The organism is Streptomyces aureoversilis (assembly GCF_042657885.1).
Classification (GTDB): Bacteria; Actinomycetota; Actinomycetes; order Streptomycetales; family Streptomycetaceae; genus Streptomyces; species Streptomyces aureoversilis.
Genome location: NZ_JBHSKJ010000010.1, coordinates 56786 through 170520, shown reverse-complemented (window position 1 = coordinate 170520; position 113735 = coordinate 56786). Strand labels below are relative to the sequence as shown.

Genomic DNA, 113735 nt, shown 5'->3' with positions numbered 1-113735 from the left:
CGGGTCGTGTCGTAGAAAGCGAGGGTCCCGGGCCGGAGCAGTGTCCGGTCGTCGTCGTGGTCGATCACCAGAGGGCCGCTGTCCTGCAGGACCACCGTGATGTAGTCCTCGGCCATGAGGTAATCGATCGCGAGTGGGGTCTTGCGGACTCTCAGGGGGCCGGCGTGCGTGGTGGAAACGCGTACGGGACCGAGCTGGTCGGCCATGACCGTGCCGTTGAAGGGTGTGTCTCCGGGAGTGGAGTAGTCCAGCAGGTCCTGGCCGACCGTGTGGCGCCAGTAGTCCAGCCGCTCCGTGACCGGCATCGAGGCCGTGGACAGCACGATGCTCATGTTGAACCCCCTTGTCGTGGTCACTTTCCCTCTTCATGACGGGCCCGGAGGCGAATCGGTTGGGCTGACGAGTCGCTTCGGGACAACTTCTCCGGCACGCACGGGCAACTCGGCTCCTGGCACCGCCCGTAGCTTCGTTCAGCAGCACTCGATCTACGCAAAGGAGGATGTGCATGGACGGCCTGCAACGCCTCAACAGGGGGCTCCCGGTGCGCCGACGCGGCGTGCTGCGCGGTGCGGCGGCCGCAGCGGCCGGAATCACCGTGGGTACGGGTGGCGTGCTCGCCGGCGCGGGGCCGGCTTCGGCGGCGGGACCGGCCGGGATGCCGACGTACCGCTACCTGCGGGACGCGCTGGTGGGCCCGTTGAGACCCACGGGGGAGGTCATCTTCCCCTGCATTCGCGGGGTGCACGACAAGATCAGCGGAGCGAGGTCCCGCTACTACCTGTATTACGCGCCGCATGAGAAGCCGGGCGGCATCAGCGTGGCGTTCGCCGATTCGCTGGAAGGTCCCTTCACCCAGTACGAGGGCAATCCGCTCATCGACAACCACCTGCCGGGTACCACGGTCAGCCACGTCTCGTCCCCCCACGTGATCTGGGACGCGGCCACCCGGCAGTTCTTCTGTTACTTCCACGGCGAGAACACCGTGACGCGCGTGGCCCGTTCCCAGGACGGTCTCCGCTTCACCGACGAAACCCCGATCCTGAGCACCCGCCTGGTGCCCGGCACCTCGGAGACCTCCTATGCCCGCGTCTTCGAGCACACCCTGCCGGGACGCAACAACAAGTACGTCATGGTCTTCATGGGCGTGCGCAAGGGCCGGCGGATCTTCTACGGCTGGTCGCCCAACGGCTGGGACGGCTGGCAGTTCAGCTCCACCCCGCTGGTCAACCCCGAGCCGGACGGCGTCACCGACATCGCCGGGCCGGGCCTGGTCAAGCGGAACGGCACCACGTATGCGGTCTATCACGGCAACGACGGCCGCATGCGGATCACCGAGGTCGGCAACGCCTTCGACCGCGAGAACCATCTCGGCGTGTTCCACTCGCCGATCGCCTCGGACCGGGGGCGCGTGGCCGCGCCGTCGTTCGGCAGTGAAGGCGGCAGGGATTACATGTTCTACGAAGCGGGCCCGCGTTTGAACGCCCGCATCTGCATCGCCCGCGCCGTCTGACCGGCGTCGGCCGACAGGTGCCGGACAGGCGGTGCCGGACAGGCGCCGAGGCACTTCACACACCGACCCGTAATCGCGGGAATCACCCACACACCCTCGAAGGAGGTGCTCAGAAATGTTCACTCACACCGTACGGCCCCGCCTGAGCACGAAAGCAAAGCTCGTGGTGTCCGGAGCAGCAGCTGCAACAGCCCTGCTCACAGTCCTGGCTCCCGTGCCTGCCGGCGCGGCACCAGCCACGTCAACCGCCACCGTTGCGCAGGATTCGCGGTCCCGGATGGCGCCCGCAAATATGTTCCGGATACAGAACTACCAGACCAAAGTCTGCATCTACCGCGTCTCGGATACCCGAGTGAGCACGAAGCAGTGCGATGCGGGCGACACAAGTCAGCGTTGGGTTCGCGAAGCGGACGGTTCCATCGGTGATCCGCAGGGCACCGCCTGCCTCGGGAACGTCAACAACAAGGTCGGCATGTTCCCCTGCGGACTCAGCGAAATGAGATGGACCCGCTACAGCGAGGGGTACGTGAAGAACTGGGGCACCAAGAAGTGCCTGGAAATGCTCCACGTCTCGGGAGCCGACTTCGTGTTCACCGACGAGTGCAAACACACCGAGCTCCAGAAGTGGGCCTTCAAGAACTGACGTTGCTACGGGAATCAATCGCATTCCCCACCAGGAGGCATCAAAGATGTTCACCCATGCCGCACGACCCCGCTGGGGCGTAAAGGCAAGGCACGCGTTGTTCGGAGCGGCGGTTGCAACGACCCTGCTCACAGGCCTGTCCCCCACACCTGCCGGCGCGACACCGAACGCAGACGTGGCGCAGACGTGGAGCGCCGAAGCGGACGTCCCGTTCGTCCGGATCCAGAACTATGAGAGCAAACATTGCCTCTATCGCAGGGATGAGCGTGTACTGACAGGGCCCTGCAACCCGCACGCCATGGCACATCACTGGGCCCTCGGATCGGACAACACCCTCAGGAACATCGCCGACAGTCGCCAGTGCCTCGGGGACTGGGAGGGAGGATTCGGATCCTTCCTCTGCAATGGAAACCACACAAAATGGACCCGTTACAGCGACGGCTCCGTGAAGAACTGGGGCACCAAGAAGTGCCTCACGATCGACCCGGCCACCCGTGCGCCGCACACCGGCGACTGCAACCACACCGACTTCCAGAGATGGGCTTTCAAGTCCTGACCGCAAGGCTTCGACGCAAGTACAGAACGTCCCCGGCCCGGAGTGCCAGGGGCATCGGGTCGATACGGAAATGACAGGTGCGCAGGCAGTTGCGTGTCTTCTTGTCCACCGGCGTCCGCCGCCGCGCTTTTCCGTCCGGAATGAGACTCGGACGGATAGATGCGAGACTGATACGGCGGAGGTGGTGGTGTCATGGCCGACAGGGACGACTGGGCGGTCACCACCGGGGCGGACGAGCAGATGCTGGAACGGTTGCTCGCCGAGGCCAATGCGATCGTCCCTTACCAGCTGCCCGGACTGGTGAACCGGTGCGCCCGGGCACTCGGCCTGGACAGCGCCACGATCTACCTCGTCGACCTCCAGCAGCATCTGCTCATCCCTCTCGACGACCAGACCGAACGGCTGCCGGTGGACTCCAGTGAAGGAGGCTGGGCGTACCGAACACTGTCGCTGCGGGTCCACGAGTCCCATGAGGACGTGGTGGTGTGGCTGCCCATGGTGGACGGCGCGGAGCGGCTCGGCGTGCTGGGCGTACGGGCCGGGGTGCTGGACGGGGTGCGGCTGCGCCGGTGCCGGATGCTGGCGCGGGTTCTGTCCCTGGTGGTCACCTCCAAGCGCACCTACAGCGACTGGTTCGTCGCCCGCATACGCACGCAGGGCATGGATCTGCCCACCGAGATGCTGCGTGCCTTCCTGCCGCCACGCAGTGTCGGCCGCACCGGCGTGATCTCCACCGCTGTCCTGGAACCCGCCTACGAACTCGGCGGAGACGCCTTCGACCACTCGGTCAGCAAGAACATCCTGCACGCCAGCATCTTCGACGGGATGGGCCACGACCTCGCCTCGGGACTGACCACTTCCGTGGTGATGGCCGGCTGCCGCAACGGCCGCCGCTCCGGCATCGACCTGCCGAACATGATCGAGACGGTGGATCACACGCTCGCCGAGTGGCTCCCCGAGCAGTTCTGCACGGGCGTGGTGTGCCAGCTGGATGTGGACACCGGCGTGCTGCGGTGGTGCAACTGCGGTCACCCGCCTCCCCTGCTGATCCGTAACGAGGGCGTGCTGGAGCATGCCCTGGAAAGCCCCCCTCAGCCACCCATGGGGTCGCCGTTCCAGCTCGAACCCACCCGCCGCGAGGTGTACAGCACGATGCTGGAACCCGGTGACCGGGTGCTCCTGTACACCGACGGTGTCACCGAGGCCCGCGGCAAGGACGGCGAGGCGTTCGGCCTGGACCGGTTCACCGACTTCATCATCCGCTCCTCCGCCGCCGGCCAGCAGCCCTCCGAAGTCCTGCGGCTGCTCATCCACGCGATCCTCGAGTACCAGGGCAACGCCCTCAGCGACGACGCCACCATCCTGCTCCTCGAATGGCACCCCGAACTCATCGAATGGCACTACGGAGGCAGTCCCACCGAAGCCGCCTGAGAGCCCGGGGACGGTCATGGACGCGGCGGCCTTGAGGTCCATGTCGTCGACCATCCGGGAGTGCGCGTCGCTGCCCCGTCATGCAGCGTCCGGTCGTACCGTCGAACCCGATACCGAGGAGGGCTTCCGATGCGCAGCGTGACCTATTCGATGGGCGTCTCACTTGACGGCTACATCGTCGGGCCGGACGGCGGGTTCAGCTGGACGGAGCCCGACGAGGAGGTCTTTCGCTTCTGGATCGACGAGATCCGAGGGGTCGGCGTCCACCTGTTGGGACGGCGGCTGTACGAGACGATGCTGTACTGGGAGACCGCCGACCAGGATCCGTCGCTCGACGACTCGATGCTCGAGTGGGCCGCGCTCTGGAAGCCGCTCCCGAAGGTGGTGTTCTCCACCACGCTGTCGGCGGTGCAGGGCAATGCCCGCCTGGCCTCCGGCGGCCTGGCGGAGGAGATCGAGCGGTTGCGGGCCGAGCCGGCGGAGGGCGAGATCGCGATCGGCGGCGCGACTCTCGCCGCAGAGGCAGCCGCGTTGGATCTGATCGACGAGTACCGGGCCATGGTCCACCCGGTGCTGGTCGGCGGTGGCATTCCGTTCTTTCCCCGGCGCGAGCGCCGGGTGGATCTCGAACTCGTCGAGACCCGCACCTTCGGCTCGAAAGTCGTCTACCTCCGCTACCGCGTGGCGCGCTAGCCGTCGCTGGGCAGTGCCCTCGCATGGCGATACCGGCGCTCTGGCCGGGCATCGGTCGCGCCCCCGGACGGGGTTCCGGGGGCGCAGGGCGCGGCTCCTTCAGTGGGTCGCGGCCTCGTCGACCTGGCGGTGGACCTGCATTGCGGGGCGGGGTGTGTCCCGCCGGGGGTCCGGGCGGGTGTGGGGGCGGGCCGGGAGGTCGCTGGGGCCGTCGGGCCGGTCGGCGGCCGCTTCCAGCAGGGCGCGGATCTTGTGGGCGAAGTCGGGGCCGGGCAGGGGCAGCTCGCTTTCGGGTTCGCGGAGGTAGCCGACGGCGACCGCGGTGGGCATGTATTCCATCAGCTCGGTGACCACGGCCGAGCGGGGGCGTTTGGTGTGTTTGGCGAGGCGGCGCAGGACGCGCAGGATGGTGGTGACCGGGGCCCTGTCGTCGTGGTGGAGGACGACGGGTTCGTCGTCCCGTTGGCAGTCGGCGCGCGCAGGAGGGGCTGAGGCGTGTGCGTCGTCGGTCTGGTTGTGCCACCAGCGGGCGGTGTGGGTCTCGCCGAGGGAGAGGTGGTGGAGGTAGAGGCAGTAGGCGGCGGCCCGCTGGCCGGCGCCGGCGGCGTACTGCCACCAGAACCGGGCGCCGTCGTCGGTGTCGGTTAATTGCAGGACGCAGGCCAGGACCAGTGCGCTGCGAGGCGCGGGCACCTGATCGGTGACGAAGCCGGCGACCGCGGTGGCGGGGGTGTGGGTGACCAGGGTCTCGCACAGCGCGCGCAGGTCCTCTGCCGCGACTGCCGACGCGTTCGGCGTCTGCCCCGGTGTGACGGCCGGCCGGGCGCCTCGGACGGCTTCGCGAGGCGGGACGGTGTCGCGGGGCACGATGCGGCCGCGGGCGAGCAGTGCCCTGGACAAGATGTCTTCGAGCGTGGTCATGGTGTCGGTCCTCCGGTCTGGGGCGGCAGCTCGATGGTGTCGTCCAGGAAGCGTTCGGCGTGGCGTTCGTCGGACCGCACGGCGGCCAGCGGAATGCCGAGGAGGTCGGAGACCTTCTCGGGGGTGAACCCGCACAAGCGCCGCAGCACCATGACGTCGAGCTGGGCGTCGGGCAGTTTGCCGATCGCGGTGAACAGCTCCAGGCTCTCCGCCAGTTGGGCCGCCTGGTCCTCCTTGGAGGCCTGCGTACGCAAGGCGACCGTGTCGAAGGAGGCCTCGCCCAGGACGACGGGCCGCTTGTCCCGGTGACCGGCCTTGGCCATGACGGTGGCGCGCAGGATGTTCCAGGCGAAGCGGCGGATGTCCGGGCTTGCGAGGGCCTCGTCGAAGGACAGCCACAGGATGGCAAAGACGTCTTCCACCGCCGCGTCGCGAAGCTCGCCCTGGAGGAAGACTTCGGCGTAGCGGCGGTAGTCCGCTTCGACCATCGAGCACAGGGCGCCGTGTTCCAGGGGCGGCCCGGGCCGGGCGGTGGCCACGGTGATGGCCCCGTCGGTGGAGCGGTCGACCCAGTCCCGGCTCTTGCCCGCGTCCAAAGCCGCCTGCCTCCACAGCCGGTACAGGGGCCAGCCGGGCATGTCCAGCTCGGTCGCCAGGCGGTGGATGACCTCCCAGCGCGGATAGTGGCCCACGCCGCGCAGCAGCTCGGAGAGCTTGGACTTGGCCAGCAGGACGCGAAGGCTCAGATCGCTGAGGGTGCGGCCGCTGGCGAGGTAGCACTCCCGCGTCGGATCGAGCCAGGCTCGGTGGGAGCTGCTGACCGTGCCCGCGATGGGGCCGAGCTTGCGGCCGGGGCGGACCGGGGCCGGCTCGGAGTCCGGCCCCGACACGTTGAACGACGTCGTCACGAGGCTCCGTCCCCCTTGTCGGGCACCGCCGCCCCGCGGCGCCCGGAGGCCTGCGCGCTCCGCGAGCGGAACCCGCGCAGAACCTGAGTCACGGTCAACCCCAGGACGGGCGCCAGCGAGGCGATCAGCGTCACGTGGCCCATCGCCGCCATCGCCGTGCTCCAGGTGAATACCATCCCTGCCAGCGCCAGCATCAGCGCTATCTTCTTGCTGTCCATCGCACTCCTTTGTGCATGCCGCAGCCATCCGGACCGCGTCAACAGGAACCCCGTCCAACCAGCGGGTGCCGATCCGCGGTTGAGGGGCCCTCAGCATGACCCTGACATCGCGCACTACGCCACGTGATCACGAAATCACGGAACATTAGGGGTCGCGGACGGTCGGCTGTGCAGCCGGAAATGACCGTTCCGGTGCACGTGGACCACGCCGAGGGCGCTTCGCGGGTGAAGTTCCCTGTTTTCCTTGCAATCCCGTCGGAGAGCCCGTCATATGGAGGCAGGACACCTTGGTGTCGCCCTTCCATCCGGAAGAGGGCACGCCCCCGTGCCGAGAACGAAGGGGCGCGTGCCGGCCCGTTCCCGCCCGGCCTGAGATGGAGGCCGGGCGGGAACGGTGCACCCCTTACAGGGGAGACGAACCGTAGCGCAGGGCACTGACAACGCCCCCTCCCCCAGCGGCCCAAGGCGTCGGCCGTCACCCGCCTGGTCAGGCCCCGGCTACCGGTGGATCCGGGCGAGCAGCGCAGCGGCGCCGTCCTCTGCGGCGATTCCGCGGGCGAGTTCGGCTGCGCGGCGGCGGTGGGCCGGCTCGGACAGGCAGGCCGTGATCGCGTCGCCGAGGGCTTCGGCGGTGAGGTCCTGGAACGGCAGAGGCCGGGGGGCGGCTCCCAGCCGGTACAGCCGAGACGCCCAGAACGGCTGGTCGGCCATGACGGGGACGGGCACGGCGGGCACTCCGGCCCGCAGTCCGGCCGCGGTGGTTCCCGCCCCGGCATGGTGGACGACGGCGGCGGTGCGAGGGAACAACCAGTCGTGCGGGATGTCACCGATGGCCAGGACGTCGTCGCCGCATCCGCTCAGATCGGCCCACCCCGCCTGCACCACCGCGCGTACGCCTGCCCGCTCCACCGCTGCGGCCACCAGCTCACTGAGCCGTTCCCCCTGGCCCGCCGCCATACTGCCGAACCCGATGAACACCGGGGGCGGGCCGGCCTGGAGGAAGTCGACCAGTTCGGCCGGGGGTTGCCAGTGCTCCGGCCGCGCGGGCCACCAGTAGCCCGCCACTTCGACCCGGGACGGCCAGTCCTCGGGGCGCGGCACCACCAGCGGGCTGAAGCCGTGGAAGACCGGCCGGATGTCCGCCGGTACCGAGGGTGCGTCGGCGGGCAGCTCGAGGCGGGTGCGCAGCCGGGCCACGGCGCCCGCGAAGACCCCTTCCGCCCGCCTCAGCACGTCCCGTCCCGCGGCCAGATTGTCCTCCGGCCCCTGGCCCTCGGTGCTCCGTGCGTTGGGCAGCGGGAACTGTCCGGTGGCGAACGACGGTGCGAGGTAGGTGCCGATGACGGGGATACCGAACGCTTCGCCGGCCGTCCGGCTGAGCGGTGCCGGGCCGAAGGCGGTGAGCAGCAGGTCGGCTCCGCCCGCCACGGCGTCCGCGACCCCATCGGCGAGCCCGTCCGCGTACGCCCTTGTCAACGCCTGGGTCTCCTCCCGCGAGGCCGCCCGGGACCAGTCCCGGATCAGCCCCTGCGGGTCTCCCGGCACAGGCCGGTAGTCGAGACCGCATCCGCCGACGAGCGCGGCGAAGGACGGGTGAGCGGCCACGGCAACCTGATGGCCCGCGTCCAGCAGGCGCCGCCCCAGGCCTGTGAAGGGCGCGACGTCTCCCCGGGAACCGGCGGTGATGATCAGAATTCGCATGGAGCGATTCTCCTCGGCGAATGCCAACCGGACACCGTCGCGCCGGAGGGTGCTGTCCTGTCGTCGGAGCCGCTGGAGATGGCCTGCAGCGGCTCGGCATGCCTGCGGTGAGCAGCAGCACGGTCGGTACCGGGAGCGGTCCGTGGGCGACGACCACGAAGGACAGAGTGGGGCCGGGCACGTATGCCGTGGTCAGCCAGGGCGGCGGGCCGTACGTGTCGCTGTCGAGTGCTGGTGCCGTGCACAGTCCCTGGACGCGCCGGGCGGCCGCCACCTCTCCGGCCGGGGTGGCGGATAGCGGTACTGCTCGTTGAACCGGCGGAGTCCGTGGAAGTGCACGAAGTGCACAGTGTCCCCGGGCCGTCATGGCGCGGGGCCCCAGGCACACCGGGGCCGGAGCTGCGCTGCATCCGGCACCCGGCAGGACTGCCTGCGAACGCGGTGCTGTGATCAGGCGGTCTTCGCGGCGGCCGCGGTCAGCTTCTCGGCCGCCTTGGCCAGTGCCTTGGAGAAGGCGTCCTTGCCGCGGTCACTGCTGCCGGCGCGGCTTCGGCGGTCGGCGGCAGGCCGATGGTGAACGGGGGATCCGGCAAGTGCCTCGACGTCCGCAATGGCGGTACCGCGGACGGCACCCCCGTTCAGCTCTACACCTGCAACGGCAGCGGCTCTCAGCGCTGGGTGATCCTCACCAGCGTCACAGGCGACCGGAACGTCTTCTACAACCGGCAGTCCGAGAAGTGTCTGGACGTCTCCGACTCCGGAGCGCAGCAGTGGGCGGGCGGTGAGCACCAGCCCGAGCCGCCGGCCGGCTGCACGCCCGGAGGCCGCCTGGAGCATGGCTGCATCGAACGGTAACCACGGCGGTTCATCCTCGCGATCCACCCCGATTGATCGTGGCTCAGCCCAGGAACTTCGGGGTCGGCAGGGAGTCGCGGGCGAGGACGTTGTTGACCAGGAAGCGGCGGGCCGGGCCGACGGGTTCGGGTACCGGGCGGAACGTCAGCCGGTGCAGGTGCAGCCAGCCTTCCGAGAAGGCGCGCACCGCCGTCGTCATGCAGCGTTCGAAGTCGTGGGCCTTCTTCTCCCCGACCAGTTCGGCGGCGCGGCGGCGGTCGGCGTCCAGGTTCTCCAGCCAGCACCTGAGGGTGCGGGCGTAGTGGTCGAAGTCGTTGCGCAGGGCCACCAGGTCGAACAGGCCGTCGCTCGCCGCCTGGAGTTCGGTCAGGTAGGAGGGGTTGCACTCCGGGTAGACCTTGCTCGCGAGGTAGAGGCCGCGCAGGAGGTCCAGGTCCCAGGGGAAGCGGTGGCCCCAGGTGATCGTCTGGACGACCAGCCGGCCCTCCGGCCGCATCCAGGACCGGCAGCGGGAGAAGAACTCGCGGTAGCCCCGGATCTTGGCCCGGCCGGACATCCCGGGACGGGCGAAGTGCTCCATCGCCTCCACGCAGATGATCGCGTTGTACGGCTGGGCGGGCCGGTGGTCGATCCAGTTCTCCAGCCGTATCTCGGTGCGCGGAATGGCGAGGTTGCGGGTCCACTCGACCGCGGCCTCGCTCAGCGTGATGCCGGTGACGGAGTCCACGTCGTACTCCTCCACCATCCGCTGCATCTCGGCGCCGTAGCCGCAGCCGACGTCGAGCACCCGGTGCCCGGACCGGATCCCGGCCTGGCCCAGGAGGTAGTCGGTCTTGCGCAACTGCGCCTTCTCCAGGGTGTCGGCGCCGTCCTCCCACAGACCGCCGGCGTAGGCGAGGCTCGGCCCCAGCCAGATCTGGAAGAACTCGTCGGAGACGTCGTAGTGCTTCTTCGCCGCGTCCCGGGAGACGCCGCGGTAGCCGTTCGTCCGGGGCATGTGCCGTCCTCTCGTGAGGGGTTGGGATTATTCCTTCCACACGGCGGGGAGCCGTCGCTCCAGCCAGCCGGGGAGCCACCAGTTGGCGCGGCCCGCGACGCCCATGACGGCCGGTACGAGCAGCAGGCGCACGACCGTCGCGTCGAGCAGGACCGCGAAGGCCAGCCCGAAGCCGAACTGCTTCAGTTCGAGGACGCGGGCGAACAGCAGGCTGCCGAAGACGACGACCATGATCGCGGCGGCCGTGGTGATCTGCCGGGCGGTGTGCTCCAGCCCGGCGGGGACGGCCTGGGCGTCGTCCCCGGAGCGCAGCCGCTCCTCCTGTATCCGGCCGACCAGGAAGATCTCGTAGTCCATGGAGAGCCCGAACAGCAGCGCGAACAGGGCGACCGGCAGGTAGGCCTGCAGCGTGCCGGAGCTGGTGAAGCCGAACAGGCCCTCGCCCCAGCCGTGCTGGAACACCAGCGTGGTCATGCCGAGCGCGGCGACCGTCGCCAGCAGGTTCAGCAGCACGGCCTTGACCGGCACGAGCACGCTGCGGAACACCACGAGCAGGTAGCAGAACGACAGGGCGAGGATCACCAGCACGACGAGCGGCAGCTTGCCCGCGGTCTCGTCGGACAGGTCGACGTACTCCGCGCTGAGCCCGCCGACGTGGACCTCCGCCGGCGTTCCGGCGAAGGCGGTCCGCGCCGGCCCGGACCGCAGGTCCCGGACGAACGCGGTGGCCTTCGGCGAGTCGACCGGCTCGGCGAGGACGATGTGCAGGCCCGCGCACTTCCCGGAGCGTTCGACGGGCAGGACCTCGGTGACCCGCCGGTCGTCCCGCACCTCGCCGGCCAGCCGCTGCGCGCCGGTCACGGCGGTGTCCCCCGGTCCGCAGGCGACGACCTGGACGGGGCCCACGGCGCCCGGGCTGAACGACGTGGCGACGATCTGCTGCCCCTTCCCCGAAGAGGTGTCGGTCAGGGAGGCCAGCCCCCAGTCGACGCCGAGCCTGATCGAGGCCAGCGGCACGGTCATCGCCGCGACCAGCAGCAGCACCGGAAGCCCCAGCCGGTAGGGATGGCGGAGCACGGTACGGGCCCACGCCGCCCACCGGCCCCCGCCCGCGCCCACGCCCACGCCCGCACCCGCGGAGGGCCGCAGCCGGCGCGGCAGCGCTCCCCGGTTGACCCGGTGTCCCAGCAGGGCGAGCAGGGCGGGCAGCGCGGTGAGCGACGTGAGCAGGCACAGCACGACCATGAGCCCGGCGGCCACGGTGATCTCCGTGAAGATGTGGCCGCGGATCAGGATCATCGAGCCGAGCGCGACCATGACGATCAGGCCGGCGGTCAGCACCGTGCGGCCCGAGGTGCGCAGCGCGACGCTCACCGACGCGTCGACCGCCTCCCGGAGCGCCGCCTTGTCCGGGCGCGGCCCGCCGTCGGGCGGGGTGCGGCGGGCCAGTTCCTCGCGGAACCGGCTGATGACGAACAGCGCGTAGTCGATGCCCACGCCGATGCCGATGACCGTGGCCACGACCGTCACGAACCGGTCGAGGTTCAGCGGGCCCGCCAGCAGGCCGAGCAGGGCCGTGCAGGCGAGGACGGAACCCAGGGCCATCGCGACCGGTATCAGCGCGGCGACCAGCGTGCCGAACGCGAGCAGCAGGGCGAGCAGGGCGATCGGGACGCCGATGCTCTCGGCGACGGACTGGTCCCGCAGCTCGACGTCGGAGAGGTCGCCGGTGAGTGCGGACGGCCCGGTCAGATACGCCTCGACGGGCCCGTCCGCGGCCGCGGCCCGGATGTGCCGCTGCAGGTCCCCGGCCCGGTCGGCGCGGTCCGACCGGCTGCCGGCCATCGGGAACGTGGCCACCGCCACGTGCTTGTCCGCGGAGATCCGGCCGGAGGAGGAGTCGGGGGCGGCCGGGCGGCCCCCGTCCGCCGGGATGACGGCGAGCACCCGCTCGACGGCACGCCGGTACTCGGGGGTGTCGGCGGTCAGCCGGGCGGACCGGAAGACCACCACCCCCTGTTCGGCGCCCGAGGCCGGGAAGTGCCGCGCCATGAGCTTCTGCGCCGTCGCCGACTCCGAGCTCTGGACCGTGTAGTCGGGCGCGGCCAGCCGCGACTCCACGCTCGGGTAGAACGCCGCCGACGCGACCACCAGGAGGAGCCAGACGGCCAGCACCGGGATCCGGTGCCGGGCCATGTATCCGCCCCACCGGTGCAGGGGTGAGGGACTACGGGGTTCGGCGGGCACGGCGGCGTTCTCCTTCGGTGCGGACTCCTTGCGGACTCCTTCAGTGCGTGGTCCGTTCGCGGCGTGCTCGTTCACGGGGTGCTCTTTCAGGGTGTGCTCTCTCCATGCGCGTCGTTTCCGTGCGGGTTGAATCCGTGCGCGGCGCTTCCGTGCGCGCCGTTCCCGTGCGCGCCGTTCCCGTGCAAGTGCCCCGGCCGGACGACGTATTCGGCCTTCAGGCTTCCGTCGGCAAGCTGCTGCCGGGTCGTGTGGTAGCGCTTCTTGCCGCTCGTGGTACGCGGGATGACCCGGCGCCGCGCGAACAGCACCGCGTCGACCGGCAGGTCCAGCGCGCGCAGGGCCGCGGCCTGCGCCCCGGTCACCTCGGGCGGGCCGTCGTGGTGCTCGACGACGGCGGTGATCTCGCTGGCGGGGTCGTAGATGTCGGCGTCCAGCACGATGACCTCGTGGGCGGGGCGCTCCAGGACCGCGGCCACCTGCTCCTCCAGCAGCGCGGCGAGGTGGTTGCGGCCGTGGCGGATGATGACGTGCTTCTTGCGCTCCAGGACGAACAGGTCGCCGCGGTGCCGGAATCCCAGGTCGCCGGTGTGCAGCAGGCCCTCCGGGAACGGCCTGGGCCGGCCGGTGCCCGGGTCCAGCGGGCCCGCGGCGACGCTCGTGCCGCGGAGCGTGATCTCGCCGAGCACGGCCTCTTGCTCGACCGGGCGGCCGTCGTCGTCGGTCAGCGCGGTGTGCAGCCCGTTCAGGGCCCGGCCGACGGAGAACACCGGGATCCCGTAACCCTGGGGCGGCGGATCGTCCAGCAGCCCCTCGCCGAGCAGGCGCACGGGGGCGCCGCTCTCCATGCCGACGGGGTCCACCAGCACGTAGCGCGGGGTGCTGCCCGGCTCCGGCATGCTGCTGGCCAGCGTCGATTCGGCCATGCCGTAGCTGCAGACGAGGCTGCTCCGCGACAGGCCGTACGGACGGTAGCGGCGGTAGAACCCGTCCATGGTCGCCAGCCGGATCGGCTCCGCGCCGATCACCGCGCTGCGCAGGGCGGACAGGTCGCAGCCCGTCAGGTCCCGCTCGTCGACGGCGCGGTAGGCGTGGTCGTAGCCGAAGTTGGGCGCGGCGGTGATCGTGGCCCGGTACCGGCTGAGGGCGAGGATCCATTCGCGCGGCCACATGATGAACTCGGTGGGTTTCATCAGGTACAGCGGCCAGCCGTGGAAGAAGCTGAGCAGCGCCGTGCCGACCAGGCCCATGTCGTGGTAGAGCGGCAGCCAGGAGACCATCCGCTCGTCGCGGCCCATGCCCAGCGAGACGCGCAGTGCGGCGAGGTTGGCGCAGGCGTTGGCGTGGGAGATCGCCAGCAGCTTGGAGTCGCCGGTCGAGGCGCTGGTCGCCTGGAGGAAGGCGACGGCGTCGCCTCCCGGCCCCGCTGTCGCCGGCAGTTCGCCCGGGGCGAGCGTGTCATAGCCGCCGGGCTCGCTCGGCAGGGGCACGACGGGGCCGGGGAAGTCCCCCCGCACCAGGCCTTCCTGGAGGGCGAGGACGGCTTCGCCGGGAAACGTCCTGAGGGTGCGTTCGACGTGCCGGCGGAAGGGCTCCTCGCCGCCGAGCGCGCGGGGCGACGGGAGGATCAGGGGCCGGCTGCCGGCCCACAGCGCGCCGAAGAAGGCCAGCAGGGTCGGCAGCGGGTCGTTGGCCGCGATGACCACCGCAGTGTCCTCGGGCATCTTGCGGCCCAGCCACGCGCTGGTGCGCAGGAACGTCCCGTACGGCATGGCGACGTCGGGGCCGCCGGGCGTGAGGAAGCGGATGCCGTGGTCCGGGTCCGCGCCCCGCACGGCGTCGCGGACGGCGTCCAGCAGGTTCATGCCGCACCCGCCAGCCGGCGTTCCACCAGGGTGACGAGCCCGAGGGGCGAAAGGGCCAGCAGGGCGTCGCTGTCCCGGAAGGGGATGCCGAACAGCTCGGCCACCCGGGCGCCCACCCTCAGCTGGGTCAGCGAGGTCAGGCCGTAGGCGTGGAAAGGCGTCTCGTCCAGCCGGATCCTGGAGACGTCGATGCTGCCGTCCTCGGCGGACACCATTTCGACCAGCCGCGCGAAGACCTCGTTCCGGTCCACGTCCCGGTCCCGGTCCAAGTCCAAGTCCCGGTCCACGCTCCGGTCCGCGTTCCTGTCTGCGTTCCCGTCCACGTTCCTGTCCATGGTCCCCCTCATCGTCCGTGGTAGGTGAACTTCGCCAGTGCGGTGGTGACTCCTGCCGAGGCCGCCATCAGCAGCACGCGGTCGCCCTCGGCCAGCTCCCCGCCCTTCAGGGCCTCGGACATGCTGACCGGCACCGAGGCGGAGACGGTGTTGGCGTGGTGCCGGTGGTCGAAGCGGTACTTGTCCGCATCGATCCCGCAGGCCTCCACGACGTGCCGGCCGGCCCCGTCGCTGGCGGAGTGGCCGAAGACCAGGTCGGCCTTGAACTCCTCGAACTGCGGCAGGTCCCGGTAGTGCTCGACCAGCTTCCGGGTGCCGAACTCCATCAGGCTCAGCCCGAACGAGACGAACTGCAGGGGCCGCAGCGTGCCGGCGACGTCGACCTCCTTGCCGAAGTAGGCGTCGAAATTGGCCATCGGCACGAAACACAGGTCGCGTTTCTCGCCCCACGTGCGAAAGCTGGCCTCGAATCCTTCCTCCTCGTCCGCGCCGCCCCGGTGCGCGGTGAGGATCGTGGCGGTGGCCGCTTCGCCGATGGTCAGGGTCGGGTGCCAGTGGGCGAATTCCTCGAGCGACCGGAGCTCGTAGCGGTAGATGTCGCTCGCGTTGCACTCGGCGTTGACGATCATGATGTTGCGGTAGGCGCCGGTGCGCAGGAAGGCGTCCGCGACGTGCAGTGCGCGGATCCAGCTGGCGCAGGCGTCGAGGATGTCGAAGGCGGTGGCGCGGCGCAGGCCGAGCAGGTCCTGGAAGGTGGTCGCCGAGGCGGGTTCGGCGACGCCGCGGCCTATCCCGACGTACAGCAGCAGGTCGATGTCGAGGGCGTCGAGGCCCGAGGCGTCCAGGGCCCTGCGCCCGGCGTCCGTGGCCAGCTCGCTCGCGCTCTCGCCCGCGGCCCGGTGGTAGCGCACCGTGGTGCCGCTGGAGGCGAAGCACGCCCGGACCAGCTCCTCGACCGTCGCGAGCTCCGCCGCGGTCAGATGGGCGGAATTGGCCTCCCTCACTTTCTTCAGCACGTGGTCGTTGGTGACCCGGCGGCTCGGAAAGCTGTGCTCGATCGCCAGGAATTTCATACCGTTCCCCCCTCAGTCCCGGTGCGCACGAAGAAACCGGTCGACAGCATTTCCCGGACGCTCTTTCCGAACGCCTCGGAGACCTGCTCGAGGTCGCCGTCGGAATGGGCGGCGCTCAGCATCATCGTGTGGAGTTCCGGCAGATGGACGCCGTAGCGGCGCATGTGGTAGGCGAAGGCCAGGGTGGCCGTGACGTCCAGGCCCGCCAGCCGGTCCCGCACCAGGCGGGGCGTCGCGTGGTCGAACGCGACCGAGAAGACGGAGTTGCGGCCCTTGACCCTGCAGGGCACGCCGCAGTCGCCGGCCTGCGCGGTGAGGTCCGCGACCAGCCAGGCGGTCCGGTCGCTCAGCCGGCTGTAGATCTGCGGGCGGTCGCGGAGCTCGAGCAGCGTGGCCGCGCCCGCGGCGGCGGTGATGGAGTTGCCGCTCATGGTGCCGCCGGCGAACGCCCGGCTGTCCACGTCGCGGAAGGGGTCCCCGCTGGTCCGGGCGGTGTCGATGACCTCCGCGCGGCCCACGACGGCCCCGGCCGGCAGCCCACCACCGATGATCTTGCCGAGGCAGGTGAGGTCCGGGGCCGTCCCGGCGAGGTGCTGGACCCCGCCGTAGTGCACCCGGAACCCGGTCACCACCTCGTCGTAGACGACCAGGACGCCGGCCTCGGCGCACACCGCGGCCAGCCGCCGCAGGAACACCGGGTCGAAGTCGCCCAGCGCGGACGGCATCGGTTCGAGGACGACGCAGGCCAGCTCGTCCGCGTGCGCGGCGATCCGCCGCAGCGATTCCTCCTCGCCGTACTGCAGGACGAGGGTCTCCGCCACCACCGCGTCCTGCATGCCCGCCGAGTTCCCCACGGGTTCGGGGGCGCGGGGGTCGCCGCGGTAGCGGAACCACGAGCTGACCAGGCCCTGGTCGGAGAAGCCGTGGTAGTGCCCCTCGAACTTCGCGACCCGCTGTCGGCCGGTGCGGGCGCGGGCGATCCGCAGCGCGATCTGCACCGCCTCGGTTCCCGAGTTGCTCAGGACGACCTTGTGGTCCTGGCCGAACGCGGCGGCGATCAGCGCGGCCAGCCGCACCTCGTCCGGGTTGCCGACGGCGTTGACGGCGCCGCGGGCGGCCGCCTCCTGGATCGCCGCCACCACGGCCGGGTGGGCGTACCCCAGGATGTGCGGCCCGTACCCGCCGGACAGGTCGACGTACTCGTTGCCGTCCAGGTCGCGCAGGCGTGAGCCCCGGGCCTGCGCGACCGCCAGCGGGAAGGCGCTGGGCAGCACGAACCGGTCGAAGTGCGTGGGGGCGACCAGGTGCCGCGCGGCCTCCTCGCGCAGCGCCTGCGTCCGCGGGGCGCGCTCGCCGATCTCGCGCTGGAAGGTGTCGCGCAGTCCCTCGTTGAGGTAGGGGGCGAACCGGTCGGTGAAGCGGCGGGTGGTCGCCCACAGGTCGATGTCCGGGTCGACCTCGGAGATGAAGCCCTCGCCGGTGAGCAGCGAGAGCGCGAGGACGGAGAACGTCGTCGTGATCCGGGTGCCATGACGGCCGAGCAGCCGGATCGCGTCGTCGAGGAAGGCCAGCGTGGACCAGTGGGAGGCCTGTTCCTCGAAGTGGCGGCGCAGGATGGCGCCGAGCTCCTCCTCGTAGGCCGCGTGACCGAGCGTTTCGGGGCGCACCGCGAAGGCGCGGGTGAAGCGGCGTCCGGCCAGCGCCCACTCCTTGCGGATGCAGGCGTAGTAGAACGAGGCCAGGTTCCACTTGTCGTCCTCGGAGAGGTGCCCGACCAGGCCGAAGTCGAGGAGGGTGATCCGGCCGTCCGGGGTGAAGACGATGTTGCCCGGGTGCGGGTCCACGTGGAACCGGCCGTGGAAGTAGACCATGCAGTAGAAGGCGTCCTGGAGCCTGGCGGCCAGTTCGCGGCGGCTGACCGGGACGGCGCCGGCGTCGTGGCCGGGGATCCCGTCGACGTACTCCATCACCAGGACGTCCGGACCGCACAGCGCCTCGTGCACCTGGGGCACCCGGACGAAGGGGTGGTTGCGGAAGTTCTCGGCGACCTCGCGCTGCCGGGCCGCTTCGGCCTCCATGTCGCACTGCCCGGTCAGCAGCGGGCGCAGCTCGCGGAAGTGCCCCGGCAGGTCGTATCCGCGCAACCGGGGCAGCAGGTGGGCGACGGCGAGCAGGCGGCCGATCACCGCCGCGCCGGCCTCCAGTCTGCCGCGGACCCCGGCCTTCACGACCTTCACCGCCAGCGGGCGCCCGCCGGCGACGGCGCGGTGCACCTGCGCCACCGAGCCGGCGGCCACCGGGCGCCGGTCGAAGGCCTCGAACACCTCCTCGGGCGGGCGGCCCAGGCCGCGCCGCAGCACCTTCTCCAGCGCCGCCTCGCGCATCGGGGGCAGCTGGTCGAAGAACGTCCGGAACTCGTCGGTCACCTGACGGGGAAGCAGCCCCGACTGGGTGCCGAGCACCTGGCCGGCCTTGATGTAGAGGGGGCCCATGCGGAGCAGGTAGGCGCGCAGCAGCCGGGAGGCCCGCGCCCGGTCGCGCCGGCCGAGGCAGAGGCCGGCCGCCAGCACCGCCGTCCACCAGGCCACGCGGCAGCTTTCCAGGACAGCCTGTACGGCGGCCTTCACCACGCCTCCTCTTCCGGCCGCCCGGCCTGCGCCTCGTACGCCGCGCGGAGACGGCGCAGCCCTTCCTCCATGCCGACGCGCGGGATGTAGCCGAGGTCCCGCTTGGCGGCGGTGATGTCGAACCAGTGGGCCGTGGTGAGCTGGTTCACCAGGAACCGGGTCAGCGGCGGCTCGCCGGTGCCCAGGGCCCGTCCGCCGGACTCCAGCCCGGCGGCGAGGACGCGGCAGGCCCAGGCGGGCAGCTCCCGGGTGACCGGGCCGGCGCCGGCCGCGCCCAGCAGCAGGTCGATGGTCTCGCCGACCGGGCGGGGGTCGTCCTGGGTGATGAAGTACGCCCGCCCGGCCGCAGGAGCGCCCGGCTTCAGTCTGTCCAGCGCGAGCACATGGGCCTCGGCGGCGTTGTCGATGTAGACCGTGTCGATCTTCTTGGTGGCCTTGCCTATCCGGCGCAGCCTGCCGCGCCGTGCCTGCTCGGCCAGCCGGGGGAGGAAGTGCGGATCGCCGGGACCCCAGATGATGTGGGGCCGCAGGGCCACCGTCGCGAGGTCCGCGGAGTCGGCGCGCAGGACCAGCTGTTCGGCGAGGGCCTTGCTGCGCGGGTACGGCGCGAGGAAGCGGGTCGCGTACGGCAGTGACTCGTCCGCGCCCTCCAGGTCCGCGCGATCGTGGACCACGGCCGGGCTGGACGAGAGGACCAGGGCCCCCACGCCCTTGGCGCGGCAGGCCGTCACCACGTTGGCGGTGCCCGTCAGGTTGACGGCGACGTAGTCCCGGGCGGGACCCCACACCCCGGCCTTCGCGGCGCAGTGGATCACCGCGTCCCGGCCGTCCACGGCCTTGGCGACGGCGTCCGCGTCGCGCAGGTCCCCGAGGTGCTCCTCCACGCCGAGCCGGGCGAGCGCGCGCCGCGGGGAGCGCCCGAAGGAGCGCACGGTGTCGCCGCGCGCGACGAGTTGCGCGCACACGGCCCCGCCGAGGAAGCCGCCGCCTCCGGTGACCAGGACCTTCATCGCGCGCTCCCGCCGTGCCGGAGGAACCGCCCGGTGGTCCGGGCGCTTCCGTAGCCGTCGGCGAACCGGCCGTGCCGGCAGACCACTTCGCCCGCGACGCAGACGGCGGGGACGGCGGCGTCATTGCGGTTGACCATCCGGGACAGGCCTCCGTAGGCATCCGTAGGGGCTTCGTGGTACGCGTCCACCGTGTCGTCCAGTCCCGCGGGGTCGACCACGACGAGGTCCGCCCGGTCGCCTTCGCGCAGGGTGCCCGCCGCCAGGCCGAACCAGGAGGCGAGTTCACCGGTCAGGCGGTGCACGGCGCGTTCCGGCCGCAGGAACGGGCGGCCGGCGCGTTCGGCGTCCCGGACCCGTTTCAGCAGCCGGAGCGGGGCGTTGTAGAAGGCCATGTTCCGCAGGTGCGCGCCGGAGTCCGCGAAGCCGAACTGCACGAAGGGGTCGGCGGCCAGCCGGTCGAGCACCGCGGGCCGGTGGTTGGCGATCGTGGTCCGCCAGCGCAGCCGGGTGCCGTGCTCGGCGACGAGGTCGAGGAAGGTGTCCACGGGGTGGTCGCCGCGGTCGTCCGCGATCCGCCCGAAGCTGCGGCCCGTCAGTCCCGGTTCCGGGCAGGCCACGATCTCGGCGTCGTACAGGTCCCGGTGCCAGGCGCGCGGCGGCAGCCGGCGCCGGTACTCGCGGCGGAACCGCTGCCGGAAGCCGCCGTCCAGCAGCAGCCTGCGGCGCTCGGCCTCGGTCCGCAGGTGCAGTGCGGCGGCGGTGGCGCCGAACTCCTCGAACACCACCAGGTCGATCCCGTCGGAGTAGAGCTCGAACGGCACCGGCAGGTGCTGCCAGCGCAGGTCCGCGCCGAGCGCACGGCCCGCCAGCGCGGCGGTCCGCGTCAGCACGCCGGCCAGCCCGGGAGCGGCCTTCGGGTCGATCGCGGTCAGCAGCGTGGTCTTGAGCGGGGCCCGGGCGGGGGCCGAACTGGCGGCGAGGAACAGCAGCGTGTTCAGCGGCATGGCCGGGTTCGGCGCGCTCTGCAGGATGCCGCCGGTGCGGCGCAGCGTCCGGTGCAGGCGGCGGTACTCGTGCCAGCCGGCGTAGGTGGAGGGCAGCCGGGCCGACCGGTGGCGGTCGCCCGCGAGCCGGGAGAACGGGCTGGTCATGGTGGACAGTCCGACCAGTCCCGCCGTGCGTGCCGCGGCGAGGAGCTCCTCCATGCGCCGCAGTTCCCGCTCGGTGGGGCGCGTGCGGGGGTCGACGGCCCGGGCCAGGCCCATGACGTGGGCGCGCAGGTCCGAGTGGCCGAGGAAGGCCGCGACGTTGGGGCCGAGCGGCCGCTTCTCCAGCGCGGCGACGTACTCCTCGGCCGTGCTCCAGGTCTTGTGCGCGGTGAGCGCGTCGAGGATGCACCGGCGCGGCACGGCTTCGACCCGGGCGAACAGGTCCGCGCAGTCCAGCGGTGTGGCGTGGACGGTCGACAGGGAGCAGTTCCCCATGACGACGGTGGTGACGCCGTGCCGTACGGACTCGCGCAGCCCGGGGTCGAGCAGCACCTCGGCGTCATAGTGGGTGTGGATGTCGAGGAAGCCGGGGAGGACCCAGCACCCGGTGGCGTCGAGCACCTGCCGGCAGCCTTCGACGGGCAGCGGGCGGGCCGAGACGGCCGCCACCTCGCCGTCGCGGATTCCCAGGTCCCGTACGGCGGACGCCGCTCCCGTGCCGTCGAACCAGCGTCCGTTCCTCACGACGACGTCGAATGATGTGGGCATGCCTCTCCGGGGGGTTACGTTTCCGGCCGCAAAGGGTGCGGCCCGCGGCGGATGCCACGGACCGCTGACGCGTGTGACTCCCGCTACTACTCGAAGTCGACGTCCGAGATGTCCAGCGAGCTGCTCGAGGAGCTGCTGCTGCAGCCTTCGTCCATACCAATGGCCTCGAGGCTGGAAACCCGCTCTTCGACGACGGTGATCTCGATTTCGGACATCTTGCTCTCCCCTCGTTAATCCGCACTGGGGCGGACTGTCGTTCACGACCCTACGAGGGCGCGCATATTTTTCACGCCACGGAATTCCGTAGTTAAGACACCGCGAAACCGGGGCGGCCGGGAAGAGTCAGGTGGATTCGTGAATTCCAGATGGTGTTTCCGTGCCCGCCGGGGGACGGGCCGGGCGGCGCCGGCTCCGCCACAGGAGCAGCGCGGCCACGGCGACCGCCACGCCGGCCGCCACCCGGGTGGCACCGTCGAAGCCCAGGGACTGCATGCTCCACCCGGCGCCCAGCGGAGCCACGGTGAGCCCGCCCGTGTAGGCGAGCGTGTAGAGGGCGTACACGGATCCGTACGCCGGGGGCTGCCGCGCCTCGGCGATCTCCGACATGACGGTGACGGTCGGGGTGAGGACCAGCGACGCGCCGATCGTCACCACGGCCAGCCCGGCGGCGATCGGCACCACGCCGTGCAGCCCGCCGAGCGCGAGCATCGCCACGGCGGCCAGCAGGCAGCCCGTCGCCGCGACCGGCCCCGGCGCCACCCGGCGCAGGGCGGCCCCGGCGAGCGGGGGCGCCACGGCGGCGGCGACGCCCGCCACGCCGAAGACCACGCCGACCGCCCCGGGACCTGCATTCTCCGTAGTGAACAGGTGCAGCGGCAGGACGGGCTCCAGGAAGGCGATCAGCGCGGCGCCCGTCGCGGTGAGCACCACGACCTGGACCAGGCCGTGCCGGCCGCGGATCTCCGCGAGCCTGCCGCGCCGCTCGCGGACGGTGTCCGGCGGCACCAGGAACCAGCGGGCGACGCCGTCGGCCAGCGCGATCGCGGCGGCGAGCAGGAAGGGCGCGCGGGGGTCCAGCCAGTCGGCCAGCAGGCCGCCCAGGGGCGGTCCGACGAGCGTGCCGACCGCGAACGACGACAGGGCGACGCCCATCGCCTTCCCCCGCTCCTGCGGGGAGTGCGTGGCCGCCACGAGCGCCAGGCCCGCCGTCCAGACCACGCCCGCGGCCGCGCCCTGCAGCGCCCTGGCCACGATGAGCAGCGCGGGGTCGCGGACGAACGCGAACAGCACGGTGGCCGCGACCAGGCCGGCCACCCCGGCCAGCAGCGGCCTGCGGTTGCCCTGGCGGTCCACCCATAACCCGGCGGCGGGCGTGGCGGCCACCAGCGCACCGGCGTAGACGGCGAACATCAGCCCGACGCCGAGCGGGCGGGTGCCGTGTTCGGAGGCGAGTTTCGGGAGCACGGGCACCGCCATGCCGTACACCAGGGCGTCGGTGGCCAGCCCCAGGGAGGCGACGGTCAGCGCCGCGGTACTGCGGGCCGGCTGCCCGGTGCCGCGGACCGGCTCCTTGCGATTGAACTCCATAGTGAATCTGACTACCATAGTGAATGTGACCAAGCAACAGCCACCCCGGCCGACCCGGCTCATGGGGGACCGCATCAGGGCAGCACGGGAGACGCGGAACCTGTCGACGCAGACGGCGTCCGCCCAGGCGGAGATCTCCTCCGGCTATCTGTTCAAGCTGGAGAACGGCTACGTCGGCACGCCGTCGCCGCGCGTGCTGCACCGTTTGTCGCAGGTGCTCGGCCTGGACTACTGGGAGCTCATGGGCCTCGCCGGATACGTGGTGCCCGCGAGCGGCGACGACAGCGCCCCCGCGCCCACCGCACCCCCCTCCCCCGAAGCCGCCCCGGCCCCGCTCGACCGCATCGCCGACGCCCTGGAGGACGTGCGGGACGAGCTGAGGATGATCAGAAAAGCCCTCGCGGAGCGGCAGGCCGCGAGCCCCGGGGAAACGCTCTGAGGGTGCGGGTTCCCACGGATTTCCCCAGTGCGGATTAACGGAATCCCGGACACCAAGGGAAAAAATCCGGCATCGATCGCACAAAACCTTGACAGCTGCCACACATCGTGTGTTTACATCGATGTCCGATCGAGTCTGGCCAATGCTCAAGTCCCCAACTTTCCGCATCGGACGGGACTATGACGATTGATGTGTCTCATTCACGCCTTGCGACTCTGGACCAGCAGGACTGTACCGTCGTCCTCTTAGGCTGGTGGGAAGCCGCGGCACGATTACCTCCGACCACCATCCAGCATGAGAACGTCGAAATTCACCCCTGCTCGGATTCCGACCTGCTGGCCCCGACCATTCATTCGGTGCAGGCCGATTGGATGCTCGTGGGGGAGAAAATCGACGACAGTGAGATTCACCGCGCGTTCGGTCGTGCGAAGGCCGTCCGCGAGGACCTGAACCTGGCGATCCTGGGCCCGCGCCGTGACTGGCGGCGGTGCGAGCGCTGGCTGCGCCGCGGCTGCCGGGTCTATCTGGAGGACACCGTCGGGCTCGACCGGATGGCCGAGGCGATCCGGTCGGCCCGGGACCTCGGGATCAACGTCACCGACCGCAGCATCTTCCAGGTCCTGCAGGAACGATCCGCTGGACCGACGCCGCACCTGACCCAGCGCGAACACGAGGTGCTCGACCTGCTCCGGCGCGGTCTGCGCAACCAGGACATCGCCCACGCCCTGCACGTCACCGAGAACACCGTCGAGTACCACGTGCGCCACCTGCTCGCGAAGTTCGGGGCCCGCAGCCGCCTGGAGGCCGTCGAGCGGGCCTCCGCCCTCGGGCTCGCCTGACCGGCCGCGGCGGCCGGGCCGTGATCCGTCACCGCCCGGCTGCCGGCACCATCCTGAGCTCCAGCGACGCGACCGGGCGCAGGAAGGCCGCGGCCGCGGCCCGCACGTCCTCGGCCGTCACGGCGGCGATGCCCGCGGGATAGGCGGCGAAGTCGGCGGGGCCGAGCCCGGCGGCCGCGTAGCCCGCGATCCGTTCGGCCCGGCCGCGCTCGGCCTGCCCGGCCCTGTGCCACTGGACGACCAGCCGTTCCTTCGCCGACCGCAGCAGGTCCGGGGCGACGACGTCACAGCCCAGCCCGTCCAAGGTCTCCGCCACGCATCCGGCCACCTCGTCCAGCGCCTCGGGGCGGCAGGCGGCGAAGCACATCCCGTAACCGCCCTCGGCGAGTTCCCGGCTGAAGGCCGCCAGCGAATAGGTCAGCCCCCTCTCCCGCCGCAGCCGCCGGTCGAGCAGTCCCTCCCTGCCGCCGAGCAGCGCCCAGGCGACGTGCAGCGGGAACTTCTCCGCCGAGCCGAGCGGCACGCCCGGCGTACCGAGGAGACAACAGGCGCCGTCCCCCGCGATGCCGGCCGACCTGCGCTCGCCGCGGGGGAACCGGGCGGTGGCGGCGGACGCGCCGTCCCCGGCGGGTGCCGCCGGGCGCTCCGCGAGCAGTTCGTCGGCCGCCGCGCGAAGCTCCCGGTCACCGGCTGCCTGCACGGCGCGGACGCGTTCCCCGTGGACGATCCCGTAGCGGTGACGGCTGCCGAACAGTACGCGCCGCACGTCGTCGGAGCCGCGCTCACGCGGCGAGGACAGCCGGGTCAGGCACTCGGCGCGCAGCCGGTCCACGACTCCGGGCTCCGGCGCCGGGTGCGCCTGCCGGAACCACTCCGGAAGCGCGCGGAGCGCGGCACGGTCGGCGCCCACGACTTCGGCGGTGACCCCGGCCAGGTCGGCGCTCACCACCGGCTCCACCCGGCAGTCCACGCCGTCCGCACGCGCGGCGGCGGCCACGGCCCGGGCCCATCCCGCCGCCGCCAGGGGCGCGACGAGCACGGCCGGCCGCGAGACCCCGGCGAGCGGCACCGCGACGGTCGCCGCGGCGACCGGGCTCCGTGCGGTGGCGGGGAAGGCGAGCAGGACGCCCGGCGTCACCTGACCGGTCACGCCGCACGCTCCGCACCGAACCACCGCCGCCACTCCGCCAGCAGGTCGCCCACCGCCCCGGCCGGGCACGCCGCCAGCTCGTCCGTGCCGACGGCGGTCCGCGGGTCGGCGGCCCGGGTCGCGAGTGTCTCGACGTCGTCTTCCGTGCGCAGGCGCGGAATGAGCACCTCCGTCCGCAGCCACGCCGCTCCGTCCAGCCGGGCGATGCGCGCGTGGGCGGCGTTCAGCGCGGCCCGCACCGCGTCGCCCGCCGCCGCGGGACCGGACGCTCTGACCATGGCCCAGGTGCACAGCCGGTCCCGCAGCGGCAGGGTGTGCAGGACGAGCCCGGTCGCCGCCTTGACCGCGTCGCAGGCGAGGACGGCAGCCGCGGAGTCGCCTCCCGGCCGGGCGAAGGCGATCCCGGACGCCGACCCGCGCGTCACGGCGACCGCGCCCGCGGCGGGACGCTCGGCGAGGCGCGAGGCCCGTTCCCGCCCGGCATAGGCCGCCCCCGACACCTGACCCTGCGTCACGGCCGGATCCGCCGGGGACGGGTGGCCGTGCCCCCAGGCCGACGCCGTCGCCGCGATCGGCGGCAGCAGCTCGTCCAACCCGTCCGCCACGACCACGAGGGTCGCCCCGGCGGGGCGGTACCACCTGTGGTGGAAGTGACGCACCCGCTGCGGCGTGAGGGCGTCGACCACCCGCGGGTCGCCCAGCACCGGGTGGGCGCAGCGGGTGCCCGGCCACAGCGCGCCCATCAGCGACTCCTGCAGCCGCCGGGCGGGGTCGGCCGAGCGCTGGGCGCGTTCCTCCCGGATGGCGGTCAGCTCCGCGGCGAGGTCCTCGCGCGGTACGTCCAGGTCGCCGAGGACCGGGCCGAGGGCGGCGACCGCGGGGACGGCGTCCGCCCGGCGCACCACCGCGCTGTAGACGGTGGCCTCCTTGCCGGTGCGGGCCGTCACCAGCGCGCCGTCGCCGACCCGGCCGCCGCCCATGGCGCACCGGACGACCATGTGTTCGAGCACGTGCGCCAGGCCCTCCTCGTCGGGTTCTTCGTCGGCGCTGCCCACCCCCACCCGCAGCAGGACGGCGGCGAGCGGTGTGCCGGTGCGGCGGACGGCGACCAGCCGGATGCCGTTGGGCAGCACGCGGGTGTGCGTCGGTTCCACCGGTCACTCCGCGGACTGCAGGGTCACCAGGGTCTGGGCCAGGAAGCGGTCCTGCTCGTCCACCGCGATGACGACCCAGTCGCCGCAGGCGAGCAGCGGGTTGTCGTCGAGCGGGACGTCGTAGTGCGCTTCCGGCCGGTCCGGCGTGCACGACAGTTCCTCGCGGACGATCCGGCCGATGCCCTGCCAGGCGAGGACGACCGGGGTGGGCTCGGTGAGACCGGTCAGCCCGACGGAGAAGCGGAGCGTCCGGCGTCCGGCGTCGTCCACGGTCTCCTCCAGGTCGGCCCGGCCGAGGCCGAGCGGGGAGACGTAGCGCTGCGTGAACGGGTAGGGGACGGTGCGGCCGGCCCGGTCGAAGACGACGGCGTGCACCGCCAGCAGCCGGTTCTCGGCGTCGTACACCGAGGCGTGGCAGTAGTCGCGGTCGAATCCCGCGAAGAGGATGAGCATGTCCGTGGTGACCTCGGGCTCGTCCGGAGTCACCGCGTGGAAGCGCTCGCGGGTCTCGTCGCGGTCGACGAAGAAGAACTTGTGGGTGAGCATGGCCGGTTCGCCGAGGTTGTCGACCCTGCTGGAGAACCGGAGCCTGATGCCGTCTCCGACCGGCTCGGCGGAGAAGGAGCAGTGCACCGGCGACCGCTCCGGGGGCAGGCAGCGGCTCACGATGTGCCGCCGGTAGGCCTCGGGGATCAGGGAGGTGTCCGCGAAGTCCTCCTTGCGGACCATCGACAACGAGGGGAACGCGACGAAGGACGCTGCCATGGGATCTTCCTAAGGGAGCGGGTGGGGGTAGGGGTTGTCCGGTGCGGAGTCGGCGCCCAGCGTCCGCACGACGTCGTGCAGGCGGGGGTTGCCCAGCATCCGGAAGCGGTGCGCGCCCGACAGGTGTTGCATGCCCGGCACCAGGACGCGGACGACGCGGACCCCCGCCCGCCGGGTGTCGGGGGTTGTCAGGTCGACGACGTAGGTCCGGAGCCCGGCGGCGGCGAGCTCCGCGACGACGGCGTCCGCGGACGCGGCACCGGTTCCGGCCTGCAGCCGGGCGGGCCGGTCGCAGGCCGGCGGGGTGTCGGGGTGGACCAGGTATCCGGCCCGGCGGCGCAGTGCGGGATGGCGGGTGTAGAGGATCGCGTGCTTGTTGAACTCGTCGACGTTGCCGAAGTCGGGCGCGGCCTCGAAGCCCTCGTACTCCTTGACGAGCCGCCGCACGTAGGTGAGGCCCTGCGCGGCCTCCAGGAAGGCCTTCTCGACGGCGGGCACCAGGGAGGTCCGGCACGCGGCGCCGAACGACAGGACGGGCTCGGCACCGCCCCGGCCGTCCATCACCGCGACGACGACGGGCGGAGCGAGGTCCAGGGACAGGTCGTAGAAGCGGACACGCCAGGACTCGGCCTTGGTCAGGTGGTAGCTCACCCGCGGGGACGCCGCGATCACGTCCTCGGGGACCGGCCGGGGCGGGAGGCGGTGCAGCCAGGACACCGCCAGCGCGTCCCGCTCGATGATCTCGCAGAGCCCGCCGAGCACCGCGTCGGCGACGGTCGGCCCGGCCGCCAGGCCGGTCGAGATCGACGGTGCGATCGGCGTCTCCTCCTTCGACCGGCGGTAGTAGAGGAACACCTGGGAGGCGGGCACCCAGCAGGGCTCGCCGTCCGGCCGGCGCGTCGCGCGGACCCAGCGGACGGTCGTGTCCTCGGTGAAGGGAGCGAACGGGAAGCCGGGCGAGGCGTACTGCTCGGCGGAGAACAGCCCGAAGGCCTGTGGCGCGACGGCGGTCTCGCCGGACCGGGTGAGCTCGGCCCACGACGCCGTCCGGAGCTCGGCGGACCGGAACAGGCCGGCGGCGTAGCGTTCGAGGGACTCGCCGATCGCGGCGTGGAGCGCCTCCTTCTTGGTGAAGCCGGCGCCGCCGTTGCGGACCACCCCGAGGTTCGGCCGGATCAGCGAGTGGTCCGGCGAGGTGCTCCCGGCGAGGTAGATCTGGGGGCCGCTCTCGGCCCGCCGCAGGTTCACCGCGTGGACGACGCCCACCCGGTCGTCGACGGCCGCGGTCAGCTCCGCCGGTGGAGCCGCCTCCTCGGGTCCGGGGGCGGCCGAGCGCTGCCGGTCGCCGCACACCCGGCAGGTGGGAACCGGGAGCAGGACACGGCGGGTCTCGCCGCCGTCCTCGTCCAGCCAGAACAGGTCTCCGCCCGGGTCGCCGCCGGGGCGGCCCGGCCGGTCCGCCGCGCGCCGGCCCACCGCCGCGGCCAGCCGGGCGGCCCTCCACGGCGGCACCTGCTGCTGGACCGCGGGCGCCCCGGACTCGGCGAGGGAGGCGGTGTAGGAGCGCCAGACCGGCCCGTGGACGGAGTTGGCGAAGATGCGGGTGCGCAGGCACTCGTAGCAGGCGACCGTCCGGTCCGGGGTCCACAGCGGGCCGGCGAAGGCGGTTCCGCCGTGCATGAGGCCGTAGAACAGGCAGTCCAGGCCCTGCTGGACGCAGAGTTCGTTGACCGTGCCGGCCCGCGCGTCGAAGAGCGAGGCGGTCGCCGCGACCACCAGGGAGGCGGCCGTGCCGAGGAGGAGGCCGGCCGTCGGCTCCGCGGGCTCGCCGAGGTCGTGCACCTCGGTCCGCGGTGTCCGGCGCAGCACCGCCACGAGGTCGTGCGTGAGGGCGGCGGGCCCCAGCACTGCGATGTGCTGCCGGGCGGTGCGCTGCGGCTCCTGTGCCCCGTGCGGCTCCTGCGGGGCGCACTCGATGATCCCCTGGCTGCGGAGGCTTTCGAGCAGTTCCAGTGCGCGGGGGCGCGGCAGCGTGGCTTCGAGGGCCACGACGATGTCGTCGGCGCGGGCCGGGCTGCCGAGCCGGGGCAGGACCTGCTCGGCGAGCAGGCGCAGTCCGGTCCCCTGCAGCCTGTGGACTCCGCGGGGCGACTCCACGAAGCCGTTGCGGTCGTCCAGGACGTGCAGGCGCATGCCGGGGGCGGCCCGGAGGACGCTGTCCTGATCTATCACGAGGCGGCCTCTCCCAGGAGGGTCAGGTAGACGACGGCGTCGTCGGTGCCGTTCACGCCCGCCAACCGGTTGAAGTGGTCGTCGACGAAGCCGATGAGCGGGTGGGCCACGAGGCCGAGCGCCGCGGCCGCGGTCACCACGCTCTGGGCGAGGTGGCCGCATTCGAGCAGCGCCATGCGGTAGCCGCGCTCCCAGTACTTCCACTGGTTGCGCCGGAAGGCCGCGACGTGCAGGACGATCGCCGCCGCCCCGGCCACCCGGCCGGGGTAGCCGGTGTGCGCGGCGACCTCGTCGAAGTCGTAGTCGGCGTTGACCAGTTGGAGAACGCGCCGGCCGGGGTGGAAGTAGTGGACGCCCGGGGTCACGGCCTCGACGCGGTGGGCCAGGACGAACAGGTCGCCCGAGCACAGGCCGCCCGCGGTCGGGGTGGCGCGCAGCGGCAGGCGGACACCGTCGGGCGTGTGCGCGGTCCCGGTGATCCCCGCGGAGAGGTCCAGGATCCGTGCGAGGTCCGCCGACGGGAGCGGGCCCCGGCCCATGGGCGCCGCCGAGCGGCGGCGGCGGACCGCCGCGTCGAGGGGCAGCAGGTCGCGGCCCGCGGCCGTGGGCAGGGGATGCTCGGTCCTGGTCCGGCCGTAGTCCCGGTAGGGCCGTGCCAGGGCGCGCCTGGTGCCGGGGTGCAGTCGGTCGACGTCCACCGGCGGGAGCGTGCGGAAGGCGGAGCGGATCTTCGAGTTCTCGTGGAAGGTGCGGGAGATCCTGACCCGTTCGCGGTCGCAGGCGAGGGACAGGTCGGCGGGTGCCGCGCGGCCGGTGAAGCAGGGCTCGGCCCACGACCCCGCCGAACCTGCCGAACCCGCCGGCTCCGTCGGTTCCTCAGCGTCTACGGCTTTCCCCATCCCTTCGCTCTTCCCGGCGTCTCCGGCGATGCGGCACTGGACGACGGCTCCGCCGTCTCCGTCGAGCACCGTCCGTACGACGGCGCCGGCCCGGCGCCCGAACTCCGCCTCCGGGACCTCCCCGACCTGGTCGAGGCCGATGTCCCCGCCGACGGCCGGGGCCGGGGCCGGTTCGGACCACGCGTCGGCGGCGGCCCGGGTGAGGATGCCGTCCAGGGCCCGGGCCAGCGCACCGCGGGCCGTCGGACCGCAACCGAGGGCGCGGATCTCCCGGGGCGGCCCGTCCTGCCGGAGCACCGCACCAACCAGCGGCACCCCGCCCGCGGCGTCGAAGGCGTAGCAGGTGAGTTCGGCGTCCAGCGCGCGGTGCAGCGGCGACGGCACCGCACCGGCCCAGCCCGTCAGCCGCCGCGCCGTGTCAGGGGGGTCGCGCCGTTCCACCGCGTCGCAGACCGCGGCGCGCACGGCGTCCGCGTGCCCCGGTGCGGCACCCACGCCGTACCCGTCCCGGCCGAGCCGCAGCTCCGCGGCGCGGGCCGCGAGCCGCCAGCGCACCGTATCGAGGTCCCGGCCCGCCGTCAGGGCGAGCATCGGGACCGGGGCGCCCGGCTGTTCCAGCCGCTCCGCGCGGTGTCCGGCACCGACGAGCGCGAATGCCGTCCCCACGAGACGGGCGGGCAGCGGGAGTTCCCGCACCGCGAAGCCCATGGCTTCGATCAGGCCCACCGCCCCGGGCGTCACAGCGCCACCCACTCGCGCGATGCGCTCGCGTGCCCGGCGCAGTCGGGGCAGAACGGGTCGCGCCAGGCGGTCAGCGAGGTCTGTTCCCCGGTGGCGGCGTCCATGGTGGTGACCCGGCCCCAGGGGTGCTCCGCGGCCATCGGCAGCAGGGCGCGCAGGGCGAGGTGGGCGACGAGCCCGCCGGTCCAGTACAGGCATCCGGGTTGCAGGGTGGCCCACCCGGCGGCCGGTCCGGGCTCGCGGGTGCGTTCCTCCTCCGGTCGTGCGGGAAGGTGACAGCGCAGGCACCCCGACTCGCCGGCCCGCACCCAGGGGCCGATCCGGACGCGCTGCGCGCCGAACCGCACCGGCAGCCATGACCTGCGGTCGGCGCACAGGGTCCGGTTCGCCGCCGCGAGTCGCGCCTCGTCGGAGTCGGCGACGATACGGAGCGCGGCGTCCGCCTCCGGCTCCGGCCCGGCGGGGTTCAGGCCCTGTTCCCGGAGCAGCCGGTTCCATACGGAGACGACGAGTTCCGGGCCGGCCATGTGAATGCGTTTCGCCCGGATTCCGGAGAATACCCGGTCCGGTTCGGCGGCGCGGCGGCAGATATACGAATAGAGCCGCCGGCCGGGCTCGTCGTCGATGACCGCGTTTTCCCCGGGAAAGAGCAGGACGCCCATGTCCCGTAATCGCGGCACGAACGGCGACAGCCTTCGGGCCTCCGCCTCGGAGAGCTGCCGGCGGATCGGAGCGCTGCGGCGCATCCTGGGCACCACCTGCGTGATCACATGCGCCAGCGGCTGCAGGGCGGCCGGATCCGCGGTCAGCGCGTAGGTCCGCGGACCGACGGCGATCTCGCATTTCTCCGGCCCGTGCATCCGGAAATCGACGTCGGCGGCCGCGACCGCCACCTTCTCCATCATCGCGGAAAGCTCAGAAAGCTCAGAAGGTTCGGAGGGCTCGGAGAGCTCGGAAAGTCCGGGAAGCTCGGAATCAGGCACGGGCCCATCCTAGGCCCGGAACAATAACCACCCAATACGGATTTCCCCGGTACTGTACTACGGAATTCCGTAGTAGGGGAATGCATTGTTCGCATGTCCAATGGCTGCCTCGTTCCCGGGATGAGGACGGAGCACCAACATGGACACGTTCAGCCGCAGGGGATTTCTCGGCACCGGTACCGCGGCGCTGTCGCTGCTGGCCCCGGGCATGTCGTCGGCGCACGCCGGCAAGGTGCCCTGGGCGCGGCTGGACCGGCGCCTGCGCGGCCGCCTCGTCCGGCCCTCCGATCCGGTCTACCGGACGGCCAGGCAACTCGACCTCGCCCAGTTCGACGCGGTCGCCCCGAGGGCCGTCGCCTTTTGCGAGAGCCCGCACGACGTGGCGCTGTGCCTGGCGTTCGTCCAGGACCACGACGTGCCGTTCGCGGCGCGCGGCGGCGGCCACAGCTACGGCGGGTACTCCACCAGTCCGGGCCTGGTCATCGACGTGTCGCGGCTCAACGCGGTGACGGCGGGCCCCCGGAGCGTGCGGGTCGGCGCGGGTGCGCAGGCGGTCGACGTCGTCGACGCGCTCGCCCCGTACGGGCTGGCCCTGCCCGGCGGCACGTGGGCGACGATCGCCGCGGCCGGGTTCGTCCAGGGCGGCGGCATCGGCTATCTCACGCGCTCCCTCGGCCTGGCCTGCGACCGGGTCACCGCGGCGCAGGTGGTCCTCGCGGACGGCCGGGTCGTCACCGCCTCCCCGGAGGAACACCCCGGTCTGCACTGGGCGTTGCGGGGTGGTGGCGGCGGCAATTTCGGCGTCGTCACCTCGTACTCCATGACCCCCGCGGCCGTCGGCCCGGTACGGACGGTGCGGCTGTCCTGGGCCTGGGACCATGCCGTCGGCATGATGGACGGCTTCGCCCACTGGCTGGTCGACGCCCCGCGGACCATCGGCGGCGCCGCCGTGGCCGTCCTCGTCGACGCGGCCCCGGGCGGGACGCCCCTCGCGGGAGTGACCCTGCTGTCCACCGGCACCGGTGCCGAACTCACGGCCGAAGTCGCCCGCCTGGTCTCCCTCTGCGGCCCGCCGGCGGACAGCTCCGTCGACAGGGTTTCCTACCGGTCGTTCATGATGGAGGCCTTCAAGTGCGGCACCCTCACGGCCGCCCAGTGCCACCGCGCCGGCAGCACCCCCGAGGGCCGGCTACCCCGGGCCGCCTACGGCCTGGTCCGCGGCCGGATGTTCAGCCGGCCGCTGCCCCGCGCCGCCTGGGAACGGGCCCTGGAGGTCTTCGACCTGGCCCGGGTCCCCGGCCAGACCCACAAACTGGAGGTCCTGGCCCTGGGCGGCGCCGCGGGCGACCCGGGCCGCACCGACACGGCCTACGTGCACCGCGACACCCTCTTCGACATCAACTACCTGAGCGTGGTCGGCCGCGGCCCCGCCGGCACCGCCGCGAGGATCGCGGCGAAGCAGTGGGCCGACGCCGGTTTCCACGCCGTCGACCCCCACTCCAACGGCGAGACCTACCAGAACTTCATCGACCCGTCCCTCCGCGACTGGCGCCGCGCCTACTATGCCGAGAACTACGCCCGCCTCTCCTCCGTCAAGGCCGAGTACGACCCCCACGGAGCCTTCCGCTTCCCGCAGGGCATCGAGCCGGCGCCCGCCCGCACCGAGGGGCGGTGACGGTGGCCGGAGGGCGAGGGCCGCCCGGCCGCGGGGCGGCCGGTCCCCCTCAGGGCCGTTCGGCCCATGGTGGACGCCGCTCCCGGCAGATCATGATCGGTGGAGCGCAGCGGTGCGCCGACCGTCGACGGGAGCCGGTTGTGGACCAGACAGAGGTGTTCTCCCAGGACAGGCCGATCCGGGTCTTCCTCCTGGACGACCACGAGGTGGTCCGGCGGGGTGTCCACGACCTGCTGGACGCCGAGGACGACATCGTGGTCGCCGGCGAAGCGGGCACCGTCGACCACGCCCTCGCCCGGGGGCCCGCCCTCCGCCCCGACGTCGCCGTCCTGGACGTGCGGTTACCGGACGGCGACGGCATCACCGTGTGCCGCGAGCTGCGCTCGCGGATGCCGGGGCTCGCCTGCCTGATGCTGACCTCGTTCGACGACGACGACGCCCTCCTGGACGCGATCATGGCCGGAGCCGCCGGGTACGTCCTCAAGCAGATCAAGGGGTCCGACCTCGTCTCCGCCATCCGCACCGTCGCCTCCGGCCAGTCCATGCTCGACCCGGCCACGACCACGCGCCTGATGACCAGTCTGCGCGGGGACGGCGAGGACACCGGATCCGGCGACGAGCGGCTCGCCGACCTCTCGCCCCGCGAGCGCGACATCCTCGCGCTGATCGGTGACGGGCTCACCAACCGTCAGATCGGCAAGAGCCTGTTCCTGTCCGAGAAGACGGTCAAGAACCACATCTCGCGGCTGCTCGCCAAGCTCGGCGTCGAGCGCCGCATCCAGGCGGCCGTCCTCGCCACCCAGGCCGGGCGGGCCGCCGCCGAGCCGGGCCCGGACCGCCCGGCGGGCGAACCCGGGGACCGCCGGGAGCAGTCCGGCCGCCGGGGCTGAGCCGGACGGCTCCCGTCGTGAACGAGGCCGGTGCGGTGCGCGCAGGGCTCCGTGGCGCCGTGCGCACAAGGCTCCGTGGTGCCGTGCGCGCAGGGCGCGCGCCCGGCCCGGTCAGGCCCCGGCGGCTCCCCCGGCGGCGCAGGTCCGGGCACAGGAGTCCGTACAGCCTCCGTCGTCCCCGTCCGTGCAGCCGGCGGACCGGGCGGACGGCCGTAAGCCTGCCGGTGCCGCGTTCCTGCGCCGGGCGCGGGCGATGAGCAGGGCGACCGCCGCCTCGCAGCCGAGGAACAGCACGAAGCCCGCCACGGAGAACGGACCCAGGGCACTGAGCGAGGCGTCCCGCAGCCAGCCCAGCGTGCCCAGGCAGAGAAGGTGCGCGATCCAGGCCGACCGCAGCGCGGCCGCACGGCCACGGGCCCGACGGGCCGGTGTTTTCGTCGTGTTGTCGTTCGCCTGCATGACATTCCCCCGTCTCCGGCCGTTCATCGGCCGGATATCCACTTTCGGGGGAACGCCCTCCGGGGCCATGGGGACGGTCAGCCCCTCCCCATGGGGCCGATCGGCCCCCCGCGGATCGGGGGTCGATCCGTGCGCAGGGGGGTGCACCAAGACGCCCCCGGTGGTGCCGTGACGAGGGACGTCCAGCATCTTGAATTTTGAACTTCTTTACGGCACGGCAGGGCGGAGGGGCGACCGGTGCCGCGGCTACTCCGCCGGGAGGGGAACGCGCCAGGTCAGCACCGTTCCGCCGCCGGACGGGGCGGAGAGCGACAGTCGGCCGCCGTGCCGTTCCGCGCGTTCGGCGAGGTTGCGCAACCCGCTGCGGCGCCCGTCGCCGGGCATGCCGACGCCGTTGTCGGTGACGGTGAGGACCAGGTCCCGGCCGTCGTTGACCACGCAGACGCCGATGGACGTGGCACGGGCATGCCGGACGACGTTCGTCAAGGCCTCGGCCAGGACCGCCACCGCGTCGTCGATGACGGCGCGCGGCACCCGGGTGTCCAGCAGGCCCTCCATCCGCAGGCTCGGCGCGAAGCCCAGGAGGGTGGCGGCGCCTCCGACGGTCTGTACGACACGGGTGCGCAGCCCGTGCTGGGGCGCGGTCTCCCGGGACCGCAGGCCGAAGATCGTCGCCCTGATGATCTTGATGGTCTCGTCGAGGTCGTTCACCGCCCGCTGCACGCGCTCCGACGCCTCCGCGTGGTCGATGAAGCGGTCCGCGCTCTGCAGCGTCATCCCCGTGGCGAACAGCCGCTGGATCGCCAGGTCGTGGAGGTCGCGGGCGATCCGGTCGCGGTCCTCCAGCAGCGTGAGCTGTTCGGCGTCCGCCCGGCGCTGCGCCAGTTCCATGGCCATCGCCGCCTGCCCGGCGAAGTTCAGCAGGGGCTCGATCTCCTCCTGCGAGAACACCGGCCGCCCCCTCCCCCGGGCCAGGAACAGCACGCCGATCACCGTCTTGCCGGACTTGATCGGCACCGCCACCGCCGGTCCCAGCCCGGTCACCGACGCGGGCACCGCGGAGACCCTCGGGTCCTCGTCGACGCTGAGGCTGCAGACCGGCTCGCGCTCGCACAGCACGACGCCGACCAGGGTCCCTTCGACGGGGAGGACGACTCCGCGGATGGCGTCGGCCAGTTCGCCCGTGGCGACCTCGACGGTCAGCGCGGACCCGTCGTCCAGCGGCAGCGAGACCGTCGCCAGCTCGGCCTCGGTGATCTCCTTGGCCAGCTCGGCGATCTGGGCCATCACGTCCTGCCGCGGACTGCCGGACATCAGACTGGTCGTCACCCGGGCGCTGGCCCGCAGCCACCGTTCGCGCCGCGTGGACTCCTCGTACAGGCGGGCGTTGTCGATGGCGACGCCCGCGGCGACGGCGAGCGTGGAGAGCACCGCCTCGTCCTCGGCGTCGAAGTCCGCCCCGCCGCGCTTCTCGGTCAGGTACAGGTTCCCGAACACCTGGTCGCGGACGCGGATGGGGACGCCCACGAAGCTGTGCATCGGCGGGTGGTTGGGCGGGAAGCCGTAGGAGGCGGCGTGCTCGGAGATCTTCGGCAGCCGCAGCGGGGCGGGGTGCCGGATCAGCTCCCCGAGCAGCCCGTGGCCCGAGGGGAACGGCCCGATGGCCTTGATCTGCTCGTCCGTCAGCCCGACCGTGAGGAACTGCGAGAGCGTGCGGCCGTCCTGGCCGATGACCCCGAGCGCCCCGTACTGGGCGTCCACCAGCACCACCGCCGCCTCGATGATCCGGCGCAGCACGTGCTCCAGGTCCAGTTCGCGCCCCACCGACAGCACTGCCTCTAGCAGGCTGTGCACCCGGTCCCACGTGCCGCGTGCGGTGTCGAGCCGCGCCTGGAGCTCCCCCAGCAGCTCGTCGAGCCTGAGGTGCGGCAGCCGCACCGAACCACCCCCGGCGGTCTCCAACGCGTCTCCTCACGAACGGGCGAGGTGTGTCTCGTCGGACCACCGTATCGGTCCCGGGGCGGGGCAGAAACGGATGCGCCCACCCGGGCCGGAAGAAGCGGCTCCGTGGCAGAACGGCCCCGGTCCCGCCCCGATGGGACCGGGACGGGACCGGGGGTGGCGTGAAGCGGTCACCGGTGCCGGAAGGGCCCCGGCCGGCCGGGAGTTACGGCGCCATCTCGTACGCGCCGGACAGGGCCTCGACGCGCTCCCAGACGCGGGCCGAGCGGGCTTCGTCGACGACGGGGCGGCGGACCGCACCGAGGGCCCAGCGCTGCTGCTCCTCGGTGGCGGAGTCCTTGCCGTGCAGTTCGACGGCGTGCGCGGAGAAGTCGCGGACGAGGACGGCGAACAGCTCGTCGAGCACGTCCCGGTCGAGGCCGGTCAGGCGGGCCTGCTCCAGGATCAGCTGGCCGTGCACGACGAGTGCGAAGAGCTGGCCGACGGCGAGGAGGAGGTCGAGGTCGCGGCTCTGCTCCTCGTCGGGGGCGGCGGCGGTGACGAACTCGCACAGCGCGTCCGCCTGCTCGCGGAAGCGGCCGACGTTGGGCACGTCGGCGTAGGCGTCGTAGGCGGTGCGCCAGTCGTGGAAGCGGATGGCGCCCAGGCCGCGGGCCGGCCCCTGGCGGAAGAGGAAGTCGTCGTCGGCCGCGTCGAGGCGGGTCGGCACGGGCGCGTACTCGGCCGGGCTCAGCAGGTGGTTGCCCATGAACTTGAGGATCAGCGCGAGGTTGACGTGGACGGTGCCCTCCAGCTTCGGCAGGCCCCGGATCTCGGTGGCGGCCTGGGCGAAGTAGGTGTCCTTCTCGAAGCCCTTGGCCGCGATGACGTCCCACATCAGGTCGATGACCTTCTCGCCCTCCGTGGTCACCTTCATCTTCGTCATGGGGTTGAAGAGGAGGTAACGGCGGTCGTCGGGACCGGCGGAGCGGAAGTAGTCGACGGCGCGGTCGCTGAAGAGCTTCATCCCGACGAGGCGCACGTAGGCGTCGGTCAGCTCGCGGCGCACGTGCGGGAAGGCGGTGACGGGGCGGCCGTACAGGATGCGGTTGTGCGCGTGGGTGACGGCCTCGTACATCGCGTGCTCGCAGATGCCGATCGCGCCGGTGCAGAGGTTGAACTTGCCGACGTTGACGGTGTTGAGCGCGGCGTCGAAGGCGGCGCGGCCGGTGTGCAGGACGTCCTCGGCCGCGACCGGGTAGTCCTCCAGGCGGAACTCGCTGACGTACTTCGACGAGTCGACGACGTTCTTGACGAGGTGGTACGCCTCGTGGCGGCTGTCGGCGGCGAAGAAGACGTAGCCGTCGGGGCCCTCGACGTCGGTGCGGCGGCCGAAGACGGAGACGAGGCCGGCGGCGTTGCCGTTGCCGATGTAGTACTTGGAGCCGCTCGCCCGGAAGCCGCCGTCGCCGTCCGGCTCCAGGAGCATGTCGGTGGAGTAGATGTCGGCGCCGTGGGACTTCTCGGACAGGCCGAAGGCGAACACCTCGCCCTGCGCGAGGAGTTCGGCGGCGCGGGCGCGGGCGGCGGCGTTGTCGCTCTGCCAGACCGGGCCGAGGCCGAGGATGGTGACCTGCCACGCGTACCAGTAGTCGAGCCCGTAGAAACCGAAGATCTCGTTGAGGGCGGCTATGCGGGCGGTGTCCCAGCGCTTGTCCTCGTTCCCGCCTGCGGCGGAGGACGGCGTCAGGAAGGTGGCGAACAGGCCCTCCTTCGCCGAGAAGGCGAGGAAGTCCGCCAGCCAGGCGCGGGAGCGGTAGTCCTCGATCAGCTTGCGCTTGCCGCGCTCCTCGAACCAGTCGACGGTGGCGCGCAGCAGCCTGCGGGTCTCGGGGTCGAAGTGCGCGGGGTCGTAGGTGCGCGGGTTGAAGAGCAGCTGGTCGGCCATGGAGGTTCGCCTTTCCGGCGTGGAGGTCGGAGGGTGTGGTCTGCAGGTCAGTGCCCGGCCCGGAGCCGGTGGAGCGTGGCGAGCACGTCGTCGAGCCAGGCGATCGTCATGCGCTCGTAGGCGATGCCGCCGCGCAGGACGACGTGCTGGAGCTCCCGCCCGGCGTCGCCGGGCGCCGCGGGCGCCCCGGGTCCGGTGAAGTCGCGCTGCTCCCCCGCGAGGTAGTGCGCGAGCCGGTCGGAGTGCGCCCGGTGGTGCCGCTCGACTTCGCGGATCAGGGCGGCCGGGTCGTCGAAGGCCGCGCCGCGGATCTTCACGGCGAGGTCGTGCCGGACGCTCTCGGGTTCGATCGGCTCGTGGAGCCAGTCGGAGAGGGCGGCGCGCCCGGGGGCGGCGACGGAGTACTCCTTCTTGTCCGGCCGGCCCTGCTGCGGCACCTCGCGCACGTCGAGCCGGCCGTCGCCCTCCATCCGCTTGAGGACGCGGTAGATCTGCTGGTGGGTGGCGGTCCAGAAGTAGCCGATGGACCGCTCGAAGCGCCGGGCCAGCTCGTAGCCGGAACCCGGCTTCTCCAGCAGGGAGACGAGGATCGCGTGCTCGAGCGCCATACCCCGGATCCTGCTATGCAACTCGTTTCATAGACAAGCACCCCCGCCCGGGTGAGACGCGGCTCACTCGCGGCCGCGCTTCAGCGCAGGACCGCACCCCCGGGCGAGCGGCGCCGCCGGTACACCGAGCGCTGGAGGTGGTCCTTGGCCGGGCCGGTGGTGCGCCACTGCACGTGCCATTCGCCGGGTGAGACGACGGTGAACGTGGCGTCGTAGCCGTCCCGCCCGCAGGGGTGGCGGGTGGTCCAGTGCCCCGTGCGCAGGTCGAGGTCGTGGAAGGGCCGGCCGTCGGCGAACCGCACCTCGGCCGTGCCGTCCGGCCGGGCCAGCAGCCGCAGCGTCCGCCCGGCCCGGTTGACCGCGCCGCCCCAGCTCAGCTCGCCGTCCTCGACGTGCAGTACGGACGCGCCGTCACCGGCCGGCCGGAAGTCGGCCGTGCCGTGGAACGACCCGCCGGCCCCGGTGTCCAGGTCGAGCAGGGTGCGTTCGACCGTCCACTGCCCGGTCAGGTAGGCGACGGCGTCGGGGACGGGGACGGGACGGGGTGCCGAACCGCTGACGGGTGTCGGATCATGGGCGGCGCAGTTCACCGCTCCATCATCCCCCGCCGCCGTGGGGAGACGGGCCTCGCGGTGGCACGGGGTGAGGACCCACGAGGAGGGCACGCACTGATGCGCAGCGTCTACGTCGTCACGCACCCGGAAGCGACGCACCACGTCGAAGGGGTGGTCGGCGGCTGGCACGATTCGGGGCTCACGCCGGCGGGCAGGCGCGCGGCGGTCTCCATCGCCCGGGCGCTGCGGGCCGCGGTCCCCGGCGGCGCCGGGGTGGAGCTGTTCTCCTCGGATCTGCGGCGGACCCGGGAGACGGCCGAAGAGGTGGCCGGTCTCCTCGACGTGGAACCGGTCCTGGACCGCAGGCTGCGGGAGAAGTCCTACGGAGAGGCCGAGGGACGGCCGCAGGAGTGGCTGGACCGGCGGTTCGTCCCGCCGCCGGCCGCCGGGGACCGGATGGGACACCACGAGGGTGTGCCGGGTGCCGAGACCCGGGCGGTCTTCGCCCGGCGCGTCTACGCGGCCGTGGACGACATCCTGCGGCGCCCGTGCGCGCACCAGGTCGTCGTGACGCACGGTTTCGCCCTGACGTTCGTCGTGGCGGCGTGGATCGGGATGCCGTTCGAGGCGCTGGGCCGCGTCGGCTTCCGGGCGGCCCCGGGCAGCATCACCACCCTGCGCGAGGACGACTTCTTCCACAACCGCCAGGTCGTCGGCCTGGGTGACACCCGGCATCTCGGCCGGTGACCGCGGTGCGCCTCACACGGCCCGGGTCTCCCGGCGGTAGCCGCCCGGGGCCCGTCCGAATTCGCGTTTGAAGGCCTTGGCGAAGGCGTACTCGGAGCCGTATCCGGTCCGGGCCGCGACGGTCGTGAGCGGGGCGTCGGTCTCGCGCAGCAGCCGGGCGGCGGTCGTCATGCGCCAGCGGGTCAGATAGGCCATGGGCGGCTCTCCGACGAGGGTGGTGAAGCGGCGGGCGAAGGCCGCGCGGGACAGGCCCACGCGCTCGGCCAGCGACTCGACGGTCCACGGGGCGGCCGGGTCCGCGTGGACGGCGGAGAGCGCCGGGGCGACGGCGCTGTCGCCGAGGGCGGCCGCCCAGCCCTCGGCCGCCGTCGGGGGCTGGTCCTCGATCCAGGCGCGCAGGATGTAGAGGAGCAGCGAGTCGATGAGCGCGGGGACGATGCCGGCCGATCCGATGCGGGGGTTCTCCAGTTCCGTGCCGAGGAGCTGGACGGCGGCGCTCAGTTCGGGGTGGCGGCCGTGCCGGGCGGGGAGGTGGATGATCTCGGGGAGCCGGCTCACCAGGGGGTGGGGGCGCCCCTGGTCCAGGTGGTAGTTGCCGCACAGCAGCTTCGTGCTGGGGCCGTCGCCGCCGATGGTGACCGTGCCGAGCGGCGAGCCGGGCCGGAACTGCTCCGGCCTCTCCTCTTCGGCCGGCGTGGAGGGGTCGTCGGCGAGGATGTGCCCGCGGCCGTCGCGCAGGAAGACCACGTCGCCCGCGCCGAGGGCGAGGGGCTTCAGGTGCGGCGCGTCGCCGAGGGGGACGAGCCAGCAGGTGCCGTAGAGCACCACGTGGAAGCCGGCGCCGGCGACCGGGGGGAGGCGCAGCCCCCAGGGGGCGCGGCCGTGGGTGCGTACGGATCTGGGCTGCCCGGTCCGCATCGAGCCCAGCGCCTCGGTCAGGATGTCCAACGCCGCCCCCTCTTCCCCGTCGTTCCCCTCACCGGCCTTCCGGCCTTCCGGCCTTCCGGTCAGCGTACGTCCCGGCACGTGTCAGTCGACGGTCAGGACGATCTTGCCCTGGGTCCGGCCCGAGCCGACCGCCTCGTGGGCCGCGGCGGCCTCGGCCAGCGGGAACGTCCCGGCGACGTGGGGGCGGATGCGGCCGGCGTCCACGAGGGCGGCGATCGCCTCCAGCGAGGCGTAGTCGGGTTCGACGGAGATTCCGGCGAAGTTCCGGCCCGCGGCCTCGACCTGGGCGGCGAGCTCCTGGTTCCAGTGCTCCATGATGCTGACGAGCGTGCCGCCGGGGCGCAGGACGGCCAGGGAGCGGACGCCTTCGGAGGAGGAGTCGAAGACGACGTCGACGTCCTTGACCGCCTCCGTGAAGTCGGTGGTGCGGTAGTCGATGATCTCGTCGGCGCCCAGGCCGCGCACGAAGTCGTGCTTGGGGGCGCTCGCCATGGCGATCACGTGGGCGCCGCGGGCCTTGGCGATCTGCACGGCGAAGTGGCCGACGCCGCCGGCCGCGCGGTGGATCAGCACCCGCTGCCCCTCGGCGATCCGGGCCGCGTCGACCAGTCCCTGCCAGGCGGTGAGCGCGGCGAGCGGGAGGGCCGCGGCGTGCACGTGGTCCAGGCCGGCGGGCTTGCGGGCCACCTGGCGGGACGGCACGGCGACGTACTCGGCGTAGCCGGTGGCGGCGCGCGGGAAGAAGGGCATGCCGAAGACCTCGTCGCCCGGCTTGAAGCGGGCGCCCGGGCCGGCCTCCTCGACGACGCCGGAGATGTCCCAGCCGACGCCGAAGGGCGGCTCGCCGAGCAGCGGGTAGGCGCCGGAGCGGACGGCCACGTCGACCGGGTTCACACCGCTGGCGTGGACGCGGACGAGGACCTCGCCGCCGAGGGGGGTGGGACGCTCGGTCTCGACGACCTCCAGGACCTCGGGGCCTCCGAAGGACTTCTGGACGACAGCGCGCATGGTGGTCTCTCCCTGTGAGCGGCCGGGGCGGTGTCCCCGGCGGTTGATGTGCTCAACATTAGGAAGATCGAATGAGCGGATGAATATCCCTGAGTCTTGGAAAGATGTCCCGTCGTCTTCGTGGCGGAGATCCTGGGCCATCCCCGGGGGCGGCTACTCCGGGGCACGCGGCGACCGCGCTCCGGAGTGTGGCATTCCCCTCAGGCGGACCGCTTGAACAGTCAAAAGAGTGTGGGGTTAGCATATGAGCGCCGCCTAGCTCGATCGAGAGATGGACCTGCACCTGTGACTGTCAACGAGGACTCGTTCACAAGCTGGAAGAACCGCGAGGAGATCGCGGAGTCGATGATCCCGATCATCGGGAAGCTGCACCGCGAGCAGGACGTCACGGTCCTCCTCCACAGCCGCTCCCTGGTGAACAAGTCGGTGGTCAGCATCCTGAAGACCCACCGTTTCGCCCGGCAGATAGCGGGCGAGGAGCTCTCGGTCACCGAGACGCTGCCGTTCCTGCAGGCCCTGACCACGCTCGATCTCGGCCCTTCCCAGATCGACATCGGCATGCTCGCCGCGACGTACAAGGCCGACGACCGCGGCCTGTCGGTGGAGGACTTCACCGCCGAAGCCGTCGCCGGCGCCACGGGTGACAACAAGATCGAGCGCTGCGAGGGCCGCGACGTCGTCCTCTACGGCTTCGGCCGCATCGGCCGCCTCGTCGCCCGCCTCCTCATCGAGAAGGCCGGTTCGGGCAACGGCCTGCGGCTGCGCGCCATCGTCGTCCGCCAGGGCGGCGAGCAGGACATCGTGAAGCGCGCCTCGCTGCTGCGGCGCGACTCGATCCACGGCCAGTTCCAGGGCACGATCACCGTCGACGAGGCGAACAGCACGATCGTCGCCAACGGCAACGAGATCAAGGTGATCTACGCCAACGACCCCTCCGAGGTCGACTACACGGCGTACGGCATCAAGGACGCCATCCTCATCGACAACACCGGCAAGTGGCGCGACCGCGAGGGCCTGTCCAAGCACCTGCGCCCCGGTGTCGACAAGGTCGTCCTGACCGCGCCCGGCAAGGGTGACGTGCCCAACATCGTGCACGGCGTCAACCACGACATGATCAAGCCGGACGAGCAGATCATCTCCTGCGCGTCCTGCACCACCAACGCGATCGTCCCGCCGCTGAAGGCGATGGACGACGAGTACGGCGTGCTGCGCGGCCACGTGGAGACGGTCCACTCGTTCACGAACGACCAGAACCTGCTGGACAACTACCACAAGGCCGACCGCCGCGGCCGTTCCGCGCCGCTGAACATGGTCATCACCGAGACCGGTGCCGCCTCGGCCGTCGCCAAGGCGCTGCCCGGCCTCAAGGCGCCGATCACCGGCAGCTCGATCCGCGTCCCGGTGCCGGACGTCTCGATCGCGATCCTCAGCCTGCGGCTCGGCCGCGAGACCGACCGCGAGGAGGTCCTCGACTACCTCCGCAACGTGTCGCTGACCTCGCCGCTCAAGCGCCAGATCGACTTCACCACCGCCCCCGACGCGGTCTCGAGCGACTTCATCGGCTCGCGCCACGCCTCGATCGTCGACGCCGGCGCCACCAAGGTCGACGGCGACAACGCGATCCTCTACCTGTGGTACGACAACGAGTTCGGCTACTCCTGCCAGGTCATCCGTGTCGTCCAGCACGTGTCCGGGGTGGAGTACCCGACCTTCCCGGTGCCGCAGGTCTGACCCCGGCGCACCGTCTCGTCCGGCGTCCCCGAACGCCGGGGCCGGGCGGCCACCTCAACGGCGAGGTGGCCGCCCGGCCGTTTTCCGTGGGCCTCACGCTCCCCCCGCCGGTCCCTCCCGGTCTGCCCGGCCAGGTGCCCGCTCGTCCTGGTCGAGGGCCAGGAGGGCCGCGCCGATCCACCCCGCCTCCGGCCCGAGGCGGGCCGGTTTGATGTCCGGGAGTTCACGGTGGGCGCCCGCGGTGACGTACCGGGCGAAGCTCGATCGGGTGGGGGCCAGCAGCAGTTCGCCGGCTTCCGCGACGCCGCCGCCGACGACCACCAGCTCGACGTCGAAGAGGTTGACGAGCGTCGCCATTCCGATGCCGAGCCAGTGGCCGAGGCGCTCCAGCTGGGCACGTGCGGCCGGGTCCCCGGTGCGTGCGGCCGCGGAGACCGTCTCCCCGGTCACGCGGCCGGGGCCCCCGGCGAGCGTGGCCAGCGTCCCGCCGGGGTCGGCCGCGGCCGCCGCGCTGCCGTAGCGGCCGAGCGCCCGCCCGGAGGCCAGGGGTTCGAGGCAGCCGACGATGCCGCAGCCGCAGCGTTCGGTGCCGTGCGGGTCGACGATCGTGTGCCCGAACTCCATGGCGATTCCGGTACGGCCGCGGAAGAGGCGGTCCGCCAGGACGAGGCCGCCGCCGACGCCGGTGCCCACGGTGATGAATGCCATGTAGGCGGCGCTGTTCCCCTTGCGGTACTCCGCCCAGCAGGCGGCATTGGCGTCGTTGTCGACGAGGGCCGGCAGCCCGGTGGCCTCCTGGAGCAGGCGGCGCAGCGGCAGATCGCGGTAGGCGTTGTTGGGAGCGGTCCGGATGCGGCCTTCGGGCCAGTGGACGAGGCCCGCCGCTCCGGCGCCGACGGCGACGGTCGCGGGATTCCGGGAGTGCAGTTCTTCGACCAGGACGGAGACGGCCTTCACGATGGCCGCCTGGTCGGAGGGGCACGGCGCGGCCGGGACCCGTTCGACGACGCGGCCTCCCGCGTCGACCACTCCTGCTGCGATCTTCGTGCCTCCGATGTCGAGTCCGATGGCGAGCCGGTCGTCGTCGTGGAACCGTGGGCGCATGGGGGACACTCCTACCGGTGTCGGAGCCGGACGCCGAAACAACTCTGCAGCGCGATCAGCGCGGCGCCGTGCGCACCACGGACGGCATCCAGCGGCTTGGTGACGATGTGACAGTCCCTGCTGATGTGGAACGTGTGCGCGGGAAACCTCCTCATCGCGTGGAGGAAGGAATTCGCCGCCCGGCGCCCCGGCCCGCCGCTGATGAGATCCTCCGCCGCGTAGATCACCACATGGGACGGGCCGAACGTGGTGAGCAAGGTGGCGATGCCACGGGCGATCGAGGTCCCGGCTTTGCGGAATGCCGCTGCTGCCTGGCGCGCCTGCGGGTCGTTGCTGTCGGCGAGCGCGATCGCGGCCTCCAGCCCGTCCAGTTCCCGCCCGGTCAGTTCCTTGACCACGGCGGTCAGGGCCCGGTTCCCGACCTGGCTCTCGATGCACCCCCGCATTCCGCAATCGCAGATCCGGCCCCGCTGCCAGACCTGCAGGTGCCCGAACTCCATCGGGACGGAGATCCGTTCGCCCCGCACGACCATTCCGGCACCCACGCCGTCGCGGACGAGGACGACCCCGAACGTCGCGCTGCCGCTGCCCACGCCGAGGCTCTGCTCGTACGCCGCGAAGGCGTGCGCGTCGTTCTCCACCGACGTGGCGCAGCCCATCTTGAAGGCGAGCTCCGCGCCGAGGGGGACGTCCACCCACTCGTACGGGGGAGGCTTCTCGTGCCGGTGGTCGTCGGGGCCGTTGACGAGGTGGAGGACCGTTCCCGTGTCCGGATCGACGGGGCCGCCCACCTGGACCCCGACGCACACCCTTTCCCGGGGAAAGGCGCAGCCCAGTCTGTCGTCCATCAGGCGCCCCGCCATCTCGGCCACGCGCTGCACCACCTCCGCCGACTCCATGACCGTGAGGTGCCGACGGGTGCGGGCGATCACCACACCGTCGGATCCGACGACGACCCCCGTGAGTTTGTACGGCTGGAGTTCGACGCCGACCGCGTAGTGCCCGTGGTCGAGCTCGTACGAACGCCGCAGCACCTGCCGCACTTTCCCGTCGTTCACGTTCATGAGATGTCACCTGCGTCCGGTGGTGCGCTCAGGAGAGGAGATCAGGCCATCGGTCCGGAGGCACTCCCTCCGGGTACCGCTGGGCCGCGGCGCGGATGGCGATGGGCGTCAGCGTGACGATCTCGTCGGTGTCGCCCGCGTCCTCGTCGTCGCCGGCCACGCGACGCAGTTCCCCGGCCTGCTCGGTGGTCGCGCAGTCCCACAGCACGCCCACGAGACCTGACGCGTCCGTGTCCTCGAATTCGTCGAAGGACTCCTGCTCGGGCATGAGATGGCGGCTGCGGTCGACGTAGGGCAGGTGCCGTACGCACTCGGTGAGGAACGCCGCCTTCAACTCCGGCACGGCGGCCTGCGGTTCCGGAACCGGCTGCCGCGCACCCTCGCGGAAGCTGCTCAGCGCCCGCGCCGCCGTCTCCACTGCCAGCGCGTCGACGTCGTCCCGGTGGAGACGGACGCCGGGGCGGCCCGCCGTCGCGACGGCCAGCAGCCAGAGGTGGACGACGTGATAGCCGTAAGCGGCCCAGGCGGCCCGGGACGCGAAGCCGGAGACACCGGCCGCCCGGGCGGGGCTCGCGTCCGGTGCTGCCGCCGTCGCGGCCCCGACGAGCCGTTGCAGGCGCTCCTCCACCGCGTCCGGAGTGAGCCGGCTTTCGACGTCGGCCCGGACGGTCCGGAGGAATCGCTCGAAGGCCGGGTGCACGCACGGCGCGGCGTCTCTGGCGGCCTTCGGCCGGGTCCTGCGTGTTGCGAGACCCCGCTCATCACTTGCGGACACGCGGACCTCCTTCTTGTGCCTCGTAGTTGTCCAGCAGGCTGCGCAACGTGGCGATCGCGTGCCGCAGATTGCTGCGGACGGTGCTCGCCTTCACGCCGAGAAGTTCGGCGGTTTCCTGCGCGGAGTATCCGTCCAGGTGGAGGGCAAGGACCTGCCCCTGCCGGGGCGGGAGACCGCGCAGGATCTCCAGCACCTTTTCGTGCTCGTCCGGTTCGGCGCGGTCCGGTGGAGCCGGTCCCGACAGGCGTGCGCTCTGCGATTCCAGAGTCCGCCGCCTGCGATTGCGCTCGGCCTTCTTGCAATACGCGTGCCAGGCGACCGTCCGGACCCAGCCCGCAGGGCTCTTGCACCCCTGCCATGTGCGCAGGAGCTCCTGCATGGCGTCCTGCGCCGCGTCCTCGGCTTCCTCATAGGTCGCCCCGGCTCTCATCAGGCTGTGCACGACTCGTGGGTACTCCGCCGTGAAGAAAGCGGCGAACACCGGCAACTCGGCGGGTATGGCCCCGTGATCTTCTCGGGGGCTCACGCAGCCACCTCCTCCGGGTCGGTCGACACCCTTATAGGTCCCTGAGAAGGCGAGTGCGTGCAATGGCCGCCGGAGCCCGCTCTTCGGCGGCCTCCGGCCACGGAACTTGCACGGGACGGGCGCTTTCCGCCCCTTCTTCGGTAACAGCCCCGATGGAGGAGAGGCCCCCATGAGTCGCCGTACCGGCACACAGCACACCGACGGCAGCGGTCCCGCCGCCCCGAAGCGCCACCCGAGCCCCACGGAGGTCGTGGCGCTCGTCAACGGCACGACGGCGAGCCTCGGAAGCGCCTACCTGCTGACGTCATCGGTCCTGATCACGGTGCTGGCCGGAGTGCTGGCGGCGGCCGTCGCGGTCCTGCACTTCGTCTTCGGCTCCTGAGCGGTCACTTGAGGGCGTCGTAGCCGATCTGCAGGAGGTCGGCGGCGGAGATGACGGTCATGCCCCCGGCCACCCACCGCGTCGTCACGGGCATCAGCAGCAGGCCGGCGATGCCCACGGCGGACGCGGACAGGGCCGCGTACCCGCCGAGCAGCACCGTGTGGCCCAGCAGGGGCCGTTCTCCCCCGGCTTCCCCGGCGCCCTGCTCGTAGCTCCGCCGCACCCGGGTCCACCAGCTGTCGTTCCGCTGTGACCGTCGCACCGTTGCACACCGTCCTCCCAGGGCATCGTCGGCCGGGGCCGGGGCGGACGCCGGAGCCGGGCCCCTGTTTCCCCGCGGCCGTTCGCGGGGAACCGGAGTCCCATGGACCACGCTTCCCCGGACCACTCCTGCGCACCGGTGCTGGACGCTCTCGTCGCGTACCACGAGACCGGGCAGGTGCCGTTCACCCCTCCGGGCCACAAGCAGGGCCGCGGAGCCGACCCCCGCGTGCGGGAGGCGCTGGGGGACGCGGTGTTCGCCGGCGACGTCCTGGCCACCAGCGGGCTGGACGACCGGAGCTCCTCCCACCACGTTCTCGAACGGGCCCAGGCCCTCATGGCCCATGCCGTGGGCGCCGAGCACACGTTCTTCTCCACCTGCGGCAGCTCCCTCTCCGTCAAAGCGGCCATGCTCGCCGTCGCCGGACCCCACCAGGAACTGATCATCGGGCGCGACGCCCACAAGTCGGTGGTCTCCGGCCTCGTGCTCGCCGGCATCCGGCCCGTCTGGGTGGATCCCCAGTGGGACCCCGGCCTGCACCTGGCCCATCCGCCGTCCGCAGAAGCGTTCGACGACGCCTTCGACAGGCACCCCGATGCGCGGGGAGCGCTCGTCACCAGCCCCACCCCGTACGGCACCTGCGCCGCGCTCGCCGACATCGCGGCCGTCTGTCACCGCCGCGGCAAACCGCTCGTCGTCGACGAGGCCTGGGGTGCCCATCTGCCGTTCCATCCCGGCCTGCCGGCCTGGGCCATGGATGCCGGTGCGGACGTCTGCGTCACCTCGGTGCACAAGATGGGCTCCGGGCTGGAGCAGAGCTCCGTCTTCCACCTCCAGGGTGACCGCATCGACCCCAACGCCCTCAAGGCCTGCGCCGACCTCCTCGGCACCACCAGCCCTTCCGTCCTCGTCTACGCGGCGCTCGACGGCTGGCGCCGGCAGATGGCCGAGCACGGCCGGCTCCTCTACGACGACGCCCTCGCCCTCGCCGGACGGCTGCGCGAACGGATCGAGGACATCGACGGCCTGCACGTGCACGGCCGCGCCGACTTCTGCGCCCCCGGCCGGGCCGCCGACCTCGACCCCCTGCAGATCATCATCGACATCTCCGCCCTGGGCACCACCGGCTACCGGGCCGCGGACTTCCTCCGCGAACACCACCGGATCAACCTGCACGTCTGCGACCACCGCCGCATCAGCGCCCAGCTCTCCCACGCGGACGACACGCGGACCACCGGCCGGCTGCTCACCGCCCTCCTGGACCTGCCCGGGCACGCCCGCGAACTGCGCACCGACGCACGGGTGGAGGTTCCCGACCCCGCGGAGCTGCGTCCGGAGCAGGTGATGCTGCCGCGCGACGCGTTCTTCGGCCGCACCGAACTGGTGCCCTGGGAGAAGGCGGCAGGCCGCGTCGCGGCGGAGATGCTGACCCCCTACCCGCCCGGCATCCCCGCGGCGTTGCCGGGCGAGCGGCTCGGCACGGAGGTCCTGCGCTACCTGCGGAGCGGAGTGGAGGCGGGCATGGTGATCCCGGACGCGGCGGATCCCGGGGTCGAGAACGTCAAGGTGGTCGTGGAGCCGGCCCAGGACGCCTGAGCCGCGGGAGCGGCGCCGTGGTGGCGGGCGCGGTGCCGTGGCGGGTCGCGGCGACCGGGCCGGGGTGGGGGCCGGGGCCCGCTGCGGGCTGTGTACGATACGCCCGCACAATTGCACGAATTCGAAGGGCGCCGCCATGTCTGGCCCGCAGACCACCCCGGCACCGTCCGGTCCGCCGCACGGCCCGGAGGGCGCACCCCGGCAGCGCAAGCCCTGGTCGAAGCGCCGGAAGGTCGCCACGGCGGTCGCCGCCGTGGCCGTGCTGGGCGCCGTCATGCCCGACCTGCAGAAGGACGGCGCGCAGGGCACCGCCGCGGACGCGAAGGCGGCCGGTGCGAAGCAGTCCCGCGGCGCGACGCCCGGCGCGGCGGCCGCCTCCGCCAGGGCGCGCACCGCGGCGCCGACGCCACCGCCGGCCGCCGACTACCGCGGCCAGAACCTGGACGTCGCGTACGGAAAGGCCCGTAAGGCCGGATTCATCGTGAACTCCCACGACGCGTCCGAGAAGAACAAGTTCATCCGGGGCCGTACGACGTGGACCGTCTGCTTCCAGGAGGCCGGCCGGCCGCTCGGCACGAAGCCGACGCTCGACTTCGGCGTCGTGCCGAAGGACGCCCCGTGCCCGGAGGCGGACGGCCGGCCCATACCGTGGCCCACGATGCCGGAGCTGGTGTGGAAGACGTGGCGGACGGCCCGCGCCGAGGTCGTCGCCCTGGGGGTCCCCGCCGGCCGCATCGAGGCACGCAAGGCGTACCGCAACGACACGTTGCCCGACGAAGGCGAGTACGACGACTGGCGGGTGTGTGCGCACGACCCTGCCGAGGGCGCGAAGGTCCAGAGCGGCACACGGGTGACGCTCCACCTGTCGTCCAAGGACAACGGCTGCCCGGAGCCCGACCGGGGCACCGGCACGTCCGTGGACCTGCCGGACCGGGACGGCGACCGCGACCCGGACTACCGCGACCCCTTCCCCGGCGACCGCAACCGCAACACCGCCTTCCCGGACGGGATTCCCCGCCTGGGCGACTCCGGCGGCTCCGGCGGCTCGTCCGGCGGTTCCCACGGCGGCGGCCGGATCATCTGCCGCCACACCCGTTTGTGCTGACGGGCGGAGGGGGACGGACGCGCTGACAGGCCCCCGGCCGCCCGGCCGCCCCGCCCTGCTGCTCGCCGACGGCGGGTCGGCAGACCTCGGGGTGTCTCAGTAGACCGTGTGGGGCCCGGTGAAGTAGTCCGAGTCCTTGGGGCGGGAGGCGTCGCGGCCTGCGGGGCGGGGGGCCGGTACCAGGTGGGGTATGTACTTGGAGCAGTGGATGTAGGCCTCCTCGACGGTGAGGTGCACCCACATTTCCGGGCTGCGGCCGGGCGCGACGTCGGTGGGCAGGCCGGGGCGGAGACGGCGGAGGTCGCTGTCGTGGTAGAGGTGGGCGACGCCGTTGACGTGGAGCCCCACGTGGTGGTGGGTGAAGTCCACGAAGAGCATGCCGAGGTGAGGGTTCTCGACCATGTTGCCCGCGCTGGCCAGCACGCCGTTGCCGCGGAATTCGGGGTAGGCGAGGGTGTGCGCGTCGATCACGTGGACGAAGCCCGGCGGCCCGGCCCGGAAGCTGGCGTCGCACTCCCCGCGGGAGTCCGCGGTGGCCAGGAAGACCATGGCCTGGCGTCCGATGAATTCCTGCATGTCCGGCGTGAGATGGCGACGCACCTGCCGGTCGTAGAACCGGGCGGCACGGTCCGCGGTGCCCATGTGCTGCTGCAGCTGGTGTTCACCCGCTGATCCGAAGGGCGGCGGAGGCATGGTCACGAAGGGGTCTCCTGGCAGGTGACAGGTCGGATGCGGAGGGGGAGGCGCGGCTCGGGAAGGAACAGGGAGTGAACGGGACGGCGGTCAGGTCGCCGACAGGACGGGGGTCTCGAACGGGTCGTGATGGATGCGGTCGGCCCGGGTGCCGCCGAGGGTGAGCATCTCCTTGGCGGAGGCGACCATCTGGGCCGGGCCGCTGAGAAAGACGTCGTGCTCGTACCAGGGCCCGTACTCGGCCAGTACGTCCGGCAGGGAGCCACGGATTCCGGGAATGTACTCGTCGGAGACCGCGCCCTTGATGGTCAGCCAGTGGTGCCGCTGGGCCATCCTCAGCATGTCGTCGACCCCGTACAGCTCGGCCCCGGTCCGGGCGCCGAGGAAGAGGTGGACTTGCCGGTATCCCCCGCGGCGGGCGACCTCTTCGATGAGCGCGCGGACCGGGGCGAGACCGGTGCCGCCGGCCACGAAGACCAGTTCGCCCTGGTCGGCCACGTCCAGGGTCATGTCGCCCATCGGGGGCCCGAGCCGGATGACGTCCCCCACCACGGCCCGGTGCACCAGCGCCTCGCTGACCGAGCCGCCGGGCACGGCGCGCACGTGAAAGGTGAGGGTGCCGTCCTCGCGGGGCGCGTTGGCGACGGAGTAGTAGCGCCACCGCTTCGGCCACCACGGCGTCTCGACGCTCGCGTACTGGCCTGCGGCGTACTCATAGGGGATATGGGGACGCACGGTGATTTCGGCGATGCCGTGGCCGCGCGAGACGCGGTGCACGACCGTGGCGGGCCACACGGCGGGCCGTACCGCCTCGTCCTCCTCGGCCGCACCGATCATGACCTGCGCGACCGTGCCGTAAGCCTTCGTCCAGGCGGCGGCGATCTCCGGGGTCCACGCGGAACCGGCGTAGCGGGCCAGCGTGGCGAGGAGGCATTCGCCCACGGCCGGGAAATGCGCGGCTTGCGTGCCGAACTTGCGGTGATCGCGGCCGAGATGTCCGCAGAATCGGACGAGGTTCTCGGGGTCGTCGACCAGATCCACGATGCGCAGCAGCGCGCGCAGGAGGCGGTCGCGCTGGGCGTCCATCCCTTCCGGGAACATCGAACGGACTTCGGGATAGCGGGCGAACAGGACTGCGTAGAAGTAGACCGTTATCTCCCCTGCGAGGGGTTCGACCACCGAGAGGGACGTCCTGATGAGGGCTATCTCGTGGTCCGACAACGGCGCTTCGGCGGTCTTCGGCTCTTCGGCATGCACGGCCTGGACGCCATGGGCGGCCTGGACGTCGTGGCCGGTCCGGGCACCATGACCGGCATGGACCGGCTCGGGGTACTCCTGGTATTCCGAGTAGTCCGGGTACTGCGGGGACTCCTGGTACTGCGAGTACTCCTCGTACTGCGGGGACCCCTGGTACTGCGGGTACTCCCGGTGCTCCCGGTATTCCGGGGCCGGGCGTGTGGGCGCGCTGCTCGGGCGACCGATCCGGAATCTCAACTGTCCAGGGCCTCCTCGGCGGATCTCGGTCGGCAGCAGAAGGCGGTGTGGAAGGCGAACGGGGCCGGCATGGGTCCTCATCGGGGTGTGGAGTCAAAGAAGCGGACTAGCCACTTCCGGATGCCCCCCGATCCTTGGGGAGCTTCACGAGGTGCGGAAGAGCCACATCCGCCAGAAGCCGGCGCGACTTCTTGTGGAACCACGCTGGCTGAAAATGATCGCTGTGATGACTTGAAGGCACATATCGAACAGCCCGCGGCGGCACCGGGGCCGCTCGGCGCACCGGCCCTCATCAGCGAAAGGTGCACCCGTGCCCCGGTCTGATCACGAACGCGCGGTCCAGTCCTTTTGCACCTGCTCGCTCTTGTCCTCCAGCCATTGGACGATCCGCAGGTCATGACGCTCGCCGGTCAATTCGTTGAGCTGGGGCAGGCCTGCCATGCTGGTGACGTTGACCTCGGTGAGCCGGCCCCCGATGACGTCGATGCCGACGAGGTGCAGCCCGTCGGCGCGCAGGCTCGGACCGATGCGTTCCGCGATCCGCAGGTCGTCCTCGTCGAGATCGGTGGCGTGCACCGTGCCGCCGGCGGCCATGTTGGCGCGGAAGTCCCCGCCGGAAGGGCGGCGCAGGAATCCGCCGAGCGGCCGGCCGTCGAGGAGGAGGATCCGCTTGTCCCCCTCCGCGACCTCGGGCAGGAACGCCTGGGCCATCGCGAGGCGGCTGCCCTGCGCGGTCGTGACCTCCGCGATCGAGCGGGCGTTGGGGTCCCCCGGGAGCACGGCGAGGGTGCCGCGGCCCTTGAAGTCGGACAGGGGCTTGAGCACCGCGCCGTGCGGCTGTTCCCGGGCGAAGGCGAGAAGCTGCTCCGGGTCCGCCGACACCAGCGTGGGAGGTGTCACGTCCGGGAACCGGCAGGCGTAGAGCTTCTCGTTCGCCTCCCGCAGCCCCCTGGGGTGGTTCATCAGTACGGTGTCGCCGCGCAGGTGCTCCAGCACGAGCGTGGAGGTCAGGATGTCGTACGGCGGGTCGATGCGCACCAGCACCGCCGTGGCGCCGTGCAGGTCCAGCACCGCCCGGGCACCGAGCACGGGGAGGCCGCCGTCGAAGGCGACGGGACGGGCGGCGGCGCGGACCCGCGCGTACACCAGGGACAGGTCCGTGGCCAGGCAGTGCCACACGTCGTGCCCGCGCTCGACGGCCCCGCGCATCATGGCGACGGAAGCGGCGTGCTCCGTGCCGTCGCCGAGCGGGTCCATGACGAAGACGAACATGTGCCTCCTTCTCGGGCTTCACCGGGCCCGGCACGCGGGCAGCCGCCGGGAGCGTGCCCCAGTGCGGTGACGGGCGTCCATACCCGGGAGACGGAACCGGTCATACGGAAGGGCAGGGACCGACGCCGCCGCCCCTCCGTCAGGCGATACGGCCCCGGGCCGGTCCCCCGCGGTCGACCGCACAGGCGGGCCGCTTCGGCGGCGTCACCGCCAGGGCACGGGGCCGGGCCGCGGGGGCAGGAGCCGGGGCGGGCTCCCCGGAGCGTTCCCCGGGCGTCTCCGGTACGGCGGCGGCCGGGGCGGGTTCCGCCGCGCCTGCCGACCGGCGTTCTTCACGGCGCGGCCGGCGAAGGCGCCCTTCCCGCTCCCTCCGGGCCCCTTGCCCGCCGCGTCCCCCACTTCCTCCGGAGCCGCTGGGCACGACGGCAGCCGCATGCCCGGTCCGACGAGAACTGCCTCACCGGATCAGCCTTTGAGGCCGTAGAAGTGGATTGGTGTGTTCGGCCTGAACCCGATGCGCGGGTACACGGGGGCTCCGGCGGCGGTGGCGTGCAGCGTGGCGCGGGTCAGCCCGGTGGCCCGCGCACCTTCGTACAGCGCCTTGCGCGTGACCGCCTCGCCGTAGCCCTTGCGCTGCCACTGCGGGTCCGTGGCGACGAACGCGACGAACAGGCGGCCTTGTGCTTCGACCGTGGCGGCGCACGCCACCGGTTCGTCGCCTCGCATGGCCAGGTAGGCGTACACCTCGTTCTTCCAGAGCGCGGATCCGACCAGGCCGTCGCGGCCCTCGTCCAAGGGGAACCCGTACGCGCGTGATTGGAGGTCGGCGTATGCCTGCAACTGCTCGTCGGTGCGCACGCGGGCGAACGTCAGGTCGGGGTGGGCCGGCTCGGGGATGGGGAGCAGGTCGCCGGCCATGCCCGTACCGGGGAAGGCGTACTGGAGGCCGGCCTGCTCGGCTGTCGCCTCCAAAACGGAGCGGGCCTCGTCGTCGAGGAGGTCTTCGAAGAGCCACACGAAGCCCGGGTGCTTCTTCGTCCGCATGATGTCCGCGGCCTGGCTCAGACGGTGCCTGACGAGCTCTGATCCCGCTTCCGCCTCGGTCAAGGTGATGCAGTTGAAGAACCCGAACCGGCTGTCGGCCCAGCGGACAGCGATGCCCGGAAGGTCGCGCACGTCCGCGTCCGGGTCGCGGTCGAGCACCATGGTCCGCCACGCCGTGGTGAGCTGCTGTACCGATTCGATGGACTCCGCGGAAACGGTCACGGTGCCTCCATGACGTGTTGTGTTCGGAGAGGTCCCTGAGCAGGTGATGGATGCTACCGGGCATCTTCGGTCCGGTCGCGGGCGTTCGCCGCGCTGGAGCGGGGCACTCCGTAGGAGCGGCGTCCGAAGCGCCACCACGCGGCGGCCATGGCGAGGGCCACCAGCAGGGCGACGGGTGTGTAGTTGAAGCTCGCGGCGGTGACGGGGCTGGACTGCGGCAGCAGGAACAGCACTGTTGCCCCGGCTGCCCAGAGCACTGCCACCCAGCCGATCGGCCGGCTCCAGCGGCCCAGGTGCCAGGGCCCGGGGGTGAACCGGTCCCGGTGGCGCAGTCGCAGCAGCACCGGGATGGCGTAGGCCGGGGTGAAGCCCACGACGGAGATCGCGGTCACCGCCGAGAACGCCGTGGCCGAGTACAGGGACGGCAGGGCGAGCACGAAGGCGACACCGACGGCGAGCCGGACGGCGTTGGCCGGGACGGCCGTACGGCGGCTGACCTTCTGCCAGCGTGCCGAGCCGGGCAGGGCGCCGTCCCGGGCGAAGGCGTAGATCATGCGACTGGCGGAGGCGGTGACGGTGTAGCCGCACAGGAACTGCGCAACGATGATCACCAGCAGCAACGCTTTCGCCGTCGCCACGCCCAGAGCGTCCAGGAAGATCTGCGCCACCGGCACCCCGGTCTCGCTGCCCAGCGTCGCGGCGTAGTCCTGGATGGCGAACAGCAAGGCGGCCAGCAGGACACCGCCGGCGATCCAGGACACCGCCACCGAGCGGACGATCCCGCGCGCCGCGGCCACGGAGGCGCCACTGGTCTCCTCGCTCAGGTGGGCCGAGGTGTCGTAGCCGGCCAGGGCGAAGCAGGGCAGCAGCATGCCCAGCAGGATCACGTACACGGGGCTCGACCAGCCGGTGTTGTTGGTGAACTCGGAGAACACGAAGCCGGCCGGCTGGTGGTGAGAGGGGACGAGCGTCAGGGCGCCGATGATGGCGACGGCCCCGGCCAGGTGCCACCACGCGCTCAGGGAGGTCAGGACGTTCATCAGCCGGGTGCCGAAGAGATTCAGGACCGCGTGCAGCGCGAGGATGACCGCGTAGAGGACCAGCAGGGATTCTGGCGTCGGCACGTAGCCGAACTGCAGGTTCGCCCAGGCGGCGGTGAAGGTCGCGATGCCGTAGTCCTGGGCCGCGATCCCGCCGAGCAGCCCCAGAAGGTTGAGCCAGCCGGTGTACCAGCTCCACCGATCACCGCCGAGCTGGCGGGCCATGTAGTACAGGCCGCCGCTGGTGGGGTAGCGGGAGGTGATCTCGGCCAGCGCCGCGGCCAGGCACAGCACCAGCGGCCCCACGGCCAGCCACCCCCACACCACCGCTGCGGGCCCACCGCTGTTCAGGCCGTAGCCGAAAAGCAGCAACGCCCCGGACATGATGGAGATGACCGACAGGGAAGCGGAGAAGTTACCGAAGGCGCCCATGCGCCGGTGTAATTGCTGGGTATAGCCGAGCTCCTTGAGTATGCGCTCGTCGTCGTCCGGCGGCTCGGACCGCTGCCATCGTGCATGTGCTGATGTACGCATCGAGAACCTCCGCACAGGGAAGAGCAGAAAGGCCACCGGTAACGGACTAACGGACCATGTCGGTGCTTCTCCGGTGTTCGCGTATCGCGTGCACGTCGTAGCGCGTGAAGTCGCCGACGACGCAGACGAGTCTCGGGGGGCGCCACAGCACATGCGGTGCGACCGCTGACCCGTGGCGGTCACGGGCCAGGTGCGCTCCACGCCCTGCAACAGCGAGGGCGGTCTTTCGTCAGGGGCTCGGGCATGGCCAATCTTGTGGACCGTGCATCTGCTGTCAAGGCATCTGTGCCGCGAAGGCCTCGTACGCCCGCTCGTCGAACAGCACGAAGCGGACCTCCTCCACCGACGTCTCCGTCGCCCGGACCGCCTCGACCGCGATGCGGGCCGCGTCCTCGACCGGCCAGCTGTACACCCCCGTCGAGATCGCCGGGAAGGCGACGGTCTTCGCGCCCAGCTCGTCCGCTACGCGGAGGGACTCGCGGTGGCAGGAAGCCAGGAGGTGGGAGCGGTCCTCCTGCTGCGAGTACACCGGGCCCACCGTGTGGATCACCCATCGGGCCGGGAGGTCGCCCGCCGTGGTGGCGACGGCCTTGCCGGTGGGGAGGCCCTTGCCGTAGTGGGAGGCGCGCAGGTCGCGGCAGGCGTTCAGGATCGCGGGGCCGCCCGCGCGGTGGATGGCGCCGTCGACGCCGCCTCCCCCGAGGAGCGAGGAGTTCGCCGCGTTGACGACGGCGTCGACGTGCTGCTGGGTGATGTTTCCCTGGACCAAGGTGATCGTGACCATGGGGCCATCCTCCTGGACGGCGCCGGAAGGCGGGAGCGGGCCCGGCCGGGCCCGCTCCCGCCCGAGTGCGTCAGATCGGGTACTGCACGCTCCGCACCGGCGGGTTCGTCAGGTGGCGGCCCGCGCCGAGGGTGCCCGCGCGCCGCGTGCAGTGGCGGTCGGTGAAGTAGACCAGGGTGCGGCTGGTTCCGTTGGTGAGGCGGCGGATCTTGGCCCGGTTCTCGGTGAGCAGGCTGTAGCACTTGCCGTCCTGCGGGTCCTTCTCGCGCCTGCTCACGGCCTCGCGCAGGCAGGCCACCCCGGTGATGCCGGTGCCGGCTTTGCAGCGGGAGTAGTCCACTGTCAGCGTGCCGTTCGCGGCGTGCGCCTCGGGTGAGGCGGCGAGGGTGGTGAGCAGCAGGACGGACACAGCGGTGCCCAGGGCGCGGCGGATACGCACGGGAGTCCTTTCGTGGTGACGGGACGGTGCCTCCAGATATCCACGGACGCTGATCCATCCGGCGGAATCACCCGTCGGTGGGCGCGGCATTGCGTCGCACCCACGAGGCGGGAACACCCGATCGACCGGCCGGAGCGGCTCGGCGTGATCTCGCGGCGGTCACGCTTCGGCCCGGACCGGGCACCACTCCCCCGGCCCGCCGGGCCGGGAGCTGCTCGCCCGGGGTGCGGAACCTGCCTCCACCCCCGCGGCTACGCTCCGGGTCGCGTCGCCGGCATGCCGGCCCCGGTGCTCTCCATGGCCCAACTGGCCAGGATCCGCAGCGACTCGGCGGACGGCGAGCCGGGCTCGGCGTGGTAGGTGATCAGCTGCTGGTTCTGGTCCGCGGGCAGGACGAGGGTCTCGTAGGACAGCGTCAGCGGGCCCACCACGGGGTGGTGCAGCTCCTTCACCCCGAAGCCCTTGTCCTGCACGTTGTGGGTGGCCCACAGCGAGCGGAACTCCGGGCTCTTGACGGACAGTTCGCCGACCAGGGCCGCCAGCTTGGGGTCGTCGGGGCAGCGGCCCGCGTCGAGGCGCAGGAAGGCCACGACGTCCTCGGCCTTGCGGTCCCACTCGGTGTACAGCTCGCGGGTGGCCGGCTCCAGGAAGATCTGCCAGGCCATGTTGCGCCGACCCGCGGGCATCGCGTCGAAGTCGCCCAGGAGGGCGCAGGCCAGCCGGTTCCAGGCGATGATGTCCAGGCGGCGGCCGATCACGTAGGCCGGGGTGTTGTCCATGGTGTCGATGAGGTGCTGCACCGAGGGGCGCACGCGCTGCGGGCGGGCCGGGCGGCGCGTCTTCGTCACGCAGGGGTGCACCAGGCGGGTGAGGTGGTCCCGCTCGGCGCGGGTCAGGCGCAGGGCGTCGGCTATCGCCTCCAGCACACCCGTGGAGACGTTCTGGCCGCGTCCCTGCTCCAGGCGCGTGTAGTAGGCGACGCTGACGCCTGCGAGCTGTGCCAGCTCCTCGCGCCGCAGCCCGGGCACCCGGCGCCGCCCGCCGTAGGGCGTGAGGCCCACTTCTTCGGGCTGCAGCCGTGCCCGCCGGCTGCGGAGGAACTCGCTCAGTTCGGTGCGCTGGTCCATACCCACCAGTATGCGGGCGGCCGTGCGAGGCAGGGTGATACTGCCAGTGGTAGGAACCGCAAGCGTAGTCCCAGCCGGGTTCTGGCTGGGATGTACGGGCGGGCGCAGGATTGCGGCCATGACGACACACACCTCCGCTCCCGCGACGACTCACACCTCCGTTCCCGCGTACGCCGCCCCTTCGGCGAAGGCCCCTCTGGAGCGCACCACCGTCCGGCGCCGGGAGCCGGGTGAGCACGACGTCCTCATCGAGATCAAGTACTCGGGCATCTGTCACTCCGACATCCACACCGCCCGCGGCGAGTGGGGCGACGACGGGCACTTCCCGCTCGTTCCCGGCCACGAGATAGCCGGTGTGGTCGCCGCGGTCGGCTCCGGCGTGACCCGCCACCGGGTGGGCGACCGCGTCGGCGTCGGCTGCTTCGTGGACTCCTGCCGCGAGTGCGACAACTGCAAGGCCGGGCTCCAGCAGTACTGCACCGGCAAGCTCGGCAACGTCGGCACCTACGGGGCCACCGGGCGTGACGGCGAGGTCACCCAGGGCGGCTACTCCACGCACGTCGTCGTGGACGAGAACTACATCCTGCGCATCCCCGGCTCCATCCCGCTGGACGAGGCGGCGCCGCTGCTGTGCGCGGGCATCACCCTGTACTCCCCGCTCACCCACTGGCAGGCGGGCCCCGGCAAGAAGGTCGCGATCGTCGGCCTCGGCGGCCTGGGGCACATGGGCGTGAAGATCGCGCACGCCATGGGCGCGGAGGTGACCGTGCTCAGCCAGTCGCTGCGCAAGGAGGCGGACGGGCTGCGGCTGGGCGCGGACCACTACTACGCGACCTCCGACCCGGCCACCTTCGAGACGCTGGCGGACAGCTTCGACCTGATCGTCAACACCGTCTCCGCCGACCTCGACCTGGACGCCTACCTCGGTCTGCTGAAGACCGGCGGCACGCTCGTGCAGGTCGGCATCCCGGAGCGGCCGCAGCCGGTGTCGTCCTTCGCCCTCGTCGCCCGTCGCAAGTCCCTGGCGGGCTCGATGATCGGCGGCATCCCGGAGACCCAGGAGATGCTCGACTTCTGCGGTGCGCACGGCATCGGCGCCGAGGTGGAGCTGATCCGGGCCGAGCAGATCAACGAGGCGTACGAGCGGGTGCTGGCGAGCGACGTCCGCTACCGCTTCGTCATCGACGCCGCGACGATCTGACGCGGCGCTCCGACCGCCCCGCATCGCGCCGGGCCGCGACCCCGTACGCCGATGGGCGTTGGCCACGGCGTCGCGCGGCGCCCCCGCCGCGGTGGAAGACTGAGACGCGTCGGGGGACGCCGTGAGCCGCACCCGCGGTACCGGGCCCCTCGCGCGTAATCCGTCGAAGGGGCACCCACCATGCTCAGCACAGATTTCGTGACCGGATCACCCAACTGGCTCGACCTCGGCAGCCCGGACACGGCCGGGTCCGCCGGGTTCTACGGCCGGGTCTTCGGCTGGGACGTGCAGGCCGCCGGGCCCGACACGGGCGGCTACGCCTTCTTCCAGCAGGACGGCAAGGACGTCGCGGCGCTCGGCCCGCTGACCGAGGAGGGCGCGAGCCCGGCGTGGACGGTGTACTTCCAGACCCCTGACGCCGACGCCACCGCCAAGGCGGCCGAGCAGGCGGGCGGCACGGTGCGGGTCCCGCCGGCCGACGTCATGGACGCCGGCCGGCTGGCCTGTCTCACCGACCCGGGCGGCGCGGAGTTCTCCCTCTGGCAGCCGGGCGCCGTCAAGGGCCTGGAGAGGATGTGCGAGCCCGACACCCTGCTCTGGGTCGAGCTCCACACCGCGGACCCGGCGGCGGCCGCGGCCTTCTACCGCTCCCTGTTCGGGTGGGGCGCGGAGGAGAAGGAGTTCAGCACCGGCACGTACACGCTGATCTCCACGGCCGGCAGCAGCGGGCCCGACGCGCCGTTCGGCGGTATCGCCCCCGTGCCGGGCGAGGGGGACGGTGAAGGCAGGGAGTCCCGCTGGATCCCGTACTTCCTGGTGACGGACCCCGACGTGACCGTCACCAAGGCGCAGGAGAGCGGCGGCTCGGTGGTCGCACCGGCCACGGACGTGCCGGACGTGGGCCGGATCGCCTGGCTCGCCGACCAGTTCGGCGCGGTCTTCGGCGTCATCAAGCCCCTGCCGCGCGAGGCCTGATGCACGGTCCGCGGCGGACGGCTCCCGTCCGCCGCGGACCCGTTCCCGCTCCCGTTCCTGCTCCGCTCCCGTTCCCGCTCCCGGGCCGGGGCCAAGCCACGAGCCGGCAGCTCAGCTGCTGCTCTCGGCCTCGGGGGCCGCTTCCCCCTCCTCGGCCCCCTCGGCGGCGGCCGCCGCCTCCTCGCCTTCTTCCTCCTCCTCTTCCTCTTCCTCCGGCTCGGTCTGCGCCGCGACGATCTGCAGGACGGCGTCCTCGCCGTCGACGGCGAGGCTGGTGCCCCGCGGCAGCGGAATGTCCTTGGCGTGGATGGTGTGGCCGGCCTCCAGGCCTTCGATGGAGATCGTGACGCCCTCCGGGATGTGCGTGGCCTCGGCCTCGACCGGGAGGGCGTTGAGGATGTACTCCAGCAGGTTGCCACCGGGCGCGAGCTCGCCCTCGGTGTGGATCGGGATGTCCACGGTGACCTTCTCGCCCTTCTTGACGATCAGCAGGTCCACGTGGGTGAGGAAGCCGCGCAGGGCCTCCCGCTGGACGGCCTTGGGAATGACGAGTTCCTTCTTGCCGTCGATGTCCAGGCGGATCAGTACGTTCGGAGTCCTCAAGGCGAGCAGCAGGGCATGCCCGTCCAGCGCCACGTGCCGCGGCTCGGAGCCGTGCCCGTAGATGACCCCGGGAACCTTGTCGTCCCTGCGGATGCGCCGGGCGGCACCCTTGCCGAACTCGGTGCGCGTCTCGGCGGTCAGCTTCACTTCAGCCATGCCTGCACTCCTCGCGGTTCAGTCGTCTGGAGACTCTGTTAACCGCCTGCCGGAGAGGTGCCGCCCCGGCTACTCCGTACGGGAGCGATATCGGGCTGTTTTCCATCTGATGGCAGATGCGCGCCCCCGACGGCAGATGCGGCCCCCCTGACAGCGAGCGGTCTCCGCCTTAACCGGAATCCGTCCGCCGACGCGGAGGCGATCGGGCAGACTTTGCGGGCACCGTGCAGACCCCGTCACACCGTCGTGAAGTCGTGAAGTCGTGGATACGAGGGGACACCCATGAGCGGAATGCGAAGATTCAGCCGGAGAGCCCTGTTACGCACGGGCCTGGGAGTGAGCGGCGGCGCACTGGCCTCCCAGCTCCTCCCGCGCCTCCCCGGCCCTTCCGGCCCCTCCGTCCCGGGTGCCGAGCCCGCCTGGGCTCCGGCCGCGGCGCGGCAGGGGCTCTTCCCCGAGTGGAGCCGGTTCGCCAGGCTGGCCGACGGCACGTTCGACGAGGACGCCGATCCGCTGCGCGACATGAAGCCGGTGATCACCGCGCTCAAGGCGCAGAACGTCAACGTGATCGAGGTCGACACGATCCTGTCGAACTGGCTGACGCCCGCGGAGTTCACCGAGCACATGGGCAAGGTCAAGAGCTTCACGGAGCTGGCGCACGCCGCCGGGATCCGCGTCGTCATGTACTACCCGTCGCTGGAGCTCATCAGCGTCGGCGGAGAGAAGGGCCGGTCGTTCTACAAGGACGGCGAGGGCAAGTCCTGGGTGCAGCGCTCCCTCGACGGCCAGCCCAACGTCTTCTACGGCAGCCTGGTCGTCTGGGTCGACCCGGGGGACGAGAGCTGCTGGCTCAGCCCCAACTCCCCCTGGCGCGACTACTACCTCGGCCGTATCAAGGCCCTCGCCGCCACGGGCGTGGACGCGATCTGGCCGGACGTGCCGATCTACTTCGACGGCGCGCTGAGCTGGTGCGACGGCTCCACCTGGGCGGCGGACGCCTTCAAGGCGGACACCGGCCTCGCCCTCCCGGCCACGGCCGACTTCACGAGCCTGCCCTTCCGCCGCTACGTGGAGTGGCGCCACCGCAACCTCAACCAGTGGCAGCTCGACATCGCCGCCGCGGGCCGGTCGGTCAACCCCGACCTGGTCACCTTCGTCGAGACGGTCAGCATGGACTACCAGTACGCCACGCTGGTCGGCCTCGACGGGGCGTACCTGCGCAAGGCGGAGGGCGTGAGCCACGTCTGGGAGGTGGACATCCTCGGCAACTACGACGGGATGCGCCACGCCACGGCCACCGACTGGACCTGCCTGATCTCGATGTACAAGTACGCGCGGGCCGCGAGCGGGGCGAAGCCCGCGTGGGCGTTCTCCTACGGCTGGAAGGCCGACGACGCGTCGCTGGTGATGGCCGAGCTGCTGGCGGCCGGCTGCAATCCGTACGAGGTCAAGAGCCCGTTCAAGGACGCGAGCACCGACAAGGCGATGCGCACCCGCATGTACGCCTTCGTCGCGGCCAACCAGGAGAAGCTCTACAACGCCGTGCCCGCGGCCGAGGTCGGCGTCTACCACTCCTCCGCCTCCCGGGACTTCGTCAGCCCCTCCGCCGGCACCGGGATGTACGCCAACACCAAGATGCCCTCCGGGGTCACGGACTGGTGGGCCGGGGGCAGCCCCGAGGAGAGCTGCACCCAGCAGGCGTGGCTGGGCGAGTTCCGCGGCACGGTCAAGGCGCTGGTGTACGCCCACGTCCCCTTCTCCACCGTCACGAGCCCGCACCTGGAAGCCGCCGACCTGGCTCCGTACCGCGTGCTGATGCTGCCGAACCTGCAGGCCGTCTCGGACGGCGAGGCCGCTGTCCTGCGGGAGTACGTGGCGGGCGGCGGGACGGTCGTGATCACCGGTCCGGCGCCCACCGCGCTCGACGGCCTGGGCACGGCCCGCGGCGAGTACGCGCTGGCCGACGTGCTGGGGTTCCGCAAGGGCGATCCGCTGCCCGCGAGCAAGCAGAATCGATTCGGCTCCGGTACGTGCTGGTACGTCAAGGACCTGGCCGGCCTCAGCTACCTGACCGGCACCGACCAGGCGAGCGCCGACCGGATCCTGGCGCCCGTCCTCGCGGCCGCGCCGCCCTCGGTACGGCTCACCGGCGACCGCCGCATCCACATGGAGGTGAGCCGGCTCGGCGACGACACCGTCGTCCAGCTGGTCAACTTCACCTGCTTCGGTGACACCCCGGCCACCTTCAGGACCATGCCGGCCGCCTGCTCCGTCGCCCTGGAGCTGCCCGCGGGCAAGCGGGTGCTGTCGGCCACGGTGAGCTCCCCGGACGGCGCCTCGCCGGCCCCGCAGCCGGTCACCTGGCAGGTGGCGGGCACCACCGCCACGGTGTCCCTGACCGTGGGCCAGTACTCCCTGCTGACGGTCACCACCGGCTGAGCCCGGGGGAGGCTGCGGCCCCTCCGCTACGGCCCGTCCGTTCCGGGGGCGGGGATCCGCCACAGTGCAGTCGGCCGGTCCTCGTCCCCCGGGTGGGACTCGAAGGCGATCCACCGCCCGTCCGGCGACCAGCTCGGCGCGCCGTCGTACGAGCCGTCGTTCCTGGTCACCCGGACGGGGCGGCCGCCGTCCACCGGGATCACGAAGATCTGCGGCACCTCCAGGCCGCCGGCGGTGGAGGAGAAGACCACCTGCCGGCCGTCGGGCGACCAGCTCGGGTCGGTGTGCTCGCCGGCACCGCCGGTGAGCCGCCGCAGCCCGCTGCCGTCGGCGTTCATCACGTACAGCGCCCAGTCGTGGCTGCCGCGCTCGCGCCGCTGGAAGACCAGCCGGTCGCTCCTGGGCGACCAGTTGGGCTGGCGGTTGTCCGTGCCGGTGGCGGGGCCGTCCAGGAGCCGGGTCCGTCCGCTGCCGTCGCGTCTGACCTTCCACAGGGAGCCGAGCACACTGCCGCCGTCCGCCGATCCCTCCTCCGTCCCGCTCTCCTCGCTCTCCTCGCTCTCCCGGCTCTCCTGGAACACGATCCACGTGCCGTCCGGCGAGAAGCTGGGCTCCAGAAAGCCGGAGCCACCGCCGTGCTCGGTGACCCGCTCGGGCCGGCCGCCCGGCGGCATCACCCACACCTCGTCCCGCCCGCCTTCCCGGTCCGAGGCGAAGGTCACCCCCGCCGAGGGGTGCCAGCTGGAGCCGGGCAGGTTCACGGCCGCCCGGTCGGCCTCGTCGAGCAGCGTGCCGGGGCGGCTCTGCGCGCCGCCGCGCAGGGAGAGCACGCGCAGCGCCGCGGCGCCCTCGTTGTATCCGCCTGCGAAGAGCGTGAAGAGCACGGAACCGCCGTCCGGAGAGAAGGCGGGGTTCTGTGCGCTCGCGTGCCCCTTGCCGCGGTGGAGCAACTCCGCGCCGTCGGCCCGCGCGCCCGCCCGGCCGTCGGACGGCCCCGGCGGCTGCGGCGGCTTCGGCCCCTCGGAACTGCTGCAGGCCGTCAGGACGAGGGCGGCCACGAACGCTGCGACGTACAGGCGACTGCGCACCCGGCCGACGTTAGTGGAGCCGCCGCGCGCCGGAGGCCGGAACGACGGAAGCCGGGGCCCGCCCTGCGCATACGCATTCCGCGGTCACTTCACCGCCGGGCAGCGTGCCGGATTGCCCGCCGCGGCGGGCTGCGGCGACCATGAGGGCGGCTGACGCCGTCCGCTGGGAGCGCTGATGAAGGACCCGTCCACGGCGAACCGCCACGTGCTGTGGTTCTTCCGCGGGTTCGGCACCCCGCACCGGCGGCTGCTCGCCCTCGGGGTCGGCATGCGGCTGTGCGAGATGGCCGCCGACCTGGTGACGCCGTGGCCGGTCGCCGCCGTCGTGGACCGGGTACTGGGCACGGACGGCTCGCACAACCCCCTCGGCTCGCTGCTCTACGTCTTCGGGCGGGACGGGACGGCCATGCTCACCACGGCGGCCGCGCTCGTGGTGCTGGTGGCCCTGGTGTCCGCGGTGTTCGACTACGCGGGCGACCGGACGATGAACGGCGTGGGCGAGCGGATGAGCGTGGCGATCCGCTGCGAGACGTTCGCCCACCTGCAGCGCCTGCCACTCAGCTACCACGACCGGCAGACCGTGGGCGAGTCCACGAGCCGGGTGATCACCGACTGCGGGAACATCAAGGACAGCCTCGTCGCGTTCTGTTCGGTGCTCTTCCCCGGTGTCCTCTCGGTCACGGGCTACGCGGCCGCGCTGCTCCTGCTCGACTGGCGGTTCGGCCTGATCGGGGTGGCGGCCGTCCCGCTGGTCCTGCTCCTCGGCGTCCGCAACCGGCGGCGCGGGCAGCTCGCCGCCCTGCGGCGCAGGGAGGCGGAGGGCGAGCTGACCGGGCTGGTCGCCGAGGCGCTGCAGGGCATCCGGACGGTGCACGCCTTCGGCCGCCACCAGATGCACGACCAGGAGTTCGCGGCGCGGAGCCGGGGGCTGCTCGGCGCGGGCCTGGAAGCCGTCGACGTCCAGGCCCGCCGGGCGCCGCTGCTGGAGACGGCGACGGCGGTCGGCACGGCGGCCCTGCTGTGGGTGGGCGGCGTGGGGGTGCTGCGCGGGTGGTGGAGCACCGGCCATCTCGTGGTCGCGCTCAGCTATCTGACGGGCATGGTGGCTCCGCTGCGGGCGCTGTCCAAGCTCTCCGGAACGTTCGCGCAGGGGCGGGCGTCGGCCGGGCGCATCGCCGAGATCCTCCGGGAGCCGTGCCCGCTGCGGCGGCCGGTGCGGGCCGTTCCCCCGGGCCTGTCCGCCCGCGCGAGCGGCCGCATCGACTTCGAGGGGGTGTCGATGCGCTACGGGGACCGCCCCGCGCTGCATCGCCTCGACCTCAGCATCGGCGCGGGCGAGCGGATCGCGCTGACCGGTCCCAACGGCGCGGGCAAGTCGACCGCGCTCGCGCTGGTCGCGGGCCTGTACCGGCCCACGTGCGGCACGGTGCGCATCGACGGGACGGCGACGGACGACCTGCCGGAGGAGTGGCTGCGCCGCCAGGTCACGGCCGTGCTCCAGGAGACGTTCCTGTTCGCCGGGACCATCGCCGCCAACATCCGCTACTCGCGGCCGGACGCGGGAGCGCACGAGGTGCGGGCGGCCGCCGAGGCGGCGCTGGTCACGGCGTTCACCGACGACTTCCCCGACGGCCTCGACACACGGCTCGGCGACTGCGGCGGCGGGCTCTCGGGCGGGCAGCGCCAGCGCGTGGGGATCGCCCGCGCTCTGCTGGCCGATGCGCCGATCGTACTGCTGGACGAGCCGACGTCGGGGCTCGACGCGGAGGCGGAGCGGCTGGTGGTGGCCGCCCTCGGGCGGCTGGCCGCGCACCGGACGGTGGTCATGGTCACGCACCGGCCCGCGCTGCTGGAGACGGCGACGGGGGTGGTGGCACTGGCCGCGGACGAGGTGCACGACGGGCTGTCCCCCGCGGGCCCCCTACCGTGACGCCACCGCTCGGGCGCCCGCCGTGGAAGGACGCACCGGTGAAGACCGCCGGCCGCGCTCTTCTCACCGCAAGCCGGGCGGCGACCGAGCGCGACACCCGGGCAGGTGACCTCCTTCGGCTGTCCCGCGTCGCGCCCGCAGCACGGCGAGGAACTGCTGTACTGCGCCGGGCCGGCGAAGGCCGCGCCCGCGGACGAGTGGCAGATGCCGTGCGACGTGGCGGGCGGGGCGAGCGGCGGCCCGTGGCCGGCCGGCTTCGACGCGTCGACCGGTCCGGGCACGCTGGTCCCGGTCAGCAGCCACAGTGACGCACTGGACGGCGGCACCTCGATGTTCGGCCCCGTCCTGGGGGCGCAGGCCAGGAAGGCCTACGAGCGGGCGCAGCGCGCCTGACGGAGAGGTTCACCCCCGGAGGCCGCCGCCCGGACGCCGGCCGGGTGGCCGGCGGCCGGCACGCAGGCGGCGGGCGACGGCTGTGCCGAGCCGCGTGGCGGCCGACGGACGTTCCGGGGCGGCGGCTGCGGACGGCTGCCGGCCCGGGACGCTGTCGATCAGCTCCTGCACGATGTGGTCGTAGGCCGGATCCTCGTAGTACGCACTGTGTTTGAGCAGCGGTGCCTCGGGCTTGTCGTCCCGGGCGACGATCCTGTACGGGTCGCGCAGCTGGATCTCGGGGCCGATGCGGCGGCACCAGAAGTCGCCGTCGCCGTCCGGGTCCGGTGTGACCACGGTCCGGTCGATCGTCCGCCAGTCGTCGAGTACCGGCCGGACGTGCCCCTCGGCTGGATGTGCCAGGACGGGGGCGCCGAGGTAGTCGCTCCAACGGTGGAGGTTCCGCCAGCGCCCGTTCAGCCGGGTGTACACGTCCTGCAGCAGCGGATGGCCCACGTACGCGGGGAACAGCCGGGCGTACGCCCACGTCAGTTGCGAACCGTGCGTCAGCAGGGCAACCCCGTCGACCGGCTGCCGGGTGTCGGCCGGTTCCGGCGAGTCAGCCCGTTGCGGCGAGCCGGCTGGTCGTGGCGAGTCGGCCGGCTGCTGCGTCCGGGCGGCCTGGAGGACGGCCGCCACGCAGATCAGGCTCCCCTGGCTGTGGCCGGACAGCACGACCGTCCCGCCCTCGGCCGTCTTGTCCTGCACCCGCCGGGTCAGCGACAGCACCGCCCGGCCGCCGTAGGGAGGCGGCACGATCGGGTGCGCCAGGCGCGGCCAGAACGCCAGCAGGTCCCACAGCACCCCCACCGCCCGTCGCCACTGCGGGCTGCGGAAGGCGCGCACGCCCAGGAACACCAGGCCTGCCGCCAGTCCCGTCAGCGCCCACGCCCCGGCGTCGTCGGCCAGCCCGAAGAACCTCACGCCGAGCCAGACGCGGCCGTAAAGAGCGTCTTGGATCCACTCGAAGCCTTTGTTCCTTCCCAGCACCAGGGATTCGCCGGCGAAGCAGCCCTGCAGGAGTGCGCAGACGAACCCGGTGAGGGCGACCACCACCAGCACGGTGGGCAGCCGGTACTTCAGGGCGGCCTGGCGCCAGGCCTTGGCCAGGCGTGCCACGGTGCGGTCGGGGAGGTCGTCCTCGGTTGCCTGCGGGTAGTCGCTCCGGATGCGGCTCTTGAGGTCGGGGCCCGGCCCGGGGCGGAAGACCAGCAGGGAGAGCACGAGCACCACGGCGGCCACCAGCACCAGCGCCCACAGCAGCGCGGTGACGTGGAAGACCGTGGGGAGCACGAGCGGCGCCCCGCCCCCGGAGGGAGCCTCCTTCGGCTGGACGAGCCTGCCCAGCAGCCGGGCGGTCTGGATCGCGAAGCCTGCCGTGAACCCCGTGGCCAGGAGGACCGCGAGGCTCGCGAGCACGGGGCAGGCCAGACCGCCCCACATGGGCCGCTGCCCCTCGGCCGGATCGGCGGTCGGAATGACGCCGCGCAGCAGCAGGGTGACCACCAGCAAGGCGAGCAACAGCACCGCGCAGGCCTCGTACAGGGCGTTGAAGGCCCATGCGAAGCCGGCCAGGTTCACGGGCAGGCTTCCGGTGCCCCGGGAGGTGGCGTGCGGTCCGAAGAAGACCGCGAGCACCACGACCGCGAGCAGGGCCGCCCACGTGCCCCGGCGCAGGATCAGGCACGGCACCGGGATCCGGATGGCGTCGCGGCCGGTGGGGTCGTAGACGAGCTTCTCGCCCCGGGGGTGGTAGCCGATTGCCGTGAGGGCGACGCAGAGCAGGCCGGCCGCCGCGGCGAAGCCGAACAGGGCCCAGAGGGCGTCGTCCTCCCAGCCGTCGGCGGTCCGCAGGCCGGCGACCGGCTTGACCGAGGCGTACGCGACGAGCATCGCGACCACGGCCACCGCCGCGGTCGTGTGGAACAGCCTCAGCATCGGGGCGCGCGGCGAGGAGGACCAGAACGGCTTCTGCGCGAGCGCGCCCACGCCGTCCGGCCACTCCTCCGGCTTCGTGGCCGTGGGCGGCGGATAGACGTGGACCTGCCGGCCGAACCGGACCAGCAGCCAGATCAGTGCGGCCGGTGCGGCGACGCCCAGGGGCAGCCGCCACGACCAGCTGGTCGGCTGCTTGCTGGAGAAGGGCACCCAGCTGTTGCCGGACGTGCAGAGCGTGTTGCCGCCGCACTGCCAGGCGACGAGGTCGACCGCGACGAAGGCGACCGCCGCCGTGAGGAGCAGGGTCAGTACGAGCCCGAGCAGCCGCAGCACCGCGTCGGCTGTCCGCCGTACCCCGCGCCGCACTTCGGTGTCCCGCTCCCCGGGGACACGGACGGCCATCGGCAGGGTGTAGCGGGCGAGGTTCAGTATGCCGAAGGGGGCCAGCAGCAGCCACAGCGCTTTGGACACCGAACCGGAGGTCATACTGGCCCAGTGGAAGGCCTCCCTCGCGGGCGGCTCCGCCGGCGGCACCGAGCGCCGCAGGAACCGTGCCGTGTCGTCACCGCCGACATGCCGCAGTTCGGCGATCTGGAGGAGACCCGTGGGCGGTGCCCCACCGACACCGTGCACGCGAATTTCGACCACATCGGGCACCCTCCCAGGATCGGCGACCGGGCCCGGTCGTGCCACACGGCACCGCTCTCCGCCCCGGCCGCACCGGTCTCCGTCCCACCGGCCGCACCGGTCTCGTCCCGGCCGCGCCGATTCCCGTTCGGGCCGCATGGGAGGGAAGGACGGGGTACACGTGTACGGAAGATGCAGTCCGGTACCGCCCCTCTCTCCCCCGGAGGCTCCATGGCTTTCTCCGGCAAGCCCTTCGTCCGCTCCTGGCAGCACTGGCGCCGCGGGCGCGACCTGTCCGTCCCCTTCGACTCCACCGCCGTCGAGGACACCAACCGGCGCTTCCTGCTCTACGGGGTGCTCCCCATGTGGGTGGTGCCCGCGGTCGCCGACTGGTGGATGCACAAGCGGACGCGCATCGAACACACCAGCGGCGTGAAGGAGTCCGCCGTCCATGCGCTGATGATGACCGAGGCCGGCGTCCCCGTCGCGATGGGGCTGCTGGCGAGGATCAACCCGCTCGTCCTCTCCGTGATGGGAGGAGCCGCCCTCGCGCACGGCGCCACGGCCCTCTACGACGTGAGCCTGGCCACGAAGAAGCGCGAAGTGCACCCCGTGGAGCAGCACATCCACAGCTTCCTGGAGGTGCTGCCGCTGTCGGCCATGGCGTTCACCGCGTGCCTGCACGCCGACGAGGTCCGTGCGGCGCTGCGCGGCGGGCGCGGCAAGCACGACTGGGCCCTGCTCCCCAAGGACCGGCCGCTGTCCGCGAAGTACCTCGCGGGTCTCGGCGTGGCGATCGGCGCCGGGGTGATCCTCCCGTACGCCGAGGAGATGTCCCGCTGCCTGCGCGCCCGCCGCCCGGTGGCCGCCTCATGAGCCTCGCGCCCGCTTCCGTGCGTCCCGCGCCGCCCCGGCCGCTGCCGCCCCTGCGCATGCTCCGCATCGGCGGTCCGGGGCCGGAGGACGTCGTCGTCGACGGCGCCGGGCGGGTCCTGACCGGCACCGGCGACGGCCGGATCCGGCGGATCACCCTTCCCGGCCCGCGCGGTGGCGCCCGGGTGGAGGAGGTGGCGGACACGGGCGGCAGGCCGCTCGGCCTGGAGCCGCTCCCCGACGGCCGGCTGCTCGTCTGCGACGCGGAACGGGGGCTGCTGCGCGTCGCCCCCGGGGCCGGGGGCGGGGTCGAGGTCCTGGCGGACTCGGTGGCCGGTCAGCCGCTGCGCTTCTGCAGCAACGCGGCCGCCGCCGCGGACGGCACCGTCTACTTCACGGCCTCCAGCCGCCGCTACGGGCTGCGCGACTGGCGGGCGGACATCGTGGAGCACTCCGGCACCGGGCGGCTGCTGCGGCTCCGGCCGGGCGGTGTCCCCGAAGTGCTCCTCGACGACCTGCAGTTCGCGAACGGGGTCGCCCTGGCGGCCGACGAGTCCTCCGTCGTCGTGGCCGAGACCGGCGCGTACCGCCTCATCCGGCTGTGGCTCACCGGCCCCCGGGCCGGGCTGCGCGACACCCTGATCGAGGACCTGCCGGGCTTTCCCGACAACCTTTCCCGCAGCGCCGACGGCACCTTCTGGACCGCTCTGGCCGCGCCCCGGGAGCCGCTTCTCGACCGGCTCCACCGTGCGCCCGCGGCACTACGGCGCGGGGCGGCCGCCGCGGCGGTCCGGCTGCGCCCGCCACCGCGCCGGTTCGCCCGCGTCATGGGCATCGGCCCGGACGGCCGGGTCGCCCACGACCTGAGGCGGCGCGGCGCCGGCTACCGGATGGTCACCAGCGTGTACGAGCACGGGGGCACGCTCGTGCTCGGCAGCCTCGTGGAGCCGGGCATCGCCCTGTGCGAACTGCCGCCCGGCCGCCGCTGACCGCGCGTCAGCGGCGGCGCACCAGGTCGCCGGGGTCGGTGTTGGCACCGCAGAGGACGACGGCGACGGTCTCGTCCTCCGCGGGCACGTACGGGCCGCCGGGGGCCGTCAGGGCCGCGAGCGCGGTGGCCCCGGCGGGCTCGACCGCGAGGCGGTGCCCCTCCCACAGGGACCGCCGTGCGCCGGCGATGGCCTCATCGGCCACGAGGACGGAGGTGACGTCCTCGTGGCGGGCCGCGGCCAGGGCGGTCTCCGAGACGCGGCGGGCGCCGAGGGCGTCCGCCGCGACGGAGTCGACGGTGACGTCGACGACGCGCCCGGCCTGCAGGGCGGCGTGCAGGGCCCGGCTGCCCTCGGGCTCGACCGCGACGGTGCGGATCCCGTGGTGCCGTGCGGCCGTGGCGACGCCGGCGAAGAGGCCTCCCCCGCCCACCGCGACGACGACCGTGTCCAGGCCGGGGACGTGCGCCCGGATCTCCTCCAGGAGGGTGCCGGCGCCCGCGGCGATCAGCGGGTGGTCGTAGGCGTGGCTGGCGAGGGCGCCGGTGGTGCGCGCGAACTCCTCGCAGGCCGCGAGCGCTTCGGCGTACTCGGAGCCGACGAGACGGACGTCGGCTCCGTAGCCGCGCAGCCGGTCGGTCTTCACCTGCGGGGCGTTCTCGGGCAGGAAGACGGTGGCGGGCACCCCCTGCTGCTGCGCGGCCCAGGCGCAGGCCAGTCCGGCGTTGCCCCCGGAGGCGATGGTGACCCCGGCCCGGGGCAGGGTGCCGGCCTCGCGGTGGGCGGCGAGGAAGTTCCAGGCGCCGCGCGCCTTGAAGGAGCCGGTGTGCTGCATGAACTCCAGCGCGAACCACACCCGGCCGGGGACGCCGGGGCCGGCCGGCGCGACGGCGACGGGGCGGGTGCGGCCGGCGATGCGGGCGGCGGCCTGTTCGACGTCGCCGTGGGTGAGGTCGTGCACGGGATCTCCTCGGGGCGCGGGCGGGGACCGGGCAGGAAGCGCAGGGCGGCCGCAGCATGGCGGAAGCATGGGTGTTACAGCGTACGATACGGTGTAACACATGCCACGGCAATCTCCCTCCCTCGCCCGGGCGACCCCGGAGCTCATCGCCCGCACGGCCCTCGCGATCATCGACGAGGAAGGCCCCTCGGCCCTCAGCTTCCGCTCCCTGGCCGAGCGGCTGGGCGTCTCCCACGCGACGATCCACCGCCGCTGCACGGACCTGGGCGGGCTGATCGACCTGTGCACCGACCACCTCGCCGCCGGGCTGCCCGAGATCCCGCCGGGCACCGCCTGGGCCGAGGCCACGGAGCGGCGGTTCCGGGGGCTGTACGAGCTCCTCACCGCGCACCCCGGCCTGGTCGCCCTGCGCGGCTCGCGCCCCTGGCTCGGCCCGCAGCTGCTGGCCCGCCTGGTCGAGCCGGCGCTCGCCGACAGCATTGCCGCGGGAATGACGCCGGAGCAGGCGTTCCACGCGTACCGGCGGATGTACCTGCTGACCCTCGGCAGCGCCACGTTCGTCGACCACCGCGACCCCGGCCGGACGGCCACGAGCACCCGGACCGCGCTGGCCGCGCTGGACCCCGGGGAGTTCCCGGTCCTGACCGGGAACGTGAACGCCGTCCTGCCCGCCATGACGGACCATGAGGTCTACTACGGCGCCCTGCGGCAGCTGATCGAGGCGGCACACCCCTGAGACTGCCGGGTCGGTTGGGAAAATGGATGCACGTTACCGCAAAGGGTTGGGGAAGCAAATCCTGCTGCTCTACGATGGAGCGCATGACGAAGCCGCGCCCCTGTTCGATCGCCGACGCGCTCGGCGTGGTCGGCGAGAAGTACTCCCTGCTGGTGCTGCGTGAGGTCTTCTTCGGAGTCCGGCGCTTCGACGCGATCGCCCGCAACACCGGGGCCCCGCGCGACATCCTGGCCTCGCGGCTGCGCCGGCTGGTGGAGGCGGGAGTGCTGGAGAAGGTTCCCTACAGCGAACGGCCCGCGCGCTTCGAGTACTGCCCCACGGAAGCCGGGCACGATCTGCGGCCGGTCCTCATCATGCTGATGAGCTGGGGCGACCGTCACCTGGCGGACGTGCCGCCGACCGTCTTCGAGCACTCCTGCGGCGCCGATCTCGACCCGGCCGTCGTCTGCCGGTGCTGCGGCGAGGAGGTCGACAGCTCGGCCATCACCGCGCGCTTCCAGGTGCCGGGCTGGGGCGTCGAGGGCGCGGCCTGACCGGCGGTCCCGCCTCGGGCCGCCCGCTCCCGCAGCGCGGCCCCGTCACCAGTCGGCGACCCGGTAGTCCTTGAGGTGGACGCCCGAGACCGGGTCCCCCGCCTCGCCGCGCACGATCGGGTCGTAGACCCGGGCCGCGCCGTCCACGACGTCCAGCGGGGTGCGGAAGCCGTGCGCGGCCATCCACTCCTTCTTCGGCGCCGGGTTCTCGTCCGTGATCCAGCCGGTGTCGACGCTGCACATGTGGACGCCGCGGGCGGCGAGTTCCCGGCTGCTGGTGCGGGTGAGCATGTTCAGCGCGGCCTTGGCCATGTTGGTGTGCGGGTGGCCGGCCGACTTGTTGCGCACGGCGAAACGGCCCTCGACCGCCGTCACGTTGACCACGTAGCGCCGCGGGTGGGGCGAGGCCAGCAGGAGCGGCAGCAGCCGGTCGCACAGGAGCGTGGGCGCGAGGGCGTTGACCAGCTGGGTCTCCAGCAGTTCGGCCGGGTCCAGCTCGCCGAGGCGCGCGGACCAGGAGTTGGCGGCGGAGCGGTCCGGCACCAGCCCGGCCTCGTCCACCTCCGCGGCGGCCGGCAGGACGAGACCGAGCGCCGCCGAGGCGCCCGCACCGTCCCCGGCCCCCTCCAGCGCGTACGGCGTCCGGAAGCCGGGCGCCTGCCACAGGGCCGTCCCCGCGGGGCCGCCGGCGGGCAGCGGCCGCGACTCCCCCGCCGCCAGCGGCGCGTACGCCCCGGGCGGGCGGCGGATCGTCTGCGCGGCGTTGTTGACCAGGATGTCCAGCGGCCGGCCCTCCTCCCGCAGCCGCTCGCACAGGCCGAGCACCTGACGCGGGTCGCGCAGGTCGATGCCGATCACGGTGAGCCGGTCCCGCCACGCCTCGCTGCCCTCGGCCGCGTGGAAGCGGCGGACGGTGTCATGCGGGAAGCGGCTGGTGACCAGCAGCTCCGCGCCGTCGCGCAGCATCATCAGGGCGAGCTGGAAGCCGATCTTGACCCGGCCGCCGGTGAGCAGGACCCGGCGGCCCGTCAGGTCGGTGCGCAGGCCCCGCCGCTCGGCGTTGCCGGCGGCGCAGTCCGGGCAGAGCAGGTGGTAGAAGGCGTCGGCCTGCCGGTAGGGGGCCTTGCAGACGTAGCAGCGGCGCGAGCGGCTGTAGGTGCCTGCCGAGCCGGGGCTCTCCAGCGGTGCGTCCTCGCGGCGGGCGAGGGCGCCCGTCGCCGTGGCGGCGACCACCAGGGCGTCCGCCGCGGCCTGTTCCTCACGGCGGGCCTTGCGGCGGCGGTGCCGTCCGTCGCGCACGAAGGACGAGGCGACCTGCTCGGCGCGCTGCCGCACCGGGTCGTCGAGGGGCAGCTGCCTCAGCAGGCCGACGGTGCGGTCGAAGGCCGCGAGCTCGTCCTCGGTGAGATCACCGGCACTGATGGTGCCGGTGGTGCCGGTGATGTCCGTCGTACCGGTGGTGCTGCCGGTGGTGCCGCCCACGTCCGCGTCGTCCCCGCCCCCGTCACGGGGCCCCCGGCCCCGCCTCGTTCACGTCCTGAGCCTGCTCGCGCGGCCGGATTCGAACCGGCGTCCTCCGACCTGCCAGGCCGGCGCGCCTGCCTCTGCGCTACGCACGAGCATTGGCCCGCACCTTACCCATCGTTTCGGCAGTGGCAAAACGGATATCGGAGCAGGTCGGCGTGGGGATGCGGGGACGGGCGGGGCCGACGGCGCGCGACCGGGGAAGTCGGGGTCGCCCCGCGGGCGTCACCGGGGCCGATCGGCTCTAGACTTCAAGGAATCTCCTGTTCATGCCCATTGCGCCGGGGGCCGCCGTGAGCCAATTCGCCGAGGCCATGCAGCAGCGCGTACGGCAGGCCCGGAAGGCCCTCGCGGAGGCCGAGTCGGCCGGGGACGCCTACGAGATCGCCGTGGCGGAGGACGAGCTGGAGGATGCCCTGCGCCTGGCCCGCGCCCACGCCGTCGACGTCGGCTAGCCGGTGCCGGCCGGCACCGGCTATAGGTCGTTCCCCGCGTACGAGAGGTTGAAGCTCTTGTTGGCCAGGGGGAAGTCGGGGACGATCGTGTCCGCCAGCGCCACGGGCAGGGCGGGCCAGTTGAAGAAGGACGGGTCGACGGTCTTGACGCGGGTGAGCGCGTCGCCGGTCCCGAGTTCGACCCGTGTGGTGATGGTGCCGCGCCAGCCCTCCACGATGCCGACGCCGGCGCGGCGGGTGCTGCGGGCGAACAGCGGCGGCCAGGCGAGCGAGGTCCCGGTCGTCCGGCCCGGCGTGAGGCCGGCCGCGAGCCGCTCGGCCATGGCCAGGGAGGTCTCGATCTCCTCGGCCCGCACGAGGAAACGGGCCAGGACGTCGCCGGTGGTGTGGACGGGAATGGTGAAGGCGCCGGCGTGGTCGTGGAAGGGGTGGCTCGCCCGCGCGTCGGCGGACAGGCCGCTGGCCCGGGCGACGTAGCCGAGGCAGCCGAGGTCGCGGGCCGCGGTGACGTCGAGGCGGGCGGTGCCGGTGAAACGGTCGCGCACGGTGCTGTGGCCGAGGGCGAGCGTGACGATGTCGCGGATCTCCCGGCCCAGTTCCGCGAGCCGGGCGGGGCCGGGCACGGCGTGCAGGTCGGAGCCGCCGGGCACGACGCCGCCGCGCAGCAGCCGGTGGCCGGTGACCTCGTGGTTGAGGCGCAGCAGGCGCTCGCGGACGTGCTGGGCACGGGCGCTCAGGACGCCGTGGCCGACGTCGTTGCAGAGCGCGCCGAGGTCGGCGACGTGGTTGTGGAGGCGTTCGAGTTCGAGGAGGAGCGCGCGGGCGCGGCGCGCGTCCACGGGGACGTGCGCGCCGGTGGCCTCCTCCACGGCGAGGCAGTAGGCGAGGGCGTGGCCGACGGCGGTGTCGCCGCTGATGCGCTCGGCGAGCGGCAGGCCCTGCTCGGGGGTGCGGCCCTCGAAGAGCTTCTCGATGCCTTTGTGGACGAACCACAGGCGGGCCTTGAGCTTGATGATCGTCTCGCCGACGACGGAGAAGCGGAAGTGGCCGGGTTCGATGATGCCCGCGTGGACGGGGCCGACGGGGATCTCGTAGACGCCTTCGCCCTCGACCTCCAGGAAGGGGTAGGGGCCCTCGGGTTCGGCGAAGGGCGGGGGCGGACCGGCGTCGGGGTGCATCGGGTACCAGCCGCGCGGCCAGTGGAAGTGGCGTACGAGGCGGTGCGGGAGCGGGTGGTCCAGGGGCACGATGCCGTGCAGGTCGCGCATCTCGCGCTCGAAGCGGCCGGCGGGGAAGGAGAGGTGGGCGAGGGTGGGGAGTTCGGGGGCCTTGGGGTCGAGGCGGACGTGGAGCTCGGTGCGGGTGTCGGGCGGGCCGGCCACGAAGAGGTAGACGACGCGGACGGCCCGGCCTCCGGGTTCGTCGGCGCTGTCGTGGTGGGCGGCGACGAGGGCGAGCCGGTGGCCGCCGCCGAGCAGGTCGGCGGCTCGGCCGGGCAGGTCGGCGGGGCCGATGTCGGTGACGGTGCGGTGTGCGGTGCCCGGTTGCATGGTCAGTGGCCTCCGATGATCTCGCCGGCCTCGGTCAGCAGGGCGGTGAGGGGGCCGGTGGTGACGCCGAGGGCCGCGCAGGCGGCCAGTCCGGCGACGAGGGGGGCCGCGGCGTCGGCGCCGAGCGGTACGGGTTCCTCCTCGTCGTCCTCGCCCGGCGGCGGGCCCAGGAGCATGCGGGAGGTGCGCGCGGCCAGGGCGCCGAAGGCGACGAGCGTCAGGACGAGGGCGGCGGCCAGGGCCCAGCGGGGGCCGGAGAGGAAGCCGGCCCGGACGATGCCCAGTTCGGAGGCGAACAGGCCGAACGGCGGGAACCCGAGCAGGGCGACCACGGCCGCGGCGAACGCGGTGCCGAGGCAGGGCGAGTGGGCGAGGAGCCCGCGGATCCTGCCGATCCGGGTGGTTCCGCACAGTCGTGCGATGTGGCCGGAGGCGCAGAACGCGACGGTCTTGGCGAGGCCGTGGCCGGTCATGTGCAGCAGGACGGCGGAGAGGGCGAGCGGGCTGCCCACGGCGGTGCCGAGGGCGATCAGGCTCATGTGCTCCATGCTGGAGTAGGCCAGCATGCGCTTGCAGTCGCGCTGGGCCAGCAGGAGGGCCGCCGCGAGCGCGAGGGTGACCAGGGCGACGCCGGCGAGCAGGGTACGGGTGAAGCCGGCGCCGAGGGCCCCGTCCGCGATGACCTTGTAGCGCAGGAGGCCCGCGAAGGCCACCGCGAGCAGCACCCCGGACATCAGGGCGGAGACCGGCGCGGGGGCCTGGCTGTGGGCGTCGGGCAGCCAGGCGTGCAGGGGCGCGAGGCCGGCCTTGGCCCCGAAGCCGAGGATGACCAGGCCGGTGGCCAGGCGGGTGACCGAGGGGTCGAGCCGGTCCGCGCGGGCGGCGAGGGTCTGCCAGTCCAGGGCGTACGCCTCGGGGATGCCGGCCTGGCGGGCCGCGTAGTAGACGAGCACGGTGCCGAGGAAGGCCAGGGCGATGCCCGCCGAGCAGATCACCACGTACTTCCAGGCGGCTTCGACCGAGCCGCGGGTGCGCCGGTGGCCGACGAGGAAGGCGGTGACGACGGTGGTGGCCTCGATGGCGACCCACAGGACGCCGAGGTTGGCGGCGAGGACCGCGGCGCTCATCGCGGCGAGGAAGGCGTGGATCAGCAGGTGGTAGCGGCGGGTCGCGGGAAGGTCGGTGCGCTCGTGGGCGAGGTGGGCGGGGTTGGCGGCGCACGCGAGGCAGGCGACCGCGCCGACGGTGAGCAGCATCCACACGGTCAGCGCGTCGGCACGCAGCAGCCGCCCGTAGGCGGTGACGGGCCCGTCGTCGGGGACCGTACAGGCGAGCACGGCCCCGCACGTGAGGATCGCGAACGGCGAGACGAGCCCCAGCCGCCCGGTGAGCGGCCGCGGCACGGCTCCGGCGGCGGGGCGCGAGCGGTGCGCGCTCCAGGGCCGCGGGGCCGCGGAGGGCCCGGCGCCGGGGCGGGCGGGCCCTCCGGACCGCCTGCCGGGAGCCGGTGGCACGGCGGATTCCGTGCCGGGCCAGGCGGAGGGGTCCGTCCCGGACCAAGGGGAGGATTCCGTCCCGGCCCAAGGGGACGCGGAGGACCCCGGCCCGGGCCGGGTGGACCCGCCGGGTCCGGTGCCGGGCCCCGGAGGCACCGCGGATTCCGTACCGGGCCGGGCGGACGGAGCGGTCCCCGGCCCGGAGGGAGTGGACCCGTCAGGGCCCGTACCGGACCAAGCCGTTACCGAGCCGGGGAGAGAGGACGCTCCGGCTTCCCTGCCGGGCGCCGGAGAGGCGGCGGCTTCCCTGCCGGGCCGGGCGGACCCGCCCGGCCCGGTGCCGGGCCCCGGAGGCGCGGCCGGGCGGGCTCCGGGCACGGTGGACGTGGCGGAACCCGTGCCGGGGTACGCGGCACCGTCCGCGCCCGTCGCGCCCCCGTGGCGCACGGGCTCGTCCGGCCGGCCGCCCGGCCGGAGGACGAGGGTGGCCACGGGCGCCGCGGCGCCGCGCTGACGCGGCGTCCGGTGCGCGAGGGCGGCGACCCCGGCGCGCGCCTTCGCGCCGCGCAGGCCGGAGGCGGCGTACGCGGCGGAGGTGGCGAGCGGTACCGCGATGGGGGCGGTCAGCAGCAGTGCGGTGGTGGCGTGCGTCATCAGTCGCGTAGCTCCCGCAGGTCGTCGATGCCGGTGCCGCCGAAGGCGACCCGCATCCGGGTGGTGAGGATCTGCAGGACGAGAACGGCGAGGAGCAGGTCGAAGGACACGCCGAGTTCGACGATCAGGGGGACTCCGGAGGCGGCGAGGAAGGCGGTGACGGTGATGCCGTTGTCCAGCAGCAGGAAGCCGACCACCTGGGCCGGCGCGCGGCGGCGCGTGACCAGGGTGAAGAACCCGATGAGGACGACGGCGAGCCCCACGGGCAGGGCGCGCGTCGCCGGTGTGGGGTGCAGTGCGACCAGCGGCCGGGACACGGCGTAGGCGAGGAGGGTGAGGAGGGCGGCGCTCAGCAGGGACGCGGCGACGTTGACCAGGGGCCGCGTCTCGCGCGTCTCGCTGACGTCCTCCTCGTAGTGGGGGTAGGGGCGCCGGGGCGTGCCGGCGGTCAGGGCGCGGAGCAGCAGGCGGGGCAGGGCGCCGGCCCGCAGCAGGCCGATGCCGGCGGCGACGGCGAGCAGGCCGGGGCGGTCCTCGTGCAGGCCGAGCAGGGCGGCGACGGCGGCCAGGGCCACGCCCTGGAAGGCGAAGACGCGGACGATCGAGGTCAGTTGCCGCAGCCACAGGACGACGACGGCCGCGAGCAGGAACGCGCCGCACGCCAGGTCGAGCAGCTGGGTGTAGACGCTGTCGGTCATGTGTCCCTCACTCACTCTCCCGTGAGGAAGTACGAGGCGGTCACCACGAGGAGCGCCAGCAGGAAGGATCCGGCCAGCAGCTCGGGCACGCGGAAGAGCCGCAGCTTGGCCCAGAACACCTCGGCCGCGGCGAGGGCCGCGCCCAGCAGGGCGACCTTCAGCGCGAGCAGGACGAGGGCGAGGACGAGGGCCGCCGGGGAGGCGGTCGTGGCGATGCCCCAGGGGGCGGACAGCGAGGCGAGCAGGCCCAGCAGGACGGTCAGCCGCATCTGGGAGCCGAGTTCGACCAGGGCGAGGTCGGGTCCGGCGTACTCCAGCACCATCGCCTCGTGGACCATCGTCAGTTCCAGGTGGGTGGCGGGGTTGTCCACCGGGAGCCGGCCGGTCTCGGCGAGGACGGCGACGGCCAGGGCGGCGGTGGCGAGCAGGCCCGCCGGGGAGACCAGGCGGACCGGGTCGTGGATGCCGCCCGCGATGATGGCGGACAGGTTCGTCGACCCCGTCGGTATCGACAGGGCGAACACCGCGAGGAGGATCGTCGGTTCGACGAGCGCGGCCACGGTCATCCCGCGGGAGGCGCCCATCCCGCCGAAGGCGGTGCCCGTGTCCAGCCCGGCGAGGGCCAGGGTGACGGTGCCGAGCCCCAGCAGCGCCACGACGAGGATGAGGTCGGCACTGCCGCTGACGGGAGTGGCGGTCGAGGCCAGTGGGACGAGCGCGGCGACGACGGCCGTGGTGGCGACCAGCAGCAGCGGTGCCGTGCGGAAGGCCGGGCCGGTGCCCGCAGGGGTGATGGCCTCCTTGCGCAGCAGCTTGCGCAGGTCGCGCCAGGGCTGGGTGACGCCGGGCCCGGCCCGCCCCTCCATCAGCGCCCGTACCTGCCGCATCAGCCCTGTGAGCAGGGGTGCCCCGGCGACGACCATGGCGACCTGGGCGGTCACCGCGGCCGTTCCGGTGGCGGTCATGGTGCCGTTCACGGCGTCTCCCCGTGCGAGGTGGCGCTCACCAGCCGACCGCCAGGGCCAGCAGGAGAGCGACGAGACCGAAGAACCCGTAGCCGAGGTAGCGGTGCACGCTGCCGGGGGCCAGCCGGCGCGCGGCCCGGCCCACGGCCAGGGCGGCGGCCAGGACCGGGCGGTAGAGGCGGTGCTCGATCCGGTCGCGGACGCTGCGCCGGAAGCGCACGCGTTCCACGAGGTAGGCGGAATCGCGCACCGGGGTGACGTTCACGTTCTGCTCGGGGTCGAGGACGTCGCCGAAGACCCGTTGCAGGGGCTCGGCGAAGGAGGTCGCGGTGTACGACATGCGGGGCGTGGGGGCGCCGCCCCCGCAATCCCACACCCGCGCGTTCGTACGGCGCCCGCGACGGGCCGTCAGACGGATGAGGGCGGCCGCCGCCACGACGCCCGCGAGCAGGGCCGCCGTCACCCACAGGGGGGACAGGGAGGCGGCGGCCCGGTCCAGCCGCAGCTCCAGGCCGCCGCCCGCCAGGGGGCGGCCGTCGCGGAGCCCCGCCGCGGCGACGGCCCGTGACAGGCTGCTGCCCAGCGTGCCGGGGACGAGGGCGAGGGCCGTGCAGCCGATGGCGAGCAGGCCCATGCCCACGTGCATCAGGGGCGGGCTCTCCTCCGCCGCCGCGGCCCCTCCGCTGCGCGGCCGGGCGAAGAAGCCGACGCCCAGGGCCTTGACGAACACGGCGGCCGCCAGCCCCGCCGACAGGGCGATGACCGCAACGGCGAGCGGCAGCACGATGGCCGTGGACACCCCGGGCACCGCCATGCCGTGGATCAGGGACTGCAGCAGCAGCCACTCGCTGAGGAAGCCGTTGCCCGGCGGCAGCGCGACCGCGGCCAGCGAGGCCACCGCGAAGAAGCCCGCGGTGGCCGGCATCCTGGCGCGCAGGCCGCCCAGCCGGTCGAGGTCGCGCAGCCCCGTGGCCCGTACGACGGAACCGGCCGCGCAGAACAGCAGGGCCTTGAAGACGGCGTGGTTGGTGACGTGCAGCAGGGCCGCGGCCAGGGCGAGGGCGGCGGGGACCGGGTAGCCGGACGAGGAGAACAGGCCCGCCGCGCCCACGCCGATGAGCACCAGGCCCAGGTTCTCCGACGTCGAGTGGGCGAGCAGGCGCTTGAGGTCGGAGGCCATGGCCGCCTGCAGGATGCCGTGGACGGCCGACAGGGCGCCCGTCGCGAGGACCAGCAGCCACCCCCAGTCGGGGCCGCCGCCCAGCAGTTCGAAGTCCACGCGGATGATGCCGTACGCGCCCAGGTTCACCATCGCCGTGCTCATCAGCGCCGAGACGTTGCTCGGCGCCTCGGGGTGGGCCCGCGGCAGCCACGGGTGCAGGGGCACCATGCCCGCCTTCGACGCGAACGCGGCGGCGACCAGGACGAAGACCGCGCCGCGCGCGCCCGGCGACATGCCGGCCGCCCCCGCGCGCAGCTGCGCGAACGTCTCGCCGCCCGCCCCCGCGGCGAACAGCGCGAGCCCCGCCAGCAGCAGGACGAGACCGACGTGCGTCATCACCGCGTACCACACGCCGGCCTCGCGGACGCTCGGGCGGTCGCGCTGCTCCGCCAGGACCAGCACCAGCGACGTGACCGCCATCCCCTCCCACAGCAGCAGGAAGGACGAGACCGAGGCGGCGGCCGGGACGAGGACCAGGGTCAGGGCGAAGACCGGCAGGGACGACTGCACCCCGCGCGACGCCGTGCCGCGCGGGCCGCGCCCGGAGGCGTAGCCGATCCCGTAGACGGAGACCGCGAGGACCACGGCGCCCGCGACGGCCATGAACAGGCCCGAGAGGGCGTCGACGGCCAGCCGCAGCCCGGCCAGCGGCAGCAGGCCGGGCAGGTACGCCGACCAGGCGGCGCCGCCCAGCGCCGCGATCCCGCCCGCCAGTCCGGCGCCGCCCAGCCCCGCCGTGCACAGCCCCACGGCCACCACCCGGGCGCGGGTGGGCAGGAGCATCCCGGCCAGCACCCCGGCACCGGCGAGACCCGTGGCCACGACGGTCGCGGACTCGGCTGGGCTCATGCGGCGTGCCCCGCGGGGGCGGAGGCGCGGACGCGGGTGCCTATCGGCCCGCTGCCGGCCTCGGGTCTCCTGCAGCCGTACGCGCTCACCGGCCCGTCACGACGCGCAGCGCCGCCACGATCCGCTCCGGCTCCGGCGGGCACCCCGGCACCCGCAGGTCGACGGGGACGACGTCGGCCACCGCGCCCTCCACGCCGTGGCCGCCGGCGAACTCGCCGCAGTCGATCGCGCAGTTGCCGACGGCGACCACCAGGCGGGGGCGGGGCATCGCGGCGACGGTGCGGCGCAGCGGCTCGGCCATGTTGCGGGTGACGGGGCCGGTCACCAGGGCCACGTCGGCGTGGCGGGGCGAGGCCACCAGGCGGGCGCCGTAGCGCTCGGCGTCGTACACCGGCCCGAAGGCCTGCGCGATCTCGATCTCGCAGCCGTTGCAGGAACCCGCGTCGATGCAGCGCACGTGGGCCGAGCCGGCCAGCTCCGCGGCGCCGGGCGGCGGGTTCCCCGCCGGGCGGGGCGGGGCGTCCTCCGCCACCCGTCCGGTTTCACGGATCTTGCGCAGCAGGCCCATGCGGGTTTCCCTCACCTCGGCGTCGGTGTCCCTCACGAAGGTGTGGCGGCCGTCTCCCGCCGTCACAGCGCGGAATCGCGCCGAGAGACGGCCGCCGGTCGGAAGGGCCGCGACGGCCCGCGCGGGCGGCGGTCGGTAGCCCGGTCCGGGCCCGCCGGCGCTCCGGGTGGGAACGTCGTACGGCCTTCGGCAGCCCCGCTTGCATGAGGACTGGTCTGGCCGGGTCAACGGCGGCGCGGGCCCGCGGTCACGGGTGGGGAGGCGGGCCGTCCCGTGGGGGTGACATTGCGGACGGCTGGGACGGATGAGTCGAATTCGCTTGTCCCGTACGGGCGGGGGTTCGCGCCCTGCCCTGGCGGGCGGTGCGGTCGCCGAACGACAGGCGGGCCGGGCCCGCGCGGAAGAGATGGCCGGGTCGGCCGCAGGGCGCGGCGGCCTGCCGGGAGCAGGTACGCACACCTGCGAAACCGCCGCCGCGGAGCCCGGCCCCCACGGCCGTGACCGGCGGTGCCCCGCATGCCTCGGGCCTGTTCGGCACCGCCGGGAACCTCGCCGGAGGTTGCTCGCCGTCGCGGCGGAATCAGCTCGCCGGCCCCAGCCGAAAAGGGGTGGCAACCTGCTGGGAACGGGCACACACCCTTCAAACGCCGCAGCGGCGCCCAGCCCCTACGGTCGTGACCGGCGGCGCCCCGCACACCTCAGGCCTGTTCGGCACCGCCGAACACCTCGCCGGGCGTTGCTCGCCGTCGCGGCGGAACAGGTGGCCGGGCAGGTCGCAGGGCGCGGCAATCTGCTTGGAACGGGCACACGCCCCCCAAACCGCCGCAGCGGCGCCCAGCCCTTACGGCCGTGACCGGCGGTGCCGGGCATGCCTCAGGCCTGTTCGGCACCGCCGGGAACCTCGCCGGGCGTTGCTCGCCGTCGCGGCGGAACAGATCGCCGGTCCCGGCCGCAAGGCGCGGCAACCTGCTGGGAACGGGCACGCCCTTCAAAACCGCCGCCGCGGCGCCCGGGCGTGGGCCGTTGTTCAGGTGACCGGTGCTGTGGTGGCGTTCGACGGGGTGCGTGGGCGGTGGGTGCCTCTTGCTGTGCGCAGGGTCAGGTCTGCCAGGGCCTCGGGGGCGCCGGTCTGACCGCGGACGCCGGGGAAGGCGTTCACGTCCACGATGAGGGGGCTTCCGGCGACGTCGAGCAGGTCGACGCCGTACACGTCCAGGGCGAAGACCTCGCCGACGCGCCGCACGACGTCGAGCCAGCCCGCGGGCAGGGCGTCGGTGCGCAGGGGTTCGGTGCCGGTGCGGACGGGGGTCGCGAGTTCCGAGCGGCGCAGGCCGGCGAAGACGCGGTCGCCGACGACCCACAGCTTGTGGTCCCAGCCGTCGTTGGGGGTGAAGCGCTGCACGACGACGGGTTCGTCGCCCCACTCGGCCGCGAGCACGGCGAGCCGTACGGGGTCGTCGACGCGGGCCACCAGGTCATGGCGGCGGCTGTGGCGGCTCTTGATCACGGCGGGGTAGGACAGGTCGCCGCGGGCGGCCAGGCCGGTGAGGGAGGGCTCGGTGGCGGTGGCCACGAAGGGGAGCCCGGCGCGCAGGGCCACGTCCGCCATGGCGGTGCGGTCCTGGCACTGCCCGGTGGAGGCGGCCGAGTTCAGCACGGGAGCCCCGCGCTCTTCGAGGCGGCGGGCGAAGGCCAGGGCGCGGGGGGTCCGGGTCTTGAGGAGGTAGACGTCGGCGAGGTCGCCGGGCCCGGGGTCGGCCGCGTGCGCGGGGTCGAGCGCCTCGACGCGGTGGCGGGGCGTCAGCAGGCCGGTGGCGGCTGCCAGCAGCGGGTGGTCGGGGGCCGGGGTGAGCAGGCCTATCTTCATGCGTCGCCGCCGAGGGAGCCGCCGAGGGGGCCGCCGGCGGGCGCGGACGGCTGCGCCGACAGCAGGGCGGCGGCGCCGGCCGCGGCGGCGCGCGGGCGGGCTCCTCCCGCGTCGGCGAGCCGCAGGATCGCCCAGGCCACGCGGGCGACCGCGTCCGGGACCTGACGGAAGCTGGGGAAGTCGTTGACGTCGACGACCACGGGCCCGTCGGGGCCGAGGACGACGTCCACGCCGTACAGGTCGAGGCCGAAGACCTCGCCGACGCGCGCGGCGATGGTGGCCACCTCGGCGCTGAGCGGCACTTGCCGCTCGCTCGCGGGCTGGTCGGGGTGGAGGGGGGAGCAGCGCTCGGTGGCGTAGAGCTCGCCGTCGACGCAGTAGACCTTGAGGTCGACGCCGGAGTTGGGGACGTAGGGCTGGGCGATGAGCATGCCGCCGCCCGCGCCGTGTCCGTCCCGGGGCGCCTGGCGCGCGAGCCGGTCCGGGGAGGGCACGAGGCGCACGGCCCGGCCGGAGCTGCCGTCGGCGGGCTTGACGACGAGGGGGTACTGGGCGGCGGGTATCTCCGCGAAGTCCTCGATGCGCATGGCCGCGTAGGTCACGGGGACGGGCAGGCCGTGGGTCTCCGCGGTCACGGCGGCGAGGGCCTTGTCGCGCACGCCGCGGATGGCGCGGGCGTCGTTGACGGTGGTGAGTCCGGCGCCGGCCGCGGCTTCGAGGAGGGTGAGCCCGGGTCCGCCGGAGACGGTCTTGAGGATCCAGGCGTCGTGCCGGCCCGCACGCACCGTCTCGGAGAGCCTGAGGAGCGACCCGCCGGGCCTGAGCACGTCCACCCGGTGGCCCCAGGACCTGAGTTGGCGGATGACGTCCACCGGCATGCCGTCGTGCCGGTACTGCTCCTCCACCAGGAAGCAGAGTCTCATTGGTGCATCCTCGTAATCCCCGGACATCCGCCGAGTGCGTCCGGCAGAACTGTGACGGCTCAGGATGTCATGCGTGACGGGTCGGGCATGTCAGGGGCTGTCTCAATTCCGTAGCAAACCGATCATGCACCGTCCGTTTTTCTCCGTATCCGACCGACTGATTCCCCGTCGGATACGGGCCGACCCTGCGCAGGACGACGGACGGACGGCGCTGCAGCAGGGCTACGCGCACCACTCCTTGATTGGCCGATACAACGGCCTCGCCGTGACCGGATCCCACCCGGACCACCCCGGCAGTTCGGGGCGAGATGGATGCTTCAGTGCCGATTAGTGCGGGAAAGATAGCTACAGCCTGAATTATGCGGGCGGCAGGCGGCCCCGCCGTACGCCGCCCGCCGGACGAGATGACCATCGATGGACGCGAATTCCGACCCCCTCTCCCCCACGGCGACCGTCCCAGTCGCCGCCGTCGACGCGGAAGGCACCGTCACCCTGTGGAGCCCCGCCGCGCGGCACGCGCTCGGCCATGCGCCCGAGGAGGTCATCGGCCGCCGCCCTGCTCGCCGCACCCCTGCCGCCCCCGGCCCTGCGGGCGCTCACACGGTCCGCACCCTGGAGCGGCGCCCTCACGGCCCGCCACCGTGACGGCGGGGCGGTGCGGGTCACCGTGCGGGCACACCCCTGTCCGGAGGGCGACGGCCGCGTGCAGTGGGTGCTCCTCGGCGCCGCTCCGGAGGGCGCCCCGCCCGGCGAGCCGGACGCCGTGCTCACGGAGGCGGCGCGGAGGGACGCCGCCCTCAAGGAGTGGGCGTACGTGCAGTCCCCCATCGCCACCGCCGTCTACGACCGCGACCTGCGGCTGACCGGTGCGAACGGGGAGATGGTGCGCCTGTCGGGCCGCCCCGAGGAGGCGATGCTCGGGCTGCAGCTCACCGAGATCTTCCCCGGCGCCCCCTTCGACGAGTTCGGCCGCCTGATGGCGGAGGTGCTGCGCACCGGCGAGACCTTGCGCACGGACACCTTCTTCCGCGCGCCCGGCCAGTCCCGCAAGCGCGCGTGGGCGACGTTCTTCACCCCGCTCAAGGACGGCGACGGCCGCGTGCAGGGCGTGTCGATAGCGGCACTGGACCGCACGGAGCCGCACCGCGCCCGGCAGCGGCTGGCGATGGTCAACGACGCGGGCGCCCGCATCGGCACCACGCTGGACGTCGGGCGCACCGCCGAGGAGCTGGCCGAGGTCACCACGGGCGCGTTCGCGGACCTGGTCAGCGTCGACCTGCTCGACTCCGTGCTGCACGGCGCAGACGCGGCCGGTGGATCCGGTCCGGGCGGCGGCCCGGAGGACACGGGCGCCGGAGGGCCGGACGCGGAGCCGGTGCGTCGGGCAGCCGCGCGGTCCGTGCTCGGCGGCCTCCCCGGCGAGCCCGGCGGCGCCTTCTCCTACGCGCCGCATTCCCCGCCCGCCGAGGCACTCGCCTCCGGCCTCTCCTCGCTGCACCGCGCCGAGGCGGCGGCGATCGCGGCGTGGGCGGACGGCGGCGGCCCCGGCCTCTCCCGGTGCCTGGGCGGCAAGGGTGTCCACTCGGTGCTCGCCGTGCCGCTCGGCGCGCGGGGCGCCACGCTCGGCGTGGCCCTGTTCGTCCGCCACCCGGGCACGGAGCCGTTCGACGCGGACGACCTGCTGCTGGCCGGGGAGATCGCGGCGCGGGCCGGCGTGTGCGTCGACAACGCCCGCCGGTACGCGGTGGAGCGCTCGGTCGCGCTCACGCTCCAGCGCAGTCTGCTGCCGGGGCGGCTGCCCGAGCCGACGGCCGTCGAGGTCACCTCGCGCTACCTGCCCGCCGGCGCGCAGGCCGGCGTCGGCGGGGACTGGTTCGACGTCATCCCGCTGTCCGGCGCCCGGGTCGCGCTCGTCGTCGGCGACGTCGTCGGCCACGGGCTGCAGGCGTCGGCCGTCATGGGCCGGCTGCGCGCGGCCGTGCGCACCCTCGCGGACCTGGACCTGCCGCCCGACGAACTGCTCACCCACCTGGACGACCTGGTGGTCCAGCTGGCCCAGGACCAGCAGGACCAGGCGGCGGAGCGGCTGCCGGGCACCGTCCGGGAGACGGGCGCGACCTGCCTGTACGTGGTGTACGACCCGGTGTCGCGCTCCTGCGTCCTGGCCCGGGCGGGCCATCCGGCGCCCGTGCTCGTGACGCCCGGCGGCACGGCCCGCTTCCTGGACATCCCCGGCGGTCCGCCGCTGGGCCTGGGCGGGCTGCCCTTCGAGTCCGCCGAACTGCGGCTGCCCGAGGGAAGCCTCCTCGCGCTGTACACCGACGGGCTGGTCGAGAGCCACGACCACGACATCGGCGCGGGCCTGGACGGGCTGCGCACGGCCCTGTCGGGTCCGGCCGCGCCCCTGGAGCAGACCTGCGACGCCGTGCTGGACGCGCTGCTGCCGCGGCGCCCCGAGCGGCCCAAGGACGACATCGCGCTGCTGCTCGCCCGCACGCGCGCGCTGGACGCCTCGCAGGTGCGCAGCTGGGACCTGCCGGCGGAGCGGTCCACGGTCGCCGAGGCGCGCAAGTTCGCGTCCGAGCAGCTGACGGCCTGGGGGCTGGAGGAGCTGGGGTTCACCACCGAACTGGTCGTCAGCGAGCTGGTCACCAACGCCGTCCGGCACGCCTACGCCCCCATCCGGCTCCGGCTGATCCGCGAGCGGTCCTCGCTGATCTGCGAGGTCTCGGACGCGAGCAGCACCTCGCCGCGGATGCGCCGGGCCCGGGTGACGGACGAGGGCGGCCGGGGGCTGCTGCTGGTGGCTCAGCTGACGGAGCGGTGGGGCACGCGCTTCACCGCGGAGGGGAAGACGATCTGGGCCCAGCAGCCGCTGGCCGCCGCCGGGTGAGCCCCGGGGCGGCCCGCGGCGGGCCGGGTGTCAGCGTTTCTTCTGGCACACCTGCACTCTCTTGAGGTGGTCGGCGATGACGGGTCTCGCCATGCGGGCGGCCTCGCGCACCTCGGCGTTCTGCCCGTGGGCGATCTCGTCGTCGAGCATCTTGAGGGCCTGGACGCGCTTGGCCGCCACCAGCTTCAGCCAGAGCCGGTCGTACTCGCGCGTGTGCGCCTTCTTCTGAAGGTCCTTCAGCTCCTGGCGCTGCTCGGCCATGGTCCGGTCGGACAGGGTCACCCTCAGGCGCTTCGCCAGGTCCGTGATCTTCTTGTCGAGCCGGGTGTGGTCCTTGACGAGGATCTCCCCGGTCTTCTTGACGCACGAGGTGGTGGCGTTCTTCTTGACGTCCTTGCCCATGGCGATCTCACCGAGGCCGCCCTGGTGAGCCTTCGCCAGGAAGGTGCCGTCCTTCGCCGCCTCCGTGTCCGTCTGGGCGAGCGCGACGCCCGCCGGTCCCGTCACCATGGCGAGGGCTGCCGCTGCGGCCGTGAACCGGTGTCCCATACGCATCCTGCACGCTCCGTTCGTCATCGGCCCGCGACGGTTCGCCCGGCACGGGACGGCATTCGGGTGGGACGTACGTGGCGACGCCCCCATGGAGCTGATGCCTGCCCCCGGCCGGGGCGCGCCGCATCAGCGCGCCCCGCAGTCCCCTCCAATGGAGCACGGGCGGCTGCCGGTGCGTCAGGTGCAGCGGGTGCGGTCGGCCGGCAGCGTCCCGTCCAGGAGGAAGGAGTCGATCCTGTCGTTGACGCACTCGGCGTCCGGTGAGCCGTAGACGCTGTGGCCACCGCCCGTGTCCGTCATGGTGACGGCCGAGGGGCCGAGAGCCCGCGCCATGCGGCGCAGCCACTGCACGGGGGTGGCGGGGTCGAATTCGGAGGTGTGCAGGAGGATCTTGGGGGCGCGGGGGGCCGCGACGGCGTGGGAGCCGTCGTCGCCGGCCTGCGGCCAGCCGGTGCACAGGGCCATGTCGGAGACGAGCGTCGGGCCGAAGACCGGGGAGGCGTCGGCGAAGTCGTCGTAGGCGTTCGCGACCTGGTCTGCGGTGTAACGGCCCGCGGAGTCGGCGCAGTTGACCGCGGCCCGCGCCGCCCCGGACCCGTCGCGGCCGTCCCCGGTCCTGCCCTCGGCCCGGGCGGCCTCCTCCTCGGCCATGTGCGCGGACTCCCCCGGCGGCAGGCGGTAGACGAGGGACGCGAGGAGGTTGGGGGCCTCGGGCAGGCCGCCGCGGGAGCGCAGCAGGCCCATCGTCCGCGTGACGGCGGTCTCCCGGTCGAGGGTGCGGCCGTTCACCCAGGGCAGGGGCTGCTCGTCGAGGCGGTCGAAGGCGGCGGTGACGTTCTCCATGGCCCGGTCGGTGTCGGAGCCGAGGATGCAGTCCTCGTCGCCCCGCCTGGTGCAGATCTCCACCGCGTGGCGCAGGGCCTTGTGGTAGGCGGCGGCCCGGGCGAGGGTGGTCCGCCTGGCGTCGGGCGACGGGTCGTCGACGCCGTCCATGACCATGCGGCCGACCTTCTCCGGGAAGCGGTGGGCGTAGGCGGCGCCGAGCCGGGTGCCGTGGGAGTAGCCGAGGTAGTGGAGCTTGTCCTCGCCGAGGGCGGCGCGGAGCACGTCCAGGTCGCGGGCGGTGTTGACGGTCCCGACGTGGGGCAGGACGGGGCCGGAGCGCCTGCTGCACTCCTCCAGGCCCTTGGCCCGGTCGTCGATGCGGTCGGCGAGGCCGCCCCGGGTGCCGGAGTCCTCGTCCGTGCCGCGGGCCGCCTGCACGGCGGCGCCGTGGGGGCCGCAGCGGACCGGGGAGCTGGCACCGGTGCCGCGCGGGTCGAAGGTGACGAGGTCGTAGCGGCCGCCGGCCTTGCTGAAGCCGTCCGGGCCGCGGGCGCCGAGCCGTACGAGCCCGGACTCGCCCGGCCCGCCGAAGGACAGGACGAGCGAGCCGAGGCGGTGGTCCTGGTCCTTGGTGCGGTAGCGCATGAGGGCGAGCCGCAGCTCGCCCTTGGCGGGGTCCGCATAGGTGTAGGGCACGGTGAGCCGGGCGCACTCGGGGGCGCCGGGGGCGTGCCGCGTCTCGTTCCTGATCGTCTTGTCCTGGTCCCGGGAGCAGGGCTCCCAGGAGATCTCCTGGTCGTAATAGGGGGTCAGGTCCGGCCGGCCCGCCGCCTCGTCACGGCTCGCACAGGCGGTCAGGTTGCAGGCCAGCAGAGCGGCGGCGAGGGGCAGGGAGAGGGAGGGTGCGAGTACGGGCCTCATGCCGCGGACGGTACTTGGCCTGCTAACCGGCGGCGTCCCCGGTGGCTCGTCCGGGTGACGGCCCCCGGCGTGTCGGCCCGAGCCACGCGGCGGCGGCGACGAGCAGCGCGGCGGCCAGCAGGACGGCCACGGCGCGGTGGGGGCCGGCGGCGCCGGAGTGGTGGAGCGCGAGGGTGACCAGGGCGATGCCGAGGGCCGTTCCGAGGCCGCGGGCCATGTTGACCAGACCGCCCCCGGTGCCGGAGGAGGCCGCCGGGATCGCGCCCATGACCAGGGCGTTGTTGGCGGGCGTGAAGGCGCCGAGCCCCAGGCCGAGGAGGGCGAGCAGCGGGACCAGGGGGCCGGTGGTGAGCGGGAGGGCGAGCATGGCGGCCAGGGCGGCGACCGCGACGGCCGCGCCCAGCAGGCAGCGGCTCCGGTCGCCGAGAGCCCGCGGCAGGACGCGCTCCGCGCAGGTCGCGGCCAGGGCGAAGCCGGCCGGAAGGGCCGTCAGGACCAGCCCGGCGTAGAGCTCGGAGGATCCGGCGCCGGTGAGCACGACGGGCACGAGCACGAGCGGGCCGAAGAGGACGAGGTAGGCGCCGAGCGCCGCGGCGAGGCCGGTGGAGACGGCCCGGCGCCGCAGCAGGGCCGGGTCGACGAGGGGGTGCGCCGCCCGGCGTTCCCGCAGGGCGAAGCCCCAGGTGGCGGCCGCGGCCAGGGCGAACAGGGCGGCGACGGCCCAGGCGGGCACGGTCAGTCCGGACACCATGGACAGGGCCAGCAGCAGCGCGGTCGTCGCGACCGCCAGGAGCACCGGCCCCAGGCGGTCGGAGCCGGCCGCGGGGCGGCGGGTGCGGGTGCGGGGCAGCAGGTACTGGCCGGCCACGAGGGCGGCCAGGCCGACGGGGACGTTGACCGCGAAGACCCAGCGCCAGCCGAGCCCGGCCACCAGGGCGCCGCCGACGGTCGGGCCGAGGGCGAGTCCGAGGGCCTGCGCCGCGGCCTGGACGCCGAGGGCGGCGCGCATCTTCTCGCGCGGCGCGCTGGTGGTCACCAGGGCCACGCTGTTGGCCTGCATCATCGCTGCCCCCGCGGCCTGCAGCACGCGGAAGGCCACGAGGACGGCCAGGGAGGGGGCGAGGGCGCAGGCGGCCGAGGCGGCGGTGAAGACGAGGAACCCGTAGAGGTAGAACAGCTTGCGGCCGTGGGCGTCCGCGAGCCGGCCGACCGGCACCAGCAGTGCGACGAGGGTGAGGAGATAGGCCAGCGAGACCCACTCGACGGCGGCGAGCGAGGCGTGGAACTCGCTGCGCAGCCCGCCGTAGGCGAGGGTGACGATGCTGGCGTCGAGCTGGCCCATGAAGGCGCCGAAGCAGACGGTGGCCACCGCCAGCCGCCAGCCCCCGGGGCGGGTTCTTATGCGCTCGGGGCGGGCCCGTTCCTCGACGAGGGCCGCGGGCCACGCCCGGTGACGGCGGGGGTGCGGTGGCATGCGGCGAGGCTACACCGGCGCCTCGGGGTTTCCCGGGCGCGCCGTGGGGGCCGGACGGTCCGGGCGGTCCGCTGCGCCGAGTACCCGCAACGCCTCTTCCAGAGCGGCGAACGCGGTGTCGACGAGCTCGTGGTGACCGGGTGCCACGTCGTCGGCGCGCTCGCCCGCGAGCAGGCGGGCGGCGGTGGTGACGTAGACGGTGCGGTAGGCGGTGACGGTGAGGGCCGCGGTCAGCCGGGGCCGCGGGTCGCCGGGGGCCGCACCGGTGCTCTCCGCGACGGCGGCGGTGAGCGCGTTCTCCAGTTCCTCGACGGCCTCGCGGACGCGGGCGCGGAGTGCGGGCGAGTCCAGCACGACGCGCCAGAACGCCGGGAAGGTGTCGCCCACGGCGCCGAGCGGGTGGCGTGCGTCGGCGAGTTCGCGGACGAGGCGGCGGACCGGGGCGGCGGGGCTCTCGCCGGGGCGGCGTTGCCGCACGGCGCCGGTGAAGAGCTCGAGGGCCTCGGGGATCCGGTCGAGGTAGAGGTCCTCCTTGCGTGAGAAGTGGTTGAAGACCGTCATCGTGGAGACCTCGGCGGCCTCGGCGACCTCCGCGACGGTCACCTTGTCGAAGCCGCGGCCGGCGAACAGCCGGGTGGCCACGTCGGAGATCCGCTGCCGGGTCTGCCGCTTCTTGCGCTCGCGCAGCGAGAGCGCGCCGGCTCCGGCCGCCGCCTTGGTGTGGTGAGGATCCATGGAAAAAATTATATCCGACACAAATTTTTAGTCGCTATAGTCACTGCTCATGGACTTGGACTACGACGTTGTGGTGGCGGGAGCGGGCCCGGTCGGGCTGGCGCTGGCGTGCGAGTTGCGGCTGGGCGGGGTGAGCGTCCTCGTCGTCGAGCGGCTGACCGGCGTCGACACGACCATCAAGGCGGGGGCCATCAACACCCCCTCGGCGGAGGCCTTCTACCGGCGCGGCCTGCTGCCCGCCCTGGCCGCGATCCAGAACGAGAACCTCGAGCGCATCAGCGGATTCATGGCGCAGCGGCAGGGCGGCCGGGGCGGACCGGTGACGATGCCGCCGAAGTTCGCCGGGCACTTCGCGGGCATCCCCCTCAAGGGCCACCTGCTGGACACCGCGGACCCCGACTTCGCCGGCGCCGGCCCGGCCGGAGACATAGGTTTCATCCCCCAGGAGCCCCTGGAGCGGCTGCTCGGCGAGCGCGCCGCGGAGCTGGGCGCGGAGGTGCGCCGCGGCGTGGAGCTGACGGGCTTCGAAGCGGACGACGAGGGCGTCACCGTGCACGCGGGCGGCTCCGCGATCCGCGCGGGCTGGCTGGTGGGCTGCGACGGCGGCCGCAGCACCGTCCGCAAGCTCGGCGGGTTCGCCTTCCCCGGCACCGCCCCCTCCATCACGGGGCATCAGGCGGTGGTCGAGATGGAGGGTGCCGAAGCCCTGGGCAAGGGCTGGACCCGGACGCCGACGGGTACGTACGCGCACGGGCCGTTCCCCGGGCGCATCCTCACCGTCGAGTTCGACGGGCCGCCCGCCGACCGCTGCGCCCCCGTCACCGCCGAGGAGCTGCAGACCTCCCTGCGCAACGTCTCCGGCACCGACGTCACCGTCACCGCCGTGCGCACGGCCACGCGCTACACCGACAACGCCCGCCAGGCGGCCGACTACCGCTCCGGCCGGGTGCTGCTGGCCGGCGACGCCGCCCACGTGCACTCGCCGTTCGGCGGCCAGGGCCTCAACCTCGGCATCGGCGACGCGATGAACCTCGGCTGGAAGCTCGCCGCCACCGTGCGCGGCTGGGCGCCCGAGGGGCTGCTGGACACCTACACCGCCGAGCGGCACCCCATCGGGGCGTGGGTGCTGGAGTGGACCCGGGCCCAAGTGGCCCTGATGCGGCCCGAGTCCCACGCGCAGGCGCTGCGCGAGGTGGTGGCCGAATTCTCGGACACCGTCGCCGGCACCACCTTCTTCGCCAAGAAGATCTCCGGCGTGTGGCAGCGCTACGAGGCCATGGCCCGGCCCGGCGACCACCCGCTCGTCGGCGCCAGCGCCCCGGACCTCGAACTCGCCGACGGCAGCAGGCTCGCCGACCACCTCCACGACGGCCGCGCCCTGCTCCTCGACCTCGCGGACGCGCCCGGGGTGCGGGCCGCCGCCGAGGGGTACGGCGACCGGGTGTCGGTGCTGACCGCCGCGGCGCCGGCACGCCCGGAGCTGGCGGGGCTGCTGGTCCGCCCGGACGGCTTCACGGCGTGGGCCGCGGACACCGCTGCGCTGCCGGCGGCGACGGAGGCCCTCGGCAGCGCGCTGGCCCGGTGGTTCGGAGCGCGGGCCGCGCTCCGGACCACCGGGCCGCTGGCGGCGTAGGCGCGGTGACGGGCCCGGTCCGGCCGGAGCGGGCCCGTCACCGCGATGCCGCACCGGCCCACCCGCCGCAAGGGCGCGCCGCAACGGCGGTGGGGGCCGGCGGAATCGCCGCCTCCTCAGCCCGCGGCGCCGGTCTCCCGCGGGCCGCCACGGAGGCCGAAGGCGCTGACGACCGCGGCGACGAGGGCCGCGCCCAGCGGAACGAGCAACGCGGCGTGGTAGCCGTCCAGCAGTGCCCCGGGGGACCGGCCGTCGCCGCCCGCCGCGGTGGAGACGGCGGTGACGGCCGACAGGCCGAGCGCGGCTCCGAACTGGAACGAGGTGTACAGCAGGCCGCCCGCCAGCCCCTGTTCGCCCTCGTCGATCCCCTCGGTGGCGACGATGGTCAGCGGTCCGTAGGCCAGGGCGAAGGCGAGCCCGAGCAGGATCATGGTCGGGAACATGGCCGGGTACGACCAGTCCGCGCCGACCGGCAGGAACAGGGCGTAGGCCAGTGCGGCCAGCACCAGCCCGCCGAGGATCACCCGGGCGTTGCCGAAGCGCGCGACCAGCCGCGGCGTGACGGTCGGCGAGAGCACGGCGTCGGCGCCGATCGCCAGCAGGGCGAAGCTCGTCTGCAGGGTCGACCAGCCGCGCAGTTCCTGCAGGTAGAGGACGGCGATGAACTGGAAGCCGAAGAAGCCCGCGGAGAACAGCAGTCCGGCGATGTTGGCCCGCAGGAGCGAGGGCCTGCGCAGGACGGCGAGGCGCACGAGCGGCGCCTTCGCCCGGCGCTCGATCAGCACGAAGGCGGCCAGCAGGCAGAGCCCGGCGGCGAGTGTGGCGAGGGTACGGGGCAGCTCCTCGTGGGCGGCGCGCTCGACCGTCAGCACGAGCAGCAGGATCGCTCCGGTGACGCTCAGCGCCCCGGCCAGGTCGAGTCCGCCACGGGTGCGCTCCGGGCGCGGGGACTTGGGGACGACGGCCACGGCCGCGATCAGGATCAGCGCCGAGAGGGCGACGGGGGCGAAGAACACCCACCGCCAGTGGACGGCCGTCAGCAGGCCGCCCGCGACCAGGCCGATGGAGAAGCCTCCGGCGGCCGTCCCCGAGTAGACGAGCAGCGCCTTGTCGCGCCGCGGCCCCTCCGGGAAGCCGGTCGTGATGATGGACAGGCCGGCGGGGGTCATGAAGGCGGCCGAGGCCCCGGTCACGAAGCGGGCCAGGACGAGCATCCACCCTTCGGTCGCGAAGCCGCCGAGCCCGGAGAAGAGCAGGAAGACCGTCAGCGGCAGCAGGAACATCCGCCGCCGGCCGAAGAGATCGGCGGCGCGTCCGCCCAGCAGCATGAAGCCGCCGTAGCCGAGCACGTAGGCGCTCATCACCCACTGCAACTGGCCGGTGGGCAGGCCGAGATCGGCCCGGATGGACGGCAGGGCCACGTTGAGCATGGCCACGTCGATGCCTTCGAGGAAGATCGCGCCGCTCAGGACGAAGAGCAGGGCCCGGGCGCTCCCGCTCGTGGTGCCGGTGGCGTCGCCGGCCGGCGGGGCGAGTGTGGACACAGAAGGCTCCTTGCAACGGGGAGGAGGAGATGAAGGAAGGAAAGGAAAGGGAGGGAAGGGCGGTTACGGAAACGCATGCCGGTTCCCTCTTGTAACCATCTGCATCCTGGGACATCCTCGATGACCATGGAAGAAGGCACTTTGAAGTCACCGACGCACTGCGTGGATACCGAGGACCCCTACGACGCCCGCCAGTGGGACACCCGCGAGGGGTGCGAGGTCCGGCAGATCCTCGACCGCGTCGCCGACAAGTGGTCGCTCCTGGTCATCGCCCTGCTCGAACGCCGCACCCTGCGCTTCACGGAGCTGCGCCGCGAGGTCGACGGCATCAGCCAGCGGATGCTCACCGTGACGCTGCGCCAGCTGGAGCGCGACGGGCTGGTGCGGCGCACGGTGCACCCGGTGGTGCCTCCGCGCGTGGACTACGAGCTCACGCCGCTCGGTACGACGCTGCACGACACGATCCAGGCGCTGGTGACGTGGACGGAGGCGCACCAGGGGGAGATCGCGGCGGCGCGTGCCGCGTACGACGAGGCGGCGGCCGCCGCCGGCACGCCGTAGCCGGGCGGCCGGAGCGGGCGGCGCTCCACTCCGGCTACTCCGGCTGCTCCGGCCTGTCCTCGTACTCGGGCAGGCACAGGGTCGTGAGCGCCCCGCCGTCGGGGGCGTTGGCGAACGTGAGCTCCGCGTGGATGGTCCGGGCCTGGCCGACGGCGATGGTCAGGCCCAGGCCGTGGCCCTTGGTGCTGGTGCTCGTGGGCTCGGTGCGGAAGCGCTGGGGGCCGTGTTCGAGGAGGTAGTCCGGGTAGCCCTCGCCGTGGTCGCGGATGGAGACCACCGGCCCGTCGACGGTGACGACGACGGGCGGGCGGCCGTGCCGGTGGGCGTTGACGAGCAGGTTGCTCAGCACCCGCTCCAGGCGGCGCCGGTCGGTCTCCACGCACGCGTCCTTCAGGACCCGCACCTCGGCCTCCATCCCGGAGGCGCGCACGGCCCGCTCGGCCAGCTGCCCCAGCAGGTGCGCGTCGAGGTCGGCCTTCTCCGTCAGGGAGTCGAGCCGGGAGATCTCCAGCAGGTCCTCGGTGAGGCGGCGCAGCGTCTGCACCCGGTCGCGCACGAGCTCGGTGGGCCGGCCCGGCGGCAGCAGGTCCGCGGCCGCCTGCAGGCCGGCGAGGGGGGTGCGCAGTTCGTGGGCCACGTCGGCGGTGAAGCGCTGCTCGCTCTGCAGCCGGGCCTGCAGGGTGCCCGCCATGGCGTCGAGGGCCGCGGCGACGGCGGCGACCTCGTCCCGCTCCCGGGCGGGGCGGGTGGTGTGCGGGTCGGCGACGCGGGCGTCGAGGTCGCCGGCGCTGATGCGGCGGGCCACGTCGGCGGTGCGGTGCAGCCTGCGGGTGACCCGCGAGACGGCGAAGACGCCGATGAGCAGGGTGCCGCCGATGGCGAGCGTGGCGGAGCCGGCGATGGCCCGGTCGAGGCCGTCGATGGTGTCCTTGCTGTGCCGGTAGTCGAACCGGGCGCTGATGATCCCGGCGTCGGCGGGCCCGGCGGCCCACATGGTCGGGGTGCCGTCGTGGTCGCCGAGGGCGGTGCCGCGCTCGCCGCGCAGCGCCATCTCCTGGAGCCGCCGCGGGAGGTCGGGCGGGTTCAGGGCCGCGGGGCGGTGCATGGGGTCGCCCGACGCGTAGGCCTTGGTGGCGGCGTCGAGCCGGGACAGGGCCTCGGAGCGGGCCTGGTGGACGGTCTGCCGGGTGACGATGACGTGCACGAGGACGCCGAGCACGGTCGCGACGACGCAGCACACGACGGCGAGGAAGAGCGTGAACTTCCCGTAGAGCGAGCCGAGGCGGGAGAGTCTGCGGAGGCGGGCCCGCAGGCCCCGTGGCTTTGCGGTCACCGGCGGCGCTCCCGGTCGCGCGGCGTGGCCGGGGCGGCGCCGGACTCGGCGCGGCGGATCTCGTAGCGCCGGAAGTCCATGTAGTGGTTCTGGGTGTTCCAGGTGTAGACCGAGCGCAGGGCGTAGTGCGGCGTCGTCCACGGCTCCCAGACGATCAGGTCGCGGCCGGCGACCTCGACGGAGGAGGGCTGGGCGACGGTCGACAGGACGCGGGTGAGCACCCCCTTGACGAGGGTGTAGGCGCGCAGCGAGAGGAAGTGGTCCTCCATCTCGATGCCGACGATCAGGTCCTCGCGGCCGTCTCCGGTGAGGTCGCTGTAGACGGGCTTGCGGATGGGGCAGTCCCGCTGCTGTCGCTGCGCGGAGGAGCACGACGAGGTGACCTTCGCGGCGGTCGCGTCGTCGAGGGCGTCCGCCCCCGTGACGCTGTTGCGGTTGGCCGTGACCTCGGCCTTGACCACGGCGTAGGCGTCCACCCTGTGGATGTCCCCGGAGGGGACGGGCGCGACGCCGGGGACCTTCGTGGCCGTCTCGCCGTCGTGCTGCGGGCCGCTCGGCGACGGGGCCGGCGTCGCCTGCGGCCACAGTCTGGACGGGGCCGAGGCGGGGGCCGTCCGGCCGGCGCCGACGGGTTCGCCCGCGCTCGCGCACCCGGTCGCCGCCGCCGCGAGCACGGCCAGCGCACCGAGCGCCCGCAGGGCGCGCCGGCGGGAGGCGGCACGCGGCTCGGCGCTCCCGGCGTCGGGGCAGGTGGATCGGGGCACTCGGAGGTTCCATCGTCGGCTGGCGGCGGCCCCTGTCCGGGGCACGGGATACGCCACGATGTTATGCGAGGCGCACGCCGTGCCCTCCGGGCCCGCCGCAGGCCACGGCCGGGAGCCCTGCCGCGGGAGGGGTCCGCGGCGGCCGCCGCGGACGGCCCCCGCCCGGCCGTACGGTCTACCTCTTCCTTCCCCGGCGCTTGGCGATGGTGGTCATGACGACCGGCAGGAGCAGTTCGAGCGCCCGGGTGACCTGGGCGACCGGCAGGCCGGTGCGTTTGGCGACGGTTTCGGCCACCGGGCCGGTGATCTTCCCGAGGACGCCGGACATCAGCCCGCCGCCCAGCCCGGCCCCGAGGCCGCCGAACCCGCCCGCGCCGGCTGCTCCGGCCGGGGTCGCGCTCTCCTGGCGGGTGAGCTCCTCGGGGAGGGCGGCGACGGTCTCCCGCACCATCCGCGTCGCCCCGTCCGCGTCCGTGCCGAGCTCTCCTGCGAGCTCCTGGATCCTGTCCTCACCCAGCTCGTCCAGTACGTCCTGCTGCAGCGCTTCATCGCCCATGGGCCCGACATTACGCGGGCCGAACAGATCTCGGTACGCAAGGTAGTGCGGCGATCACCGTGCGGAACGACGCGCGCCCCCGCGCCGGGGCCCGCGGAAGCGGCGTGACCGATCTCAAGATCCTTAAGCGGGGCGGCCCCGGCTTTCACCTCATTGAGGGGAAATATGACCTTCCGATCTACCTGCCAGGGGCACGCGAACTAGCGTGGGCGGCCATGTCGCACCCTTTCGCTCTCCCCTCCTTCTACATGCCGTACCCCGCACGTCTCAATCCCCACGTGGAAGGCGCCCGGGAGCATTCCAAGGCCTGGGCCCGCGAGATGAACATGCTGGAGGGCTCCGGCATCTGGGACGAGGCGGACCTGGACGCCCACGACTACGCCCTGCTGTGCGCGTACACCCATCCGGAGGCGTCCGGCCCGGTGCTCGATCTCGTCACCGACTGGTACGTCTGGGTGTTCTTCTTCGACGACCACTTCCTCGACGTCTTCAAGCGCACCGGTGACATGGCGGGCGCGAAGACCTACCTCGACCGGCTGCCGGCCTTCATGCCCCTGGACGCCGGCGAGACCCCCGAGCCCACCAACCCGGTGGAGGCGGGCCTCGCGGACCTGTGGGCGCGCACGGTCCCGTCGATGTCGGAGGACTGGCGCCGGCGCTTCATCGAGAGCACGCGGCACCTGCTCAACGAGTCCGTCTGGGAACTGTCCAACATCAACGAGGGCCGGGTCGCCAACCCGATCGAGTACATCGAGATGCGCCGCAAGGTGGGCGGTGCCCCCTGGTCGGCCAATCTCGTCGAGTTCGCGGTGGGCGCCGAGGTCCCCGGGGCCGTCGCCGCGAGCCGGCCGATGCGGGTCCTGAAGGACACCTTCGCCGACGGGGTGCACCTGCGCAACGACCTCTTCTCGTACGAGCGGGAGACCGAGGCCGAGGGCGAGCTGGCCAATGCGGTCCTCGTCCTGGAGCGGTTCCTGGGCTGCGACACCCAGCAGGCGGCCGACACCGTCAACGACTGGCTCACCTCCCGGCTCCAGCAGTTCGAGCACACCGCGCTGACCGAGCTGGCGCCCCTCTTCGAGCTGCACGGCCTGGACCCGCAGTCCCGCCTCGACGCCTTCGCCTACGTCAAAGGGCTCCAGGACTGGCAGTCCGGCGGCCACGAGTGGCACATGCGCTCCAGCCGCTACATGAACGACGCCCCGGGCGGGTCGGTCAACGCCCCCGGGGCGCTGCTCGCCGGGCCGCTCGGGCTGGGCACGTCCGCGGCGCGGATGTTCACCTCGATCGCGGCGACGGCGCCGGCGCGGCTGCGCCGCCACACCCACGTGCCGTTCCAGGCCGTGGGCCACCTGCCGCTGCCGGACTTCCCCATGCCGTATCCGCTGCGGCTCAACACTCACCTCGACACCTCCCGCCGGAACAACATCGCGTGGGGGCACCGCATGGGGATGCTCGCTCCCGACCCGGCCCTCCCGGGCTCGGGGCTGTGGACCGCCGAGAAGCTCGCGGACTACGACTTCGCCCTGTGCGCGGCAGGCCTCCACCCCGGCGGAACCGCCGCGGAGCTCGACCTGGCGACGGACTGGCTGGCCTGGGGCACGTACGGCGACGACTACTACCCCGTGGCCTTCGGCGGGCACACGGGGGCGGCCGGCATGGCCGCTGCGCAGGCGCTCACCGACCGGCTGCTGCTGTTCATGCCGGTGGGCTCCCCCGTCACCCCGCCCCCGGAGCACGTCATGGAGATCGGGCTGGCGGACCTGTGGTCCCGTACCACCGCGGCCATGACCGAGGAGGAGCGTGCCGGCCTCCACGCCGCCGTCAAGGCGATGCTCGACGCCTGGCTGTGGGAGCTGTGGAACCAGAAGCAGCACCGCATCCCCGACCCGGTGGACTACATCGAAATGCGGCGCCAGACCTTCGGGTCGGACATGACCCTGACCCTGTGCCGCAACGGCCTCGGCGCCGCGCTGCCGCCGGAGATCTACCGCACCCAGCCGGTCCAGGCCATGGAGAACGCGGCCATGGACTACGCCATCCTGATGAACGACATGTTCTCGTACCAGAAGGAGATCCAGTTCGAGGGCGAGATCCACAACGCCGTCCTGGTCGTCGAGAACTTCTTCGACTGCGGGCGCACGGAGGCGCTGGGCATCGTCACCGACCTCCAGGCCTCGCGGATGCGGGAGTTCCAGCACGTGGTCGACCACCAGCTGCCGGTCCTCGCCAAGGACTTCGGCCTCGACGACGAGGCGCGGGCGGCGCTCGGACAGTACGCCCAGGAGCTGCAGGACTGGATGGCGGGGATCCTCCACTGGCACCGGGAATGCCGCCGCTACGGCGAGGAGGACCTGCTGCGCCACAAGGGCACTCCGGCACCCGTCACCCCGCCCTTGGGCACCCCGACCGGCCTGGGCACGTCGGCCGCGCGGCTGTCGGCCCTGCTCCGCTCCCCCGCCGGCACCCAGCCGGTGGGGTGACCTGGCGTCAGGCCGTGCGGGGGAGCCTTCGGTCACTCCCCCGCACGGCGGCGCTCGCGGAGGGCGCGGACGCGGCCGCGGCTCGCGCAGGCCGGTGACGGGCACCAGCGGCGGCGGCCGGTGGGGTTGGCGAAGACGCCGCGGCAGTCGTGCTCGGGGCAGACCGCCAGGGTGTGGCGCTCGGGGCCGGTGAGGTGATCGGCGGCCTGGCGGGCGATGCGGGCGAGGGCCGCCCCGGTCGTGGCGGGCGGCTCCCGCAGCAGCCGGTCCGCCGCCAGGAGCCGTACGGGGTCGCGCTCCTCGCCGAGGAAGCGGGTGAGTTCCCCGACGGCTCCGGCCGGCGGCGGCTGTCCTTCCGCGACGGCCAGGGCGAGGGGGCGCAGGGTCTCCCGCAGGGCGTGGGCCTGCCGGAGGTCCGCGGCGCCGGGCGGCCGGGCGGGTGTCAGTTCGCTGCGGTCGAGCCACTCCGCCAGCCGCTCGGGCGTGGCCATGCGCTCGACCGGGTGCGCGCCGAAGTGCCGGCCCCTGGTGGCGAGCAGGTTGAGCCAGCCGGCTCCGCAGTCGAAGCGGAAGGCCAGGCGGTCGTCCTCGTCGGTCATACGGGCATCGTAACGGCTCACCCGTTACAGTGATCACGCTGATCATGTAACGGGTGAGCCGTTACGCATGGAGAGCGGAGGAGACGCCATGGGGCCCGTCGTACGGACCGTTCTGGGGGACGTTCCCGCGGAGGAGCTGGGGGTCTGCGACGCGCACGACCACCTCTTCCTGCGCAGCCCGCGGCTGCCGGGCCAGGAGCTCGGCGACGTGGAGGCGGCGGGCGCGGAGCTGCGCGCCTTCCGGGAGGCGGGCGGGCGGGCCGTGGTGCAGTGGACGCCCCGCGGCATGGGGCGCCGGCGGGCCGATCTCGCGGCGCTGGCGTCCGCCACGGGGGTGCACGTGGTCGCCGCGACGGGGCTGCACCAGGCGGTGCACTACGCGCGGGAGCGCCTGGACCGCGACCGGGACCGGCTGGCGGAGCTGTTCGTCCGGGACCTGACGCAAGGGCCGGTCCGCGCCGGGCTGATCAAGGTCGCCGGGGGCTTCCACGGCCTCGACGGGCACGCGCGGCACGTGATGGCCGCCGCCGCGCGGGCCCATCGTGCGACGGGGGCGGCGATCGCCGTCCACCTCGAACTCGGCACGGGCGCCCCGGACGTGCTGGATCTGCTCTGCGGGGAGCTGGGCGTGCCGGCGGGCCGGGTCGTCCTCGGCCACCTCAACCGCTCTCCCGACCTGCGCGTGCACCTCCGGGCGGCCGGGGAGGGCGCCTTCCTCGCCTTCGACGGCCCGTCGCGCGCCCACCACGCCACGGACTGGCGGCTGTTCGACGCGCTGACGGCCCTCGCCGAGGCGGGTCACGCGGACCGGATCCTGATCGGCGGGGACACCACGACGGCCGCCGCGCGCTCGGCGGCGGACGGCCCGGGCATGCCGTACCTGCTGCGCACGCTGCGGCCCTCACTGGCCGAGGAGCTCGGCGAGGACTTCGCCCATCAGGTGTTCGTCACGAACCCGGCCCGCGCCTTCGCGGCCGAGTGGCGGCGCAACGACACCTGATCCGGGAACGGGCCGGCCTCGGCGCCGGCCCGGACGGCGCCCCGCGGCGGACGGCGGCAGCCGCCGCGGGGCGCCTCCGGGTCACCTCCGGTTGTCCACCACCGTGCGCAGCTTGCCGCTGGTCGGGGTGCGGTCGAGGCCGGCGCCGTCGACCGCTTCGACGGTGAGGTCGAGGAGCTTCTCCTCCACGGCCGTGCGCAGTTCGGGGTAGCCGGCCAGGAAGGCCTCCCGCGCCGCGGTCACGTCCGTCGCCGCCGTGCGCTCCATGCGGACGGTGAGCCCCTCGCGAGAGCCCTCGTTGGCGAGCAGGACCTGCAGTTCGCCGCTGAAGCGCAGGCTCTCCTCGGCTATCGCCACGAAGCGGCGGTAGTTGAGGAAGTACGTCGCGACGCGCATCACGTCGCCCAGCCGCCCGAGCAGTTCGAAGCGCGGGGAGTGGCTGCCGCAGGGGCAGCGGCCGGGCAGGGCGCGGCCGAGGTCGCCGATGACGTAGCGGTCGAGGTGCTGGCCGCGCCGGGCACGGGTGGTGAAGACCAGCCGCCCGGTCTCCCCCGGCTCCACCGGCTCGTCGGAGGCGACGTCGAGGATCTCCAGGGTGTGCAGGTCGGCGTGGAGGTGGTGGACGCTGCCGGTGCTCTCCGTGCACTGGTAGCCCAGCGGGCCGAGGTCGGTGCTGCCGTAGGTGATGGAGTGGACGACCTCGATGCCGAAGGTCTCGGCGAGCGTGCGCCGCTGCTCGTCGGTGAAGTGCTCGCCGCCGTAGAAGATCTTGCGGATGCCGCCGTAGGAGCGCAGCAGCTCCTCCTGCTCGTGCAGGAGCTGCCACAGGTAGGAGGGCATGCCGAAGAGGGTGTCGACCTCGTAGGCGACGATGGCCTCGGCCGTGGCCCGGTGGTCGGGGCCCGCGGCCATCGGTATCTGCACGCCGCCCAGCCGCTCCAGGATGGAGAAGAAGCTGATGAAGCTGCCGTACATGCCGCCGCAGTAGAAGAGGTTGGCGGTGCGGTCGCGTGCCGGGTCGTAGCCGGCGGCGAGCAGGCCGCGGGCGGCGGCGTGCATCTGGGTGTCGTAGTCGTCGTAGCTGAAGAGGGACAGGGCGGGGGCGCCGGTGCTGCCGCCGCTGCGGAAGTACAGCTCGGCGTCGCCGCGGGCGACGTCGCGGTTGCGCTCCTGGACGGCCGCCTTGTCCAGCAGCGGGCCGGTGGGCGCCGGGAAGTCGGCGGCGCGGGCCAGGTCGTCGAGGCAGGCGGTGGTGGCGAAGCGCTCGTCGGCCTGGACGGCGACGCGGCGGCTGTAGCGCTGGAGGGCGTAGACGCCGTCGTGGGGTTCGCCGGAGTAGCCGGCGGTCATGGCACCGACGGGGGTGACGCGGGTGGCGCCGGCGGCCAGGACCGTGGCGGACAGCTCCGCGACGTCGGTGCGGCTGCCGGCGATGCCGGCGGTCTGCAGGTAGCGGCGCATGGGGCGCAGGGCGCCGATCAGGCCCTTGCGCGGCAGGGGCTTGACCCACACGCTGCGGTGCAGCGGGGAGGCGGTCAGCGCGGGCCGGGTGTCGGCCATGACGCGCCAGGAGCCGTCGGGGGCGGCGATGACCCGGGTCAGGCCGAGGTGTTCCTCGAGGCGGGCGATGAGCTCGGTGGTGGTGAGCTCGGCCTCCTCCGCCGGGTCGAGGTCCTCCGCGGCGGCCGCCGGCATCCCGGCGAGGACGGCGGCGAAGCGCTCCGCGAAGGCGAAGACCTCGTCGGCGTCCTCGGTGTCGAGGTAGACGACCTGGGGGCTGGAGCAGGCCTGCTGCTCGAAGAGGCACACGTCGGCGGCGAGGGCGGCGAGGGTCTCCTCGTCGGCCCACGCGTCGCTCGTGAGGTAGGCGAAGGAGATCTTGTGGCCCCACTCGACGAGCCGGCAGCCGGCCGGGACGTGGGCGGCGACGCCCTCGACGGCGGCCTCTCCGCCCCAGACGGCGACGGCGTCGGCCGGGGCGCACATGAGCTTCAGCCACTCCTGGCGGCCGGAGGAGAAGCGCAGCACGATGACGCGCTCGGCGATGGCCCCCGTGGGGTCGAGCGCGGCGAGCTCGGCGAGGAGGTGCTGGGCGAGGAGGGTGTCGGCGCTGCTCGTCTTGAGGACGTTGACGTTGCCGGCGAGGAGGCCCTCGATCAGGCTCAGGGGGGCGACGGTCGCGGCGTTGCCGGGGGCGATGTGCGCGACGAGGCCGACGGGGGCCCACGCCTCGTAGACGGTCTCCTTGGCGTCGGGCCGGTTCAGGCGCTGCGGCGCGGTGCCGCCCAGTTCGCGGCGGAGCTTGCGGCTGAGCGCGTCGCGGCCGAGGAAGGCGGCGAGTTCGCCGAGGAGGCCGTCGGCGTCCTCGCCCTCCGGCAGGTGGGGGGCGAGGCGGGCGCGGACGGGGTGGGCCGGGTCGCGCAGGGCGCCGGCGAGGCCGTCGCAGGCGGCCAGGACGGTCTCGGTGTCGAGCGGGGACGAGAGGGCCTGCTCGACGGCCGCGGGCAGGGTCTCGAGGCGGCGTGCGGCCTCGTCGTCGCCGATGAAGGCGCCCTGCCAGTAGTGGTGGTGGTTCGTCGAAAAGTTTGCGTCGGTCACGACATTCCCTTCATCAGCTCGGCGGCGGCCACCGCGCAGCTCTTGTTGCGGCTCACTCCGGCGCGGCCGTGGATGGTGAACCACGGGGTGTCCAGCTCGCAGCCGCACTCCTCGCCGGGGAGGAGGGAGGCGAGGTCGCCCATGACGACGCTCTGGGCGGGCACGGAGGTGATGTACGGGGAGACGAGGTGCAGGTAGCCCTTCTCCCCGTACGGCAGCGGTTCGAGGGTGCGGGTGGAGCGGATGAACACCCGGGACCACACCGGCGCGTGCAGGTTGTGGTGGGAGCACTCGATGTAGGGGATGCAGTGCTCGACGGAGCCGAAGGTGTCGCGGATCCGCTCGGAGGGGACGCCGAGCTGTTCGGTGACGCGGGCGTAGAGCTCGTGCTTGCCGATCTGCTGATCGGTGTGGCCCTTCCAGCCGCCGCCCAGGATGATCAGCGAGCCCTCGGGCAGCTGCAGGGGCGGCAGGCCCATGGCGCGCATGCGCTCCAGGGTGAACCAGAGGAAGGCGGGGAAGCCCAGGATCCGGACCGGGGCGTCGTCCTCGGCGAAGCGGCGGAGCGCGGCGATGCAGCCGAAGGGGTCGAACTCGTGGCCGCCGCCGGTGTTGCGCAGGGCGTACTCCACCCGGCGGGCCGGGGCGAAGTCGCACAGGTAGTTGTCGGTGAAGGACGTGCCCAGCTTGAGGTCGCGGGCCGGCTCGTAGCTGTAGAGCAGGTAGTTGACGGGCTGGTCGGGGGTGATCCAGCCGTTGCGCTCGAAGATGCGGGCGACCATGCGCTGGGCGGAGCGGATGGTCCACTCGTCGAAGAACATCTGCGACTTCTGCCCGGTGGTGCCGGACGAGGTCAGGTGCAGGTGGACGTCCTCGCGGGGGATGGACAGCACTTCGTGGCGCTTGAAGAAGTTGGCGTGGACCAGGGGCGCGCCGTAGGGCGCGTCCGCGGCGGTGGCCGCGTGGAGGTCGTGGAAGAAGGGGGAGCGCTCGCTGTGCCAGGCGTGGCTCTCGGCCATGGCGGCGGCGAAGAGCTCTTCCTCTGCGGGGCCGGAGGTGTAGGGGTCGGTCAGGTCGCACAGGCGCTGGACGTGTGCGAGCGCGTCCGGGTCGGGGACGGTGACCGGGGCGAGATGGGGGTTGAGGGGTGCGGTGAGTGTCATGAGGCAACCTCGCGTGAGGGCAGATACGTCGACGCCCAGGCCGATACGTAGGAATCCAGGAAGGGCTGCAGGGCCGCGTCGGCGACCAGGCCGCGGAAGTCGATCTGCTCGGTGGTCCGGGACATCACGACGTAGTCGTGGAAGCCGTCGCCCTCCCGGCGCATGGCCGGGTACAGGGCGCTGGGGATGAAGCCCTGGGCGAGGCCGGCGGAGAGCAGGTCGTGCCGGTCCAGCGGGAGCAGCGCCTCGACGTAGCCGGCTCCGGCGCGGGTCAGGGAGCGGGTGATCGGTTCGAGGTGGGCGGCCGCGACGGCCGGGCCGGGGTGGCCGGCGACGAGGGCGCAGTAGCCGCCGGCCCGGTTGAGGCAGGCGTAGACCTCGAAGCTCCCGTCGTCGGGGACGAGCAGCACGTTGGGGGTGTGCAGGGGGTAGAACCAGTGGCCCGCGTCGGGGAAGCGCTCGCGGAAGCGGCGGCGGACGAACGCCGCTGCCTCGACCATCTCCAGGTCCGCGGCCGCGGGCCCGGCGGGTGCCGGCGCCGGTGCGGTGGCCCGGGTGTGCGCGTAGCTGACGCCCAGGCTCTGCTCCGCGGTGCGCAGGAGGGGGACGAGCGGGGCGGGCACTTCGGCGACGGGGGCGCGGCGCTCCAGTACGCCGGGCGAGTAACGCGCGTAGAGCGCGAGGCTCTCGCGGCTGTCGACGTCGACGGCGTTGGGCAGGACGCCCATGGGGCGGAAGCCGTTGCGGGCGACGACGCGCTGGGGCCCGGCGCTGACGGTGCGGACCGTGGCGTAGACGGAGTCGAGGCGGCCCTCGTCCAGCGTGCGCCGGCACAGGGCCTCGGTGAGCAGGCCGGCGAGCCCCGAGCCGCGCTGGTCGGGGTGGACGGCGAGCCCTTCGAGGCGGCCGAGGCGGCTGCCGGGCTCGCTGTGCACCGCGGCGGAGCCGGTGAGGGCGCCGGTGCGCGGGCAGCGGGTGACGAGCCAGAGGGTGTGCGGGTCCTCGATGAGGCGGGCCATCACGGCGGGGTCGGTGCCGAGCGCCGTGGGGTAGTGCGGGCCGTAGACGGCGTAGTAGAGCTGGCGCAGTTCGGCGATGTCGCCGGGGGTGGCCTGCTCGGCGGCTGGGGCGGGGACGGTCACCTCGCGCCTCCCGCGGCGGCGCCGGCCGGTACGGGTGTCTCCGCCGCGGGGCCGGGGGTCTCCGCGGCCGGGGCGGGCTCCTTGAGCAGGGCCAGGGCGCAGGCCGCCGGGACCAGGCCCACGGCCTGGATCAGGCACAGGGTCTGGGGCGAGAGCTGGTCGCCCAGCAGGCCGAACAGCAGCGAGGCCAGGGGGAAGGTCGCACCGAGCACGGCCTGCATGACCGCGAAGAAGGCGGGCTTGTCGGCGGTGGGCACGAGGCGCTGGAAGAGGGCCACGAAGCGCACGCCGATGACGCCGACGCACCAGCCGGTCACGGCGAGGCTGCCGGCGATGACGGGCCGTTCGCCGACGATGCCGGGGACGGCGAGGGCGAGAGCCATCGCGCCGAGGCAGGCGGAGCCGACGACGGTGGGCCGTCCCGGGATGCGCGCGCCGGTGAAGGAGCCGATGAGGGTGCCGGTGCCGAGGGCCGCTTCGAGCAGGGCGACGGTCGCTCCGTCGCCGTGCAGCACCGACTTGGTGTAGAGCGGCATCACGATGAACACGGCCGTGGTGAAGAGGTTGGCCGCGGTGAAGCAGACCAGGATGGCGCGGACGAACGGCAGGCCGGCCAGGACCTGGCGCAGCGTGCGCGGCCCGGCCTCCACGTCGGCCTCGCCTTCGCCCTCGCCCGCGGCCGGGGTGCGGAAGCGGACGGTCGCGATGAGCACGGCGGCGGCCGCGTAGGCCCCGGCGCACCCGGCGGCGAGGCCGGGGATCCCGGCGCGGTCGACGATGAGGGCGCCGAGGAGGGCTCCGCCGAGGCTCGCGAGGGACTGGGTGGACAGTTCGAAGCCGGTGGCGGCCTCGATGTCCTCGTCGTCGACGAGTTCGGGGACGGAGGTGGTCAGGCAGGGGTCGAAGAAGGCCTGGCACGTGGCGAGCGCGAGGGTCGCGGCGTAGGCGGCCGCGATGGGCAGGTCGCTCGCGTACGCCCAGACGGCGAGGGCCGTGGCCGCGACGGCGGCGCCGCCGGCCGCGGTGCGCAGCACGGAGCGGTGGGCGAAGCGCCCGATCGCGCGGGCGACGAAGGGGGCGAGGGCCACGGCGGGCACGGTGCTGACCGCCATGAACAGGCCCGAGGCGAGCCCGTTGCCGCCGGAGACGGCGTAGGCGACGAGCCACCAGGAGACGCCGACCTGGAACATGCGGACGGCCGCCTGGGTGAGCACCTGGCCGAGCCACACGGCGCCGAAGGCGCGGTTGCGCAGGACCAGCGGCAGCCGGCGGCCGGCGCCGGCCGTCGGGGCGGCGGTCATGCCGTGGGCCTTTCGTCGATGACGCGGACGAGCTTGCCGGAGCGCTTGTTGACGGTGAGGTCGCGGTGGCGCACCCACTCGACGGACAGCGGGTGGACGAAGCCGGTGGCGACGGCGTCGGGGTAGAAGGGGCGGGCCTCTTCGAGCTCGGTCACCACGGACTTGGCGAGGACGTCGAGCCCGGCCGGGTCCTCGGAGCCGGGGTCGTCAGGAGATACGGCCAGGCGCAGGACGAGGCCGTCGCGGCCGTCCCAGCGGCGGACGACGAGCTGCATGCCCACGACGCGGCCCTCGGTGTCCGCGGCGGCGACGGCGCCCTGGGCGTCCTGTGAGTACAGGGAGACGGGGCCGACGCGCACGCCTTCCTCGGCGCGGCCGAGGATGCGGAAGACGCCCGCCTCGGGGTCGGTCCACTCGGCGCGGTCGCCCGCGGGGTAGCGGATGACGGGCATGAGGCGGCGGAAGAGCTGGGTGACGACCACGCGTCCGGGGCGGCCGGCCTCGCGGATGGGCTCGTCCGTGGCGTCGTCGAGGATCTCGACGACGGTGTGCGGGGTGAAGGCGCGGTGTGTGCGGGCGTCCGCCGCACCGGGCACGGGGCGGCCGAGGAGGCCGGCGTCGACGCTGGCGTAGCCGAGTGTGCGGGGCTCGGCGTTGGGGAAGGCGCGGGCCAGCAGGCGGCGCTGGTCGTCGAAGAGGGCCTCGCCGCCGAAGAACAGCAGCTCGACGGAGGGGAGCTGCTCGCCGGCGGCGATCAGGTGCTCGGCCAGGCGGCACAGGGTGGTCGGGGTGCCGGCCACGATCTGGGCGGCGAAGTCGCGCAGCGTGGGGACGGTCGTCTCCAGCGGGGCCGCGCCGCCGATGGGCAGGCGCACGCTGCTCACGGGGGCGTGGGAGAGGGAGTCGAGGATGAAGAGGAAGCTGGCGTAGAGCTCGCCCGCGTAGAAGAGGTCCGCGACCCGGTGGCCGGGGCGCAGCCCGGCGTCGACGAGGCCGTGGCCGAAGGCGGTCACGAACTCCCGCCATTCCTCGCGGGTGTAGCAGGAGAATTTGGGTGCGCCGGTCGTGCCGCCGGTCTTGAAGACCGAGGCCTCGTCGAGCGGGGCGGTCAGGACGCGATTGCCGTGGAGGGTATTGGCGGCCCAGAAAGCGCTCTGGTCCACCACCGGCAGATCGGTGAGGCAGTCCACATCCGGCGGAAGGTCCGCGTAGAGGTCCGCATAGAACGGGGAGTTGTGACGGACATAACGTATGAGGTCCGATAGCTGATGGACGGGCATGCTGCCTTTGCCTAGCTCAGG

At 73.2% G+C, this 113735-nt stretch carries 99 protein-coding genes, 1 tRNA gene and 1 pseudogene (1 of these 101 cut by a window edge); 31 read left to right on the top strand and 70 right to left on the bottom strand.

The window, feature by feature from the left end:
• Positions 1–332, bottom strand: the 5' portion of a protein-coding gene (locus ACFPP6_RS19340; protein ID WP_382043699.1) for a helix-turn-helix domain-containing protein. It extends 646 nt beyond the left edge of the window; 332 of the gene's 978 nt are visible here — the first part of the coding sequence; the start codon lies at positions 330–332; the stop codon falls past the left edge of the window.
• A gap of 173 nt (positions 333–505) precedes the next feature.
• Between ACFPP6_RS19340 and ACFPP6_RS19335 the strand changes: the two genes are divergently transcribed.
• The 5 genes from ACFPP6_RS19335 to ACFPP6_RS19315 all read left to right on the top strand — a co-directional run bounded on the left by ACFPP6_RS19335 (position 506) and on the right by ACFPP6_RS19315 (position 4833).
• Positions 506–1510: a glycoside hydrolase family protein gene (locus tag ACFPP6_RS19335; RefSeq protein ID WP_382043697.1), complete on the top strand. Its 1005-nt coding sequence runs from the start codon at positions 506–508 to the stop codon at positions 1508–1510.
• 115 nt (positions 1511–1625) lie between these two features.
• A complete protein-coding gene (locus tag ACFPP6_RS19330; protein WP_382043694.1) occupies positions 1626–2153 on the top strand; it encodes an RICIN domain-containing protein in 528 nt (175 codons plus the stop codon).
• A 46-nt stretch (positions 2154–2199) separates the two neighbouring features.
• A complete protein-coding gene (locus tag ACFPP6_RS19325) occupies positions 2200–2709 on the top strand; it encodes a hypothetical protein (protein ID WP_382043691.1) in 510 nt (169 codons plus the stop codon).
• 192 nt (positions 2710–2901) lie between these two features.
• A complete protein-coding gene (locus ACFPP6_RS19320) occupies positions 2902–4140 on the top strand; it encodes a PP2C family protein-serine/threonine phosphatase (protein WP_382043688.1) in 1239 nt (412 codons plus the stop codon).
• Between the two features lie 129 nt (positions 4141–4269).
• Positions 4270–4833, top strand: coding sequence for a dihydrofolate reductase family protein (locus ACFPP6_RS19315; protein WP_382043685.1), 564 nt, complete (start codon positions 4270–4272; stop codon positions 4831–4833).
• Between the two features lie 99 nt (positions 4834–4932).
• On the opposite strand, the gene ACFPP6_RS19310 is transcribed toward ACFPP6_RS19315, so the two are convergent.
• From ACFPP6_RS19310 to ACFPP6_RS19295, 4 genes are all read right to left on the bottom strand, one after another.
• Positions 4933–5754, bottom strand: a complete 822-nt coding sequence (locus ACFPP6_RS19310) for a hypothetical protein (RefSeq protein ID WP_382043683.1) — start codon at positions 5752–5754, stop codon at positions 4933–4935.
• Positions 5751–6662 (bottom strand): sigma-70 family RNA polymerase sigma factor, encoded by a 912-nt coding sequence (locus ACFPP6_RS19305; protein ID WP_382043682.1) that lies wholly within the window; start codon positions 6660–6662, stop codon positions 5751–5753. The genes ACFPP6_RS19310 and ACFPP6_RS19305 overlap by 4 nt, the downstream gene beginning before the upstream one ends.
• A complete protein-coding gene (locus ACFPP6_RS19300; protein ID WP_382043679.1) occupies positions 6659–6880 on the bottom strand; it encodes a hypothetical protein in 222 nt (73 codons plus the stop codon). Before ACFPP6_RS19300 ends, ACFPP6_RS19305 begins: the two co-directional genes overlap by 4 nt.
• A gap of 498 nt (positions 6881–7378) precedes the next feature.
• Positions 7379–8581, bottom strand: a complete 1203-nt coding sequence (locus ACFPP6_RS19295; RefSeq protein WP_382043676.1) for a glycosyltransferase — start codon at positions 8579–8581, stop codon at positions 7379–7381.
• A 570-nt stretch (positions 8582–9151) separates the two neighbouring features.
• On the opposite strand from ACFPP6_RS19295, the gene ACFPP6_RS19290 reads away from it, so the two are divergent.
• Positions 9152–9436, top strand: coding sequence for an RICIN domain-containing protein (locus tag ACFPP6_RS19290; RefSeq protein WP_382043674.1), 285 nt, complete (start codon positions 9152–9154; stop codon positions 9434–9436).
• Positions 9437–9479: 43 nt separating this feature from the next.
• Here ACFPP6_RS19290 and ACFPP6_RS19285 read toward each other — a convergent pair whose 3' ends face one another.
• From ACFPP6_RS19285 to ACFPP6_RS19240, 10 genes are all read right to left on the bottom strand, one after another.
• On the bottom strand, positions 9480–10433 hold the full coding sequence (locus tag ACFPP6_RS19285; protein WP_382043671.1) for a class I SAM-dependent methyltransferase: 954 nt from the start codon (positions 10431–10433) through the stop codon (positions 9480–9482).
• A gap of 27 nt (positions 10434–10460) precedes the next feature.
• Entirely contained in the window at positions 10461–12755 is a 2295-nt protein-coding gene (locus ACFPP6_RS19280) for an MMPL family transporter (protein ID WP_382043669.1), read from the bottom strand.
• A gap of 11 nt (positions 12756–12766) precedes the next feature.
• Positions 12767–14542, bottom strand: coding sequence for an AMP-binding protein (locus tag ACFPP6_RS19275; RefSeq protein WP_382043666.1), 1776 nt, complete (start codon positions 14540–14542; stop codon positions 12767–12769).
• Positions 14539–14877, bottom strand: a complete 339-nt coding sequence (locus ACFPP6_RS19270; RefSeq protein WP_382043663.1) for an acyl carrier protein — start codon at positions 14875–14877, stop codon at positions 14539–14541. Before ACFPP6_RS19270 ends, ACFPP6_RS19275 begins: the two co-directional genes overlap by 4 nt.
• A gap of 8 nt (positions 14878–14885) precedes the next feature.
• Positions 14886–15950, bottom strand: a complete 1065-nt coding sequence (locus ACFPP6_RS19265) for a 3-oxoacyl-ACP synthase III family protein (RefSeq protein ID WP_382043661.1) — start codon at positions 15948–15950, stop codon at positions 14886–14888.
• Complete coding sequence (locus ACFPP6_RS19260; RefSeq protein ID WP_382043658.1) at positions 15947–18577, bottom strand: aminotransferase class III-fold pyridoxal phosphate-dependent enzyme; 2631 nt, start codon at positions 18575–18577, stop codon at positions 15947–15949. The genes ACFPP6_RS19265 and ACFPP6_RS19260 overlap by 4 nt, the downstream gene beginning before the upstream one ends.
• Complete coding sequence (locus ACFPP6_RS19255) at positions 18574–19587, bottom strand: NAD-dependent epimerase/dehydratase family protein (RefSeq protein WP_382043656.1); 1014 nt, start codon at positions 19585–19587, stop codon at positions 18574–18576. Before ACFPP6_RS19255 ends, ACFPP6_RS19260 begins: the two co-directional genes overlap by 4 nt.
• Positions 19584–21344 (bottom strand): N-acyl-D-amino-acid deacylase family protein, encoded by a 1761-nt coding sequence (locus tag ACFPP6_RS19250; RefSeq protein ID WP_382043653.1) that lies wholly within the window; start codon positions 21342–21344, stop codon positions 19584–19586. Before ACFPP6_RS19250 ends, ACFPP6_RS19255 begins: the two co-directional genes overlap by 4 nt.
• 86 nt (positions 21345–21430) lie before the next feature.
• Entirely contained in the window at positions 21431–21559 is a 129-nt protein-coding gene (locus tag ACFPP6_RS19245) for a hypothetical protein (RefSeq protein WP_256790471.1), read from the bottom strand.
• A gap of 127 nt (positions 21560–21686) precedes the next feature.
• Positions 21687–22931, bottom strand: coding sequence for an MFS transporter (locus ACFPP6_RS19240; RefSeq protein WP_382043650.1), 1245 nt, complete (start codon positions 22929–22931; stop codon positions 21687–21689).
• Positions 22932–22956: 25 nt separating this feature from the next.
• Here ACFPP6_RS19240 and ACFPP6_RS19235 point away from each other — a divergent pair, with 25 nt between their 5' ends.
• Positions 22957–23370, top strand: a complete 414-nt coding sequence (locus ACFPP6_RS19235; RefSeq protein WP_382043648.1) for a helix-turn-helix domain-containing protein — start codon at positions 22957–22959, stop codon at positions 23368–23370.
• Positions 23371–23726: 356 nt separating this feature from the next.
• Positions 23727–24209 (top strand): helix-turn-helix transcriptional regulator, encoded by a 483-nt coding sequence (locus ACFPP6_RS19230; RefSeq protein WP_382043646.1) that lies wholly within the window; start codon positions 23727–23729, stop codon positions 24207–24209.
• Between the two features lie 28 nt (positions 24210–24237).
• On the opposite strand, the gene ACFPP6_RS19225 is transcribed toward ACFPP6_RS19230, so the two are convergent.
• From ACFPP6_RS19225 to ACFPP6_RS19200, 6 genes are read right to left on the bottom strand one after another with little or no spacing between them, the layout of a single operon-like run.
• On the bottom strand, positions 24238–25359 hold the full coding sequence (locus ACFPP6_RS19225; protein ID WP_382043643.1) for an insulinase family protein: 1122 nt from the start codon (positions 25357–25359) through the stop codon (positions 24238–24240).
• Positions 25356–26513 carry a M16 family metallopeptidase gene (locus ACFPP6_RS19220; RefSeq protein WP_382043640.1) on the bottom strand — a complete coding sequence of 386 codons (1158 nt, stop codon included), beginning with the start codon at positions 26511–26513 and terminating at the stop codon, positions 25356–25358. The genes ACFPP6_RS19225 and ACFPP6_RS19220 overlap by 4 nt, the downstream gene beginning before the upstream one ends.
• 3 nt (positions 26514–26516) lie before the next feature.
• A complete protein-coding gene (locus ACFPP6_RS19215) occupies positions 26517–27278 on the bottom strand; it encodes a DUF5944 family protein (RefSeq protein WP_382043637.1) in 762 nt (253 codons plus the stop codon).
• A gap of 9 nt (positions 27279–27287) precedes the next feature.
• Positions 27288–29510 carry a TOMM precursor leader peptide-binding protein gene (locus ACFPP6_RS19210; RefSeq protein ID WP_382043634.1) on the bottom strand — a complete coding sequence of 741 codons (2223 nt, stop codon included), beginning with the start codon at positions 29508–29510 and terminating at the stop codon, positions 27288–27290.
• Entirely contained in the window at positions 29507–31135 is a 1629-nt protein-coding gene (locus ACFPP6_RS19205) for a SagB/ThcOx family dehydrogenase (protein ID WP_382043631.1), read from the bottom strand. The genes ACFPP6_RS19210 and ACFPP6_RS19205 overlap by 4 nt, the downstream gene beginning before the upstream one ends.
• Before the next feature lie 11 nt (positions 31136–31146).
• Entirely contained in the window at positions 31147–32055 is a 909-nt protein-coding gene (locus ACFPP6_RS19200; RefSeq protein ID WP_382043628.1) for a TOMM precursor leader peptide-binding protein, read from the bottom strand.
• A 217-nt stretch (positions 32056–32272) separates the two neighbouring features.
• Between ACFPP6_RS19200 and ACFPP6_RS19195 the strand changes: the two genes are divergently transcribed.
• Complete coding sequence (locus tag ACFPP6_RS19195) at positions 32273–33808, top strand: FAD-binding oxidoreductase (protein WP_382043626.1); 1536 nt, start codon at positions 32273–32275, stop codon at positions 33806–33808.
• Between the two features lie 140 nt (positions 33809–33948).
• On the top strand, positions 33949–34698 hold the full coding sequence (locus ACFPP6_RS19190) for a response regulator (protein ID WP_382043624.1): 750 nt from the start codon (positions 33949–33951) through the stop codon (positions 34696–34698).
• A 111-nt stretch (positions 34699–34809) separates the two neighbouring features.
• Here the strand turns inward: ACFPP6_RS19190 and ACFPP6_RS19185 are convergent, their stop codons facing one another.
• The 5 genes from ACFPP6_RS19185 to ACFPP6_RS19165 all read right to left on the bottom strand — a co-directional run bounded on the left by ACFPP6_RS19185 (position 34810) and on the right by ACFPP6_RS19165 (position 40244).
• A complete protein-coding gene (locus ACFPP6_RS19185) occupies positions 34810–35157 on the bottom strand; it encodes a hypothetical protein (RefSeq protein WP_382043621.1) in 348 nt (115 codons plus the stop codon).
• Positions 35158–35403: 246 nt separating this feature from the next.
• The gene (locus ACFPP6_RS19180) at positions 35404–37119 is read right to left on the bottom strand and encodes a GAF domain-containing sensor histidine kinase (protein WP_382043619.1); all 1716 of its coding nucleotides are present in this window, start codon (positions 37117–37119) and stop codon (positions 35404–35406) included.
• Positions 37120–37324: 205 nt separating this feature from the next.
• Positions 37325–39046 (bottom strand): acyl-CoA dehydrogenase family protein, encoded by a 1722-nt coding sequence (locus ACFPP6_RS19175; RefSeq protein ID WP_382043616.1) that lies wholly within the window; start codon positions 39044–39046, stop codon positions 37325–37327.
• Between the two features lie 47 nt (positions 39047–39093).
• Positions 39094–39654, bottom strand: a complete 561-nt coding sequence (locus tag ACFPP6_RS19170) for a PadR family transcriptional regulator (RefSeq protein WP_382043613.1) — start codon at positions 39652–39654, stop codon at positions 39094–39096.
• A gap of 80 nt (positions 39655–39734) precedes the next feature.
• Positions 39735–40244 carry a DUF6314 family protein gene (locus ACFPP6_RS19165; RefSeq protein WP_382043611.1) on the bottom strand — a complete coding sequence of 170 codons (510 nt, stop codon included), beginning with the start codon at positions 40242–40244 and terminating at the stop codon, positions 39735–39737.
• 81 nt (positions 40245–40325) lie between these two features.
• Between ACFPP6_RS19165 and ACFPP6_RS19160 the strand changes: the two genes are divergently transcribed.
• Entirely contained in the window at positions 40326–40955 is a 630-nt protein-coding gene (locus tag ACFPP6_RS19160) for a histidine phosphatase family protein (protein WP_382043608.1), read from the top strand.
• A 12-nt stretch (positions 40956–40967) separates the two neighbouring features.
• Here the strand turns inward: ACFPP6_RS19160 and ACFPP6_RS19155 are convergent, their stop codons facing one another.
• Together ACFPP6_RS19155 and ACFPP6_RS19150 are read right to left on the bottom strand one after the other, a co-directional pair.
• Entirely contained in the window at positions 40968–41903 is a 936-nt protein-coding gene (locus tag ACFPP6_RS19155) for an AraC family transcriptional regulator (RefSeq protein WP_382043606.1), read from the bottom strand.
• An 81-nt stretch (positions 41904–41984) separates the two neighbouring features.
• Positions 41985–42911: an NADP-dependent oxidoreductase gene (locus ACFPP6_RS19150; protein ID WP_382043603.1), complete on the bottom strand. Its 927-nt coding sequence runs from the start codon at positions 42909–42911 to the stop codon at positions 41985–41987.
• Positions 42912–43196: 285 nt separating this feature from the next.
• Between ACFPP6_RS19150 and ACFPP6_RS19145 the strand changes: the two genes are divergently transcribed.
• Entirely contained in the window at positions 43197–44642 is a 1446-nt protein-coding gene (locus ACFPP6_RS19145) for a glyceraldehyde-3-phosphate dehydrogenase (protein ID WP_382043601.1), read from the top strand.
• A gap of 93 nt (positions 44643–44735) precedes the next feature.
• On the opposite strand, the gene ACFPP6_RS19140 is transcribed toward ACFPP6_RS19145, so the two are convergent.
• The 4 genes from ACFPP6_RS19140 to ACFPP6_RS19125 are packed head-to-tail and all read right to left on the bottom strand — an operon-like array spanning position 44736 to position 48111.
• Positions 44736–45746: an ROK family protein gene (locus ACFPP6_RS19140; RefSeq protein WP_382043583.1), complete on the bottom strand. Its 1011-nt coding sequence runs from the start codon at positions 45744–45746 to the stop codon at positions 44736–44738.
• A gap of 11 nt (positions 45747–45757) precedes the next feature.
• Positions 45758–46810: an ROK family protein gene (locus ACFPP6_RS19135; RefSeq protein ID WP_382043581.1), complete on the bottom strand. Its 1053-nt coding sequence runs from the start codon at positions 46808–46810 to the stop codon at positions 45758–45760.
• 28 nt (positions 46811–46838) lie between these two features.
• The gene (locus tag ACFPP6_RS19130) at positions 46839–47585 is read right to left on the bottom strand and encodes a hypothetical protein (protein WP_382043578.1); all 747 of its coding nucleotides are present in this window, start codon (positions 47583–47585) and stop codon (positions 46839–46841) included.
• Entirely contained in the window at positions 47572–48111 is a 540-nt protein-coding gene (locus tag ACFPP6_RS19125) for an RNA polymerase sigma factor (RefSeq protein WP_382043575.1), read from the bottom strand. The genes ACFPP6_RS19130 and ACFPP6_RS19125 overlap by 14 nt, the downstream gene beginning before the upstream one ends.
• Positions 48112–48280: 169 nt before the next feature.
• Here ACFPP6_RS19125 and ACFPP6_RS19120 point away from each other — a divergent pair, with 169 nt between their 5' ends.
• The gene (locus ACFPP6_RS19120) at positions 48281–48493 is read left to right on the top strand and encodes a hypothetical protein (RefSeq protein ID WP_382043572.1); all 213 of its coding nucleotides are present in this window, start codon (positions 48281–48283) and stop codon (positions 48491–48493) included.
• Between the two features lie 4 nt (positions 48494–48497).
• Here ACFPP6_RS19120 and ACFPP6_RS19115 read toward each other — a convergent pair whose 3' ends face one another.
• A complete protein-coding gene (locus ACFPP6_RS19115; protein ID WP_382043569.1) occupies positions 48498–48755 on the bottom strand; it encodes a hypothetical protein in 258 nt (85 codons plus the stop codon).
• A 102-nt stretch (positions 48756–48857) separates the two neighbouring features.
• On the opposite strand from ACFPP6_RS19115, the gene ACFPP6_RS19110 reads away from it, so the two are divergent.
• Complete coding sequence (locus ACFPP6_RS19110) at positions 48858–50351, top strand: aminotransferase class I/II-fold pyridoxal phosphate-dependent enzyme (RefSeq protein ID WP_382043566.1); 1494 nt, start codon at positions 48858–48860, stop codon at positions 50349–50351.
• A gap of 136 nt (positions 50352–50487) precedes the next feature.
• Entirely contained in the window at positions 50488–51456 is a 969-nt protein-coding gene (locus ACFPP6_RS19105; protein ID WP_382043563.1) for a PASTA domain-containing protein, read from the top strand.
• Between the two features lie 96 nt (positions 51457–51552).
• Here ACFPP6_RS19105 and ACFPP6_RS19100 read toward each other — a convergent pair whose 3' ends face one another.
• From ACFPP6_RS19100 to ACFPP6_RS19060, 9 genes and pseudogenes are all read right to left on the bottom strand, one after another.
• Positions 51553–52149: a pyridoxamine 5'-phosphate oxidase family protein gene (locus ACFPP6_RS19100; RefSeq protein WP_382044014.1), complete on the bottom strand. Its 597-nt coding sequence runs from the start codon at positions 52147–52149 to the stop codon at positions 51553–51555.
• 90 nt (positions 52150–52239) lie between these two features.
• A complete protein-coding gene (locus tag ACFPP6_RS19095; RefSeq protein ID WP_382043560.1) occupies positions 52240–53643 on the bottom strand; it encodes a globin domain-containing protein in 1404 nt (467 codons plus the stop codon).
• Positions 53644–53967: 324 nt separating this feature from the next.
• Positions 53968–54915, bottom strand: a complete 948-nt coding sequence (gshB, locus tag ACFPP6_RS19090) for a glutathione synthase (RefSeq protein ID WP_382043558.1) — start codon at positions 54913–54915, stop codon at positions 53968–53970.
• A 465-nt stretch (positions 54916–55380) separates the two neighbouring features.
• Positions 55381–56181 carry a GNAT family N-acetyltransferase gene (locus ACFPP6_RS19085; protein WP_382043555.1) on the bottom strand — a complete coding sequence of 267 codons (801 nt, stop codon included), beginning with the start codon at positions 56179–56181 and terminating at the stop codon, positions 55381–55383.
• Positions 56182–56234: 53 nt separating this feature from the next.
• The gene (locus ACFPP6_RS19080) at positions 56235–57755 is read right to left on the bottom strand and encodes an amino acid permease (protein WP_382043552.1); all 1521 of its coding nucleotides are present in this window, start codon (positions 57753–57755) and stop codon (positions 56235–56237) included.
• A gap of 49 nt (positions 57756–57804) precedes the next feature.
• A pseudogene (locus tag ACFPP6_RS19075) lies at positions 57805–57948 on the bottom strand (DUF5655 domain-containing protein); the annotation flags it as partial.
• A gap of 81 nt (positions 57949–58029) precedes the next feature.
• Positions 58030–58539 carry an O-acetyl-ADP-ribose deacetylase gene (locus ACFPP6_RS19070; RefSeq protein ID WP_382043549.1) on the bottom strand — a complete coding sequence of 170 codons (510 nt, stop codon included), beginning with the start codon at positions 58537–58539 and terminating at the stop codon, positions 58030–58032.
• Between the two features lie 70 nt (positions 58540–58609).
• Positions 58610–58978: a hypothetical protein gene (locus ACFPP6_RS19065; protein ID WP_382043546.1), complete on the bottom strand. Its 369-nt coding sequence runs from the start codon at positions 58976–58978 to the stop codon at positions 58610–58612.
• A 251-nt stretch (positions 58979–59229) separates the two neighbouring features.
• Complete coding sequence (locus tag ACFPP6_RS19060; protein ID WP_382043543.1) at positions 59230–60105, bottom strand: helix-turn-helix transcriptional regulator; 876 nt, start codon at positions 60103–60105, stop codon at positions 59230–59232.
• Positions 60106–60223: 118 nt separating this feature from the next.
• Here ACFPP6_RS19060 and ACFPP6_RS19055 point away from each other — a divergent pair, with 118 nt between their 5' ends.
• Positions 60224–61306: an NAD(P)-dependent alcohol dehydrogenase gene (locus ACFPP6_RS19055; RefSeq protein WP_382043540.1), complete on the top strand. Its 1083-nt coding sequence runs from the start codon at positions 60224–60226 to the stop codon at positions 61304–61306.
• Positions 61307–61486: 180 nt separating this feature from the next.
• Entirely contained in the window at positions 61487–62281 is a 795-nt protein-coding gene (locus tag ACFPP6_RS19050; RefSeq protein WP_382043538.1) for a VOC family protein, read from the top strand.
• A gap of 111 nt (positions 62282–62392) precedes the next feature.
• On the opposite strand, the gene ACFPP6_RS19045 is transcribed toward ACFPP6_RS19050, so the two are convergent.
• Positions 62393–63040, bottom strand: coding sequence for a 50S ribosomal protein L25/general stress protein Ctc (locus tag ACFPP6_RS19045; protein WP_382043535.1), 648 nt, complete (start codon positions 63038–63040; stop codon positions 62393–62395).
• Between the two features lie 336 nt (positions 63041–63376).
• Between ACFPP6_RS19045 and ACFPP6_RS19040 the strand changes: the two genes are divergently transcribed.
• Positions 63377–65479 carry a hypothetical protein gene (locus ACFPP6_RS19040; protein ID WP_382043534.1) on the top strand — a complete coding sequence of 701 codons (2103 nt, stop codon included), beginning with the start codon at positions 63377–63379 and terminating at the stop codon, positions 65477–65479.
• 26 nt (positions 65480–65505) lie between these two features.
• Here ACFPP6_RS19040 and ACFPP6_RS19035 read toward each other — a convergent pair whose 3' ends face one another.
• The gene (locus ACFPP6_RS19035) at positions 65506–66567 is read right to left on the bottom strand and encodes a TolB family protein (protein ID WP_382043531.1); all 1062 of its coding nucleotides are present in this window, start codon (positions 66565–66567) and stop codon (positions 65506–65508) included.
• A gap of 175 nt (positions 66568–66742) precedes the next feature.
• Between ACFPP6_RS19035 and ACFPP6_RS19030 the strand changes: the two genes are divergently transcribed.
• Both ACFPP6_RS19030 and ACFPP6_RS19025 read left to right on the top strand, forming a co-directional pair.
• Complete coding sequence (locus ACFPP6_RS19030) at positions 66743–68497, top strand: ABC transporter ATP-binding protein (protein WP_382043529.1); 1755 nt, start codon at positions 66743–66745, stop codon at positions 68495–68497.
• A 105-nt stretch (positions 68498–68602) separates the two neighbouring features.
• Positions 68603–68890 carry a trypsin-like serine peptidase gene (locus ACFPP6_RS19025; RefSeq protein WP_382043526.1) on the top strand — a complete coding sequence of 96 codons (288 nt, stop codon included), beginning with the start codon at positions 68603–68605 and terminating at the stop codon, positions 68888–68890.
• Positions 68891–68899: 9 nt separating this feature from the next.
• Here ACFPP6_RS19025 and ACFPP6_RS19020 read toward each other — a convergent pair whose 3' ends face one another.
• Positions 68900–71515, bottom strand: coding sequence for a hypothetical protein (locus ACFPP6_RS19020; RefSeq protein WP_382043524.1), 2616 nt, complete (start codon positions 71513–71515; stop codon positions 68900–68902).
• A 210-nt stretch (positions 71516–71725) separates the two neighbouring features.
• Between ACFPP6_RS19020 and ACFPP6_RS19015 the strand changes: the two genes are divergently transcribed.
• Together ACFPP6_RS19015 and ACFPP6_RS19010 are read left to right on the top strand one after the other, a co-directional pair.
• Positions 71726–72370, top strand: a complete 645-nt coding sequence (locus ACFPP6_RS19015; protein WP_382043521.1) for a diguanylate cyclase — start codon at positions 71726–71728, stop codon at positions 72368–72370.
• Positions 72367–73356, top strand: coding sequence for an SMP-30/gluconolactonase/LRE family protein (locus ACFPP6_RS19010; RefSeq protein WP_382043518.1), 990 nt, complete (start codon positions 72367–72369; stop codon positions 73354–73356). Before ACFPP6_RS19015 ends, ACFPP6_RS19010 begins: the two co-directional genes overlap by 4 nt.
• A gap of 7 nt (positions 73357–73363) precedes the next feature.
• Here ACFPP6_RS19010 and ACFPP6_RS19005 read toward each other — a convergent pair whose 3' ends face one another.
• Complete coding sequence (locus ACFPP6_RS19005) at positions 73364–74317, bottom strand: serine/threonine dehydratase (protein WP_382043516.1); 954 nt, start codon at positions 74315–74317, stop codon at positions 73364–73366.
• 100 nt (positions 74318–74417) lie between these two features.
• Between ACFPP6_RS19005 and ACFPP6_RS19000 the strand changes: the two genes are divergently transcribed.
• Together ACFPP6_RS19000 and ACFPP6_RS18995 are read left to right on the top strand one after the other, a co-directional pair.
• Complete coding sequence (locus ACFPP6_RS19000) at positions 74418–75053, top strand: TetR/AcrR family transcriptional regulator (protein ID WP_382043513.1); 636 nt, start codon at positions 74418–74420, stop codon at positions 75051–75053.
• A gap of 83 nt (positions 75054–75136) precedes the next feature.
• Entirely contained in the window at positions 75137–75586 is a 450-nt protein-coding gene (locus ACFPP6_RS18995; RefSeq protein ID WP_079110447.1) for a winged helix-turn-helix transcriptional regulator, read from the top strand.
• Between the two features lie 45 nt (positions 75587–75631).
• Here the strand turns inward: ACFPP6_RS18995 and ACFPP6_RS18990 are convergent, their stop codons facing one another.
• Together ACFPP6_RS18990 and ACFPP6_RS18985 are read right to left on the bottom strand one after the other, a co-directional pair.
• Positions 75632–77008 carry an SDR family NAD(P)-dependent oxidoreductase gene (locus ACFPP6_RS18990; protein ID WP_382044011.1) on the bottom strand — a complete coding sequence of 459 codons (1377 nt, stop codon included), beginning with the start codon at positions 77006–77008 and terminating at the stop codon, positions 75632–75634.
• A 124-nt stretch (positions 77009–77132) separates the two neighbouring features.
• Positions 77133–77205: transfer RNA gene (locus tag ACFPP6_RS18985), tRNA-Ala, on the bottom strand.
• Between the two features lie 174 nt (positions 77206–77379).
• Between ACFPP6_RS18985 and ACFPP6_RS18980 the strand changes: the two genes are divergently transcribed.
• Positions 77380–77565 (top strand): hypothetical protein, encoded by a 186-nt coding sequence (locus ACFPP6_RS18980; RefSeq protein WP_382043510.1) that lies wholly within the window; start codon positions 77380–77382, stop codon positions 77563–77565.
• Between the two features lie 20 nt (positions 77566–77585).
• On the opposite strand, the gene ACFPP6_RS18975 is transcribed toward ACFPP6_RS18980, so the two are convergent.
• From ACFPP6_RS18975 to ACFPP6_RS18940, 8 genes are all read right to left on the bottom strand, one after another.
• The gene (locus tag ACFPP6_RS18975) at positions 77586–79115 is read right to left on the bottom strand and encodes a hydrogenase large subunit (RefSeq protein WP_382043507.1); all 1530 of its coding nucleotides are present in this window, start codon (positions 79113–79115) and stop codon (positions 77586–77588) included.
• Between the two features lie 2 nt (positions 79116–79117).
• A complete protein-coding gene (locus ACFPP6_RS18970; RefSeq protein WP_382043504.1) occupies positions 79118–81265 on the bottom strand; it encodes a proton-conducting transporter transmembrane domain-containing protein in 2148 nt (715 codons plus the stop codon).
• Positions 81265–81963: a hypothetical protein gene (locus tag ACFPP6_RS18965; protein ID WP_382043502.1), complete on the bottom strand. Its 699-nt coding sequence runs from the start codon at positions 81961–81963 to the stop codon at positions 81265–81267. Before ACFPP6_RS18965 ends, ACFPP6_RS18970 begins: the two co-directional genes overlap by 1 nt.
• Before the next feature lie 11 nt (positions 81964–81974).
• A complete protein-coding gene (locus ACFPP6_RS18960) occupies positions 81975–82940 on the bottom strand; it encodes a respiratory chain complex I subunit 1 family protein (RefSeq protein WP_382043499.1) in 966 nt (321 codons plus the stop codon).
• A gap of 25 nt (positions 82941–82965) precedes the next feature.
• Positions 82966–84999: a proton-conducting transporter transmembrane domain-containing protein gene (locus tag ACFPP6_RS18955; protein ID WP_382043496.1), complete on the bottom strand. Its 2034-nt coding sequence runs from the start codon at positions 84997–84999 to the stop codon at positions 82966–82968.
• A gap of 85 nt (positions 85000–85084) precedes the next feature.
• Positions 85085–85603: an NADH-quinone oxidoreductase subunit B family protein gene (locus tag ACFPP6_RS18950; RefSeq protein WP_382043493.1), complete on the bottom strand. Its 519-nt coding sequence runs from the start codon at positions 85601–85603 to the stop codon at positions 85085–85087.
• A 991-nt stretch (positions 85604–86594) separates the two neighbouring features.
• A complete protein-coding gene (locus tag ACFPP6_RS18945) occupies positions 86595–87434 on the bottom strand; it encodes an ATP-grasp domain-containing protein (protein ID WP_382043490.1) in 840 nt (279 codons plus the stop codon).
• Positions 87431–88357 (bottom strand): ATP-grasp domain-containing protein, encoded by a 927-nt coding sequence (locus tag ACFPP6_RS18940; protein ID WP_382043488.1) that lies wholly within the window; start codon positions 88355–88357, stop codon positions 87431–87433. Before ACFPP6_RS18940 ends, ACFPP6_RS18945 begins: the two co-directional genes overlap by 4 nt.
• Before the next feature lie 414 nt (positions 88358–88771).
• On the opposite strand from ACFPP6_RS18940, the gene ACFPP6_RS18935 reads away from it, so the two are divergent.
• Together ACFPP6_RS18935 and ACFPP6_RS18930 are read left to right on the top strand one after the other, a co-directional pair.
• A complete protein-coding gene (locus ACFPP6_RS18935) occupies positions 88772–89002 on the top strand; it encodes a PAS domain-containing protein (RefSeq protein ID WP_382043486.1) in 231 nt (76 codons plus the stop codon).
• 10 nt (positions 89003–89012) lie between these two features.
• On the top strand, positions 89013–91250 hold the full coding sequence (locus ACFPP6_RS18930; protein WP_382043484.1) for a SpoIIE family protein phosphatase: 2238 nt from the start codon (positions 89013–89015) through the stop codon (positions 91248–91250).
• 30 nt (positions 91251–91280) lie between these two features.
• Here ACFPP6_RS18930 and ACFPP6_RS18925 read toward each other — a convergent pair whose 3' ends face one another.
• The 4 genes from ACFPP6_RS18925 to ACFPP6_RS18910 form a co-directional block, all read right to left on the bottom strand.
• Positions 91281–91805, bottom strand: a complete 525-nt coding sequence (locus tag ACFPP6_RS18925) for a DUF4142 domain-containing protein (RefSeq protein WP_382043482.1) — start codon at positions 91803–91805, stop codon at positions 91281–91283.
• A gap of 174 nt (positions 91806–91979) precedes the next feature.
• Entirely contained in the window at positions 91980–93548 is a 1569-nt protein-coding gene (locus ACFPP6_RS18920; RefSeq protein WP_382043479.1) for an alpha/beta hydrolase, read from the bottom strand.
• 22 nt (positions 93549–93570) lie between these two features.
• Positions 93571–95022 (bottom strand): MFS transporter, encoded by a 1452-nt coding sequence (locus tag ACFPP6_RS18915; protein ID WP_382043476.1) that lies wholly within the window; start codon positions 95020–95022, stop codon positions 93571–93573.
• A gap of 9 nt (positions 95023–95031) precedes the next feature.
• A complete protein-coding gene (locus ACFPP6_RS18910) occupies positions 95032–95757 on the bottom strand; it encodes a TetR/AcrR family transcriptional regulator (protein ID WP_382043473.1) in 726 nt (241 codons plus the stop codon).
• Positions 95758–95806: 49 nt separating this feature from the next.
• Here ACFPP6_RS18910 and ACFPP6_RS18905 point away from each other — a divergent pair, with 49 nt between their 5' ends.
• Positions 95807–97390: an FAD-dependent monooxygenase gene (locus ACFPP6_RS18905; protein ID WP_382043470.1), complete on the top strand. Its 1584-nt coding sequence runs from the start codon at positions 95807–95809 to the stop codon at positions 97388–97390.
• 116 nt (positions 97391–97506) lie between these two features.
• Here the strand turns inward: ACFPP6_RS18905 and ACFPP6_RS18900 are convergent, their stop codons facing one another.
• Positions 97507–98820 (bottom strand): MFS transporter, encoded by a 1314-nt coding sequence (locus tag ACFPP6_RS18900; RefSeq protein ID WP_382044008.1) that lies wholly within the window; start codon positions 98818–98820, stop codon positions 97507–97509.
• A 240-nt stretch (positions 98821–99060) separates the two neighbouring features.
• On the opposite strand from ACFPP6_RS18900, the gene ACFPP6_RS18895 reads away from it, so the two are divergent.
• Positions 99061–99495 carry a winged helix-turn-helix transcriptional regulator gene (locus ACFPP6_RS18895; protein ID WP_382044006.1) on the top strand — a complete coding sequence of 145 codons (435 nt, stop codon included), beginning with the start codon at positions 99061–99063 and terminating at the stop codon, positions 99493–99495.
• A 34-nt stretch (positions 99496–99529) separates the two neighbouring features.
• Here ACFPP6_RS18895 and ACFPP6_RS18890 read toward each other — a convergent pair whose 3' ends face one another.
• The 3 genes from ACFPP6_RS18890 to ACFPP6_RS18880 form a co-directional block, all read right to left on the bottom strand.
• A complete protein-coding gene (locus ACFPP6_RS18890) occupies positions 99530–100828 on the bottom strand; it encodes a sensor histidine kinase (RefSeq protein ID WP_382043467.1) in 1299 nt (432 codons plus the stop codon).
• Positions 100825–101592, bottom strand: coding sequence for a hypothetical protein (locus tag ACFPP6_RS18885; protein ID WP_382043465.1), 768 nt, complete (start codon positions 101590–101592; stop codon positions 100825–100827). The genes ACFPP6_RS18890 and ACFPP6_RS18885 overlap by 4 nt, the downstream gene beginning before the upstream one ends.
• 175 nt (positions 101593–101767) lie before the next feature.
• Positions 101768–102148 (bottom strand): DUF937 domain-containing protein, encoded by a 381-nt coding sequence (locus tag ACFPP6_RS18880; RefSeq protein ID WP_382043462.1) that lies wholly within the window; start codon positions 102146–102148, stop codon positions 101768–101770.
• A gap of 215 nt (positions 102149–102363) precedes the next feature.
• On the opposite strand from ACFPP6_RS18880, the gene ACFPP6_RS18875 reads away from it, so the two are divergent.
• Complete coding sequence (locus ACFPP6_RS18875) at positions 102364–104631, top strand: terpene synthase family protein (protein ID WP_382043459.1); 2268 nt, start codon at positions 102364–102366, stop codon at positions 104629–104631.
• Positions 104632–104663: 32 nt separating this feature from the next.
• Here ACFPP6_RS18875 and ACFPP6_RS18870 read toward each other — a convergent pair whose 3' ends face one another.
• Positions 104664–105230 (bottom strand): CGNR zinc finger domain-containing protein, encoded by a 567-nt coding sequence (locus tag ACFPP6_RS18870; protein WP_382043456.1) that lies wholly within the window; start codon positions 105228–105230, stop codon positions 104664–104666.
• A 67-nt stretch (positions 105231–105297) separates the two neighbouring features.
• Between ACFPP6_RS18870 and ACFPP6_RS18865 the strand changes: the two genes are divergently transcribed.
• On the top strand, positions 105298–106230 hold the full coding sequence (locus ACFPP6_RS18865) for a phosphotriesterase family protein (RefSeq protein ID WP_382043453.1): 933 nt from the start codon (positions 105298–105300) through the stop codon (positions 106228–106230).
• Between the two features lie 81 nt (positions 106231–106311).
• Here the strand turns inward: ACFPP6_RS18865 and ACFPP6_RS18860 are convergent, their stop codons facing one another.
• The 5 genes from ACFPP6_RS18860 to ACFPP6_RS18840 are packed head-to-tail and all read right to left on the bottom strand — an operon-like array spanning position 106312 to position 113714.
• Positions 106312–108828: an aldehyde dehydrogenase family protein gene (locus ACFPP6_RS18860; RefSeq protein ID WP_382043450.1), complete on the bottom strand. Its 2517-nt coding sequence runs from the start codon at positions 108826–108828 to the stop codon at positions 106312–106314.
• Complete coding sequence (locus ACFPP6_RS18855; RefSeq protein ID WP_382043447.1) at positions 108825–109991, bottom strand: LuxE/PaaK family acyltransferase; 1167 nt, start codon at positions 109989–109991, stop codon at positions 108825–108827. The genes ACFPP6_RS18860 and ACFPP6_RS18855 overlap by 4 nt, the downstream gene beginning before the upstream one ends.
• The gene (locus ACFPP6_RS18850) at positions 109988–111133 is read right to left on the bottom strand and encodes a GNAT family N-acetyltransferase (RefSeq protein ID WP_382043444.1); all 1146 of its coding nucleotides are present in this window, start codon (positions 111131–111133) and stop codon (positions 109988–109990) included. The genes ACFPP6_RS18855 and ACFPP6_RS18850 overlap by 4 nt, the downstream gene beginning before the upstream one ends.
• Positions 111130–112434, bottom strand: coding sequence for an MFS transporter (locus tag ACFPP6_RS18845; RefSeq protein WP_382043441.1), 1305 nt, complete (start codon positions 112432–112434; stop codon positions 111130–111132). The genes ACFPP6_RS18850 and ACFPP6_RS18845 overlap by 4 nt, the downstream gene beginning before the upstream one ends.
• Positions 112431–113714, bottom strand: a complete 1284-nt coding sequence (locus tag ACFPP6_RS18840) for a phenylacetate--CoA ligase family protein (RefSeq protein WP_382043439.1) — start codon at positions 113712–113714, stop codon at positions 112431–112433. The genes ACFPP6_RS18845 and ACFPP6_RS18840 overlap by 4 nt, the downstream gene beginning before the upstream one ends.
• Positions 113715–113735 lie beyond the last annotated feature (21 nt).

Coding starts and splice junctions, on each gene's coding strand:
- ACFPP6_RS19110 (WP_382043566.1), top strand. CDS start 48,858: ATGGACCACGCTTCCCCGGACCACTCCTGCGCACCGGTGCTGGACGCT.
- ACFPP6_RS18955 (WP_382043496.1), bottom strand. CDS start 84,999: ATGAGCCCAGCCGAGTCCGCGACCGTCGTGGCCACGGGTCTCGCCGGT.
- ACFPP6_RS18905 (WP_382043470.1), top strand. CDS start 95,807: ATGGACTTGGACTACGACGTTGTGGTGGCGGGAGCGGGCCCGGTCGGG.
- ACFPP6_RS18845 (WP_382043441.1), bottom strand. CDS start 112,434: ATGACCGCCGCCCCGACGGCCGGCGCCGGCCGCCGGCTGCCGCTGGTC.
- ACFPP6_RS19050 (WP_382043538.1), top strand. CDS start 61,487: ATGCTCAGCACAGATTTCGTGACCGGATCACCCAACTGGCTCGACCTC.
- ACFPP6_RS18965 (WP_382043502.1), bottom strand. CDS start 81,963: ATGACCGACAGCGTCTACACCCAGCTGCTCGACCTGGCGTGCGGCGCG.
- ACFPP6_RS19000 (WP_382043513.1), top strand. CDS start 74,418: ATGCCACGGCAATCTCCCTCCCTCGCCCGGGCGACCCCGGAGCTCATC.
- ACFPP6_RS18975 (WP_382043507.1), bottom strand. CDS start 79,115: ATGCAACCGGGCACCGCACACCGCACCGTCACCGACATCGGCCCCGCC.
- ACFPP6_RS18995 (WP_079110447.1), top strand. CDS start 75,137: ATGACGAAGCCGCGCCCCTGTTCGATCGCCGACGCGCTCGGCGTGGTC.
- ACFPP6_RS19080 (WP_382043552.1), bottom strand. CDS start 57,755: ATGCGTACATCAGCACATGCACGATGGCAGCGGTCCGAGCCGCCGGAC.
- ACFPP6_RS19045 (WP_382043535.1), bottom strand. CDS start 63,040: ATGGCTGAAGTGAAGCTGACCGCCGAGACGCGCACCGAGTTCGGCAAG.
- ACFPP6_RS19135 (WP_382043581.1), bottom strand. CDS start 46,810: ATGAACGTGAACGACGGGAAAGTGCGGCAGGTGCTGCGGCGTTCGTAC.
- ACFPP6_RS19245 (WP_256790471.1), bottom strand. CDS start 21,559: ATGTCCGAAATCGAGATCACCGTCGTCGAAGAGCGGGTTTCCAGCCTC.
- ACFPP6_RS18880 (WP_382043462.1), bottom strand. CDS start 102,148: ATGGGCGATGAAGCGCTGCAGCAGGACGTACTGGACGAGCTGGGTGAG.
- ACFPP6_RS19330 (WP_382043694.1), top strand. CDS start 1,626: ATGTTCACTCACACCGTACGGCCCCGCCTGAGCACGAAAGCAAAGCTC.
- ACFPP6_RS18870 (WP_382043456.1), bottom strand. CDS start 105,230: ATGACCGACGAGGACGACCGCCTGGCCTTCCGCTTCGACTGCGGAGCC.
- ACFPP6_RS19250 (WP_382043653.1), bottom strand. CDS start 21,344: ATGCCCACATCATTCGACGTCGTCGTGAGGAACGGACGCTGGTTCGAC.
- ACFPP6_RS18900 (WP_382044008.1), bottom strand. CDS start 98,820: ATGCTCAACGTGGCCCTGCCGTCCATCCGGGCCGATCTCGGCCTGCCC.
- ACFPP6_RS19070 (WP_382043549.1), bottom strand. CDS start 58,539: ATGGTCACGATCACCTTGGTCCAGGGAAACATCACCCAGCAGCACGTC.
- ACFPP6_RS19185 (WP_382043621.1), bottom strand. CDS start 35,157: ATGCAGGCGAACGACAACACGACGAAAACACCGGCCCGTCGGGCCCGT.
- ACFPP6_RS18840 (WP_382043439.1), bottom strand. CDS start 113,714: ATGCCCGTCCATCAGCTATCGGACCTCATACGTTATGTCCGTCACAAC.
- ACFPP6_RS18855 (WP_382043447.1), bottom strand. CDS start 109,991: ATGACACTCACCGCACCCCTCAACCCCCATCTCGCCCCGGTCACCGTC.
- ACFPP6_RS19275 (WP_382043666.1), bottom strand. CDS start 14,542: ATGAACCTGCTGGACGCCGTCCGCGACGCCGTGCGGGGCGCGGACCCG.
- ACFPP6_RS19270 (WP_382043663.1), bottom strand. CDS start 14,877: ATGGACAGGAACGTGGACGGGAACGCAGACAGGAACGCGGACCGGAGC.
- ACFPP6_RS19265 (WP_382043661.1), bottom strand. CDS start 15,950: ATGAAATTCCTGGCGATCGAGCACAGCTTTCCGAGCCGCCGGGTCACC.
- ACFPP6_RS19120 (WP_382043572.1), top strand. CDS start 48,281: ATGAGTCGCCGTACCGGCACACAGCACACCGACGGCAGCGGTCCCGCC.
- ACFPP6_RS19295 (WP_382043676.1), bottom strand. CDS start 8,581: ATGCGAATTCTGATCATCACCGCCGGTTCCCGGGGAGACGTCGCGCCC.
- ACFPP6_RS18940 (WP_382043488.1), bottom strand. CDS start 88,357: ATGAGACTCTGCTTCCTGGTGGAGGAGCAGTACCGGCACGACGGCATG.
- ACFPP6_RS19160 (WP_382043608.1), top strand. CDS start 40,326: ATGCGCAGCGTCTACGTCGTCACGCACCCGGAAGCGACGCACCACGTC.
- ACFPP6_RS18970 (WP_382043504.1), bottom strand. CDS start 81,265: ATGACGCACGCCACCACCGCACTGCTGCTGACCGCCCCCATCGCGGTA.
- ACFPP6_RS19290 (WP_382043674.1), top strand. CDS start 9,152: ATGGTGAACGGGGGATCCGGCAAGTGCCTCGACGTCCGCAATGGCGGT.
- ACFPP6_RS19150 (WP_382043603.1), bottom strand. CDS start 42,911: ATGCGCGCTGTCGTCCAGAAGTCCTTCGGAGGCCCCGAGGTCCTGGAG.
- ACFPP6_RS18980 (WP_382043510.1), top strand. CDS start 77,380: ATGCCCATTGCGCCGGGGGCCGCCGTGAGCCAATTCGCCGAGGCCATG.
- ACFPP6_RS19015 (WP_382043521.1), top strand. CDS start 71,726: ATGGCTTTCTCCGGCAAGCCCTTCGTCCGCTCCTGGCAGCACTGGCGC.
- ACFPP6_RS19030 (WP_382043529.1), top strand. CDS start 66,743: ATGAAGGACCCGTCCACGGCGAACCGCCACGTGCTGTGGTTCTTCCGC.
- ACFPP6_RS19140 (WP_382043583.1), bottom strand. CDS start 45,746: ATGCGCCCACGGTTCCACGACGACGACCGGCTCGCCATCGGACTCGAC.
- ACFPP6_RS19060 (WP_382043543.1), bottom strand. CDS start 60,105: ATGGACCAGCGCACCGAACTGAGCGAGTTCCTCCGCAGCCGGCGGGCA.
- ACFPP6_RS19335 (WP_382043697.1), top strand. CDS start 506: ATGGACGGCCTGCAACGCCTCAACAGGGGGCTCCCGGTGCGCCGACGC.
- ACFPP6_RS19300 (WP_382043679.1), bottom strand. CDS start 6,880: ATGGACAGCAAGAAGATAGCGCTGATGCTGGCGCTGGCAGGGATGGTA.
- ACFPP6_RS19215 (WP_382043637.1), bottom strand. CDS start 27,278: ATGGCAGCGTCCTTCGTCGCGTTCCCCTCGTTGTCGATGGTCCGCAAG.
- ACFPP6_RS18895 (WP_382044006.1), top strand. CDS start 99,061: ATGGAAGAAGGCACTTTGAAGTCACCGACGCACTGCGTGGATACCGAG.
- ACFPP6_RS18945 (WP_382043490.1), bottom strand. CDS start 87,434: ATGAAGATAGGCCTGCTCACCCCGGCCCCCGACCACCCGCTGCTGGCA.
- ACFPP6_RS18915 (WP_382043476.1), bottom strand. CDS start 95,022: ATGCCACCGCACCCCCGCCGTCACCGGGCGTGGCCCGCGGCCCTCGTC.
- ACFPP6_RS19315 (WP_382043685.1), top strand. CDS start 4,270: ATGCGCAGCGTGACCTATTCGATGGGCGTCTCACTTGACGGCTACATC.
- ACFPP6_RS18875 (WP_382043459.1), top strand. CDS start 102,364: ATGTCGCACCCTTTCGCTCTCCCCTCCTTCTACATGCCGTACCCCGCA.
- ACFPP6_RS19100 (WP_382044014.1), bottom strand. CDS start 52,149: ATGCCTCCGCCGCCCTTCGGATCAGCGGGTGAACACCAGCTGCAGCAG.
- ACFPP6_RS19105 (WP_382043563.1), top strand. CDS start 50,488: ATGTCTGGCCCGCAGACCACCCCGGCACCGTCCGGTCCGCCGCACGGC.
- gshB (WP_382043558.1), bottom strand. CDS start 54,915: ATGTTCGTCTTCGTCATGGACCCGCTCGGCGACGGCACGGAGCACGCC.
- ACFPP6_RS19240 (WP_382043650.1), bottom strand. CDS start 22,931: ATGGAGTTCAATCGCAAGGAGCCGGTCCGCGGCACCGGGCAGCCGGCC.
- ACFPP6_RS19170 (WP_382043613.1), bottom strand. CDS start 39,654: ATGGCGCTCGAGCACGCGATCCTCGTCTCCCTGCTGGAGAAGCCGGGT.
- ACFPP6_RS19325 (WP_382043691.1), top strand. CDS start 2,200: ATGTTCACCCATGCCGCACGACCCCGCTGGGGCGTAAAGGCAAGGCAC.
- ACFPP6_RS18920 (WP_382043479.1), bottom strand. CDS start 93,548: ATGAGGCCCGTACTCGCACCCTCCCTCTCCCTGCCCCTCGCCGCCGCT.
- ACFPP6_RS19285 (WP_382043671.1), bottom strand. CDS start 10,433: ATGCCCCGGACGAACGGCTACCGCGGCGTCTCCCGGGACGCGGCGAAG.
- ACFPP6_RS19175 (WP_382043616.1), bottom strand. CDS start 39,046: ATGGCCGACCAGCTGCTCTTCAACCCGCGCACCTACGACCCCGCGCAC.
- ACFPP6_RS18910 (WP_382043473.1), bottom strand. CDS start 95,757: ATGGATCCTCACCACACCAAGGCGGCGGCCGGAGCCGGCGCGCTCTCG.
- ACFPP6_RS19320 (WP_382043688.1), top strand. CDS start 2,902: ATGGCCGACAGGGACGACTGGGCGGTCACCACCGGGGCGGACGAGCAG.
- ACFPP6_RS19255 (WP_382043656.1), bottom strand. CDS start 19,587: ATGAAGGTCCTGGTCACCGGAGGCGGCGGCTTCCTCGGCGGGGCCGTG.
- ACFPP6_RS19055 (WP_382043540.1), top strand. CDS start 60,224: ATGACGACACACACCTCCGCTCCCGCGACGACTCACACCTCCGTTCCC.
- ACFPP6_RS18925 (WP_382043482.1), bottom strand. CDS start 91,805: ATGCGTATGGGACACCGGTTCACGGCCGCAGCGGCAGCCCTCGCCATG.
- ACFPP6_RS19195 (WP_382043626.1), top strand. CDS start 32,273: ATGGACACGTTCAGCCGCAGGGGATTTCTCGGCACCGGTACCGCGGCG.
- ACFPP6_RS19310 (WP_382043683.1), bottom strand. CDS start 5,754: ATGACCACGCTCGAAGACATCTTGTCCAGGGCACTGCTCGCCCGCGGC.
- ACFPP6_RS18935 (WP_382043486.1), top strand. CDS start 88,772: ATGGACGCGAATTCCGACCCCCTCTCCCCCACGGCGACCGTCCCAGTC.
- ACFPP6_RS18865 (WP_382043453.1), top strand. CDS start 105,298: ATGGAGAGCGGAGGAGACGCCATGGGGCCCGTCGTACGGACCGTTCTG.
- ACFPP6_RS19010 (WP_382043518.1), top strand. CDS start 72,367: ATGAGCCTCGCGCCCGCTTCCGTGCGTCCCGCGCCGCCCCGGCCGCTG.
- ACFPP6_RS19200 (WP_382043628.1), bottom strand. CDS start 32,055: ATGATGGAGAAGGTGGCGGTCGCGGCCGCCGACGTCGATTTCCGGATG.